This is a genomic window from Rhodopila sp. (genome assembly GCF_035548095.1).
Lineage (GTDB): Bacteria > Pseudomonadota > Alphaproteobacteria > Acetobacterales > Acetobacteraceae > Rhodopila.
Genome location: NZ_DASZUV010000028.1, coordinates 57672 through 173014 on the forward strand (window position 1 = coordinate 57672; position 115343 = coordinate 173014).

Sequence of the window (115343 nt, forward strand, 5' to 3'; positions counted from 1 at the left end):
GCGGCCAGCAGGCAATCGAAGCCGGCGCCACTGCCCAGATCGACGACGACCTCGCCCGGCTTCATATCGGCGATCGCCTGTGGATTCCCGCAACCCAGGCCGAGGTTTGCGCCGTCGGGCACGGCCGCCAGCTCCTCGGCGGAGTAGCCCATGACGCGCGCCTTGCCATCGACCTCGGCGCCGACCGGCGTGCCGCGGCAGCCCGGCGCCGCGGGCGCACAGCAATCAGAGAGAGTGCCCGCGGCGATGCCGCCATAACGGGTACGCACCATTTCCTTGATCTCCGCACTATCCACGGCTCATGCACTCCTTTTCTTCGCCGGTGCGGTTTTGCAGCCGCCCTGGGACAAGCCGGCCGGCAGGCCGCAGGCAGCAGGATTGCCTTGGCAACAATTCTCGGTCAGGAAGCCGAGCAGCGCACGCATGGTTGGATATTCGGCCACGTAGATCAGCGACCGGCCGTTACGTGTGCAACTGGCAAGTCCTGCGTGCTTCAGTTCCTTGAGATGGAACGCGAGCGTGGCGGACGGCAGGCCGAGCTGTTCGCCGATCTGACCGGCCGGGAGGCCATCCGTACCGGCCTCGACCAGCAGGCGGTAGATATCGAGGCGGGTTTCTTGGGCGAGCGCGGCGAGCGCGGCCAGGGCGGCTGTCTTTTCCATATCTCCATATATATCGAGATTTGGCCCGCCAGCAAGGGTGTCAACGGACCGGCATCGCCGCCATGTGGCCGGACCGCCCACGGCAGACGGGTCGGAGCGCGGCGATCCGCTGCACGACAAGCAAGACGGGGTTGCCTGTATCTCGGGGCCGGACAGTGTGAGAATGGTCGGAGCGGCGGGATTCGAACCCACGACCCCCAGTCCCCCAGACTGATGCGCTACCAGACTGCGCTACGCTCCGACCGGTGGGGAGCGTCCCTGTAGCAGCCCACGGCCCGCATCGCAATGCGGACGTGCCACCCGTTGGCGTTTCACCCCGGTTTGCCCACATTCCTCCGCATGATCGCTTTCGCCGACCTGCTGGAACGGCTGGTCTTCACACCATCCCGCAATGCCAAGATCGCCCTGCTGCGGCGCTATTTCGCCGCTCAGCCGGATCCGGACCGCGGCTTCGGCCTGGCCGCGATCACCGGCGAGTTGCGCTTCACCGCCGCCAAGCCCAGCCTGATCCGGGACCTGGCCGCCAGCCGCGTCGATCCCGTGCTGTTCGACTGGTCCTATGACTATGTCGGCGACCTGGCGGAGACCGTGGCGCTGATCTGGCCCGCCGCGGCGCGGCATGCGGACCCGCCCGGCCTGGCCGAGGTGGTGGAAGTACTGGAGACCGCCGCCAGGGCGGACCTGCCGCGTATCGTCGCGGGATGGCTGGACAGCATCGACGCATCATCGCGGCTCGCCCTGCTGAAGTTGATCACCGGCGGCCTTCGCGTGGGGGTCTCGGCGCGGCTGGCCAAGATCGCGCTGGCGGAACTGGGGGATGTCCCGCCCGACGAGGTGGAAGAAGTATGGCACGGCCTCTCACCGCCCTATCGTCCGTTGTTTGAATGGCTGGAAGGGCGCGCCCCGAAACCCGATCCGCGCGACCAGCCCGTGTTCCGGCCGCCGATGCTGGCCCATCCGCTGGAAGCCGCCGACCTGGCGGCGCTGCGGCCCGAGGATTGGCGGGCGGAATGGAAATGGGACGGCATCCGTGTGCAGCTCGTCGCGACGGCTGGCGGCCGGCGCCTGTTCTCCCGCGGCGCCGACGACATTTCGATGGGCTTCCCCGAGGTGGTGGAGGCGATGGACTTCCATGCCGTGCTGGATGGCGAATTGCTGGTGCTGCGGGACGGCGTGGTCGCGCCGTTCGCCGACCTGCAGCAACGTCTGAACCGCAAGAGCGTCACCGGAAAGCTGATGCAGCACTATCCAGTCGGCGTGCGGCTGTACGACCTGTTGTTCGAAGGCACCGAGGACCTGCGTCATCTTCCCTTCGACACCCGGCGGCAGCGCCTGGAGGCATGGCTGGCGCGGCAGCGGCCCGCCCGCATGGACCTGTCGCCGCTGATCCGCTTCGGGTCCCTGGCCGAGCTGGCGGTGCTGCGCGACGGCGCGCGGGCCGCGTCGATCGAGGGCCTGATGCTGAAACGCGGCGACAGCCCCTACATGGCCGGGCGGGTCAAGGGCCAGTGGTGGAAGTGGAAGCGCGACCCGCTGACCGTTGACGCTGTGCTGATGTATGCCCAGCGCGGCCACGGCAAGCGCAGCAGCTTCTATTCGGACTACACGTTCGGGGTCTGGCGTGACGATGAGCTGGTGCCGGTCGGCAAGGCTTATTTCGGCTTCACCGACCAGGAGCTCGTCTTCCTCGACAAATGGATCCGCGACCACACCACCGCTCGGTTCGGACCGGTGCGGGAAGTGGAGAAGGCCCTGGTCCTGGAAGTGGCCTTCGATGCCGTGCAGCGCTCGACGCGGCACAAATCCGGCGTGGCGATGCGGTTCCCGCGCATTGCCCGCATCCGCACCGACAAGCCGGCCGCCGAGGCCGACCGGCTGGAAACGCTGATGGCGCTGGTGGAGGACAAGGTGGCGGCGGACGGGATGCCGGCGGACGGGATGCCGGCGGACGGAACGACGGTGCCGGCCTGATTGACCGGACACCACGGGCATGCTCGCCTCCCGGACCAGACCGAGGGGAGAACGCCATGCCACTGACCGTCAGCACCACCCGTCAGCGCCTGCAGGCCGGCAAGACCGCCCTGGGCTTCGGTGTCCATCACCTGCGCACCGTCGCCGCGCCAGTGCTGGCGCGCGCCACCGGCCATGACTGGATGTTCATCGACGGTGAGCATGGGGCGTTCACCATCCAGGAAATGACCCAGCTTTGCATCGCCGCATTGCCCACCGGCGTGACGCCGATCGTCCGCGTCTGCGCCAACGCGATCGACGAGGCGACGCGGGCGCTGGACAACGGCGCCATGGGCATCGTCATGCCGCATGTCGATACGGCGGCGCAGGCCAGGCGCATCGCCGACGCGCTGCATTACCCGCCGATGGGCCACCGCTCCTGGGGCGGGCCGCCCGCCGTCTACGGCTACCAGGCACCCGCGACCGCCGAGGCGCAGGCGGCGATCAACGCCGAGATTCTGACCATCGTCATGCTGGAGAGCCCGGAAGCCGTCGCCAACGCCGATGCCATCGCCGCCGTGCCGGGGGTGGACGTGCTGTTCATCGGCACCTCCGACCTGACGGCGGAACTGGGCATTTCCGGCCAGATGGGCCACCCGAGGGTGATCGAGGCATACCAGGCCGTCGGCGACGCCTGCCGCAAGCATGGCAAGGTGCTGGGCATGGGCGGCGTCTATGACGAGGAGAACGCCGCCCGCTACGTCAGGATGGGCGCACGCTTCCTGCTCAGCGGCTCCGACCACAGCTACATCATCAGCGGCGCCGGTCAGCGTGCCGCGTTCTTCGAGCGTCTGGCATGAGCGCCGTCCGCCGGCAGGCGCGAGCCGACCCGCCTCGATCCGTCGTGCGATACCGCACGCTTCCCTAACGTCGTGCGATACCGCACGCTTCCCTAACGTCGTGCGATGCCGCACGCTTCCCTAACAACATCCGGCCCCCTACCCTGCCACCCATCCGATATCCGGAGGAAACAAAATCATGAAAGCCGCCGTGTTTCACGCCCCGCACCAGCCGCTGACCATCGAGGACGTGGAGATCATGAAGCCGAAACGGCGGGAGGTGCTGCTGCGCACCGCCTTCGCGGGCCTGTGCCACTCCGACCTGCATTTCATGGAAGGGCTCTACCCCTATCCGGCGCCCGCGGTGCTGGGCCATGAGGGGGCGGCGGTGGTGGAAGCGGTGGGTGAGGACGTCACCTATGTGAAGCCCGGCGATCACGTCATCACCTGCCTGTCGGTCTTCTGCGGCGAGTGCGAATATTGCACCACCGGCCATACCAACCTGTGCGACAATACCGAGGTGAAGCTGCTGCCGGGCGCCGCCCGCCGCATGACCTGGAAAGGCCAGGTGTTGAACCAGGCCTTCAACCTGTCGGTCTTCGCCGAGCAGATGCTCGTCCATGAGCACGCCATCGTGAAGATCAACAAGGAGATTCCGCTGGATCGCGCCGCGCTGGTCGGCTGCGGCGTCATGACCGGCGTCGGCGCCGTGTTCAACGCGGCGAAGGTGGAGCCGGGCAGCACCGTCGCGGTCATCGGCTGCGGGGGCATCGGCCTGTCGGCGGTGAACGGCGCGGCGATCGCCGGGGCGGAACGGATCATCGCAATCGATACGAACTCCTCGAAGCTGGAAAAGGCGAAGGAGATGGGGGCGACCCACACCATCAACGCCTCCAACGTCGATCCCGTCGCCGCGGTGAAGGACATGACCGACGGCAAGGGGGTACCCTATTCGTTCGAGGCGATCGGCCTGAAGGTCACGGCGGAGCAGAGCTTCGCGATGCTGCGGCCGGGCGGCGTCGCCACCATCATCGGCATGATCCCGTTCGGCGAGAAGATCGAGCTGCACGGCGCCGACTTCCTGCGCGACCGCAAGATCCAGGGCACCAGCATGGGCGGCAACCGCTTCCGCGTCGACATGCCGCGCCTGCTGGAGCTGTGGCGGCAGGGGCGGCTGAAGCTGGACCACCTGATCTCGGGCAAGATCAAGCTGAATGAGATCAACGAAGGCTTCGCCAAGCTGAAATCGGGCGCACCGGTGCGCAACCTGATCGATTTCGGCGTCGCCGGCTGAGCGTGATCGCCTGAGGCCGGCGGGTCGACCGGCGGGTCGGAAGGCGTCGATTGCGCCGTTGACTCAAAAGCATATTTATATCAGCTACTTATACAAAAAATGTAGCAAAAACAGTCTGTTAATGGCAAAATAAAAAGATGGACGCCTAGCGCACATCTAGCACAAAAACGCTACCAAAGGTGCAGCCATGACAGACATGACCCCGACCGCACGCCACAAGTTTCTAGATGGCAAAGTCCAACTCTACATGCGGGCCAAGAGTCCGCATTGGCAATGCTCCTGCTCCATCGCAGGGAAGCAGATGCGAACCAGCACCAAGGAAGAGAGCCTAGCCCGCGCTAAAGACGTTGCGCGCGACTGGTATCTCGGTCTCATGGGCAAATACCGCGCCGGAGAGATCAAGGAAGGCACGCCCTTCAAGAAGGCCGCGCAGCACTTCCTTTCCGAATACACCATCATCACCGAGGGGGAGCGCAACGCCAAATACGTTGAAGGCCACGGCATCCGGCTTCGCGTCCATCTGCTGCCGTTCTTTGGCGACAAGATGGTCGAGGAAATCACCCCCGGACTTGTGCAGGAATACCGCGTCCACCGCATGACCTCGCGCAAGGACAAGGAGGGCAACCCAATGCGCCCTTCGCGGTCAACGCTTCACTCCGAAATCATCACCCTACGCCACGTCCTGAAAACCGCGCAGCGCCATAACTGGCTTCCCTACCTGCCGGACATTTCCGCGCCATATAAGGCTTCGGGCAAGATCGCGCACCGCGCTTGGTTTTCGCCGGAGGAATACAAGCAGCTTTACAAGGCGACGGGAGAGAGAGCGAAGAACCCCAAGAAAGAGCGGTGGCGGTCAGCCTGTGAGGATTTGCATGACTATGTGCTGTTCATGGTGAACAGCGGCCTGCGACCCGACGAGGCCAAGCGCATTGAGGTGCGCGACGTGGAGGTTGTCACCGAGAACAAAGAACGCATCTTGGTTATCACGGTGCGCGGCAAGCGGGGTGTCGGCTACTGCAAAACGATGCCCGGTGCCGTGCTGCCGTTCCAACGGATGCAGAAGCGCCACAAGCTAGGAGCCAAAGACCTCATTTTCCCGAAAATCCAACGTGAACTGTTCAACACGATTCTGGACGAACTAGGGATGAAACAGGACAGGGAAGGCAACCCGCGCACGGCCTACAGTCTGCGCCACACCTACATCAGCTTTCGGCTCATGGAAGGAGCCGACATTTATCAAGTAGCTAAAAACTGCCGCACCAGCGTTGAAATGATCGAGAAATTCTATGCTTCTCACATCAAAGACATGATCGACGCGGCAGCGATCAACACAAGGAAGAAACGCTAAGTAGGTTATTGACGAATATTCTATTTTTTTGTCAAATGGGGATCGCCTTCGGTTGACGCAGCGAGTCTTTCGCCGCATATGCCCGAACCCTTAGCCGGTGTGGTGAAATTGGTAGACGCGCTGGATTCAAAATCCAGTTCCGCAAGGAGTGTCGGTTCGAGTCCGACCACCGGCACCATCTTCTTTGTTCCTTGCAATAGCGCCGAACGGCGCTTGCCCTTTGGCCCAAAGCCGAAACCACGGCGACGGCCTTTGCGAAGGTTCAGACTGAACAGGTTGAACCGTTGGGCATGAGGTTCCCGAACGGGAACCGCCCATCGCACTCTTATTCCTCTGTCGACAAATCTGCGAAGCGCGACTCGGCAGGCTTGCTCGCCAGCACCGCCTCCGCGCGGTTTCATCGCCCCATAGCAATCGCTCGACCTTGCCCCGCAAGAGAGTCTTGGCGGCACGCCGTATCTGTTCGCCAGCCTTGAGCTCCTGAACCGACTTTCCGGCAGCTTCATCTTTCGTGATCGCGCAGCCCCGCACGAGCAGTTTCACCCAACCGTCCTCGCCACGTTGCAGGGCAACTTGGCGCTCGCCTATGCGGAACGCCTTGCCTTTGCGGCGGTTGTGAAAGACGCCTTCCTTCCAGCGGATAACGTCAGCCGCGATAAAGTCCTACGCCCGATTCGAGCGTCACGCCAATGCAGTCTGCCGGATTTCTACGAGCGAGAGCAGCGCGTCATAGATGCGCTGCCGGTCGATATCCAGTCCGAACCCGGCGATCACGGCGTCATCGAACGCCTGACGGTCGGCTTGTTCCAGTTCATCGGCCACATCGAGAATATCCCGTTGTAGCAAGGGCGCGAAGGCAGCCTTGATAGAATCGATTCCCGCCTTGTTGAGGCGTGCCGGATCGAGAACGTGCATGAAATCCTCAATCCGGTCCTTGTTGAGGTCCAGCGCGCCAAGACCGCGCCCAAATCCCATGCCCTCAATAATAAACATCGCAATCGTGCTGTTCAGCAGAGCATGGACAAGGTCAATATCGACCGCACCGATAGGTTCAAGTCGGACAAGCCGTTGGTCGGCAAAGGCTGGCGGATCGACGCGGCCGACAAAAAGACGGTCGCCATAGTTGATGAACATAACAAGGTCGGTGAGCGTGTCGGCCTTCATCTCATACCACATGAGGCCGCTGGTTTGTAGTTTGGCGATGGTCTCAGGCGTCTCGAAACGCCCGATCCAGTTCAAAGCTCCTGTGTGGCCAAGAGCCGTGAGTTCATCCTTTGTGCGCGAGCAGGAAAAGGCCTCTTTCGCCGCCGGACACCGAAGGCGAGTGAAATCCGTGGGGCTTTTTGCGAGCGGCTTGATGTAGTCAGGCTCAATTCCGTGTCCGGCGGCTGGATAAAACAGCTTGTTCATGCCGCGTCGCTCACCACGGCGCAATGTGAAGAGGTTCTTGAGTGGTACTAGCGGCAAGGACAGAACCCAGTCGCAATCGACAAATTGCGCATTGCCGCCAAGGCCGAGCGGCCTGAACTGGGCGAGGTCTGCCGTGCTGACCGCTCGGATGGTCATGGTGTCGTTTTGCGTCTGCCCCAATTCAATCTGCGCGGCGGCGATTTGCACCGCGTCATCCTCCGCCAGTTCTTCGAGCGGCCTTGTCAGGACGACAAACTTAATGTCGCCGCTTGGCTGGGCGGGGTCAGCCTTCTTTTCCATGATGAGAATATTCGTCACCACTTCGCTGTTTTGGAACCAGCGGCCCGCGCCGGACGTGACTACGCATTTCAGGTCGTAGTAGCGTCCTAGGAGATTGTAGAACGCATCGCCCCAATCCGTGCCCAACCACGCATTGGTGATGATGATGCCGAGACGACCGCCATCGGCAAGCAGGGGGTGAAGCGAAAATGGCAGATAGGCCGCAACATCGGCGCGCCGCGTGAAGCGCTGCCCTTCCTCCCCCATTGTCGCCACCACTCGGTCGAGGGCATTGCCATACTGCTTGCGGCCCTCTTGGGCCACGAAAGGGAGGTTGCTTGTGATCGCCTGAAACTGTCCAAGCGCCTCGGTAAAGACCGTGCCGTTGGTAGGATTACGAAAGTCAATCGCAGTGTCAGGCTCTAGTGCGAAAGCATCGCGCTGGTATATGCGCAATGGGATGTTCATCAAGCTCGGCTTTGCGAGCGCAAATGTCGCTATCTGGACGGCTTGCGGGTCTTGATCGCCTGCGAACACCGTTGCCGCCACGCGGTCTGGCGAAATATTCACAGCAAGCTTTTGTTCCATCGCTGCGCGCGCAATCGTGCCGCTACCGCAACAAGGATCGAGAACCCTGTCATCAATTGTGTTCCTAACGCACAGATTCACGAGAAGGCGCGCCAGTTCGATAGGTGTAGGATATTGTCCGCGCAACTTGCGCACGGCCACTTCCACCGTGGCTTCCAACACGTTGGAGAGTTGGCCCTGATCTACCGAACCGACTCGTAAGTCGGAAAGCAGTCTGTTGAACTGCTTGAGTTGCTCCCAAACGCTGTTGGGAATCGCCCCAAGTCCGATGCTATCCGAAAAGATCGTCCAGAAATTGCAATCTTCTGAGAGTTGCCGGAACAGGGTCAGCGCTTCGGCAGGTGTGGTTTCATCGCCGATTGTGGCGACGCGCTGAGCGCGGGTGTCCTTTTCCCGCAGGATATGGCCGAAGAGGATTTTGCCGATCCAGTTGGAGATCACGGCCTGCGCCAGAACCTGCTCCATCGTGCCGCCCGCGTATTCGGCCTGATAGCGATTCCACCACAGGGTCATTTCGGCGCGGAGCGTGCCGTTACGTTTGGACGCTTCAACGAGAGCTTCCGCGACCTGGCCCGCATTCTCCATGATGAGCGCAGTGACCCCGCCGCTGCGATAGGCATCAATGAACTGCCGCCCTTGCAGCGTTCCCCGGTCGAAAAGATCATTGAGATAGCCGAATATCGTTTCGGCCAGCGCCTCCCATCGGGTGCGGTTGCGCACCACCGCAGTCCGAGTCGTGATGTCTGCCAGATCGCCCCACGCATGGCTGCGCACAAAAGCGTCCGTGTCGGCATTGCGGACGTAGAGATGTGCGTGAGACACATTCCAAAGCAGGAAGCTGTCGAGGCCGAGCGCGCGGGCCTTCGTCTCCGCGTTCTCGCGGAACTCGGCATCGTCAATGCCCGTGTCGGGCATTTTTAATTCCCAGCCCTGCAATATCCGCGCTGTCGCCCGATCGCCGAATAGTAATACGTCAGGGAACAGGCTGCCGCCTTCGGCCTTGACGGTCTGTTCTCCGCCAGCATCCTTGATGGAGCGATTGTCCCGAGTGGCAAGATGCTTGAGATGGCCGATCAGGTCGATTGCCCATGATCGCTCATTATAAGTCGCAGCTCCACCGTTCATACGGCGTGCCTTTCACTCTCAAGAAGCACCACATCGACATCGACCATGCCACGCCTGTTTGGTTGACCCGCCCGCGCCGCCGGTTGGAGTGCCGAGAATAAGGGAGGCGGCGGCTCCTTCGCCTTCATGGCAACTTCGACTTCCGCAAGGCGCTCCTTGGCGACTTTGATGTAATCAATGCGTTTTTCCTTGAAGAGGTGGACCTCCTCGTTTTTCTCGATACCGATGAAACGACGCCCCTCCAAGGCCGCCGCCACCAGAAAGCTGCCGCTGCCAAAGGCGTTATCGAGAACAACATCGCCTTCGCCCGTGAACATCCGAATGAGATAGCGCCCCAGCGCAACGGGTTTTTGCGTGGGATGCCAGACCCGACCGCCAGCCTCGCTTTCCGCTGTCTTGCAATACAGCGTATCGGTCGGAAAACGCTCGCCGTCGCTTTTAACCTGTACTGGCCGGAAATCGCCGTAGCTTCCCGTATATTGGGCCTTGCGCGTGCCTTTATTGTAAGGCTCGCCCTTCGACATAACAGGCCGGTAGTTCGGCTGGCTCCCGTAGAAGATGCAAATATCCTCGTGCTGCCGCAGCGGCTGACGCCGTGCGTTCAGGAAGTTTGTCGGCTTACTCTTAACCCACACGAATTTGTAGCGGAACCAATCCTCATTGCTAAGAATGAGCCGAGCCGTGAAGATGCCTTGCGAGGTCAGAGCGATAACACCCTTCGGCTTGATGATACGCTGATATTGTTCCCACAACTCTTCTAGCGGGATCACACTATCCCATTTGTTTTGCGTGGTGCCGTAGGGAAGATCGCAGAGAATCATATCGACAGAAGCGTCTTTCAGCTTCTTCATGACCTCCAAACAATCACCTTTATAAATATCCCCACCCAAATATTTCATTTCGCAGACTGCCTTGCCGATGTCTCTTCAGCCATGAGTCCAGCGAGCAGGGGGGCATCGGCGCGCTCGCGCTGTTCAATGAAGTCGCAAATCGCACGACGACCGAGCCATGCCAGCGAGCGCTCTGTGCGCGTAGCTATACGTTGAAGAGCTTCATATTCGGCATCATCCAAATTGACCGTGATGCGATGCTTAGCAGCCATCACCATGGCCCCCTTTCCATTTTGCATCATTGTGCATCACTCTGAGGCGTAAGGCAATAGGAAAGAACATTGGGAGAACAAACGCTCTATTACAAGCCCGATCATCTGGCGTCCCCTCCGGTCAGGCTCTATCGCGCTCGCGCGACGGAACCGGCGAGCCGTCTCCGCCCAATGCGGGTAGCGATCCTTGACGCAGGATAGGGCGGGCTTGCTCCTTGTTAATCCGGCGCTTGCGGCAAGCGCATCACTGATATGTCTTGCCGTTCCATGCGAAGGTCTTGCTGCCGCCCTCATAGCGCAAATCGTGCATCCCGTGATGCACGGTCGGCAGCACGAAGACCTTGCCGTCGCTTTGGGCCAGAACAATCAATTGCCGGGCATAACCCGCAGGCGTGGCGAGAAGCGCCCAGGTGGCGCAGGCGCTCGTGCTGATTTGCCAGCAATAGCCCTCGCTGTAGGAGCGGAAAATGAGGTCGGGCCTATGGTCGCCGTTCAGGTCGGCGTGGCCGAGCTGAACAGGCAGGGCCTTGAGGTCGTCCTTGCCGAGCGCCAGCTTCACGGCGGCCAGTTCCGCCGGGGTCGGCTTGGCTTCTACCGTGACGGCCACCGCGCCGCCCGCCGCCATGGCGTGAGACGCCATCCCGCCCACCGCCAACGCAGCCAATGCCGCAAGGGTCGTTTTCTTCATCGTCATATATCCCCCGTCTTTGGTTGAGCGCCGTTCCTAAATCCGCGCCGTCCTTGCATCAATATTTGACGCGCGTATTGCGCCGCATCGTTATTCAGCGGCGGTTTCGGGCGCAAAAATATTGCCGCACGCCGCGCATATCCATGACTTTTCCCAGCGCTCCCGTTCAAGGTTATACTGCGGCAGCGACTTGACCTTGCGATAAAGGAGATAAGCCGCCGCGGCGAACAGTAGAAATAAGAACGCCACCCCGCCATACGCGCCGCTGTCTCCATGCCCCGCAATAAGGGCTGACAGAAAAAGGAAGCCCGTGATTGCCGTGAACGCCACCCTGACAGGCATCCCGGATTTTGGAGGCGCGGCGCGTTTGCCGAGGGCCGTCGTGGTCTGGCTGGTTGAATCGAAGCTTCCCCGGCCCGCTCCCCCGTACGTTACCGTGGTCGTGGTTCCTTGCTCGTGGGCCATCGAGCAGAGGTGGGCGTTATGGGAGTGGCATTTCGGACATTCCATCGCAGATCCTCATATCAGGTGTGCACAACACGTTCGGCGGGTGGAATCAGCCGGCGACACCCCCTTGTCCGGGGGCGCACGCCACTGAAAACCGGGTGTTGGAAACCTGAAACGAGACAGGCGCGAACGCCTTTAAGCCGGGTGGCTCTGGACATGCGCGTCCGCCACCCGGTCGCCAATCTGGCTCCGGCTCTCGTTTCAGGGGTTTCCACGCCCCACCCCCGCGTCTCCGTGAGGGCGCGGGCAGCATAAGAATTTTACCACCGCGCCGCAATAACGACGGTAGAGCTTCCGCGCCCACCGCAGGCGGGGTTTAGAACCCCGGCCCACGAGCGCCAGCGCGACCGATTTTGAAGCGGCGGGTTGCGATAGTGCGTTTGATGGTATCGAGAGATGCCAGCGCGGCAGCGCGTTCGGTGGTGCCGGGCTTGGTTGCCGCCAGTGCTTGGCTGACGCTGTAGAACTTGGAGTGCAGCGCGGCTTCTTGCAGGGTGTTCAGGTCGGCTTGGGCGATGAAGATGCTCATGGCGTGTCTCCCGATGCTTTGGAGGCCGCAACCATCACGGCCTTTCATGCCCCCGAAAAGCCATCTGGATTTGACGGGCGCACCCGCAGGGCCGGAACGCAGAGGAGGAGCCCTTCAGGGCTTGCGCCCATCAGGCAAAGACGGATGGCAGGGTGCATGATGAAAAGGACGAGATGGTAGTGGCCGTGCAGCGGGAACCAGACCCCGTTAGCCTATCGCCTGTCTGAATGAACCTTGCGGGAAAACTGTCCGTGTCACGAGGATACGGGCGTTGCCGTTGGCCTGCGTCCTACTCGCTGACGCTCACGGAACCGCGCACCGTGTTTCCGCCATCCGGTGACGACCGCGCACGCATGAATCGTGCGGCTGTGCCGCGCATTGGTGTCGGCGGCTGCGCCGCCCGTTGGTTCCGGCGGCTGTGCCGCCTGTCTGTTTGGGGGCTGCCGCCCCTTTTTGTTTCGGGGGCTGCGCCCCTTCGCCGTCAAGACCAAGCCCAAGGGGGCGGAAAACGCCCGCCGTGTAGTCGCTGCGCTCCGGCCCGCACCACCGGACGTTTTCCGGTCTGGACAGCGGAATCCCTGCTCATTGCCGCGTGGCTAGTCGGTTGCATGTGCAACCCATTAGCCAAGGAAGAAAAGGCAATGAAACAAGATGTTTATGAACGTGTAACCGCCCACATCGTGACCGCACTGGAAAACGGCGTCCGCCCGTGGTTCCAGCCGTGGAACGTGGCCCATGCTGCAGGACGCATCACCCGCCCCTTGCGGGCGAACGGCCAGCCCTATCGCGGCATCAATGTATTGATGCTGTGGGGTGCCGCCTGTGAGCGCGGTTATCACGCGCCTATCTGGATGACCTACAAACAGGCGCAGGAACTAGGGGGCCATGTCCGCAAGGGCGAGAAAGGCAACCTTGTCGTTTACGCCAATACCATCACCAAGACCGAAGCCGACGAGAACGGCGACGAGCAGGAGCGCGATATTCCCTTTATGAAGGGCTATACCGTCTTCAACGTGGAACAGGTGGAGGGCTTGCCTGCGCATTTCTACGCGCTGGCCGAGCGCCCCGCCGACACCGTGCGGCGCATCGCCCATGCGGAGGATTTCTTTGCCGCGACAGGTGCGGATATCCGCCACGGCGGGAGCCGCGCCTATTACAGCCCCGCCCATGACTTTGTGCAGATGCCGCCGTTTGAAGCCTTCCGCGAAGCGGAAGCCTATTACGCCACGCTCGCCCATGAACTGACCCATTGGACGAAAGGCGCGAAGCGCTTGGAGCGGGATTTTGGCCGCAAGCGGTGGGGTGACGAAGGTTACGCGATGGAGGAACTTGTGGCCGAGCTTGGCGCGGCCTTCCTGTGCGCCGACCTGTCCTTGTCGCCCGAACCCCGCGACGAGCACGCCGCCTATATCGGCAACTGGCTCAAGGTGCTGAACGAGGACAAGCGGGCGATATTCAGCGCCGCCGCCCATGCGCAGCGGGCCGCCGATTATCTCCATAGCTTGCAGCCGCAGCCCGCCGCCGTGAAGGAAGCCGCCTGACAGGGCAGCGCCGGAGGGGAAACCCTCCGGCAATGCGCCCGAAAGCGCAGGGTTGAGCCGCCGTCATGTTGACGGCGGCACTCCCTTATCCCGCCCGACCCGCCCCTGTGAGGGCGTCGCAGCCCCTTGGGGGCGCGACGTAAAATCATCGGAAAAGGCGGCAACGGGGGCCGCCGTCCGGCCAATGGCGGCGCTAAAGCCTACCTATTCGCCGTATTATTGTGCAGAACATAGTATCCGGCATCAGGAGGGGAGCGCGCGCCGATGGAGTCTACACCCTATGAAACGCTCATGGATGCGTTTCTGAATACCCCGGAAATGTCCGATTGGGAGGATTTTGTCGCCGCTGCGCGGCGACAGCTTGAGACGGGCGCGGACACCGTGACCGTCCCCGTCGCCTTTCTGCGCCGCGTCATCGACGACATCGCCACGTCGCCCCTCATGTTCGTCGCCGTGCGGGAGGACTGGAACCGCCATTGCGACAGCCACGGCCAGCCCGCGTTCAAGGAGCGTGGCGGTAGGGCGGAGGACGACGACGACAACGGCGACGGGCCGTTCTGATGCGGCGGGCGGTGCAAGCCTTCCTTGCCCGCCTGTTTCTTGCCGTGGCGTGCTTTGCGCCACTGTCCGCCGCCGCGCAGCAGCCGGGCAGCTACCGCGACGCGGTGCAAGCCTACCTCGCCGCCGAGCGGGATATTGCCCAAGCACAGGCCACGGCCAATGCGGGCAGGCTACGGCCATACGACTACCTCAACCAATGGGAGAGCGACCGCGCCAAGATGGCGGCGCTCAAACGGCAGTGGGGCGACCGCATCGTCGCGGACGCCGCCAAGGCCGACCCGGCCCTTGCCCCCTCGATTACGCCCGACCATCTGCATTTCCCAGCAAAATACAGCGACGCCTATCAATCGCGCCAACTCCGCATGGCGGACGTTATCGGCAAAGTCATCGCCGCCGTCATCGGCGCCGGGCTGCTATTCGGCCTCTGGAAACTTCTCCCCAAGCTTTTTCGCGACAAAGCCGAGGAACCACCCTCGGACGTGTACGGCACGGCCAGCTATGCCCCCATCCGCTATGTCATGCCGAGCGCCGCCTATCATCATCGGGGCGTGTTCTTGGGCAAATCCAGCGACCCCGACGCCGACGACGTGCCGACCGTGGAGCATCCCGGCGCACCCGTCTGCTCGCGGCCCGAACACCATGTCTTGATTGTCGCCCCGACCCGCACGGGCAAGGGCACGAGAATTTTGGTGCCGACGCTGTTGTCCTATCATGGCTCGGTCTTGGCCATCGACCCGAAGGGCGAGAACGCCGCCATCACGGCGCGCGCCCGCGCTGCGCTGCCGGGATTGCCGGACGCGGAGGTGTTTATCGTCAATCCGTGGGACGAACTGGCGGACACGTTCAACGGGCTTGGGTTTCAGCCAGCGGCCTATAACCCGCTCGACGTGATCGAGCGGGACGACCCGAACGCCGTGGCCGTCGCGCAGGCGCTCGCGGCCACGGTCTGCCCCGCCACGTCCGAGAAGGACAGGTTCTGGCAGGGCAGCGCCGCCAATATCCTTGCGGCGGTGTTCCTCTGGATTACCGACCAGCCGGGCGAGGTAAAAACCCTCGCCCGCGCCCGTGAAATCGTCAGCCTTAGCCACAAGGACTTCACCGAGCGGTTCTTGGTTCCCATGGCCGCGTCGTCCGCGTTTGGCGGAGCCATCCGCGAAATGGTCAGCCAGTACCTCGACCTGGCGCATGAGACGTATAGCGGCATCATGTCCAATCTGACGGAGGCCACCAAATTTATCTCCGACCCGCAGTTGAAGGCCGCCACGTCGGAAAGCAGCTTCGACATGCGGCAGTTGGCGGCCTACCCGACGACGGTTTATCTCATCATTCCACCGGACAGGATGGACACGCAGCGGACATGGCTGCGGCTCATGGTGACGGCGGCAACGCACACCTTCAAACGCGCCAAGGCTGAACACAGGGGTGTTCACCGCACCCTGTTCCTCATTGACGAGTTCCCCGCCTTGGGCCGCATGCCGGACATGCCCCGCGACATTGCGACCATGGCCGGATACGGGGTGGACTATGCGCTGGCCGTGCAGGGCATCGACCAGCTCAAGGACGTGTACAAGGATGCGGCGGGGGCCATCCTCGGGAACTGCGCCTACAAATGGTATTGCAACGTCTCGGACTTGGAGAGCGCCAAGTACCTCTCCGACACGCTGGGCCAGAAGACCGTGAAGACCAAGAGCACCAGTATGGGGACGGACGGGAAGGAGTCCGAGAGCGTCGGCGAGACGGGCCGACCGCTTCTCATGCCCGATGAAATCATGACCCTTGGCCGTGACGTGGCCCTTGTGACCAATCCCGAGGGGCGACCCTTTTACCTTCGCCCCGTCGATTACTGGCAGCTTCATGACGCTTTCAAATGGACGCGCAAGCACCGCCCGAAGGAGTTGGGCGAGGTGTTTTTGCACCTCACGTATGACCCCAACCCGTACCGCCGCGCATAGACACCCGCAGCCGAGCGGCACGGTCATATCCCCGTAGGCAACGACGTAACGGGCGGAAAGGGCAGGATATTCACACCCCACTTTTTATGGTAAAGTGGAGCTTGGAGGGGTGTGCAAGCCATGGACGGACTGACCGTCCGTCCCCGCGCCCCGAAGGGGACGCTGGCTTGGCAAGGGGTTATTCTACCCCGTTGCATCCCCACGACCAAGGCGGGCCTTCGTGCCCCCCTGTGGAACCACCAGACCAAAGGAGCCTTCGCGCTCCCTTGGAACCCATGACCAGAGCTTTCGCGCTCTGGACGACGAGCAGGCGGCGTTCCTGCCCCTGCACCCTGACGAGGGGGTGCGCCCCCCTACGACCCCGCCGGGTAGGCCCGGCAGAGAGGAGGTGCGCCGCTTGACCGATGCCAAGCCCCCACCCGGACGGCGCAAGTCCGAAAAGCGCCAGCGTACCGCGCAGCTATTCGTCCGCCTCACGCCCGAGGAAAAGGCCGCTTTCCTCGACCGTGCCGACAAGGCGGGCATGGCGTCCGCCGCCTTCGCCCGCGCCGCCCTTGCGGGCGACGCAGGCCCACGCGCCCAGCGCCGCGCGCCGGTCAATGCGCAGATGCTGCGTCAGGTTCTCGGGCACCTTGGCCGAGTCGGCAACAACCTCAACCAGATTGCCCGCCACCTGAACCGGGGCCGACCGGACGACATGGACGAGGCCCTGCTAGCCGCCTTGGCTGACTACGCCCATATGCGCGACATGCTCTATGACGCGCTCGGCAAAGACCCCGACCGCGCCCCGCCCGCCGTCATATCCCCATCGTCGGTGCCGCCCGTATCGGCGGCGTTCAATGATTCTGCCGCGCCGCCCGCCAGCAGCGCGTCAGACCCGCCCGCCGCTCCGGCTCCGCACGCATCGCCCGCCCCGGCAGAGGCCCCCGCAACCCCACGGAAAGCCGCCAAGCCCGGCTCCCGCTTCACCCAGCGGCCACGCCCATGATTATCAAGGGCGGCTCACGGGGAGGCCCCGGCCAGCTTGCCGCCCATTTGCAGCGCACCGACACGAACGAGCGCATCCGCGTCCTCGACCTGCACTCCGGCCTTGGCGATCTCGCCGCGACGTTCCGCGACTGGCAGACCCTTTCCGAAGGGACGCGCGGCACCAAGGGCCTGTACCACGTCAATATCGACCCCGATGCCCGCTATGACATGACCGAGGCCCAATGGGCGCGGTGCGTGGACGTGCTGGAAAAGGAATTGGGCTTGGAGGGCCAGCCCCGCGCCGTCGTCATGCACGAGAAGAAGGGCCGCCAGCATATCCATGTCGTGTGGTGCCGCACCGACCTCGACACCATGACGCTGCGCGATGACGGGTTCAACTATCTGGCCCACGAACGCGCCAGCTTGAAGCTGGAACGTGAGTTCGGCCATGAACAGGTGCCGGGCAAGCACGCCAAACGCGACCGCGTGAAACAGCCGGAGTTCCCCCGTTCCGACATCAACCATGCCGAATGGCAGCAGGCCGAGCGCAGCAAGGTTTCCATCGAACAGCGCCGCGCCCAAAACCGCGTCCTGAAAGCAGCCAGCGACAACGGCTCATCCTTCAAAGCCGCCATCGAGGAAGCGGGCTATGTGCTGGCGCAGGGCGATGGTAGGGATTTTGTGCTGGTGACGGCGCAAGGTTCCGTATTGAGCCTTGGCCGCGAACTCAAAATGAAGGCCGACGACCTGCGTGCCTTCATGGCCGACGTTGACCATGCCGCGCTGCCGACCGCCGCCGAGGCGAAGGCCATGCAGCGGGCGCGGCGGGAAACGGTAACACCTGAACCCGCGCAGCAGCCCGCGCCAGATTCCCCGCCGCCGCCCGTGGCGGAAAACCCCGAATCGCCCGCAACGGCAGAAGCGGAAGCGCCCGAGCCACCCGCCAAGGAAACCTACGAAGACAGGCTGCGCAAGGCCGTGGCGCGGCGGCAGGAGGACGAGCTTTGGAAGTGGCGCAAGCGTTGGGGTGCGGAAACCAAACGCACCGACCGCATCCTTGAGGGCGAGCTACGGGAGAAGATGGAGCATTTCGACGCGATGCAGACGGCGGCCAGCGAGATGCAGAAGCGCGACCACCAACAGCAGCGCGACGACATTTGGGAGCGCATCCAGCGCGTCATCAATCCCGCCGCCGTCGCGGAGAAGAACCAGCAGCGCCAGCAGGAGCGCGAAGCCCTGTTCCGCAGGCAGGCGCAGGAGCGCCGGGATTATTTTGCGCTTCAGCTACAGACCAAGCAGATGGAAATGGACGCGCTGCGCGAACGGCAGGCGCAGCAGTTGGAGGAATTGCAGCGGAAGTTCGAGTCCGAGCTTGAGCGGTATTTGCGCGACCGGGAAGCGGCGAAACAGCTTTGGCAGGAATTGCGGGAGAAACGCGCCGAACGGCAGGAGGAACGCGAGCGCGGCCCGTGGCCTGACCTTCCGCCGCCACGACGAGGAAAGTAAGCGGCTCGCGCTTCCTGCAACCGGAACCGGGCCGCACAGAGGAACAGGTTGCGGAGACTGACGCGGACGCAGCGGGCGAACACGACGGGGGCGACGCGTCGCGGTTCTTCGCTCCGGCGTGGCGCTTGCCCGTTCTCATATCGCGGTGGGTCGGGGGCGCGCTCTCGCGCTTTGCGCGGAGGAAGCGCCGACGACGACATGAGAAGCGCTCGAAATTCGTAACGCCGCCCGTGGACGTGCCGAAGCCGCCACCGCCAGCGGAGCCGCCGCGCCTGAAACCGACCTTCAACGCGCCGAAGGGGCCGAGAATGTAGGCGTAGCCAGTCAAAGAGAGGGGCCGTCAGCGGAAGCGCTGACGGCCCGTTTTGTTGTTAGAAACCGGGAGGTTTCAGGGCCAGTTTCTTGATACGGCGGTCGGCAAGTTCCTCACGCACGGCTTCGACGGAGGCCCTGACGTGATAGGCTTGCACGGCTTGCCCTTCGAGGCGGTGCAGTTCGTTGAGCAGGCAGCAAAACTTGGAACGCAGTTCGATATCGGTGTTATCGGCCAGTTCGGATTTTGTGATGAGCGTCGTCATGGGGTGTCTTCCTTCATTTGCAGGCCGCGACCATCCGCGACCTTCCATGCCGAAAGACCCGCGCAGCGCGTATCGACGGCGCGCACCCAAAGGGCCGCAACGCAGAGAAGGAGCCCGCGAGGGCTTGCGCCGCCACCAGTCGAACCGATGCAAGGATGAAGGTTGGAAAGGGCGTCATGGACGTGGACGCAGCAGGAGACGTGCCCCCGTGCGCCGTCATTCAGCTATCCGGGGCTGATTGTCTCTGTTGCCCTATCTGGCCAGACGCGTTATGGCTAGACAATGGCTTATGCGCAGGGTGGAAAGCGGTGCCCGGAAAGCTTAACTTAGCACATAAATTAGCACATAAACACAAACTAGCTTGATTTTATCATAAAAATCAGTATCTTGTCTTAGCCACTACCGGACTCAAAATGCGCCGTTGACTCAAAAAGGGCATGATGGGGTCGGCCTGGCCCCGCCATGCTCCCCGGTTTCCTTGCTCACCGGTCATCTTCCCGGCGCGCGGCGGCGTCAGTGTGGCGGCGGCGTCAGGTCGGCGTCGCCGGCGAATCCCCATTCGGCTGCTGCAAGACCTCGGCCACCTTCTGCGCGAGGTCCTCGCGCTTGAACGGCTTGCCCAGCAGCGCCACGCCATCATCCAGCCGGCCGTGATGGACGATGGAGTTCTGCGTATAGCCCGACATGAACAGGGTCCGGATCGACGGGCGCACCGCCTTGATCCGGTCCGCCAGCTCCCGTCCGCGCATCTGCCCGGGCAGCACCACATCGGTCAGCAGCAGGTCGACGGTGGAGGCGTGTTCCCCGAACACCCGCAGCGCTTCCTCGCCATCCGCCGCCTGCAGCACCTGATAGCCGAGTTCCTGCAACATCACGGTGGTGATCTCGCGCACCATCGCCTCATCCTCGACGACCAGGATGGTGGCGGTACCCTGCGGCAGGTTGACCGGGGCCTGCATCTGCGTGGCGGCCACCGCCGGCTGCCGGGCGCGCGGCAGGTACAGGCGCACCGTCGTGCCTTCGCCCGGTTCGGAATAGATGTTGATGTGACCGTCCGACTGCTTCACGAACCCGAACACCATGGCGAGGCCGAGGCCATTGCCCTTGCCGTCCGGCTTGGTGGTGAAGAATGGCTCGAACACCCGGACCAGCACATCCTGCGACATGCCGTGGCCGGTATCCGAGACCGCGAGCATCGCATAGTCGCCCGGCCGCAATTCGATGTGGCGGCTGGCATACTCCTCGTCCAGCACCTTGTTCGCCAGCTCCAGCGTCAACCGGCCGCCGTCCGGCATGGCATCGCGTGCGTTCAGCGCCAGGTTCAGCAGCGCGTTCTCCAGCTGTGTGGCATCCGCCAGGGCCGGCCACAGGCTGGCATGCTCCACCAGCCGGATCTCGATATTCTCCCCCAGGGTGCGGCGCAGCAGCGGCACGATGCCGGCGACGACGGCCGACATGTCGAAGGGTTTCGGGGCCAGCGGCTGTTTCCGGGCGAAGGCGAGCAACTGGCTGGTCAGCGTTGCCCCGCGCTGCGCCGCCCAGATGGCGCGTTCAAGCCGCGACAGATGCGGGTTGTCGGGGTCCGACCGCGTCACCACAAGCTGGAGGTTGCCAAGGATGACGGTCAGCAGATTGTTGAAGTCATGGGCGATCCCACCGGTCAACTGGCCGATCGCCTGCATCTTCTGTGCTTCCCGCAACACGTTCTCGGCCTGGGCGCGCTTGGTCATGTCGCTGATCGTCAGGACGAACCCGCCGTCCGGCATCTCCGTCCGGCGCACCTCAAGCTGACGCATGTCCCGCGTCTTCAGCTCATAGGTTACCGGTCCCCGCGTGGCAGAGCTGTGCCGGATCTGGTCTTCGGTCTCCATGCCGTCCCGGGTGGCGTCGTCGACATGCTCCGCGATCGCGGCATAAGGCGTGCCCTCTCGCAGCAGTGCCCGCGGCAGGTCGAGCAGTTCCTGGAAGCAGAAGTTCCAGTTGGTCAGGACGAAGTCGGAATCGAACACCGCCACACCCTGGCTGATGCTATCCAGCGAGACGCGCAGGCGGTGTGCCACCGCCCGGTGTTCCTGCTCCAGCCGCAGCGCGGCCGAGGAGGCCTTGCGCATGGCGTTCACCGCCCAGACCAGGGCGCCGACGGCCAGCAGCATTCCGGCCGCGAAAAGCGCCTGCACGACCAGGGCCTGGGTCTGCTGCTCATTCAGGCGGTCGTCCAGCAGGCGCTGTTCCTCGGCCGTCATCGCGGCCAGCACGGCATCGATTTCCTTGCCGAGCTGCTGCCCGACATCCGTGCCCACAAACGACGCCGCGGCGTCAAGGCCCGAATCGGTGCGGACCTGGATGGAGCGGGCCAGTTCCTCCAGCTTCTTCTGCACGACCGGTGCCAGCACCCGCAGGCGGTCCTGCTGATTCGGGTTGTCGGCGGTGAGACGCTGCAGCGCCCCTTGCAGATAGCCGATCTCGCCCAGCGAATTGTGGTATGGCGCCAGGTAGACTGGATTCATTGTCAGAAGGAAGCCGCGCTGTCCGCCTTCGGCGTCGAGGATCGCGATCCGCAGTTTCTGGATCGTTGCCATCACCTCGAACGTATGGGTGGTCCAGCGCCGAGCCCGCGCGGCACTGAAGGTCCGCTCGACGGTGACGCCGGCGACCAGCACGATCAGTGCTATTGTCGCCGAAAAGATGCGCAGCCGGGCATTCAGTCGGATATCGCTGGGCATCTTGCGAACCATGTCATGGGCGTGCAACGCCCGACACGGTGTTGCACGGTCACAAACTAGGCGGCAACGCGTCGATTGGAAATCGGCTGCCGGCCAGTTCGCTCAGGTAATCCGGTCCTTCGGCCGATTTCCACGCGTGGCGGGCATTCACAAATACGCGATGCCGGCGCCATGCCCGTCCGATGCCTCGCCGCGGCGTGGCGCGTTCCGCCTCAGCCGCGGTTGTGCTTTTTCTTCCATGCCTCGAAATCGGCCCTCGCCTGGTCGTTGACAACCGGGAACAGACCGGCGAGCGGACGGCCCCGCGCGACCTCCTCCTCGGCGAACTCGTCATACAGCGTGGTGGCGGCGCATTCGGCGGCGATCTCATCGACGATGTCAGGCGGGATGACCACCACGCCGTCGCAATCGCCGACGATGACGTCACCGGGATAGACCGCGACCCCGCCGCAGGCGATCGGCAGGTTCAGATCGATCGGGTGATGAATGATCGGGCTCGGCGGCGAGGTCGGGCGCTTGTGGTACGCGGGCAGGCCGGTGCGCAGGATTCCCTCGGAATCCCGCAGCCCGCCATCGGTGACGATGCCGGCACAGCCGCGCGCCTTCAGCCGGCCGATATACAGGTCACCGGCCGATGCGGCCCTGGCATCGCCACGCGAATCCACCACCAGCACATGGCCCGGCGGACATTCCTCCATCGCCTTCGGCTGAATGCGCGTCAGGTCCTTCACGCCGGGACCGTTCTTGTCCTCGCGGGAGGGGATGAAGCGCATGGTGAAGGCGAGGCCGACCATGCGCGGCTGGTCGACGCGCAGCGGGTTCACATCCTGCAGGAACATGTTGCGAAAGCCGCGCCGATACAGCGCGCCGGTCAGGGTGGAGGTCTGTACGGTCAGCAGCGCCTCGCGCGTTGCCGGTTTCAAGTCTGCCATCGGTCTCTCCCGTTATAGTCTGGCCTGTCAGGGTCTGCCCGCCAGGGTCTGCCCGCTATGGTCCGGCCCCCTATGGTCCGGCCGGTCAGGGTCTGGGTCTGGGTTTGGCATCGGCGGCCGGCGGCGAGACCGGCCGGCGCGCGATCATGGGCGCATCGCGGATCGGGCCGAGATCCGTCGCCGGCATCGGAATCCCCATCTGGCGCAGGACACCGCCGGCCAGCCGATCATAGTCGTCGAAGCTGCGCCGCAGCCGGTGCCGCCACATCGTGGCGCCGCCATTGGCGTGCAGTTCATAGACGGATTCACGCTGATCCAACGCGGAGCCGACATGATCCCAGGCCATGTTCAGCAGCGCCGATCGTTGCGCCGCCGTATAGCCGCCGCCACCGAACGAGGCCTCCAGCCCGGCCGCCAGCTCCGGGTCGGCGAGATCCCGCTCGGACGGCGCGTTGATCATCGAAGAGCCGGGCAAGGACCGCAGGATATCCTCCATCCGCGGCCGGCCGCGCAGCATCGCCAGGGAGCCGGCGGACAGGTGGGTGTGGTTCGGGGCGGCGATCCCGTCATCGGTGAAGCACGGGTCCCGCTCGCAGGCCGTCAGGCAGCTGCGCACGGTCTGCACGTCGGTCAGCAGGTCCATCAGGTAATCCTGCGTCACCGCGTGCTCCATCAGTCCCATGGCATGGGTGCAGGCCAGCGCCAGGCCCAGCGAGAACTCCGCCTTGGCGAGCCAGCAATAGAGCTGGTGCCAGAACAGCCAGCGGGCGATCGGTTCGGCCGAGGGTTCGGTGAGGAACACGCGGTCCCACGGCACCAGCACATCGTCCAGCCACATCTGCCCGTCCAGCTCGTCGAAACGGTTGCTGAGCGGCGCGCTGAACGGACTCGGCTCGCGGGCCACCCGCTTGCGGCAGATCACGGTGACGCCGGGCGCATTCACCGCGACGGCGAAGGTGGCGCGATGGCCCTGGTAGTCGACATTGTTGCCGGCGCCGATATAGACGTCCTCGGCGAAGGCGGGACTGGTGTGCATGCCGATCTTGCCGGTGATCACCAGGCCGGCATCGGTCTCCCGCACGATGCGCAGCGCCGACCTGTCGGCCGGATCGGGACGCATGCGATGGCCGATCGGCGCCTGCCCGGCGGCAAAGGTGATGAAGCGTCCGGTCGCCGCGATCTGCGCGCGATACGTCCCGGCATTGCGCACCTGCTCCTCGGATGCTCGCCGCAATGTCACGGCGTGCTGAATCCCCAGGGCGATCAGGTGGCCATAGGCTGGCGTGTGGGTGACATTGCCGGCACCGAGGAAGGTCGTCGCCGAGAAGAAGCGGCCCATGCGCACGAGGTCGTCGGCGGTGCGCGGCACCAGATAGGCAACCGGCGTGCCATCCGCTGTCCAGGCCGTGTCGCGCCATTCCGGGTCGGCCAGCCGGTCGTACCAGGTGACATACTCCCGCACCATCGGGCTCGTGGCCGGATGACTCGTCACGTCTTCGACACGACCTTCACCCAGCACCCAGACGCGCCGTCCGTCGCGCAGGGCATCGCGATAGGCGGCGCCCGTCCTCATGACCCGGCGGCCTTCGCTGCCTGGATCGCCTGCCAGACCCGCAACGGTGTGGCGGGCATGTCCAGCTCCTTCACGCCCAGCGGCTTCAGGGCGTTGACGATGGCGATCATCACCGCCGGAAGAGCGCCGACGCATCCGGCCTCTCCCGCCCCCTTCACCCCCAGCAGGTTGCTGGGCGTGGGGTGCGGATTGCTCTTGATCGTGACGCCGCACATCGTATCGGCGCGGGGCATGGCGTAGTCCATGAAACTGGCGGTCACCAGCTGGCCGGACTCGCGGTCGTAGACAACCTCCTCCATCAGGATCTGCCCGGCGCCCTGCGCCACGCCGCCATGGATTTGTCCCGCCAGGGTCAGCGGATTGACGATCGTTCCGACATCGTCGACCACGACATAGTTCAGCATCTGCACCGTGCCGGTTTCCGGATCGACCTCCACCTCACAGACATGCGTGCCGTTCGGATACGTGGCCTGCTCCGGCGCGTAGGTGGCGCTTTCGATCAGGCCGGGCGGCATGCCCTTGGGCAGTTTCGCCGGCTGGAAGGACGCCATCGCCACCTGCTTCAAGGTCACCGCCCGATCGGTGCCCGCCACCGAGAATGTATTGTCGGCGAAATCGATATCCGCCTCGGCCGCCTCCAGCATATGCGCGGCGAGCTGCTTGCCCTTGGCGATGATCTTATCCGCCGCCAGCACCAGCGCACTGCCGCCGACGACCATGGAGCGGGAGCCGTTGGAACCCATGCCGAAGGCGACACGATCGGTGTCGCTGTCGATGAATTGGACCTCCCTTGGATCGATGCCCAGCTTGTCGAACAGGATCTGCTTGTACGCCGTCTCATGCCCCTGGCCGTGCGACTTCGTGCCCATCAGCATCATCGCGGAGCCGCTGGGCTGGAAGCGGATTTCAGCGTAGTCCGGCACCGGCCCGGCGGCCTGCTCGATGGCATTGACGAAGCCGATGCCGCGCAGCTTGCCGCGCGATGCGGACTCGGCCTGGCGCGCGGGGAAGCCGGCGTAGTCGGACGCATCCAGCGCCAGGTCCATGTTCCTGGCAAAGTCCCCCGAATCGTACACGGGACCCAGCGGCGCCTTGTAGGGCAAGGCTTGCGGGTGGACGACGTTGCGGCGGCGCAACGCGATGGGATCGATGCCCGTCGCCTCGGCCGCGGCCTCGATGATGCGTTCGATCAGATAGATCGCCTCGGGCCGGCCGGCACCGCGATAAGGCGCGGTGGGGTTGGTGTTCGACAGCACCGCATCGATGGTCACATGCGCGGCCGGGATGTCGTAGACGCCGGTCAGGGTGATGATCTGCCCGAACGGCGTCAGCAATTGCCGGTCGGACGCGATATAGGCGCCGATGCTGGCCAGCATGTGCAGCCGCACGGCAAGGAATTTGCCGCTGGCGTCCAGCGCCAGCTCGATCTCACCGATATTGTCGCGGCCATGCTCGTCGGCCATGATCACTTCGGATCGCTCGCAGCGCCATTTCACCGGCCGGCCCAGCTTGCGCGCCGCCCACAGGGTCAGCCGATGATCGACATACTGCCAGCCCTTGGCGCCGAACCCGCCGCCGACATCGTTCACCACCACGCGCACCTTGCTTTCGGGCACGCGGAACACGTTGTTGGCCAGCATGTTGCGCACGCGGTGCGGATAGTTCACGTCCGCGTACAGCGTGTAGCGATCCTCGAAATCGTCGTAGGAACCCAGGGCGCCGCGCGGCTCCATGTACTGCGCATGGACGCGTGTCACGACGTAGCGCCGCCTCACCACATGCGCCGCCCTGGCAAAGGCCGCGTCGGTGGCCGCCTTGTCGCCGCGCTCCAGGGTATGGGAGATGTTGTCGGGGTTTTCGTCCCATACCCGCGCCGCGTCCGGCTCCGCCGCCGCCGCGACATTGGTGACCGACGGCAGCGGGTCGTAGTCGACCTCGACCAGCTCCGCCGCGTCCTTCGCCTGGGCCAGCGTCTCGGCGATCACCATCGCCACCGCATCGCCGACATACCGCACCCTGTCCCTCACCAGGGCCGGCCGCTGCGGCGCGAACATCGGCGAGCCGTCACGCTTCTTCCGCGGCATGTTGGCCTTCGGCATGCTCAGCCCGTCGGCCTCGTAATCCGCGGCGGTATAGACCGCGAGCACGCCCGGCGCCGCTTCCGCCGCTGCCGTATCGATCGACCTTATGAGGGCATGGGCGTGCGGTGAGCGCACGAACACGCACCAGCTCTGCCTCGGCAGCACCCAGTCATCCTGGTACCGGCCGCGGCCGGTCAGAAGCCGCAGGTCTTCCCAGCGGCGGACAGGCTGGCCGACGCCGAACTTGATCGGCGCGGTGACATCGTCCATCAGACTGCCTTTCGCTGGCGGCACCCGCGCCGGGCGCCGCTCGGAGACGGCGAGCGCCCGAACCGCCGTGGTGAAGCACACCCGGCGGCGGCGTCAGGGATGGGGCGGAGCGGGTGCTGGTTCATATCCTCTTGCCTCAACGCTGTCAGGCCGGACTCGGGAACCCTGGGGTCGGTAACTGGGGGTCGGCGACCCAGGGTCGGCAACTCAGGGGTACGGATTCTCGCCGGCTTCTTCACGCAAACCGGGCGGAGACCGATCCGAATGGTCCGTGATCGGTATGGAAGCTGTCGCCGGCGCGCGCGTCCACCATGCCGGTGAAGGGGCCCTCCAGGACGAACTGGCCGGGCTCCAGCGCGGTGTCGAACGGCGCCAGCTTGCTGGCCAGCCAGGCGACGCCGTTTGCCGGATGGTTCAGGACCGCCGCGGCGACCTTGATCTCCACCCAGCGGCGCTGCACCGCGCAGGCATCCTCGACCGGGAACCCCGCATGCCGCGCGCTCGGCGGCCGGACCTGGACCTTGTCCTGCTCCGCCCGGTGATAGGCGCGCGCCAGCGCGTCGATCGTTGCCGAATCCAGCACGGTCTTCGCCGTCAGGAGACGACGGCGAAGAAATCGGCCTGCACCAGCGCCTTGCTGTCCGGTGGCAGGGTCTGTGAGTGACGGGCCGGCCGCGCCTCCGCGTCCGGGAACATCTTCACCCAATGCGTGTTGATGACGGGACGGTCCTTGATCGGATCCTTCACGTAGAAGGTGATCTTCAGGATGTCCTCCACCGTGCCGCCCGCCGCTTCGATGTCGGAGCGGATATAGGCGAAGACATTCGCCAGTTGCTCATCCAGCGTCGGCGGCAGGTCCCGGGTGCCGGGATTGGCGCCGCCGATCACGCTCGACATGACGATATTGCCGATCCGGCTGGCATTCGGGATCGGATTCTCGTGCCGAGCGCGCGGCGCGTTGATGCTTTGACGTTTCGCCACCGGACTGTCCCCTTATTCGGCCGCGCGGAACACGGGGACATTCTCGTGCTCATCCTCCAGCGCTTCCTTGCCTTCGGTCGGACGCGCGGTGGCATAGTTCAGCGCCGCGTCGATGTCGCCTTCCCAGACCTCCCGCGGCAACTCATACAGCAGCTCGACGCCGTACCCGTTCGGGTCGTTGATGTACAGGCTGTGGGTCATGCCATGCTCAACCCGGCGATTGAACTTGACGCCCTTGCCCTGCAGGTATTCCAGGTGCTGCAGCCAGGCCTCCCGGTTCGGCAGGGTGATGGCGATGTGATTGACCGCCACCGGCATGCCGAACATGCCCCATTCCTTCGGCGGCGCCGGCAGCTCCCGGTTCTCGACCAGTGCGATGTCGTGATGGTTCATCTTGCCGTCGTGGTCGCAACTGTAGAACCGCATGCGCGGCGGGTTCGGCCGCTGCGGCGTCTTCTTCAGCTCGCCGACCTGCTTCAACCCGACGACATCCGTCCAGAAGGCGTGGGATTCGTCCAGGTCCCGCACATTCAGGACGATGTGGTTGACGCCCACCGGGGTCACTGGTCCAGACATTATAGCCTCCCATTGATTAACATGTGATGCAGTTTGACCGAACCGCCCCGCAAACGCAATGGGCCGCTTGCCTCGAAAGGGGCGAGCGGCCCGTCAATTGTCAAAGGAGCGGGGTGGAACCCGATCGGATCAGGTTGATCCCGTCAGGTTCCGACAATGCATTGATTCATCAGGATAGACCCGCGGCCTCGGACCGCCGGCCCAGGCAATCCTGCGCTCAGGCCGAGCGTCAGGCCGAGCGTGTGTACCGCTTCGTCAGCAGCCGCACATGATCGCGGAAATACGGCCGCAGCTTGTCGGTCCAGGGTGAGTTCGCGGCCTTCTGCCAGGCCGGCCCATTGGGGATATCGGCCGATTGCAGGTGATACAGCGCCAGATAGCGGTGCGTGCCCTTCGGATCGCGGAAGCGGCGGGCCGCCAGGACGCCGGGCACGGCGGCCAGCGCCGGGATATGTTCCTGGTCATACCACTCGTTGAACTCGGCCTCATGCTCCGGTAGGACATTCATGGCGTTGACCAGCAGGCCACCGGCGCCCCTCGGGCTGTCGGCGTTGCCGGGCAGCGTCTGTTCCCCGTCGAAGCGCAGCAGCCGGCGGCAGATCTTCGTCATCCGCTTCGACCAGACCGACAGGTTGTCGCCGGCGATCGCGCGGTAGGCCGGACTGTCCAGCACCGACAGGCTGTCCAGGTCGTAGCTGGCCACCGCCTGCTTCGGGTTCTGGGTGCTGATCCAGCGCTCGCACAGGCCGAAACCGGCGACGCGCTGGCGTTCCGGAACATGTTCAAGATCGTACCAGTCGTGGAATTCGTCCTCGTGGGCGTTGGTGAAGTCGAATGCCACCAGCAGAAGTCCCTTGGCCATCGTTCGCTCCCTACAGGCTGATCTGATCCAGTTCCTTCCCGGCATATTCCGGGGTGAACCACCATACGCCGGCCGCCATGAATGCCATCGCCACCGGGATCAGCAGGAACGCGGCGGCGAAGGATCCGGTGGATTGCTGCAGGCCGACGGCGACGAACGGCCAGAGGACGAAGCCGAACAGCCAGGCGACCGACCAGGCGAACCCGTTGCCGGCGCCACGAATCCGCGTCGGGAAGATCTCCGCCGTCAGCACCATGCTGGGTCCCCAGAAGCCCAGGAACCCGATGCTCCACAGCAGCCCGTAAACCCACAGCTCCAGGTCCGTCGTGGCGAACACCCACAGCGTGATGAACACCGCTCCCTGCGCCAGCATGACATAGAAGGCGGGGCGGCGCCCGAACCGGTCCGAGATCCAGCCGGACAGCAACAGGCCGAGGAAGCCGACCAGGCCCCAGGCGATATAGAATTTCCCGTATGTCGCGGTGGCCCAGTGGCGTTCCTGCGCCAGGTACAGCGGCATCCAGCCGCCCACCGTGCCGTAGATCGTGGTGGAGCAGCAGGCGATGAAGGTGGCGATGGCGGTCTTCCGCCGCATGTCCGGCAGGAACAGCTGCGTGAGCTGGCGGTTGCGGGTCTTCGCCACCCAGTCCCGGTCCTCGGCGGACAGCAGCTGGCCGCGCGCCTGGGCCTGGCCGATCCGGTGCTTGCGGTCCTGCAAGCGCACCCAGTACGGCGATTCCGGGCATTTCGCCCGCACATAGACACCGATCAGCGCGACCACGGCCGGGACCGCGAACGCAATCCGCCAGCCATAGGTGGCGATCACCCAGGTGGCGATCACCCCGGCCAGGGCGGCGCCGAAACACCAGGTGCCGCGATTGATGCCGATCACCCGCCCGCGCAGCCGCGCCGGCCAGGTCTCGGCGACCAGCATGGAGCCCAGCGACCACTCCCCGTTCAGCGCGAAATTGACGCCGGAGCGAAGGGCCACGAACAGCGGCCAGGAATAGGTCACCGACAGCAGCGGCATCATCAGCGAGAACATGGCGATGTTCAGCGCCAGCAGTGTGCGGCGTCCGTAGCGGTCGGCCAGCCATGGCCACACATACATGCCGGCGATGCCGATCAGCAGCGCGATCTGCAGACCGGTCCGGTATTCCGGCACGGTCAGCCCGAAATCCTTGATGATCAGCGGTGAGGCCAGGGCGAAGATCACCCCGTCCATCCCGTCGAAGCCCCAGCCCAGGCCATTGGCAACGGCGATGTGCCAGTGCGTGCGGGTGACCGTGTCCCCGTCCGCCACCGCGCGGAAGGCGGGTGAGCGGCGGTATTCCTGTTCCAGCGGGCCGATCGGACCCGGTTCGGCGACGGCATCCATCGTCTTGCGTTTCCCTCCCTCGTTGTCAGGGAGTAGGCAACGGGTTGACGTCCTCGTCCAGAGGGGTGGCACCAGAGGAGTGGCACCAGAGGAGTGGCGCCAGAGGGGTGGCGCCAAGGACCTGGCCGCGCCGCCTAGGGAGAGCAGGCGAGCGCCGTGTGCTGCCGTGGCGTGGACAAGGTCTTGGCGTCCTCGTTCACCATCATCGTCACGGTGGAGCCGCGCGGCAGCTGCAGGCCGATCCCGACATAGCCGTTCGGGAAATGGCTGATCGTCTTGCTGAACGTATGCTTCGCGTCCGCCGGCGGCGCCGGCGGAATGGCGTCGGGGGCGATGTCCCGTCCCGGGGCGCTCCAGGCGTCCCCGCTATCGTCGGCATTGACGCGGACCCAGATGAAGCCGAACTGCCTGTTATCCGCGTTCACCGACAGAACCCCGCGGCAGATGCGGCCGGCCGCCGGAGTCTGCGCCGAAGCGGCCCCGCTGCCCGTCACGGCGGCGATGGCCAAGATCGCCCAGCCCAGCATCGCCCAGCCCTGCATCGCCCAGCCCTGCATCGCCCAGCTCTGCATCGCCCAGCTCTGCATCGCCAAGTATGAACGGTCGCGCATCGTTCACGTCCCCCCAGGATCGCGGTTCGGCCTTCAAAGAGCCGTATCACTTGGCGAAGATAGTCGAATGACGTTCGCTAATTCTACTAAATGTCGCCCACGCCGTCTCCTTGAAAACCCGATCGCGAGCGTTGATATGGCCTGACGGTCCGCCGCCGCATACAGTGATCGGCATCCCATCGCGCCGGACCGAGTCGCCCGATCATGCTGCACATCATGAAACTTGCCGTCGGCGTTCGCGACATCGAGGATCTTCGCGCCTGGCAGGCCGAGCGCGCTCTGACCCATCCGCCGCTGCGCCATCGCACCCGCATGGCGCCCAGGCGGCGGGAGGAGGTGCTGGACGGCGGCTCGATCTATTGGGTGATCAACGGGTCCATGCTGGTGCGCCAGCGCATCCTGGACATCATCGAGGACACCCGCGACGACGGCACGGCGTGCGCCGCCCTGGTGCTGGATCCCGGCCTGGTGCCGCTGGAAGGCCGCCCGGTCCGGGCGTTCCAGGGATGGCGCTACCTGGATGCGGACGACGCGCCGGCGGACCAGAAGGGACCCGGCGAGGTCAGCGGCCTCGACGTCCTGCCGGCGGCGCTGCGCCGCGAGCTGCGGGCACTCTGCCTGCTCTGACAACCAACATTATCGTTAACGCGACTTTGGTTGCGCCCCGCCGGCCGGCAGGGCAGAACTCCCGACGATGAGCCATACTCATGTCATCGGGGCCGGCATGGCCGGCCTTGCGGCGGCACTGACGCTGACCGCCGCCGGACGAGCGGTGACGGTGCATGAGGCCGGCCCCGCGGCAGGAGGCCGGTGCCGCTCCTATCTCGACAAGGAGCTCGGGCTGCGGATCGACAACGGCAACCACCTGCTGTTGTCCGGCAACGACGCGGCCATGTCGTATATCCGGGAGACCGGGGCGGCGGACCGGTTCACCGTCCCGGCCCGTCCGGCCTTTCCGTTCCTGGATGTGAAGACGCGGGAAGGATGGGTGCTCCGCCCGAACCGCGGGCGAATCCCGTGGTGGGTGCTGATCCCGGGCCGGCGGGTGCCGCGGACACGACTGCTGGACTACCTGCGTCTGCGCGGCCTGGTCGGCGCGCGCGGCGACACGACCGTGGCGGACGCCATGCGGCGCGGCTGGCTGTACTGGCGGCTGGTCGAGCCCCTGGCGGTCGCTGCCTTGAACACGCGTCCGCAGATGGGCCTGGCGCGGCTGCTGGGCGCGGTCATGCGGGAGACGCTGTTGCGGGGCGGCAATGCCTGTATCCCATGGCTGCCGAAAACCGGCCTGTCCGAGGCGCTGATCGATCCCGCCGTGGCCACGCTGACCCAGCGAGGGGCCACCCTGCGCTGCAATCACCGCATCGCGGAGCTGCGGATGGAAGCGGGCCGGATCGCCGCCCTGCGCGGACCCGGCGGCCCCATCGCGCTGGCGCCGGACGACGCGGTGCTGCTGGCCGTGCCGCCCTGGGTCGCCGCCGACCTTGTGCCAGGACTGCAGACCCCCGACGCATACGAAGCGATCTTGAACATCCACTTCGCCACGGTGCCGGAACCCGACGCCCCCCTCATGGATGTCGGCTTCATCGGCTTGACCTCGGGCGTCGCGGAATGGGTGTTCGCCAAGCGCGATCACGTCTCGGTGACCATCAGCGCGGCCAACCACATGGTGGACGACGAGGCCGGCGTGATCGCCGCCGCGGTCTGGCCCAATGTCAAGCTGGCGATGGGCCAGACCCTGTCGGCCTACCATGCGGAGGACGACATGCCGCCCTGGCGCGTGGTGAAGGAAAGACGCGCCACCTTCGCGGCCACCGCCCGGCAGGACGCGCTGCGTCCCGATCCGGGGCGGGTGACCCAGGCAGCCAATCTCGCGGTGGCCGGCGACTGGACCGATACCGGGTTGCCCGCCACGATCGAGGGGGCGATAAGGTCCGGCAGGTTGGCCGCCGAGGCACTTTTGAAATCCTGAACAGACGGTGTGATGGCTTTGGATGCGATCCTCCCCGATCCGCGTGGCGGTTCGGCGGCCCCATCTGGGAAGGTCCCGCTCGGGGATACCCCGGCGGGAGATTTCCCATCGGACGGTTTTCCATCAGGCGATTTCCCGCTGGCTGACATGGCGGTGGCGGATGCGGTGGACCGGGCCGCCGCCGCGCTCATGCGCCTGCAGAAGCCGGACGGGCATTTCGTGTTCGAGCTGGAGGCCGATGCCACCATCCCGGCCGAATACGTCCTGCTGGAGCACTTCCTCGACCGCATCGACGACGATTTGGAACACAAGATCGGCGTCTACCTGCGCTCGATCCAGGGCGAGCATGGCGGTTGGCCGCTGTTCCATGCCGGCGCGTTCAACATCTCCTGCAGCGTGAAGGCCTATTTCGCGCTGAAGGCGATCGGCGACGATCCGGACGCGCCGCACATGCGCCGCGCGCGGGAGGCGATCCTGGCGGCCGGCGGAGCGGAGCGGACCAATGTCTTCACCCGCGCGCAACTGGCGCTGTTCGGCGCGGTGCCATGGCGGGCGGTGCCGGTGATGCCGTTGGAGATCATGCACCTGCCGCTGTGGTTTCCGTTCCACCTGTCGAAGGTGTCGTACTGGTCGCGGACGGTGATCGTGCCGTTGCTGGTCCTGATGGCGCTGAAGCCAAAGGCGGCCAACCCGCGCAACGTCACGATCGGCGAGTTGTTCCGCACGCCGCCGGCGCAGGTGCGCGACTATATCCGCGGTCCCTACCGCTCTGCCTGGGGCCGCTTCTTCAAGGGCGTCGATGTCGTGCTGCGCGCGGCGGAGCCGCTGTTTCCGGCACGCTTGCGGCAGCGGGCGCTCGACAAGGCCGTGGCCTTCGTGGGCGAACGGCTGAACGGGGAGGACGGGCTGGGCGCGATCTATCCGGCCATGGCCAACAGCGTGATGATGTACCACGCGCTGGGCTATCCGCCCGACCATCCGCAAGCGGCGATCGCCTGGGCCAGCGTGCGCAAGCTGCTGGTGGTGCGGCAGGATCGGGCCTACTGCCAGCCCTGCCTGTCGCCCGTCTGGGATACCGGCCTGGCCGGCCATGCGCTGATCGAGGCGGGGGTCCCCACCGACGCCGCCTGCGAGTGGCTGCTTCCGAACCAGATCAACGATGTGGTGGGCGACTGGGCGGTGCGCCGGCCCGGTCTGGCGCCCGGCGGCTGGGCGTTTCAGTATGCCAACCCGCATTATCCCGATGTCGACGACACCGCCGTGGTGGGAATGCTGCTGCACCGGAACGGCGACCCGAAATACACCAATGCGATCCAGCGCGCGCGGGACTGGATCATCGGCATGCAGTCCTCGGACGGCGGCTGGGGCGCGTTCGAGCCCGAGAACACCCACCACTATCTGAACCACATCCCCTTCGCCGACCATGGTGCCCTGCTGGATCCGCCGACGGCGGATGTCAGCGCCCGCTGCGTGTCGTTCCTGGCGCAGATCGGCATGACGCCGGACGATCCGGTGATGGCGAAGGCCCTGGCCTATCTGCGGCGGGAGCAGGAAGCCGATGGGAGCTGGTTCGGCCGCTGGGGCACCAACTACATCTATGGCACCTGGTCGGTGCTGTGCGCCCTGAACGCGGCCGGCGTGCCCGGCGACGATCCGGCGGTGACCAAGGCGGTGGACTGGCTGGCCTCGGTCCAGCGCGCGGATGGCGGGTGGGGAGAGGACGAGGAAAGCTACGGCGACGCTCCGCATGGCCGCTACACGGAAAGCACGCCGAGCCAGACCGCCTGGGCGGTGCTGGGGCTGATGGCGGCGGGGGCGGTGACGCACCCGGCCGTCGCACGCGGGATCGCCTATCTGGCGCGGACCCAGCGATCGGACGGCGAGTGGACGGAGCTGCCGTACACCGCGGTCGGGTTCCCGCGCGTGTTCTATCTGCGCTACCACGGCTATCGGCTGTATTTTCCGCTGCTGGCGCTGGCGCGGTACCGCAACCTGTCGCGAGGGAATACGCGCCGCGTTTCGGTCGGGTTCTGATCCGACGCATGGGGGGCGTCATCGCGGGCAGGCCACGACGATGAGCCGGCGATGATCATCGGTTTCGTCACCGGATTGGCCGCGGAGGCCCGCATTGCCCGGCGGCTGGCCGGGCCGGCATCGGCAGGCATTGCCGATCGAGGGCGGCCGTCGCCCACGCTCATCGCCGATGGCGAGCCGGATGCAAAGCCGGCTCCTGCGTGGCGGGACGGCGCACTGACCGCCCCGGTGCGCGCGGGCGGTGGCACGCCGGCGGGAGCCGAGGCGGCGGCGCGGGCGCTGGTGGCGGATGGCGTTCAGGCTCTGGTGAGTTTCGGCCTGGCCGGCGGGCTGGACCCGGCGCTGCGGCCCGGCGCATTGGTCGTGCCGACGGACGTGATCGAAGGCGGCGCGGTATTCGCGACCGATCCGGCCTTGTCCGCCCGCTTCGGCGGGCCGACACCGCACCGCCTCCTGGTGGCCGGCAGCGTGCTGGCCTCCGCATCCGCCAAGCGCGACGCCGCCAGGAGCAATGCCGCACAGGCCGTGGACCTGGAAAGCGGCGCGGTAGCGCGCGTGGCGCGGCAACATGGCCTGCCGTTTGCCGTCGTACGCGCAATCTGCGACCCGGTGGAGCGCGACCTGCCGCCGGCGGCGCTTGCCGCGCTCGATCCGAAGGGCGCGATCGGTGCGGCGCGGGTGCTCGGATCTTTGCTGCGGCGGCCGGGCCAGATACCGGCGCTGCTCGGCCTCGCAGGCGATGCGTCCCGCGCGCGGCGGGCATTGATGGCGGTATCGTTACGTCCGATCATACCGTCATGATCCGGAGAGTCTGGGGTTTTGACCGGCCTCCGGATGTCATCGCCCGCGGGCAATGCCGGCGGAGCGGATGGCCTCCGGCCAGGGTCGCTCCAGCAGGTCCAGCCGGTACTCCGGCCGCCGCTCCCGCCGCCGCGGGCACAGGTCATCCGACACAGCCCGCATGAAGCGCTCCGCCGCGGCATCGCCCGACAGCGGATCGCCACCGTCACCCAGCCAGTTCACCAGCAGAACGAGGCCGCCGGCCACGATGCCGTGCCGGACATGCCGGGCAAGCCGGTCGATATCCTCGGCGCACAGGAAGTACAGCACCTCCGACAGCACAATCAGGTCGTACTCCCCGGCCGGCCACGCGATCGGCACCTGCATCCTGGCGAAGCGGACATGCGGACGGCCGGCGCAGCGCGCGGCGGCTTCCGCCAGCGCGGCGTCGACCACGTCGATCCCCAGCAGTGACTCGCACCAATCCGCCAGCAGCCGTGTCAATTCCCCGATCGAGCAGCCGACTTCCAGGCCATGGACAAATCGCCTGCCGCCCAGGGCGTCGATCGTATGCCGATACTTGCGCCGCTCATAGGCGCTGGAGCGATAGGCCCAAGGGTCGGGGTCCGCCCGGTACAGGTGCTCGAAATGCTCCGGCTGGCGAGAGCCGCTCATGGGGTCAGGAACGTTTCGAAGCAGCTATCGAACACCGACAGCAGATCTGCCGGCAGCCGGAAGCCGGTGGGGTCATCCGTGATCAGGTCTCCATACTGGGACACGTGGGCGCGGATGGCCTGCCGTTTCCGGCTGCGGAATGGCGTAATGTCCAGCCGCCAGCCCGAAGGTGCGCCGCCCGGAAGGACCGTATCGGCGGGCAGCGTCCATCCCCACACCGGATAGGCCAGATGGCGAAGGCCGGCGCGCGCCGCCACCGCGTCGGCGATCGTCGCCGCGGCCGCATGATCGCAGTGCGGATCGTGCCGCCAGGTCGACAGGATCGTGGAAATGGACCGATCGGCCGCGGCCAGGTGGCTCAGCCTCGTCACGACGTCGTCGAACGCGGCCCCCGCCGCCGGCGCCCTGGAATCCGGGCAGCCGCAGAAGAACAGCCTTGCAGGCGGCAGGCCAAGCCGTCCGGTGGCACACCGAACCTCTGCCGCCCTCACGCGCGCCAGGCGCTCCGGCGGGAACTGGCGGGAACCGGGATGCGATGCCGCGCCATCCGTGAGGATGGCGACCAGTGGTGGCCGCAAGGCGGCGCAGCACGCCGCGATCAGGCCGCCACAGCCCAGGCTTTCGTCATCGGGATGCGGCGCCAGGATGAGGCAGGTTCCGGGCCCGGTGACCTGATCCAGCGACGCCAGCGGCAGGCCGCGCCACGTGGTCTGGCAGGCCCCGGCGCGGATGGTCATTGGCGGAATGGTCATTGGCGGAATGGTCATCCCGGGGATGGTCGTCGCTGGCATGGTCATCATGCGGATGGTCATCGCGCGAACCATGCGGCGGCATCGGCCAGCACGGCGTCGCGGGCGGGTTGCCGCAGATAGGTTTGCAGGTCGCGGCCGATCCGCTCGATCGGATCACCCTGCCGGAACGCCGCCAGGCCGATGGATTGCTGGATCAATGTCATGGCCTCCAGGCAGGCGGCCTCCACCGCCAGCCGGCCAAGGCCAACGGTGGCAACCCGGTCCTGGCAAGCCCGCGTGGGATCCTCCGCCGCCTCGCCCGCGCGCCGGACCCACAGGGCGGCGGTGTCCCGCGCGATGAAGATGTGGCCGAAGCGGGCGAGCATCTGCGGGTGATCCAGGCGGGTCCCACCGCGCAGATGCGCCACGGCCAGTTCGACCAGTGCCGTCAGCCCACCCAGCGCGACGGCCGATCCCCGCCACGCGCCGGCGGAAAAATCCGGTTCCCGCAGATAGTCGCCGGGACCGCCCAGCACCGCGTCCTCGGCCACGCGGCAACCGGAGAAGTCGACGGCACCCGTCACCGATGCCCGCATCCCGGCCAATGGCGCCGGCAGGGGCGTCACGCGCTCCCCGCACCGCAATGGCACCAGCAGCATGCGCGCGCGGCCGCCTTCGTCCTCGGCGGTCACCAGTGCGTGGCTGGCATGACCGGCGGCGGAACAGAATTGCTTGCCGCCCGACAGGACGATCGCGGCGCCGTCGCGGCGCATGCGCAGGCCACCGGAGGGCGGGTCCGTCACCCAAAGGGCGAGCAGCGGCGCCTCATCGCCCAGGCGACGTTGCGGTGCCGTGCCATAGCGCCCGATCAGGTGCCGGGCATTGAGATGCGCTTCCAGGATGCGGCCGGTGGCCAGGTTGCCGCTGCCGGTCAGGGTCAGCACGGCTTCCAGCTCACGGACATGCAATGCGCGGACAGACGGCGGGTCGGCGTTGGTCACCGGCAGGGCCAGCGTCAGCGCCCCGATGCGACGCAGATCGGCCATGTCCTCGGCCGGAAAATCGGCAACCCGATCCAGGCCGGCGGCGCGGTCCCGCATCAGCGGAACCAGGGCGGCGACGCGTTCAGAGACCGGCATGACTAGTCCGCCGCCAGGCTGTCCGGCGGCGCCAGGCGCGCCAGAATCCGTTCCGCATCCGCAATCTCGCGCGACAGCTCGGCGAAGCGGACCCGCCGCCGTACAGCCAGCGGACCCATCCGGCTGGCCTGCTGCCACACCGCCCCGAAGAAACGTTGCCCCAGCAGGCGCCGCAGCCGCGCGACGGGCAGGCCGAGGTCCTGCGCCAGGTCGGCGTCGCCTCGCCCGGCATCGACGCCCCCAATATCGCCGCCCCCACTGGCCCAGGCGGCGCGCAGCCGGGCCCGCAGCCGCAGCCGCCGGAACGCGTCCTCGGCCGGCTCGACCGCGTCATCGCTGAACTCGTCCTGGGCGACCATGCGGCGCCGGATCGTTTCGGCCATGCCGCCCGCCGCCCGCCCGATGGTCCGGCCCGATACCAGGACCTCGATGGTCGGGTCGTGGCGAATCCGGGCGTCGATCCGGTGCAGGGCGGCGATGAAACCACGATCCTCCCCGATCGGAATCGGGGGGATGCCGCCGGCCTGGCGCCACGACGCGGTGCGGACGGCGATGCTGGCGCCGGAGGCCTCGGTGTGGCGCGGCGGCAGATCGGCCGGGTCGGGGTCGATCAGCCATGCCATCATGTCCAGCAGCGCAATGAGCTGGCGCTCGCGCGCGTCGTCGGCGTGCAGATGGCACGGGATTCGGGCGGCGTCCTCCGCGCTCAGCACCGCGCGGCCGCAGACGGCATCGGCGCCGGCCGCCAGCGCGGCCAGGTTCCGTTCCACCCAGGTCGATGGCACCATCGCATCGGCGTCCGTCGTCATCAGGACGCCGCCAGCCCCGATCCGCCGCGCCGCATGATCCAACGCCAGCCGCCGCGCCGGGCCGGCGCCCGCCCGGCGTGGCGGCAGGTGGGCAACCACCACGTGACAGTCGTAGCGGAGATCCAGGCCGCGGATCAGCCGCTCGCTGCTGTCGGTGCAGTTGTTCAACAGCACGACCACGGTGTCCGGCGGCACGGTCTGGCGGTCCAGCGCGTTCAGGCAGGCGGCGATCCGCTCCTCCTCGTCACGGGCGGGGATCGCGACCGCGACCTTCGTGCGGAACGGCGGAACGGGACACGGATGACGCACGGCTGAACCCCGCTGGAGACAAGCCGTGCATCTGGCGACGGTGGAATTCGGATGAAATGCGGCTCACCCAGGTGTTAACGGCCGGAACGGTTACGGGTGCGTGACCTGCGTCTCGCGCCCCCGCCGCGCCCATATCCGCTTGCTCGCGACGAAATCCGGGCTATACGCGCCGCATGCCCCAGCACCTTGAAACCGATGTGGCCATCGTCGGCGCCGGTCCCACCGGCCTGTTCGCCGTGTTCGAGCTTGGGATGCTGAAACTGTCCAGCGTGCTGATCGATGCGCTGGCCGAGGTTGGCGGCCAGTGCACCGCGCTGTATCCGGAAAAGCCGATCTACGACATTCCGGCGCACCCGGCGATCGAGGCCGGCGCGCTGATCACGAGGCTGGAGGAGCAGATCGCTCCCTTCGCCACACCGCGTCTGCTCGGGCGGCAGGTGAACGGCCTGTCCGGCCAGGCGGGGGATTTCATGCTGACCACGGACCAGGACGACACGATCAAGGCGAAGGCCGTGGTGGTGGCCGCCGGCGCCGGGGCATTCGGGCCGAACCGGCCGCCCCTGGATGACCTGCCGGCGTACGAGGCCACGGGTGCGGTGCAATACTATGTCCGCCGGCGTGAGGATTTTCGCAACAAGCGCGTGGTGATCGCCGGCGGCGGCGATTCCGCGGTGGACTGGGCGCTGGCCCTGAAGGACATCGCCCGCGTATCCGTGGTGCACCGGCGGCCCAAATTCCGCGCGGCACCCGAAAGCGCGGCGCAGCTGGACGAAGCCGCTCGGCGCGGCGAGATCGAGATGGTGATCCCTTATCAGCTTCACGCCCTGCAGGGCTCGGACGGTGTCCTGTCCGCCGTGGTGGTGGCGACCTTGGACGGCGAAACAAGGGCGCTGCCCGCCGATTCTCTGCTGCCGTTCTTCGGTCTGTCGATGGACCTGGGACCGATCGCGGCCTGGGGGATGCAGCAGGCGATGCACCACGTGACCATCGACCCGGCGACCTGCCAGACCAGCATTCCAGGCATCTTCGCGATCGGCGACGTGGCGGCCTATCCCGGCAAGCTGAAACTGATCCTGCAGGGGTTCAGCGAAGCCGCCGTGGCCGCGCATGCGATCTTCCCGATCGTGCATCCCGGTGAGGCGCTGCACTTCGAATATTCCACCAGCAAGGGCGTGCCCGGCTGAGCCGGTTCTGCCCGGCTTTGACGCGGACCAGCCCGCCGTTTCGTTCCCGTCGCGCCGAAGAGGCTCGCGATGCGGCAGACGCCGCGCCGGCCGGCATGCGGCCGTCTTCCCTCATCCAAGGGCGCGATCGCGGCTTCCGGTTTTCAGCCTCCGGCAATCGCGCCCAGGGGTGATGGAGCCCAGGGGTGATGGAGCCCAGGGGAAATCCGAGCCCAGGGGAAATCCGAGCCCAGGGGAAATCCGAGCCCAGGGGAAATCCGAGCCCAGGGGAAATCGAGCCCAAGGGAAATCGAGCCCAAGGGAAATCGAGCCCAGGGGAAATCGAGCCCAGGGGAAATCGAACCCAGGGGAAATCGAGCCAAAGTCGTTGCGTTGCGACCAGGGTCATTACGCCCGCGTGCTCACATCCATGCCACCGTGTGGCGGTACAGATGCCAGGTTGCATGACCGAGCACCGGCATGACGACGATCAGCCCCAGCAGCAGCGGGATGGAACCGATCACCAGTCCCGCGGCCACGATCAGGCCCCAGGCCGCGATCGTCACCGGATTATAGATGGCGACGCGGACCGAGGTGCGGACGGCGACCTCGATCCCCGCATTGCGGTCCAGCAGCAGCGGGAATGACACGCAGCCGATCGCCAGGGCCACCACGGCAAACAGCAGCCCGACGCCGACACCGGCCACGATCAGCACATAGCCTGGCCCGGTGAGGAAAACGTCATGGACGAAGGCGGCGGCCGACTGGGGCGGCCGGGGACCCAGCGTCGCGTCATAGAAGCCTTGCGAGATCACCAGCCAGAACAGGAACATCGTCAGGAACACGGCACCCAGCAGCAGGATGCTGCCGATGGCCGGAGAGCGAAACACCGCGAAGGCGGTACCCAGGGTCACCGGCTCCCCCATCTCCCGCCGCCGGCTCATTTCGTTCAAGCCGACGGCGGCCAGCGGCCCGATCAGGGCGAAGCCGGATGCCAGCGGGAAGATCAGCGGCAGCATGCCATAGCCTGATGCGGCGCGGCCCAGCAACAGCCCGACCAGCGGGTAGATCAGGCACAGCAGCAGAATATCCGTGCGGGATGCGGCAAAATCCTCGAACCCGCGGCGCAGGGCGTCTTGCAGGTCCTTCAGGCCGATGCGCCGCACGACGGGGATGCCGGCTGGCGCCGCGCCCCGCCGCGCATCTGTCCTGGTCATGGAATGGTAGGCTTGGGCGAGCATCTCCGCCCCCCAGCCAGGTGGGGTTCTGATCATCCTGGGCCTCTCCCGTACTCGATCATGTTTGTCCGAGCATTATATCGGCGAGGGCCGGCCGCGAGGCCGTGGCCCGCGCCTGGGAGAGATTGGCGTTCAAGAGGCTGGCGGGAAGACCGGGACGGCGGGAAAAATCGGCCGCCGCCGCTTTTACGGGTTCGCGGCCTGGTCAAAGGCGGAGGGCCGGCGCAGCCGCGACCAGCCCGGCGGGTTGGCCCAGCAGATCTGGACCATGGACCTATCCGGGGGGGACCCGCCGGGCGGATCGGAGACAACCGTCTATGCCGCGGCGATGCGCAAGCGGTCGCCGGCTCGGGCACGGCCGATCAGCGGCAGCAGGGCGCCGAGGTCGGGCCCGGTTTCTTCACCGGTCAGGGCCAGGCGAAGCGGCAAGGCCACCCCCGCCTCGGCGCGGCCGGCGGCCTCACCCACATTGGCGACCCAGCGGGGCCAGATGGTGTCGTCCCAGGGTTCGGGCGGCAGCAGCGCCGCCGCGGCGGTCAGCAGCGCGTGCTCCCCCTCGATGACCGGCGGGACGATGGTGCCGGCGACCACGTCCCACCAGCCGCGCGCCTCCTTCAGCAGGTCCAGGCTGCCCCGCACGGCCAGCCAGAAGCGCTCCGTCGCCCCGGACGGCAGCCGGTCGGCGACCGCGGCGAAGTCCAAGCCACCCAGTGCGCGGCGGTTGGCGGCCAGCAGCCGGGCGGCATCGAACGGAGAGGCGGCGATGCGGGCCGGGTCCACCGATCGCGCCAGCATATCCAGTACGTGGGCGGTGTCCCGTGCGCCGGCATCCGGCGCGACACTGTCCCGTGCGACACTATCCGGCGCCGGCGCGACCTCGGTGCCGGTGATGCAGGCGAGCAGGGCGCAGGGTTCCACCCCATCGGCACGTAGCGCCCGCAGGGGCTGGATGCCGACGCGGTGACCGGGCCGCGTTCCCGCCGTTTCCGGCAGGGCCGGAATATGCGCGAAGCGCACGCCCGGCGGCCGCCCGGTCAGGATTTCGAACAACTCGATCTGGATCGCCGTGCTGGCGGCGTTGTCCTCACTGCGGATGATGTGGGTGATGCCGGTGTCGATATCGTCCACCACGCTGGCCAGCGCGGCGACCGGCATGCCGTCGGCGCGCACCAGCACCGGATCGGAGATCGCCGGCAGCTTCGCCTGGCGGTCGCCCAGGATCATGTCGCGCCAGCTCAGCACCCGGGACGACAGGCGCAACCGCCAGTACGGGCGCTTGCCGCCAGCCTCGGCGGCGGCCCGCTGGGCCGGCGTCAAAGACAGCATGGCGCGGTCATAGAGCGGCGGCTGCCCGCGCTTGCGGCGCTGCTCCTGCTTGGCCCGCAGCTCCTCATCGGATTCGAAGCAGGGATACAGCCTGCCCTGCTCTTTCAGCAGAGCGATCGCAGCCTCATACAACGGGGCGCGCTCCGACTGGCGGATGCAGCGGTCCCAGCCGATGCCCAGCCATTGCAGGTCCTGGATGATCTGTTCCGCCGCGGCCGGGGGACAGCGCGCCGGATTCAGGTCGTCGAGCCGCAGCAGCATTTCTCCGCCGTGGCGGCGGGCGAACAAGGCATTGGCCACGGCGATCCGGGCGGCGCCGACGAACAGGGGGCCGCCGGGTGTCGGCGCGAACCGGACGCGGATCAATCCGGATCCCCGTCCGACAGGTCCTCGCCTGACAGGTCGTCCAGCGGGCTGCCATCGCCGGGCATGTCATCGTCCAGGCGCGGATCCAGGGCCCGCCAATCGCGGTCCTCCGGCCCGGCCGGCCGATCCACGAAATCGCCCAGTTCCGTCGCGCTTTTCCAGCCTTCCTCGCCGGCATCGACGACCAGGGCGTCCTCGCCATAGGCGAACCAGGTTTCCAGCACATCCTTGGTCGACATGCCGGGCATCCGGCAATGCTCGATGGAGTCGCGGACATAGCGGCGGGCGAATTCGTTCGCCTGCATCAGCGTGGGAAAGCCGCCGACCTCCTCGGTGATGTTGTCCTGTGCGCCGCCGGACAGGTCCAGGATGCGGACGCGCCAGCCGCCTCGCGGGGCGAACAGGTCGCTCATACGCGGCGGCCCGGCAGGGGAAGGCGATGACGGCGGCTGGTGGAATGGAAAGCCATGGGGCCGAAGGTATGATCGCCGGGGCGCGAGTCAACCGCCCGGCAACCGGGACGCCGCGCCGTGGCGATCACGACGGGCAGCCACGACGGGCAGTCACGACGGGCCGGCCGCAACAGGCGGCGATATCAAGGGCCCGGTGACGGAACCACCAATGCGTCGTGGACTGGCCTGTGGTGCAGACCCAGCGCCTGGGCGACGGCGAGGCAGGTCACCTCGCCGTCCCGCACGTTGAGACCGGCCGCCAGATGCGGATCGTCCAGCATCGCCTGCCGCCAGCCCTTGTCGGCCAGCGCCAGGATGAAGGGAAGCGTCGCATTGGTCAGCGCCAGGGTGGAGGTGCGGGGGACCGCGCCCGGCATGTTGGTGACGCAGTAATGCACCACGCCATCCTCCACGAAGGTCGGCGCCGAGTGGGTTGTCGGCCGGCTGGTCTCGAAGCAGCCGCCCTGGTCGATGGCAATGTCCACCAACACGGAGCCGGGCCGCATCCGTCGCACCATCTCTCGCGTCACCAGTTTCGGCGCCGCCGCGCCGGGCACCAGCACGGCGCCGATCACCAGGTCGGCGGCCAGGACGGCGTGCTCGATGGCCTCGGTGGTGGCGAACAGCGTGGTCGCGCGCGGGCCGAATTGCAGGTCCAGCTCCTTCAGGCGGGGCAACGACCGGTCGATGATCGTCACGCTCGCCTCCAGCCCCACGGCCATGCGGGCGGCGTTGGTGCCGGCCACGCCGCCGCCCAGCACGACCACCTTCGCCGGCGGCACGCCAGGAACGCCGCCCAGCAGGATGCCACCGCCGCCCTGCTCGCGCTCCAGGCAGTGCGCGCCCACCTGCACCGCCATGCGGCCGGCCACCTCGCTCATCGGCGCCAGCAGCGGCAGTGCGCCGGCGCGGTCCGTCACCGTCTCATAGGCGATGCAGGTGGCGCCGCCGCGCATCAGGCCCTCGGTCTGGTGCCGGTCGGCGGCCAGGTGCAGATAGGTGAACAACACCTGCCCCGGCCGCAGCCGCGCGATCTCGGCCGGCTGCGGTTCCTTCACCTTCACGATCATGTCGGCCTCGGCGAATACCTCGCCGGCACCCGCCGCGATGCCGGCGCCGGCCGCGCGATAGGCATCGTCAGCCCAGCCGCTGCCGGTCCCGGCGCCGGTCTCCACCAGCACCTGGTGCCCGTGCCGCGCCAGTTCGCGCGCGCCGGCCGGTGTCAGCCCGACCCGGTATTCGTGCGTCTTGATCTCCTTCGGCACACCAACCCGCATCGGTTCCTCCTGATCCCGCCGGTAGGGCAGATCGTCATCGCGTCGCTCCGCCGCAAGATCGATGGCCTTCCCGGTGGCGGGATCAGGGAGGACGGAGGGGTGTTCGACAAGGCGGCCGATCGCGGCCAGCATGGATGCGCGGAGGACCCTGGAAATGACCGACATCGCCACCCTGAAAGCCGAGATCACGCTGTGCATGTTCGACCAGTACGGCACGGTGGTGGACATGCAGGGCGGGTTGCGCGCGGTGGCGGCGCCGTTCCTGAAGGCGAAGGGTTCCACCATCGATCCGAACGCGTTCGTCACCTGGTGGCGGCGCACGCATTTCGAGAACTCGATGATCGACGCGCTGCTGGATCATCCGCACACGCCGTACCGGGAGATCGGGCACCTGTCGGTCCGACAGGTGATGGACCGGGCGGGCATACGCCACACCGAGGATGAGGTGCGTGCCCTGGTGGCGGCGATCGAGCGCCTGACCTGCTTCCCCGAGGTGCCGGCCGCCCTGGCCCGGCTGCACACGCGCTACAAGCTGGCGGTGCTGTCCAACGGCGACCCCGACATGCTGGAGGCGGCGAAGAAATACCATGGCATTCCGTTCGATGCGGTGATCTCGGTCGACGAGGCGAACGCGTTCAAGCCGCACCGTGCCACCTATCTGATGGCGGCCCGCAGGATGGATACCCCGCCGCACCGGATTCTGTTCGTCGCCAACCATGAGTTCGACTGTGTCGGCGCCAAGGCGGCCGGACTGCGCACCGCTTTCGTCGACCGCCGCCGCCGGCCCTTCGCGCGGTGGCCGCACCAGCCCGATCTGATCGTGAAGGATATGACAGAACTCGCCGAACTGATGGCGTAACGGCGTCGCACGGGTTATGTCGACCGCACCGACAGATAAGGACCGATCCAGCATGACGAAGACCACGCGCCGCACCGCCACCCGTCTCGCCCTGGCCGCTCCGGCATTGCTGGCTCTGCCGCGTGGGCTGCGCGCGGCCGACGCGGCGGTGAAGATCGGTGCCCCGTATCCGCTGACCGGCGTCGCCGCCTCGGCCGGCATGGCTGTCAAGGCCGCGCTGGAAACCGCCGAGGACATCATCAACAACGCCCACCCGGATCTGCCGCACCTGCCGCTGGGGCCGACCGCCGGCCTGCCGGGCCTGGGCGGCCGCAAGGTGCAGGTGATCTTCGCCGACCACCAGGGCAATCCGGCGATCGCGCAGAGCGAGGCGCTGCGCCTGATCACGCAGGAAAAGGTCGCGGCCCTGGTCGGCTGCTACCAGTCGAGCTGCACGCTGACCGCCAGCGCGATCGCCGAGCGGTATGGCATTCCGTTCATGGCGAGCGAATCATCCGCCCCCAGCCTGACGGAGCGCGGCTTCAAATGGTTCTTCCGTCCCACCCCGATCGGCACCGATTTCGGCGCCGCCTATGCGCAGTTCCTGGCGGATACCAAGGCGGGCGGGCGCAAGGTCGCCAAGATCGCCATGGTGAATGAGAACACCGAGTACGGCACCTCCACCGGTGACGCCATCATCAAGGCGCTGAAGGACAAGGGGCTGAACATCGACGCGCGGATCGCCTACAACGCCAATTCCAGCGACGTCAGCGCGCAGGTGCTGCAGCTCAAGAGCCTCGATCCGGATGCCGTGATCTTCGTCAGTTACACATCCGACTCGATCCTGTTTGCCAAGACGATGCGCACATTGAACTGGAAGCCGCCGATCCTGATCGGTGACGACAGCGGCTTTTCCGATACCGCCTTCATCAGGACGGTCGGCGACGCGATGCAGGGGGTGATCAACCGTAGCTCCTACGACATCGGAAAGCCCGGTTCATCCTCCTATGTCGTCAATGAGCTGTACCAGAAGCATGCCGGCCACGTGCTGGACGACACCTCGGCGCGCGCCATGCAGGGCTTCCTGGCGCTGATGGACGCGATCGACCGCGCGGGCTCGACCGAGCCGGCGAGGATTCAGGAAGCGCTGCGGACGCAGGATCTGAAGCCGGAGCAGCTGATGATCGGCTATAACGGCATCAAGTACAACGCGCAGGGACAGAATATCCTGGCGGCGACGTTGCTGGTGCAGCTGGACGGGGCGAACTACGTCGCCGTCTGGCCCGAGAAGGCGGCGATGCACCCGCCGGCGCTGCCGTTCAAGGGCTGGAGCTGATGGACACCGACCTGTTCGAGATCGTCCGTACCACGCGATCGATGCGCCGGCTGAAGCCGGACGCGGTGCCGGCCGGCCTGATCCGGCGCATCCTGGAAGCCGGGACCTGCGCCCCCAGCGGCGGCAACATGCAGTCCTGGCGCTTCATGGTGATCACCGATCCGACGGTGAAGGCGCGGGTGGCGGAATGGTACCGCAAGGGCTGGCATGAGATCGTCGGCCCCCGCTATCGCGCCGGCGCGCCGCCCGCCGGCTCCTCACGGGACCGCTTCGACCGCATGCTGGCCGCCGCGGAGCATCTGGCCGATCACCTGCACGAGGCGCCGGTCTGGATCGTCCCCTGCCTGGTCGGCGGTACCCACACGCGCAGCTCGGGGGCGTCGATCTATCCGGCGGTGCAGAACATGCTGCTGGCAGCGCGTGCCCTGGGATTGGGTGCGACGCTCACAACTCTTTACCTTTTGTTTGAAAAGGACGCCGAAGCGGCTCTTGGCTTGCCGCCCGACGTCCACAGCTATGCGATCATTCCGATCGGCTACCCGCTCGGCAAGTTCGGCCCTGTCGCCCGCGTTCCCCTGGATGACGTCGTCTATGGCAATGTGTGGGGTGAGCGGTGGGCGCAGACCTGACACCGATCCGCCGGGCGTTCAGGGCGGCCGTGGCTTAGGACCTGGCCCGCGCCAGGGTCTGGCCCGTGCCGGTTTTCCGGCATCCTCGGCGGTCCGCGGCGCGGGTGCGCAAGGCCGGAGGATTCGCCGGTGGCGCGCGGATGATCGCCGGGCATCGGAGGAGGGAACCAATGGCTGTCACGATCCGGGTCAACGGGGTTGCACACAGCGTCGATGTCGCGCCGGAAATGCCGCTGCTCTGGGTGCTGCGCGATGAGCTCGACCTGACCGGGAGCAAGTACGGGTGCGGCGCGGCGCTATGCGGGGCCTGCACGGTGCATCTGGACGGCGCGCCGGTGCGGGCCTGCGTCACGCCGGTCTCGGCGGTCGGCGATGCCGCGGTCACCACGATCGAGGGCATGGCGGACCAGGCGGTCGGCCGCCGGCTGCAGGCGGCGTGGCAGGCGCTGGATGTTCCCCAATGCGGCTACTGTCAGGCCGGGCAGATCATGTCGGCGGCGGCCCTGCTGGCGCGAACGCCGCATCCCACGGATGCCGAGATCGATGAGGCGATGTCGGGCAATATCTGTCGCTGCGCGACCTATCTGCGCATCCGCCAGGTGATCCGACACGTGGCGGAGGCATAGTCATGGCGGCACTCCGGTCTTCCCGGCGGTTCTTCCTGCAGGCGGCCATGGCCGCGGGAGGCGGCCTGCTGCTGCGCGCCAGCCTGCCGGGCGGCGCCGCGGCGGCTGTTGCCAATGGCAATCGCAATGGCAGCGGCGGTGACGGCGTGCTGAACGCCTATATCCGCATCGCGCCCGACAATACCATTACGATCCAATCAAAGAACCCCGAGATCGGCCAGGGCATCAAGACGGCGCTGCCGATGCTGATCGCCGAGGAACTGGACGCGGACTGGTCGCAGGTACGGATCGAGCAGGCGCCGCTGGATGAGGCGGTGTTCGGCCGCCAGTTCGCCGGCGGCAGCATGGCGACGCCGCTGAACTATGAGATGCTGCGGCGGGTCGGCGCGGCCGGCCGCCATATGTTGCTGGCAGCGGCCTCCGCCGCCTGGAACGTGCCGGTGACGGAATGCGGCACCGATCGCGGCGTCGTGCGCCACGCCGGCAGCGGCCGTTCTATGACCTATGGCGCGCTGGCCGACCGGGCCGCATCCGTCGCGGTGCCGGATCTTCATGCCTTGCCGCTGAAGGATCCGAAGACGTTCCGGATCATCGGCCAGCCGATCCCGGGCGTCGACAACGCCAGGATCGTGACCGGGCAAAAATTATTCGGCATCGATACGAAATTGCCCGGCATGCTGTGCGCGGTGTTCGAGAAGTGTCCGGTCTTCGGCGGCAGGCTGGTCAGCGCCAATATCGAGGAGGTCAAGGCTCTGCCGGGGGTCCACGATGCCTTCATCGTGCGCGGCAAGCCGACCGGCGATTTTCAGCGCTTGCAGGACGGTGTCGCCATCCTGGCGAGGAACTGGTGGACCGCCAACGACGCGCGGCGGACCTTGCGGATCGTCTGGGATGAAGGACCGGTCGCGGCACAGGGCTCCGACGGGTTCGCCAGCCGGGCCCGGCAACTCGCCGAAAGCGAACCTGTGCACACGGTGCGCAAGGATGGCGACGTCACCGCCGCGCTGGCCAAGGCCGAGACGCGCGTCGAGGCCGCGTACAGCTACCCGTTCCTGTCGCATATCCCGCTGGAACCGCAGAACTGCACCGCGCATGTCCAGGACGGCAAGGTCGTGCTGTGGGCGCCGACGCAGAATCCCGGGCCCGGGCGGCGGCTGGTGGCAGCGACGCTGGGCGTGCCGGAACGCGACGTGATCGTCCACATGACCCGCATCGGCGGCGGATTCGGCCGACGGCTGCGCAACGACTTCATGCCGGAAGCGGCATGGATCGCCCGCCAGGCCGGCGTGCCGGTGAAGCTGCTATGGACCCGGCAGGACGACATGCGGCACGACTTCTACCGCCCGGCCGGATTTCATTTCTTCAAGGCCGGCCTGGATGGCCAGGGACGGTTGGTCGCGTTCAGCGACCATTTCGTCACCTTTGGCCAGGACGGCCAGGTGGCCGATTCCGCAAACCTGGAAGCCAGCGAGTTTCCGGCCCAGCTGGTGCCGAACCTCGAATACGGCCTGTCGCTGATGGAGCTCGGCGTCCCGACCGGCCCGTTGCGGGCACCGCGGTCGAACGGACTTGGCTTCGTGTTCCAGTCCTTCATCGATGAGCTGGCAGTCGCCGCGAAGCAGGACCCGCTGGCCTTCCGCCTGGCGCTGCTGGGGGAGCGCCGTGTCCTGGGCAACAGCCCCGACCCGATGCGCAATGTCGACACCGGCCGCATGCGGGATGTGCTGCTGAAAGTGGCGGAGCTCTCCGGCTGGTCGGACCGGCACGCGCTGCCGAAACGGACCGGCAAGGGGATCGCCTTCTATTTCAGCCACATGGGCTATTTCGCCGAGGTCGTTCAGGCCAGCGTCACGGCGACGGGGGAGATCAGGGCGGATCATGTCTGGGTCGTCGGCGATGTCGGCCGCCAGATCATCAACCCCAGCGGCGCCGTCAGCCAGGTGCAAGGCGCGGTGCTCGACGGGATCGGCGCGGCGCTCGGCCAGGCGATCACCCTGGAGCGCGGCCGCGTCGTCCAGGCGAATTTCGACACCGTGCGGCCGTTGCGGATGCACCAGGCGCCACCGGTGGAGGTGCATTTCCTGACCACCGATCACCCGCCGACCGGCCTGGGCGAGCCGGCCCTGCCACCGGTCATTCCGGCGCTGTGCAACGCGCTGTACGCGGCGACCGGCAAGCGTGTCCGATCGCTGCCGATCGACACCGGTCAGCTGCGCGCCTAGTCTGGCGCATCGCTGAAGCGCGATCCACGGCTACAGGCTGTGGGGCTCCAGGCTGGCGGTTTTCCGGGTCATGCGGCGGGCGGCGCCCGTTGCGCCTCCCGCTTGTCCCCGCTTCGGCAGGTGCCGTGACCGGTCGCGACACCCCACTCTACGGGAGGAGGCATCGTCCATGCCCAGCAACGCCTTGCGCGACATCTTGCCGCATGCCGGCCTGCCCGCCGACCGCGCGGCCGGCGTCGCCTTCACCGGCGGCACCGATCCCATCCTGCCCACGCCGTTCCGCATCGGTGCGGCCGGCGCGGCAACCCTGGCCGCCACCGGCCTGGCGGCCGCCGATCTGTGGGAGACGCGCACCGGCCGGCGCCAGGACGTCGCGGTGGACGTGCGCCAGGCCACCGCCTCACTGCGCAGCGGCCAGTACATGCGGCTGGGCGATGGCCAGGTCTCGCACGCCCGCAACGCCATCATGGGTGTCTATCCCGCCAAGGGCGGCCGGTGGAGCTACATCCACGCCAATTTCCCCAACCACCGCGCCGCCGCGCTGAAGGTGCTGGGCGTGCCGGAGGACCGGACCGAGGTCGCCCGCGCCGTCGCGACCTGGGATGCGCGCGACCTGGAGGAAGCGATCATCGCCGCCAACGGAGCCGGCGGCATGGTGCGCTCGATGGCGGAATGGCGTGATCACCCGCAGGCCGCCGCGATCGCCGATCTGCCGCTGATGGAGATCATCCGTATCGGCGACAGCCCGGCCGAGCCGCTGCCGGAGGGGGATCGGCCGCTGTCCGGCATCCGGGTGCTGGACCTGACCCGCGTGCTGGCAGGGCCGACCGGCGCCCGCACCCTGGCGGAGCACGGCGCCGAGGTGATGAAGATCACCGCCGCACATCTGCCGAACCTGGGCTATCAGGAATGGGACACCGGCCACGGCAAGCTGTCGGCTCGGCTGGATCTGCGTGAGCCCGCGCAGCTGGAGACGCTGAAGGGCCTGGTCCGCCAGTCCGACGTGTTCTCTCAAGGCTATCGCCCCGGCACGCTGGACGATCGCGGCCTGTCCCCCGAGGCTCTGGCGGCATTGCGTCCCGGCCTGGTGTACGTATCGCTGTGCGCCTTTGGGCACACCGGTCCCTGGGCGTCGCGCCGCGGCTTCGACACCGTGGTGCAGACCGTCAGCGGCATAACCTTGCGGCAGGCCGAGCTGGTACCCGGCCCGACGCCGGGACCGCAGTTCTACCCGGTCTCCGCCATCGACTATTGCACCGGCTACCTGATGGCATTCGGCGCCATAGTCGCGCTGAACCGCCGCGCGCGGGAGGGTGGAAGCTGGCTGGTCCGCATCTCCCTGGCGCAGGTCGGCAAGTGGATCGTCGATCTGGGCGAGGTACCGGCAGCCGCGCTGAAGGATGTGCCGGCGGAATTCATGCCGGAGGAGCTGGCCCGCTGGTCGATGGTCAGCGAAACGCCATCCGGCCCGCTGCGCCATCTCGCGCCGGTCGTGAAGCTCTCGGAAACCCCACCCTTCTGGGCGCGGCCCTCCGTGCCGCTGGGCTATCACCAGCCGGTCTGGCCGGGGTGATAGCGGGCAGCGTCGCGTCGCTTCCGACCGGTCCGCCACTCTCTCCGGTCGTGCCGGGCGCCTGGCCCGCGATCGCGATGAGAGGTGGGGCGAAACAGGGGCAGGCAGTGAACGCCAACCCGGCGGCCCCGACAGGCGGCGACCCGGCGGCCCGGACGCTACCCGGCTTTCGCTTTCTCCGGCAGGTCCATCCAGTCGGGAATCCGCGGTGTCAGCCGCGCGCCGCCGCACTCCAGCGGCCCGTCCAGGCTGTCCAGCCGCAGCACCGCGAGGCCCTGCCGGTCCTGGCCGGAACGCATTGTTCCCACCTCGGTCCCGTTGCGCAGCACGGGCGTGCCCGGGTCTGGCAGCACGCCGTCCACCGATACGGGCACCAGCCGGCGCTTCAGCAGGCCGCGATAGCGGGTGCGCGCGGTCAGTTCCTGGCCCATGTAGCAGCCCTTGGTCCAGGAAATCCCGTTCAGCTCATCGAACCCGGCCTCCAGCAGCACCGTCTTGTCGCTTTCCAGGTCACGTGAGCCGTCCGGTACGCCCCGTGTCAGCCGGTAGCGATGCCAGTCCGTTTCGGTGGCGGTGGCCGGCAGCACGGCGGTCGCCAGCACCCGCCAGGCGAACCCGGCAAGGCGCGGATCCGGCACGACGATGCCGGCGTCGGCATGCGGCGTGCCATCCCAGGCGACATGGACCCGCATCGCGTCCTCGGCGCCCAGCACCACCTTCATCCGCAGGCGATAGCGCGACAGGCGCGGCAGCAGCATCGGAACCTGCGCACGCTCGCAATCCAGCAGCAGCGTATCGCCGTCGGCGACCACGAAAAAATCCGCCAGCCACTTGCCCTGTGGTGTCAGGAAGGCCGCCCAGACCGCATGGCCGGGGGCGACGGCGGTGACATCGTTGGACACCAGGCCCTGCAGGAATGCCACGCGGTCTTCGCCGGTGACGCGGATCACGCCCCTGTCGGGCAAATAAGCAAGCTTCGTCATGCAGCACAGGTAGCGACGACACCGCCGGCCGCAAGCCGGTCAGGCGACGCTGCGGGCCGGTTCGCGCGTGAGCAGGGCATCCAGGACACGCCGCCGCTCCCCGGCCCGGGCGCGCAGGCTGGCGCCGGCCAGAAAGCCGGGGCGCGCGGCGGCCGCATGGGCGCGCCACTGGTCGGGATCGCGCAGCAGCCAGGACAGCGCGTCCAGCCACGCGACGGGATCATTCGGAACCAGCCGGCCCGCCACGCCGTCCGCCAGCGACCCGCGATAGGCCGGCACGTCGGACGCCAGCACCGCCAGGCCGAGCGCGGCATAATCCATCGCCTTGATCGGCGATTTGCAGCGGTTGAAACGGGTGTCCGCCAGCGGCGCCAGCCCGACATGCCAGGCCGGCGAGACCGCATGGAGCCAGTGCACGAAGGCCGGATAGGACTGGGTGGCGTGGAACGGCGGCACGGCCCGCCGCAGGCCGCCCGACAAGTGCCATTCCGGGGTCATGCCCAGCACGTCGATCGTCACCTGGTCCGGATACTCCGCCAGCAGCCGTTCCAGTGCCGGCCGGATCACCGCCAGGTCCTCGGCATGCGTCATGCTGCCCATGCACAGGATGCGCAGCGGGTGCGGCTGGAAGCGCGTCGGGATCGGGTCATAGGCCCACAGGCGCTCATCCAACGCATTGGCGAGGACCGCCGCGTCCGGCCGGAGCTCGGCGACGCGCTCGCGAAGCCCGTCGCAGGAGACCCACACTGTGTCGGCCGCCGTCAGCAGATGCCGCACCAGGCGCGCCTTGGGACGCAGCTCCGCCGCGTCGGGGTGGGAGGGCGGGATGTTCAGCAGGTCATCATCCAGGTCGTAGACGAGCGGGGCCCGGTTCGCGCGCACCGTGCGGATCAGGGCATCGGCGGCGGCACGGTCCGGCAGGGCGTGGCGCTGGGTGATGAACAGGTCGGCACGCCGGGTCAGCACGCTTTCGGCATCGTCCACCACCAGGCTGACACCGCCGGCGATGTCGGGATGGGTCAGCGGCTGCAACAGGCGGATGAAGGCGCAGGGCGACAAATGGCCCGAGGCGAAGCGTTCCGGCACGACGGACACCACCGGGCGGCTGCCCCGCTTGATCGCCGGCGCCGCCAGATAGGCCTGTCCGTAGAAATCCGCGACCGGCTGGCGCGGCACCCGCGGCAGCCGCGCCGGCGGTGCCTTCAGCGTGTCGCGAATGGTGCGGAACGTGTCGAGCCACGTCTCGACCTGGCTGGTGGGATCGACCAGCCAGGTCAGCGGCCGGCCGCGCAGCCGTTCCGGGAACGCGCCGATCCGGGTGGCGAGGATCGGCAGTTCGGCCTCGATCGCGGCGGACAGCGTGAAGCTGTAGCTCTCCGGCGCGGTGGAGGGCAGCCAGATCACATGCGGTTTCACCCGGCGGATCAATGCCTGCAGCTCGCTGTCCCGATAGGCTCCGGTGGTGGTGATCAACGCCGCGGCTTCGCGCGGGACCGCATCCTCCACGGCGCCGATGCAATGCACGTCCAGCAGGCCGCGCGGCGCGGCCTCGATCACCGAGGCGACGATGCGGGCGCCCTTGTGGTTGGCCAGCGTCCCCAGCAGCACGACCCGCAGCGGGCCGCGGCCGTGTTTCGGCGCCGTCACGGACCAGGCGGAGCGCGGCACCGGCTCATGCGGCACGACGATCGCCCGATCGCCGATCCCGTATCGGTCCAGCCTGTCCTTCATGTCCTGGCTGGGGCAGATCACGCGCTCCGCCTCGGCGAACTGCCAGGCATAGCGCAGCCGCCACGACAGGATGTCGCGTGCCAGGTCGGCCGAGGGGCTGGCGGCGATGCAGGCATTGCAGGCCGCGAGGCCGGGTTCGCCGCAATGGAAGCTGGTGGCCTGGGGCAGCATGTTGAGCTGTGCGCAGACCACGTAGGTGTCATGGATGGTGGCGTCGAACGGCACGCCCAGCCGGCGGATCATCGTCCTGGTGTCGAAATCGAACCATAGCAGGTGGTGGACATGCACCCGGCTGACCGATGCGGCGCGCAGCATCGCCACGGCCTCGTCGACCTGATCCGGGGCGAAGGACAGGACATGGCCGCCGGCACCATCGGGCAGCGCGATCCGCATGTCGGTCACCGCTCGGCGCCCGATCTCGGTTACCCAGCCTTCCAGCAGCAGGACATGCGCCTTGTCGCGGATCCTCTCGGCGATCATGTCGATCTGGCGCCGCACGCCGCCGCCCATGAAATGCGTGACCATGGCGATGACCGGCTTGCCGCTTTGTGCCAGCAGCGACGCGATCACCGCGAAGCGCGCCGGCCCGGCACGGTCCCACCGCCGGTGGCTGGCCAACCGGGCCGCGCTGTCCGGGTACAGCATCTGCAGCTGATCCAGGCCTCGCGGTTCCTGCCGGCCCTGGCCCGGTTCCCCGCACGCGACGAACATGTCGCAGGCGAGCCGGTTCTGCCAGCCATCCCGTGCCGCGCGCAGACAGAATTCGCTGTCCCAGTCGTCGGGATCGATGCCGGACTGCCCAAGCGGGCCGAGCGCGCGCAGGGCATCGTGGCGGATGTAGACACACATGCGGTTGGTGATCGGCACGATGGCGGATCGTCCGCGGTTCAGCGTGGCGCACAGCGTATCGATCTCCCCGGCGGAACGTCCCAGGGGCAGCGGGCCGCCGGCGCGCGTGGGAAAACCGGTCCAGGTCGCGGTGTCGGAAAACGGGGAGACGGTGGCGATCTGGCGGTCGGCATGGGCCTGCGCGGCCAGGCGGCGCAGCCAGCCCGGGGGCGGCCGCATGCGGGGGTCCAGCAGCACGATGTCACGGCTCCCCGCGAGCTCGATGGCGCGGTTGATCAGCGGCGAGGCACCATTGCCGCGCGGCGTCCGCAGCAGCACCAGGTCGCGGCGCCCTTGCTCTGTCTGCAACCAGCGCAGCGTGTCCGGCGGCAGCGGACGGTCGGAGGCGACGATGATGCGCCCGCGCAGGGGCGGGTCCTCGGCGCGGGCGGCGGCGATGCACCGGCGCAACGCCGGCAGGTCGGTTCCGACCGGGATGATGATGTCGACCACCGGCCGCGCCGGCACCGGCAGCGCCGCCTGGGTGGATGGCCGCCAGTCCGCTTCGGCCAGCCGCCATTCGGTGGCGTGGCCGCGCGCCAGGCCGGTGCGGATATGGAACAGAAGCGGATTCGCCACCGCCTGCGGATGGGTTTCAACATAGAACGCGGCATCGAAACGCGGATGCGGGCTGCGCAGCTCGGCGGCCCCGAAATCGGCGTAGTGGGCCAGCGGCACCGCGCCGCTATCCGCCACGTCGGGATGGCAGTCGTTATACCAGGCGCTGTCGAACCAGGGGTTGGGGTCGCGGCGGGCGTCCAGGCCGACCCGCAGGAAATGGGCGCGCGCCGCCGCACGGGATGCCGGCACGTCCGGATAGGTCTCGGCATACCAGGCGGCGTCGATCAGGTCTCGGATCATCGGCAGTGGATCGTCGGCCATGTCAGGCGGCGCTTTCCGTCCGCTGCGGCCCGCGGATGGCGCGCAGCAGCGCCGCCCGGCGCGGGCCGGCCTGCCCGCCCAGGGTGCCGGCCGCCAGGAAGGCGGGCCGCGCCGCCCGGACCAGATGCCGGCGCTCTGTTTGATCGCGCATCAGGCGATCGAGCACGGCATACCAGGCGGCGGGATCATTCGCGACCAGGCGCCCCGCGGGCCCATCGGCCAGCGATCCTTGGTAGACCGGGACGGCCGAGGCCAGCACCGCGACGCCCAGCGCCGTGTAGTCCAGTGCCTTCAGCGCGGATTTGCAGCGGTTGAACGGCGTATCCAGGAGCGGCGCCAGGCCGATCTGCCAGCCTGGCTGCCTGCCGCACAGCCAATCGACGAAAGCGGGATAGGAGCGGTGGCCGAACGCGGACGGGCTGACGCGCGTGATGCCCTCGGGCAAGGCATGGCCGGTCATGCCCAGCACATCGATCCGCACCATCGCGCCATATTCCCGCTTCAGGCGGGTCAGGGCCGGTGCGACCAGGTCGAAATCGTCCTTGTGGCTGGCGGTGCCCATCACCAGGATTCCGACCGGTTCGTCATGCCGGGGCACGTCCGGGATCGTCGGGCGCCAGAGACGCTCGTCCAGCGCGTTGCCGATCACCGTCACCTCCCGCCGCCGCCGGCCGATGGCTTCCGCGAGCGCCGGGGTGGATACCCAAATGATATCGGCCGCGTCCAGCGACGCCTTCACCACGGCGGCGCGCGGCCGCAACGCCTCGGCGTCCGGGTGCGACGCGGGCACGTTCAACAGGTCATCGTCCAGATCGACCACCAGCGAGGCGCCGATCCGCCTGGCGTGGGCGGCCAGCGCCTTGACCGTCCGCAGATCCGCCAGGGCGGATCGTTGCGTGATGATCACGTCGGCCTCCTGGTTCAGCACGCTGTCGGCAGTGGTGACACGGACCTGTGCGTCACCGGCGATAGCCGGGTGATGCAGCGGTTGCAGCAGGCGGATATAGGCGCACGGCGTCGGATGGCCGCGCTCATACAGCTCCGGAATGACCATGATGCGCGGACGGCCCGGCCCGGATGCCGGCGGTCGCCGCCGAGCGGGGGACGGATCGAGGTAGTCGGTCGCGTAGAAGTCGGCGACCGGGGCGCGGCGGGGCGCGGCGGGGCGTGTTCCCGCCGCGCGCAGGGCTGTCCTGATCTCCTCGAACAGGGCGAGCCAGTCGGCGGTGCGGGCCGGCACATCCCGCAGCCAGGTGAAGGGGCGGTTCTCCAGCCTTTCGGGAAACGCGCCGAGGCGTGGCGCCACGATGGCGCAGCCCTGCGCGATGGCCGCGCTCAAGGTGAAGCTGTAGGTCTCGGGCCAGGTCATCGGGAACCAGATGATATGCGGATCGGCGGCGCGGAGCAGGTCCGGCAGGTCGGCTTCCTTATAGGCGCCGGTGACGGTCATCCGCTCCAGCGCCGGGGCGGGGAACGGGCCGTCGATGTGGCCGATCAGATGCAGCGCGATCGCCGACGGATCGGCGGCTTCCGCCAGCGAGGCTACGACGCGCGCGCCCTTGTGGTCCACCAGCGTGCCGATGACGGCGACGCGCAGCGTGCGCGCCGGCCTGGGCAGGCGGATCGGCCAGGGGCCGGCCGGGACCGCCTCGTGCGGTGCCAGGACGGTGCGATCGCCCAGGCCATGACGCCGCAGACGGTCCATCACGTCGCGGCTGGGACACAGCACGCGGTCGGCCTCCAGGAACTGCCAGGCACGGTCCGCCCGCCAGGACACGATGTCGCGCGCGCCCGACGTGTCGCGATGGGCGATGCAGCGGTTGCAGTCGCCGATATCGGGTTCGCCGCAATAATGGCTGTACCGGAACGGCAGGAAATTGATCTGCGGGCAGATCGCATAATAGTCGTGAACGGTGACGTCGAACGTCACGTCCAGCTGCCGGATCAGGCGGGCCACATCCATGTCCACGCCCAGCAGGTGGTGGATATGCACGCGGGAGACAGCGAAGGTCCGCAGCAGGGCCAGCAGGTCGTCCATCCGGTCATCGGGCAGCGACACGGTGGGATGGCCCTCCAGCGCCGGCACCGACAGGGTGGCGCCACGCTGCGTCCCGGCCAGCAGCAGGAACTGCGCCCTCCCGGCCAGCCGCGCGACGATCTCCTTCAGGTGCTTCTGGATGCCGCCGCCCAGATCGTGTGACACCAGCAGGATCACCGGCAGGCCGGCGGTGCGGAACAGCGCCGCCGTCAGGGCGAAACGATAGGGTCCGATCGCGTCGCGATAGATATGACTGGCGACGTCCTTCGCATAGTGGGGGTAGCGCGTGGTCAGGACCTTCATGGCCCGGTCCGACAGCTTCGTGGCCCGGTCCGAGAAGCTGACGGATCCCGCGTGATACACGAACGTGTCGCAGGCGATCCGGTGCGTCCAGCCCTGGGCCCGGGCCCGCAGGCAGAAATCGTTCTCCTCCCCATAGCCCAGCGCGAAGGCGTCGGCGTCGAACTCACCCAGCGCGCGCAACGCCGCGCGTGGAATGTACATGCAGAAGCCGACGGTAGTCGGTGCCGGCACGGAACGGCCGGCATTCACCTGCCGGCAGAACGCATCCATCTCGGCGAGCGAGCGGCCTGGCGGCAGCGGACTGCCCGTGTCGTTCGGCCAGCCGCAGATCGTTGCGTTGTTCGACATGGGGGAGACGCTGGCGATCCCCGGCGCGGCATGGGCGTGTGCCATCAGGCGCCGCAGCCAGCCCGCCGGTACTTCCGTGTCGCTGTTCAGCAGCACCACGTCGTGATCGCCGGCTTCCTGCATGCCCCGGTTGACCGACACCACGAAGCCGCGGTTCCGCGTGTGGCGCACAAGGTGGATACGGCCGTCATCCGCCAGATGCCGCAGCCAGTCCGACAACGCCGGCTCCGGCGAGCAGTCGTCGACGACGATGATGCGTCCCATCGGCCGGTCGGGGTCCGCCAGGACGGTCGCCAGGCAACGCCTGGTCTCCTCCAGCCCGCGATAGGCCGGAATGATCACGTCGACGAAGACGCGCGCCGGCGCGGTGGGCGGCGCGGCCTGCGACGGCAGATAGTCCGCGATGTCGATCGGCTTCTCGGTCAGGTAGCCGCGCTTCCGTCCAATGGTCAGGTGGAACACCAGCGGGTTGTCACGCGCCTCGGGGTGCTGATCGACATACCAGGTCGCATCGAACCGCGGATGCGGGTTGCGCATTTCCCGCATGCCGGCGGCCAGATAGTGCAGCAGGGGGTGGATGCCGGAAGCGGCCACGTCCGGGTAATGGTCCAGGTACCAGGCGCTGTCGAAGAAAGCGTTCGGGTCACGCCTTTCCTCCAGCCCGTGGCGGACGAAGTGCAGAACGGGCGGAATGCCGACATCCACGATGTCCGGATAGCGCTGCTGGTACCAGGGGGAATCGACCAGCGCGTGCATCAGGTTGGCAATGGCGGCTTCCGACAGCTGTCCGGGCCGGCTGCTGGCGCCGATCATCGTTCAGCCGGCATCATCTGTCGAACCGAGGGGACTGGCACGCATGCTCCGCCGAGAGGAATAGAGGCCGTGGATGGATGGAAGACGATGCGGGACCATCGTCTGCACGCACTGTGCCCGGACGGCGATGTCATTTCAACCTCCGATCGTAGTGGGCGCGCTGGAATCGCGTGATACAACCGATGCTTCCCAGGCGAGGACTCCCGGGACCGGGATGTCCGGGCGTCGCGCAGGCCGATCAGCCGATCAGCAGCATGATGCTCCCCCCGGCGATCAGAAGCACGACCGGATTGATCTCGGTGAAGCTGAACAGCAGCGTGCTGACGCCGGTGACGGTCCAGGCGGTCCATTCATGCTCCGTGCCGCGCATCAGCGCCAGACCGCTGGCGAAGGTCAGGCCGACGGCCACCGGGCCCAGCGCGCGTTCCAGCACCGGCCGCCAGCGCGACCGCGCGGCGTTGTGCCAGGTGCGGGCGATGGCATGAACGGCCAGGCAGGACGGCGCGAACATCGCCAGGAAGGACACCGCCGCCCCCAGCAGGCCGGCGACCTTCAGCCCGATCAGCACGACGATCAACGAGCCGGGGCCGGGCGCGGCGCGGGAGATGGCGAACATGTCCAGGAACTGGGTGGCCGACATCCACTGGTATCTGTCCACGACCGCACGCTGCATGTCTGGAATGATACCGGCGCCGCCGCCGACGGCGAGCATGGACAGAAAGCCGAACAATGCGGCCAGGCGAAGCAGCGTGGCGATCATCGCCGGGGCAGCGCCCAGGCCGCGAACAGGCTGACCGGCAGCATCACCAGCAGGACCTGGATCAGGGGCAGGCCCAGAATGCCGATGGCGGTCGTCACCACGGCGGTGATGGCGAACGGTACCACGCCGCGCAGATTACGCCGCGCCAGGCGCACGCCGGTGCCGAGGCTGAGGCCGATCGCCACCGCGCCCATGCCGCCGAGGATGCCGCTCAGCCAGGCCATCGCGCTGTTCGACTGCGCATGCAGGTACAGCGCGCCCGCCGCCAGGATGATGGCCACCGGCAACGCCGTCAGCCCGGCGAAGGCGGCGACCGCGCCGGAAGCGCCGCGCATCAGCGTGCCGATGAACACCGCCAGGTTCACGTTGGTCGCGCCGGGAATGAGTTGCGACAGCGCGTAGCCGGACAGGAATTGCGGGTCATCCAGCCAGCCGCGCCGCTGGACCACCTCGCGCCGCGTCCAGGCGGCGAGGCCGCCGCCGAAACTCATCATCCCGATGCTCATGAAGCTCACGAACAAGGCGCCGAGGCTTGGTCGGTCTGGAGGGCTGGGCTGCATCGGGACATTCAAGCCCGTCCCGCGTAGACTGGACAGGGCAGCCGCATCAGGAGACGTCGGGATGCAATATCGATCCTTGGGGACCAGCGGGTTGAAGGTCTCGCCGCTGTGTCTTGGCACGATGATGTTTGGCGGCCCGACCGATGCGGCGACGGCGACCCGCATCGTCGACCGCGCCCGCGAGCAGGGGGTGAACTTCATCGACACCGCCGACGGCTACACGGGCGGACGGTCCGAGGAGATGGTCGGGCGGACGATCGCCGAGCACCGGTCCTGGTGGGTATTGGCGACGAAGATCGCCAATCCGACCGGGACGGGACCGAATGCCAGGGGCCTGTCGCGGCGCCACGTGCAGCACGCCGTGGAGGCCAGCCTGCGGCGGCTGAACGTGGCCGAGATCGACATCCTGTACCTGCACAAGGAGGATCACGCGACCCCGCTGGCGGAGACCGTGCACGCCCTGGCCGACCTGATCAGGGCGGGAAGGATCCGGTATTTCGGAGTGTCGAATTATCGGAGCTGGCGGGTCGCGGAGATCTGCCGGCTGTGCGATCAGGCCGGGATCGACCGGCCGGTGGCCAGCCAGCCACTCTACAACATGCTGAACCGGGAGGTGGAGACGGAGCATCTGCCCGCCTGTGGCTATTTCGGGCTGGGCGTGGTGCCATACAGCCCGCTGGCGCGCGGGGTGCTGACCGGCAAATACCAGCCGGACGTGCCGCCGCCCGCGGAGACCCGTGCCGGGCGGCAGGACCGGCGGATGCTGGAGTCGGAGTGGCGGCCCGAGAGCCTGCGGATCGCCCGTGAGATCGCGGCGCACGCCGAGGCCAGAGGGCTGACGCCGGGCCGGTTCGCCTTTGCGTGGGTGCTGCACAACCGGTTCGTGACGGCGGCGATCGGCGGCCCGCGGACCGAGGCGCAGTGGGAAGACTATGTCGGCGCCCTGTCCGTCCGGCTGGACGCGGCGGATGAAGCGCTGGTCGATCGTCTGGTCTCGCCCGGACACCCATCGACGCCGGGGTACAACGATCCGGCGTATCCGATCGAGGGGCGTGTGGCACGGTAGCCGCCACGCGGGTCGGCGGCGCGGATGGGGCTTCGTTTTCCTGGCCGGACTGGCTATGATGGGGACGTGTCTCCGTAGCTCAGCAGGATAGAGCACAGGATTCCTAATCCTGGGGCCGTGGGTTCGAATCCCGCCGGGGACGCCACTTTTCCGGGGGTTCCGTTTTCCGGAACCCGCTTTTCGTTGTCCAATTCGCTGCCCGAGTCCCGTGCTCGGACGAACGCGGGAATCAACGAGCGGGCCTGTCGCCGAAAGCGTTTTGGCCGGACGGACACGCCGTCTTCTTCCTCAGGGTCGGGCACCTGCGCTCATGGCAGCCGTTCTGCCGCGGATGGCCCGGCCTTGATGCGCTCGATGGTGATGCCCAGACCGCAGCCGCCAGACCGACGCGCCTATCCCAGCGCCAGCACGGCAAAGCTCGCCAGCCAGTGCTCCCCCATGTAGTCGCCGCCCAGATGCGGCAGGCTGGCATCGATGTGCGCCCACGCCGTGCGGTCGATTGCCGCCGGATCGGGGCAGAACGGCGCCAGGATGCGCCAGCACCATGCCCGGCTCAGGTTCAGCCCGTCCAGATGCGCGATCTTCCCGTCAGTCCGGTCGCTGACCCGGGCCGGCGCGAACAGCGTCCCCGGCTGGCACACATCCAGCCGCGGCAGAAAGCGCGCGAACCAGGTCCGGAAATCCGCGTCCGGCAGCACCTTCCGCATGCACACGGCCTCCATCAGGGCCGGCGAGAGGAAAGCGTCGCCCTCGGGTTCCCAGGCCTGGCAGTCCGCGTCGCCCGCATACCAGCGCACCGCCGTCGCCCGCAGCAGCGCCTGTAGCGCCGGATCGGGGAAGTCCAGCGCCAGCGTCGCCGCGAAGGCGGTGTTCGCGTGGGAGCCGCCGCGCACCGGATAGGTGGCCAGCGGCAGGAAGGCGCGATAGCGATCGGCGAACATCACGGCCAGGGGCCACAGCGCCGCGGTCCACATCCGCCCTTCCGGCGAGCCATGCCGGACCAGCTCGGCCGCCAGGTGCAGCAGCCAGGCCCACCCGTACGGACGTTCGAAGCCTCGGGCACCCGGGTGCGCCAGGAAGGCGCATTCGCCGGCCACCCGCTCCGGCGTCAAATGCGCGTCCAGCACCGCCCGGATCGCAGCAGCCCGCGGCATGGCCGGAAACCGCCGGTACAGATGCGCCAGCATCCAGTAGCCATGCACGCAGGAGTGCCAGTCGAAGCTGCCGTAGAACACCGGATGCAGGGCCCGTGGCGCGCGCAGATCGTCCGGTCCCGTCAGCACCTGGTCCAGCTTGTTCGGATATTCCCGCGTGACATGCCCCAAGGCGAGGCCCGCGAACCGATCGGCGAGCACCTCGGTCAGCACGCTCGTCACCCGGCTACAGCCTGTCGCCGGCGCGGCGGAACGCTTCGGCGGTCGCCAGATAGTCCTCCAGACCGCGATCCTCCGGCGCGGCCATGACGTGCTGCACGCCGGCATCGCGGTAGGCCGCCAGCGTGTCGCGCATGCCGCCGACATTGGCCGCGTTGCAGCTCACGCGCAGGGAGATCGTGAAGCCAGGCTCCGGCCGCTCCGCCCGCAGCCGCCGTACCAGGGCGGCCGCCTTGTCCGGCGGCACCCGCGATCCGTGCCATCCGTCCTGCCGCAGGGCTCGGCGCAAGGCGGCGTCGGAGCCGCCGCCGATCCAGATCGGGATCGGCACGACCGGAAGCGGCTGGCTGCGCATCGTGTCGATCCTGGCCGGTATCCATCTGGCCTCGAAGGTGACCGGGTCATCCGACCACACCGCGCGCATCATCGCGATGCCCTCATCCATGCGCCGGCCGCGCTGCTGGAACGGCACGCCCAGAGCGTCGAACTCCGCCTCCAGCCAGCCGACGCCGGCACCCAGGATCAGGCGGCCCTGGGACAGATTCTGCAGCGTCGCCAGCTCCTTCGCCAGCGGCAGCGGGTGGCGCAGCGGCAGGACCAGGACCGACGTGCCCAGCCGCACCCGGCTTGTCACCGCCGCCGCCCAGGTGAGCGTCACCACCGGGTCCCAGAAATTCGGTGACGGCGGATAGGGACTGCTCTGCGGCACGATGATGTGCTCGCTGACCCAGACATCGTCGAAGCCCAGCTGCTCGGCCTGGATCGCGGCACGCCGGATCGACTCCGGCCCCGCCTTGCGGCCGATATGCGGCAGGTGAATGCCCAGTTGCATGTGCGGCGTCCTCCCAACGGACGGTGGCGACGATGGCGCCGCGAACCGCGGAATCGGTCCCGGCGCATCCCCCGCAGCCTGACGCGCCGGTGCCACGCCGTCCAGCCAAAGCGGCATCCGAGCCGGTCGGGCCTTGCACGCCTCGCCATCTGTGCGTCACCTTCCGCCCCCCGCCACCAGACAGAGTCGCCCCGATTCCCACCTCAGAGCACGCGAGACCCAAGCGGAAGCCGGCCCGCCCGCCGGCTCGGCCCGGCGCCACCCCGCGCCGCGATGCCCCTTTGCCCGAGGCCCCGCTGCTGGACGTTCCCCAGCCGAAGGCTCCCCAGGTGGAGGCTCCCCAGGTGGAGGCTCCCCAGGCGGAGGCTACCCTGGCGGAGGCTCCCCAGGCGGACGCCCCGCAAATGGCCGCTTCGCTGGCGGACTCTTCGCTGGCGGATTTGCGCCTGGCTGATACCCCGGCGCCCGCCTTTGCCCCGCTGAAGACGGAACGGCTGACGCTGCGCCCCTTGCTGGCATCCGACGCCGCCGCCATGCACAGGCTTGTCAATGACTGGGAAGTGACGCGCACCCTGGCGGAGCTCCCCTACCCCTATCCCCGCGAACTCGCCGATGACTGGATCGGCGTGACACGCAAGCAGATCGATGACGGCCATGCCTACCACCTGGCGATCACCGGCCACGAAGGGGAAAAGGAGACGCTGGTGGGCGTCGTCGGCCTGACACTGGACCGGGCGGCGCGCACCGGGCGCCTGGGCTACTGGGTCGGCAAGGCGTTCTGGGGGCATGGCGTCGCCACCGAGGCTGCCGGACGATTGACCCGCTGGGGTTTTGCCAACCTGACGCTGGATCGGATCAGGGCCGAGGTGACGCCGGCCAACCTCGCGTCATGCGCCGTGCTGCGGCGCATCGGCTTCCGCCAGACCGGCACCGCCGTGCGGCATTTCACCACCTCGGGTTCCGATCACGAGGTGCTGGTGTTCGAGGCGACGCGCGACGATGTGTTCGGCCGCCCCACTGCGCCGCCAGCCGTGGACGGGCAGAAACCGCTGGTGCTGGTGGTGGCCTGCGCGCTGGTCGATACCGATGGTCGGGTGCTGCTGGCGCGCCGCCCCGAGGGCAAGACGATGGCGGGACTGTGGGAATTCCCCGGCGGCAAGGTCAATGCCGGCGAGACGCCCGAAGCCGCGCTGATCCGCGAGTTGAAGGAGGAAATCGGCATCGACGTCGCGGCCGCCTGCCTTGCCCCGTTCGCGTTTGCCTCGCACGCCTACGAGGGGTTTCATCTGCTGATGCCGCTGTTCATCTGCCGCCGCTGGAAGGGTGTCCCGAGGCCGCGCGAAAACCAGACCCTGGCCTGGGTGCGCGCGACGAAGCTGACGGAGTACGAGATGCCGCCCGCGGACAAGCCGCTGATCCCGCTGCTGCGCGATTTCCTGTAGGGGAGCTGAGACATCCATGGCCGCGAAGAATCCGACCGCTTGCCTGCTGGTGATCGGCAATGAGGTCCTGTCGGGCCGCACCCGTGACGCCAATATCCAGTTCCTGGCCACCGGCCTGGGCAATCTGGGCATCCCGCTGCGGGAAGTCCGCGTCATCCCCGACGTAGCCGAAACGATCATCAGCACGGTGAACGAGGTCAGGCCGAAATTCGACTATGTCTTCACCACCGGCGGCATCGGGCCGACGCATGACGACATCACCAGCGAATGCGTCGCCGCCGCGTTCGGCGTGGCGTGGGAGCCACATCCGATCGCCTGGCCGCGCATGGAGGCGGCGTTCAAGCCCGGTGACTTCAATGCGGCTCGGCAACGAATGGCGACGATGCCGCGCGGCGCCACGCTGATCGAGAACAGCATGAGCGTGGCGCCCGGCTTCCAGATCGGCAACGTCTACGTCATGGCCGGGGTGCCGAAGATCATGCAGTCGATGTTCGAATGGCTCGCCCCGCGCCTGGAAGGCGGCCAGAAGATCGAGATGCGGTCGGTGCATGCGCTGGGCCTGCCCGAGGGCGTCATCGCGGAAGGCCTGGGTGAAGTGCAGAAGCGCTTCCCCGATCTGGATATCGGCAGCTACCCGTTCTATCGCGCCAGCGGCAACGGCGTGGCACTGGTGGCGAAAGGCCCCGACGCCAAGGCGGCCGAGGCGGCGATCGCCGAGATCACCCGGCTGATCGAAAGTTTCGGCAGGCAACCGATCCCGGGGGAACCACCGGATCTGTGAAAGCGGACCGGTGCCATTCCGCCGCCTGCCGGAAGGCGCCGGCGGCTGGCACCGGCGCCTTCCGCATGAGCGCCGTCATGCCTCCGGCGTCACCCCCAGGATGCGGGAGAAACGGTCGCGATAGACCGGCCAGACCTCGGGGTTGAGCAGCCGGGGCGGCTTCCTGCCATCCAGGATGTCCAGCATCTGCTCCGCCGCGATCCTGGCGATGTTGTGGCGCGACTGGCGGGTGATGCCGGCATTGTGCGGGCTGGCGACCACGTTATCGAACCGCAGCAACGGATGATCGGACGGTGGCGGCTCGTCCTCCCACACATCCAGTCCGGCGCCGGCGAGTTGCTTCGCCGTCAGCGCCTGCGCCAGCGCCGCCTCGTCATGGATGCCGCCGCGCGCGGTGTTGATGAAATAGGCGTGGCTCCGCATCGCCGCGAACTGCGGCGCGCCGATCATGCCGCGCGTCTCGGCGGTATGCGGACAGTTGATGGAGACGTAGTCGGCCTGACGCAACAGGTCATCCAGCGTCGCGACCTTCTCGGCCCCCTTGGCGGCGATCTGTTCCGCTGTCAGATAGGGATCGAAGGCCAGCACGCGCATGCCGAACAGGCCGCAGCACAGCTCCGCGACCCGGCCGCCGACATGGCCGATGCCGACGATGCCGATGGTACGTCCCTGTACATCGTCGCCCATGAAGTCCGGACGCTTGTAGTCCGAGCTGCGACGCATCGCCTTGTCGGCCATGGGGATGCGCTTCGACAGCGTCAGCATCAGCGCCATCACGTGCTCGGCGACGCCTTCCTTGTTGCCGCCGGCCTGGTTCACCACCGCGACACCCGCCGCGGTCGCGTCGGCCAGGCTGACCGTGTCGAACCCCGCCCCGTTCGTCGACAGCACCAGCAGGTTCGGGCAACGTGCCAGCAGTGGCGCATAGCCTTGGAATGGCATCGCCAGCTCCTGTCGGCTGCTGCCGATCTGATAGGCGTGCGCCTGCGCCAGGACCGGTTCCACCGCGGCTTCGGGGCTGTCATTCTCCAGCCTGTCCACCTGGATGTCCGGACGCTTCGCCAGGATCTCCAGATAGACGGGAGCCGAGACATTGTTCACGTAGAATACGCGCTTGGTATTCGGCGCCATTGGCGGGCTTTCCTCCGAGGATTAGGGTTGGCTCCTTAACCCGCGCACCACCGCGGGGCAAATCCACCAAGGGGAAGCCGTCATGAGCCTGTCCGGTAAAGTCGTTTTGGTCACCGGCGCCGCCCGCGGCCTGGGATTGGAGTATGCGCGCGGCCTGGGGGCCGCGGGGGCACATGTGATCGCCGGCGACCTGGCGGATTGTTCGGCCGCCGCCGCCGCGGCTGGCAACGGCGCCACCGGCGTGAGGCTGGATGTCACCGACATGGCGTCCTGCCAGGCGATGGCGGCACTGGCGCTGGACCGTTTCGGCCGCATCGACGGGCTGATCAACAATGCCGCGCTGTATGGCTCGCTGCGTGGCGGACGCTTCAACCAGATCGCCGAGGCGGACTGGGACGCGACCATGGCGGTGAACGTCAAGGGCATCTGGAACTGTTGCAAGGCGGTGGTGGAGGGGATGCGCCAGGGCGGTGCGGGCTCGATCGTCAATATCGCCTCGCTGGCGGCGACCTACGGCATGCCGTTCGCGCTGCATTACACGACGTCGAAGGCCGCGGTGATCGGCCTGACCCGCGGCCTCGCGCGGGAGCTGGGCCGCGACAACATCCGCGTCAATGCCGTCGCCCCCAGCGCCGTCACCACCGAGGGCACGGCGGAGTTCTTCGGCGACAAGCTGGATCGCGGCCTGGAGGTGATCCGCACCGGTCAGTCGATCCAGCGCACGCTGGAGCCGGCGGATCTGGTGGGCACCATTCTATGGCTGATCGGCGATGGCAGCCGCTTCGTGACCGGCCAGACCATCGCCGTCGATGGCGGGACGGTTCTGCTGTAGCCGCGGCGGCGTCAGCCGGCGAAGCCCTGCATCGCCAGCCCCACCCAGCGCCGACCGGGCGCCGCCAATGCGCCATCCGGCATGCGCAGGTCGGACCCGCCGCGGCCGGAGAACAATGTGCCGCCGCGCGTCAGGTACGCCCACACCGCCGGCTGCTCGTTTGCCGCGCCGGCCAGCATCGTATCCAGGTGCGCCAGCACCGGCTGCCGTTTTCCGTGATACTCGACCAGCGGACCCAGCGGCCGGAACCGCAGCCCGTCGCCGCGCAGCAGGCGCAGCAGGGTCGGCTGCATGATCGCCAGCCAGTGGGTATGGCCGGCCTCGGCGCTCATCCACAGCGCTCCCTGCAACAAGGCAAGACGCAGCAGGCCGGCCATGTCGGGATCGGTCTCCCGGATCGCCGCCACATGCTGCTTGGACAGGGCGAAGCGCGATACCTCGCCGGTACGGACCCGCGGAAATCCGTCCAGGATCAAGTCGGAACAGGCCTGCTCGATCGGAAAATCGTCCTCACCCTCATCGGTCTGTGGCAGCACCAGGCGGATGGTGCCGATCGCCTGGCCAGTGGGGCGCCAGCGGATCAGGGCATGCCGCGCATGGGAGTCGAATTCATCCGTCTCCAGGCCGCCGACACCTTGCAGGAACGCGTGATCCTGACAGTAGACCTGGTGGCGGAGCCGATATGCCTCTTGCAGCGCCGCGGCCGTGTCCGCCAATTCGACTGAAATATCCTGCGTCAACCGATCGATGGCGTCCCGCAGTGCCGTCTTGTCCATAATGCACCTGTCAAATGTCCGGGCGTCGCCGGGTATGGCGGCGGATGAAACGAGACCCGCGGAACGGGCAGTGAAGATCAAACGGCGTTGACGACCCGGGAAACCTGGGACACCGCGTGGATGGCGGGAAACCGTGATCCCGCGGCGACAGATAATTATCCTATCTCATGCCATAACGCAACATGAAAAGGAATTTTTACTGATCCTGGCGTGGCTGATGCCCATCCCAGGGGGCCATCGCAGCCGCGACGGCGGGTGCCGCCTGCGGTGCCGGTCCCCAGAGTGCAGCGGCTCCAGAGTGCGGCGGCTCCAGAGTGCGGCCGCAGAGTGGAGCGGCCACAGAGAGTGGAGCGGCCGCCGCGACCGCCCTGGAACCGGCTTGTGCAGCCGATGCAGGGCGGCCTGGCTGGTGGGGATGCGAGCGCGCGATCGCCTGAAGCCGGCGGTGAGAAAACGTGAATCACGCTTCTGAATCAAAGAGCATGGCAGGGTCAACCCGACCCTGCCATGCTTCTTAGGGCAGTTCGCCGCCGCCCTGGTATCGCCGCCAGGCGCTCATCTGCAGGGCCGAGGTCAGGCAGTGCACCACCACGGGCTTCGTCTTCACCGCGAAGGCTTTCGCAATGCCGCCGGCAATCTCCGATTCCTCGCGGATCGTAATCCCTTCCGCCCCGAAGGACCGGCCCCAGGCGGCGAAGTCCGGGTTGGTCAGCCGGGTGGCGTCCATGAATTTCCGTTCCGGATAGCGCACATAGCTGTGCATGCCGATCGTGCCGTACATGGAATTGTCCGAGATGATGACGATCGGATTGCCGCCATACTGGCAGGCGGTCGCGATCTCGTTGCCCATCATCAGCGCGCCACCGTCGCCCATGAAGGCGACCACTTGCCGGCCCGGCCGGCGCAGGCAGCCGGCAACGGCCATCGGCATGCCGGACCCCATGGCGCCGACCACCGATGATAGAAATTCCTGGCCCGGACGGAAATTGATGTAGCGGTGCAGGTAGGACCCGAAATTGCCGGCATCCGAGGTGATCACCGCGTCGTCGGCCAGGTGCTTGTCGATCTCACAGACGATGGCGGCGAAGTTGATGCCGTCGGTGGTCGGCTCCCAGGTCTTCTCCAGCAGCGACAGATGGATTTTGTGCAGCCCGTCCACCCAGCCCCGGCGCTTCGCGGCATCGGCCGGCGCCGGCAGCGCCAACAACCCCTTCAGGACCTCATGCGGGTCGCACGGCATGCCCAGGTCGACGCGCCATACCCGCCCGACCTCATTCGGGTCGGGCCATACATGCACCAGCGGCAATTGCGGCTGCGGCGCGGCGGGGAAGCTGTAGGACTGGCTGACCGTATCGGTCAGCCGTTCCCCCAGCGCGACGATCAAGTCTGCCTTCCTCATTTCGGAAATCAGCGCCGGCGGCACGCGGATGCCCATGTAGCCGCCATAGTTCGGATGCCGCGTGTCGAACAGCTGCGGCCGGCGATGCGTGGGGTTGATCGGCACCACCCAGGTCTCCGAGAACCGGCGCAGGTCCTCATACACAGCCTTGTCGTGCAGGCTGTCGGCCAGCAGCGCGCCACCGCACAGGATCAACGGCCGCTCCGCCTTCGCCAGCATCGCCGCAAGCTGCTGCAGGTCCTGCGGCCGGGGGCCCGCCACCACGCGCGGCCGCGGCTGGTTCAGTTCCGCGTCGGTGGCCTCGTCGAAGATATCCTCGGGCAGCACCACCGCCACCGGGCCGGGCGTGCCGCTCTCGGCGACATGGAAGGCGCGCGCGATCGCCTCGGAGGCCATTTCCGGCTCATTCACCTCGATCACGCTCTTGGTGATGTCGGACAGCAGCTTGGAATAATTCTGCTCCTGCAACGCCAGCCGGCCGAAATCCTTGCGCTCCACCTGGCCGATCATCATCACCATCGGGGTGGCATCGTGGTAGGCCGAGTGCAGCGACACCATCGCGTTTGCCAGCCCTGGCCCGCGCGAGACGATGCAGACCCCCGCCCGGTTGCGCAGACGTCCGTCCGCCGCGGCCATGAACCCGGCGCCGCCTTCATGCCGGCAGACGATCATGCGGATGGAATTCCGCTCCGTCAGCACGCTGGTCAGGCCGACATAGCTCTCACCCGGCACGCAGAAGATCTGGTCGACGTCATGTGCTTCCAGGCTGTCCGCCAGCAGGCGGGCGACGGTGGTCGTCATCTTGGCTCGTTCTCCCGATTTTTCGCGTGGCGCAAACCTTAGGCGCGGCAAGATTGCGTGACCAGAGGCGGGCGGCGGTGCTAGACGCCCCGGCATGCTCAGACGCCTCTACGACCGGCTGCTCAGGCTGGCCGCTTCCCCGGCCGCACCGTGGTGGCTCGCCCTGGTCTCCTTTGCCGAGGCCAGCTTCTTTCCGATACCGCCGGACGTGATGCTGATCCCGATGGCATTGGCGAGGCCGCGCGCCGCATGGGTATTCGCGGCCATATGCACCGCCGCCAGCGTGGCTGGCGGCGCATGCGGGTATCTGATCGGTGACGCCGTCTTCGAGCAGATCGCCCGGCCGATCCTGGCGCTGTACGGCTACGGACCGGCCTATGCGGCGTTCGCCGCGAAGTTCCAGGAATACGGTGTCTGGATCGTGTTGATCAAAGGCCTGACGCCGATCCCATACAAGATCGTGACGATCGCCGCCGGTGCCGCGCAGATGGCCTTCTGGCCTTTCATGCTGGCCAGCCTGATCACCCGCGGGACCCGGTTCTTCCTGGTCGCGGCATTGCTGCATTACCTCGGCGATCCGGTGCGGGATTTCATCGAACGGCGGCTGACATTGGTGACCAGCGCCGTCGCGGCCGGCGTGGTCGGCGGGTTCCTGGTCCTGAAGGTGTTCTGACCGCCGGGTGTTCAGACCGGTGTTCAGACCGGTGTTCAGACCGGCAGTCCGGACGCGGGTGTCCCGGGGGTGGGTGTCCCGGGTGTCCCGGGGTGGGTGTCCCGGGGTGGGTGTTCGAGCCGAGCGCTCAGGTCGGCATGATTTGCCGGGTTGTTTGTGCCTCTCGGCAGAACGTGCCGGGTGACGGGCAGGAAATGCCAGGCCGCCGGAGCCATCGGCAAGGAATGCCCAGTCGCCGCCAGCACCGCCCGGCCGATGCGGCGCTAGACGGACATTCGTACTCAGATCATTCTTTATCAATCCATTGCATCCGGACCGCGCGGGGATGGTTGCCGATGTCGCACAACGCGATGCCGGCGACGGCCGAGCTCCGGCAACGTACTGGCACATCGCTTGCGATCTGCCCGGCGGTATCGCCCGACGGTATCACCTGACGGTATCACCTTGGCCCTCAGCGAGACGTGCCATGTCCACCACGATCGGAGCCATCGCCTCAGCCCTCCCCGCCACGCCGGTGACCATCGGCGCCACCGCGACAACGCCCGGCAACGCCGCTCGTGAGCGAGGTCATCTGGACGACAGCGGCGGTCCGGCGGGCGGCGACAACGATCCTGGCGCCGACGGCGTCGGCATCGTCCCGGCGCCGATCCAGCCACTGTCCAACCGCATGCTGGCCGTGTTCATGCAGCAGGATATCGAACTGCACGGCTCGATGGTCGGCTGAGCGCGGCCCATCGGCGGCACGACAGGCGGCGCTCACGGGCACCGTCACGGGCGCCCTCACGGCGGCCAGCAGGATCGTTGCGCCAGGCAGGCGATGAAATCTCCCAGCTTGACGGTCAGATATGTGTGCCACGCATCGCTGAGGCCTCGCCGCAGCCAAAAATATTCTATTTAATCGGCCCATCATCGAAAGGAACGTCTCTTGATCGGGCCCCGCCTGGCGAAAGCCTGCTCCCACCGGTTCCATTATGCCTGGATCACCCTGGTCGTGGTCTTCTGCGCCATGCTCGCCGGCGTCGGTGTGCGCGCCGCGCCGGGGGTGATGATCACGCCGCTGGAAAAGGCGTTCGGCTGGGACGTGTCCACGATTTCCGCCGCCATCTCCATCAACATCATCCTGCTGGGGGCCACCGGGCCGTTCCTGACCGGCCTGATGCAGGTGATCGGCCTGAAGCGCACCATGCTGGGCTGTTTCGTGATTCTGATGACCGGTACCGGCCTGTCCTATTTCATGCACGCGCCGTGGCAGCTGTTCCTGACCTGGGGTTTCATGGTCGGCATCGGCAGCGGCGCCGGCGCGGTCGGCTTCGCCGGCGCCGTCGCCAACCGCTGGTTCGCCCAGCGGGCCGGCCTGGCCATGGGATTGCTGACATCGGCCAACGCGGCCGGCCAGCTCATTTTCCTGCCGATCCTGGCGCTGCTGGTGGACCGTTATGGCTGGCAGGGCGTCTCCCTCGGCCTGACGGTCACCATCGCGGCCGTCATCCCGATGGTCATGGTCCTGCTGCCGGAATCGCCGGCTGCGATCGGCATTCCGGCCTACGGCGCCACCACCGTCGCGGCGCCGCAGATGTCGTCCGGCAGCAACCCTTTCTCGGTGGCGTTCACCTGCCTGGCCAGGGCGTCGCGGTCGATGGATTTCTGGCTGCTGTGCCTGACCTTCGGCATCTGCGGCCTGTCCACCAACGGGCTGATCAACACACACCTGATCCCCTATTGCAGCGACATGGGAATCCCGCAGCTCCAGGGCGCGTCCATCCTGGCGGTGATCGGCATGTTCAGCCTGATCGGCTCCACCGCGTCGGGCTGGCTGTGCGACCGCTACAGCCCGCGCATCCTGCTGTTCTGGTACTACAGCCTGCGCGGCCTGTCGCTGGTGCTGATACCGTTCAGCAATTTCGACGCCGTGTCATTGTCGGTGTTTTCGGTCTTCTACGGCCTGGACTGGGTCGCCACCGGGCCGGCCACCTTCGCCCTGACCAATGAGGTGTTCGGCCGCCGCGACGCACCGGTCATCGTGTCGTGGATCTTCGCCGCGCACCAGATCGGCGGGGCGATCGCGGCGTTTGGCGGCGGCGCGATCCGCAGCCTGTCCGGCAGCTACATGATGGCGTTCGTCGCCAGCGGCGCCGCCTGTCTGATGGCGTCGCTGCTGGTCATGCGCATCACGCCACGCGGCAAGCTGGTGACGGCCATCGCCGAATAGGCCTATGACGCGCAGCCGACATCACAGGACGCCGTCATGAACCAGGAAACCACGTCGGGGGAGGCCACGCCGGCCACACCCCGCCCCGCCGCCACGATCCTTCTGCTGCGCGACGGGCCCGGCGGGCTGGAGGTCTTCATGGTGGTGCGCCACCACGCGATCGATTTCGCGTCCGGCGCGCTGGTGTTCCCCGGCGGGCGCGTGGACGACGCCGATCACGATTTCGCGTCCCGCCTGGGCACGCATGCGCGGACCGGCCACGCCGACGCCTTCCGCGTCGCCGCGATCCGGGAGACGTTCGAGGAATGCGGCGTCCTGCTCGCCCGCCCGGCCGGCGCATTGTCCCTCGTCGGCGCCGACACGCTGCGCAATGTCTCCGCCCGGCATCGCTCGGCGCTGAATGCCGGCACGACCGGCTTCGAGGCGATCCTGCGGCAGGAGAAGCTGGAGCCTGCGACGGACACGCTGGTGCATTTCGCCCATTGGATCACCCCGGCAAACCAGCCCAAGCGCTATGACACGCAGTTCTTCCTGGCCGCGGCCCCGCCTGAGCACCTGGCGGTGCATGACGGGTCGGAAGCCGTGGACTCGGTCTGGATCAACCCCGCCAGGGCCCTCGCCGACACGTTGGCCGGCCGCTTCAAGCTGGTCTTCGCGACCGCCAAGAACCTGGAGAAGCTGTCACGCTGGAATTCGGTCGCCGACGCGCTGGCCGCCGCCCGCGCCACGGCCGTCGTCACGGTGCAGCCCCACCCGACGAAGCTGGAGGATGGCCGGCGCCTGTTGCGCATCCCGGCCGAGGCGGATTACGGCGGCACCGAGTTCATCGTCGACCTGCCGCCGGCGTCATAGCGCATGATGGGATGGAAGAGGGGCAAAGCCGGGGCTTGGGATGCGAGCCGCCGCCCCGGCGATCGCAACACCGCGCGCGCCGACTGGCGAGGAAGGCGCCCGCCTTGCGAAGTCCCCCCGCCTCGCGAAGTCTCCTGCCTAGCGAAGTCTCCGGGCGCCGTGCCGCTATCGGTTACCAATCGGAACTTTCGCGTCGCAGCATCAGCGTAATGTCAATGCATCCGTGGGCGTCGTTACGATTCAGCGTAAACTTGAATTCAGGCGACCATGCGGATCGGCGCGCGAGCTTCGAACGCCTCGGCGAAACGGGTGCACAACTCCGCGGCATCCTGTTCGTCGGGCTCATCGACACGCAGATACAGTTGGTCGGTCAGACGTTCATACAGCCCCTCACCATTGCGCGTGAAAAAACGCGTACCCGGTACCGGGGTCCAGACGTTCTTCATGGTCATCCCTCCTGAACTGGCATGCCGCCTCTTTTTTCGGGTCGAGAGGCCAACCGAGGCGTTAAACGTCCGCGCCAGCACTTCCGCCAAATTCACGCGGTTGTCAATACTCCTTCGGCGAAAGGAAATCAGGCCTGGCATGCTTGAGCCCCGGCAGTAATGCCGGACTGTAGACATGGCTGTTTTGTGTGCGCCGCAGCATAACGGGACCGTGACACAAGCGTTGCAGCTTGGCCGGCCGCCGCGTCCGATTGTTACAGGATCAGGGGCAGGCCGATGATCCGCCCCGGCATCCCGTCGGGGCCGGTGGCGGGACATTGTGCGAAGTCCGCCATTTTCGTTACTTGATCCGTATGAGCAAGCCATGACGGCGGCTCCGCGGCCACCTGGTCCTGCCCGTGCTGTCCACCATCGCGTGCTGTCCACCGTCGCGTGCTGTCCACCATCCTGCGAGAAGCCGCGCGCCGCGCCGCGATCCCCCCGCCGCATGGTGCCGGCGGCGGGGTGAAGGGCCTGCGCCTAATCCTCGGCGACGATCGGATTGCGCAGCACGCCGATGCCGGAAATCTCCACCTCGATCGTGTCACCCGGCCGCATCCACAAAGGCGGGTTCTGGTAGGCGCCGACGCCGCCCGTCGTGCCGGTGGCGATCACGTCCCCAGGCTCCAGCTGCGTGAAGGTCGAGCAGTATTCGATCAGGGTCGGAATATCGAAGCACAGATCGTCGATCGTCGCATGCTGCTGTTCGACGCCGTTCAGCCGGCTCATGAGATGCGCCTTGGTGATGTCGCCCACTTCCTCGGGCGTCACGATCCATGGCCCGAAGGCACCCGACCTGAAGAAGTTCTTGCCGGGGATGAACTGGGTGGAGTGCCGCTGCCACTCACGGATCGAACCGTCATTGTAGCACGCATAGCCGGCGACCACGCCCTGCCAGTCCGCCGCCTTCACATGCCGGCAGCGGCGGCCGATCACCACCGCCAGCTCGCCTTCATAATCGAAAGTCTCCGACGCCTTCGGCCGCACCATCGCCTGGCCATGGCCGACCTGCGCGTTCGGATAGCGGGTGAAGATGATCGGCTTCGGCGGCGGCTCCCGCCCGCCCTCCTTGATGTGCGACAGGTAGTTCAGCCCGACGCACAGGATCTTCTCCGGGTCCGGGATCGGCGGCAGGAAGCTGATGTCGGACAGCTTGAAATCGGCGTGCCGCGTCGCCTCCTCGGCCAGCGAGGTGGTCGCCCACAGCGCGTGCTTCAGGCCCGGCGCCTTGTCGCCCATGTCGATCACGCCCTCGTCCTTGGCGATCCCCCAGCTCGCGGTGCCGTCCGGACGGCGGAAGCTTAATAGTTTCACGGCGACGCTCCTGTTTATTGGTCCGGCTACCGATACGACCGCGGTCAGCGGGCGGCAAGCGGGGTTGTGGAGCCCGGACCGATCCGGCATGTTGCACCGCGCAAAAGAAGCGGGGAGACAGGTGGGGTGATTCTGTTGCAGGTGGTGGTCAGCGGCCTGCTGATGGGATCCGTCTACGCCCTGTTCTCCTCCGGCCTCACGCTGATCTGGGGCATGATGAACGTCGTGAATTTCGCCCATGGCGACTTCGTCATGCTGGCGATGTACGCATCCTTCCTCGCCTTCACCCTGCTGAAACTCGGCCCCGCCATCTTCGTCCCCGGCGCCGCCGCGCTGCTGTTCATCCTTGGGGTCGTCGTCTACCTGGGTCTCGTGCGCCACGTCGCCAGGGGACCGATGCTGGCGCAGATCCTGGGCACGTTCGGCCTGGCGCTGGTGCTGCGCTATGCCGCATTCTGGGCCTTCACCGCCAATTTCGTGTCGCTGCCGGATACCTTGGTCGGCGGCACCTTCGACATCGGCGGGCTGCGCATCGAGGCGTCGCGGCTGCTGGCCGGCGTATTGGCACTGATCATCACGATCGGCATGCATCTCGTGCTGACACGCACCACGCTGGGCTCCCGCCTGCTGGCGGTGGCCGAGGACCGCAGTGCCGCCATGCTGATGGGCATTCGCCCGGACCGGATGCAGGCGCTGGCCTGGGGAGTCGGCGCCGCCTCCACCGGCGTCGCCGGCGCGCTGATCGCGCTGTTCTTCTACATCTCCCCCACCGTGGGTGAATCGCTGGCGCTGATCGCCTTCGTCGTGGTCTGCCTGGGTGGTTTCGGCAGCGTGCCGGGCGCCTTGATCGCCGGCCTGGGGATCGGGGTGATCCAGGCGCTGTCGGCCTATCTGATCGGCGCGGTGTATCAGGACGTGGTGGTCTATGCCCTGTTCCTGCTGGTGCTGTGGGTGCGGCCGCAGGGCCTGATGGGAACCAACTGACCGATGCGCCGCGCCGCTCTCCCCGCCTGGCCGCTGGTGATCGCCGCCTTCATCGTCATCGCGGCATGGCCGCTCGTCATGCAGGACGTATTCTGGCAACGCATCGGCGCGCTGGTATTGCTGGCGGCGATCTCGGCCAGCGCCTGGAACCTGCTGGGCGGCTATGCCGGTCAGGTCTCGATCGGGCACGCGGTATATTTCGGCGCCGGTGCGTACTCCTCCCTGGTGGTGTTCAACCGATGGGGCTGGCCGCCGATCGCGGGGGCACCGATCGGCGTGGTGATCTCCATGGCACTGGGAGCGGTCGTCGGCACACCCACGTTCCGCCTGCGCGGCCACTACTTCTCCATGGCGACGATCGCGGCGGCCGAGCTGGTGCGCATCCTGGCGGCAAACTGGCCGCTGGTCGGCGCGGCGGTCGGGCTGATGGGTCCGCCGGTACCGCGCGGCGCGTGGGATCTCTCGTTCATCAGCCCGCTGCCGTATCATTACATCTTCCTGGCGGTGCTGATCGTGCTGCTGAGCCTGACCTGGTGGATGACGCGCAGCCGCATGGGCTATTACCTGGCGGCGATCCGCGGCGGCGACCGGGCGGCCCGCAGCCTGGGTGTGCCGGTGCTGCGCTACAAACTATATGCGCTGCTGCTGTCGGCCGCCTTCACCTCGCTGGCTGGCTCGCTGTACGCCGTCATGGTCGGCTTTGCCGACCCGGACAGCGCGCTCGGCATCCTGATCTCGGTCAAGATGGTGATCGTCGCGGCCCTGGGCGGGGCCGGCACCCTGTTCGGCCCGCTGGCCGGCGCGGTCGTCCTGATCCCGCTGGAGGAAACCACCAACGCGGCGTTCGGCGGCGGCGGCACCGGCATCACCTTCATCGTCTACGGCGCCATCATCCTGCTGGTCGCGCGTTTCCAGCCCGGCGGCATGGCCGCGCTGTGGCAGACGCTGATCACCCGCAAGGCCACCGGGAGTGAGTCGCGTGCTTCTTGAGGCGCGCGGCATCGTCAAGGCGTTCGGCGCCTTCCGAGCGGTGGATGGCGCCGAGCTGGAGGTGGCGGAGGGTGAGATCATCGGCCTGATCGGACCGAACGGCGCCGGCAAGAGCACGTTCTTCAACTGCCTGGCCGGCGATGCCCAGCCCACCGCCGGAACCATCCGGTTCCTGGATCGCGAGGTCACCAGGGCCACCCCCGAGGAGCACGCCCGGCTGGGGCTGGCCCGCACCTTCCAGGTGCCGGTGACGTTCGAGGACATGACGGTGGTCGACAACGTCATGGTGGGCGCCTTTCTGCGCCACGGCCACCGCACCGCCGCCCGGCGCGTCGCCGAAGAGGTGCTGGCGTTCACCGGTCTCGATGCGCTCGCCGACGCGCCGGCCCGTTCCCTGGGCACGCCCGGCCGCAAGCGGCTGGAGATCGCCAGGGCCCTGGCGACGGAGCCGAGGCTGCTGCTGCTGGATGAGGCATTGGCCGGGCTGACGCCGGCCGAGGTGCGGCTGGCGATCGAGCTGGTGCGCCGCATCCAGGCGCGCGGCGTCACCATCGTCATCGTCGAGCACATCATGGAGGTCATCCTTTCGCTGACTGGACGGGCGATCGTGTTCCACCAGGGCAAGGTCATCGCCGCCGGCGCACCGCGGGCGGTGGTGGACGATCCGGCCGTGGTCGCCGCCTATCTCGGCCATCACATGAAGCGGGTGCGGCTGTGACCGACGCGTTGCTGGAGGTCCGCAACCTGGCGGTGCGCTACGGCGACCTGATCGGCATCGCCGATGTGTCGCTGACCGTGCCCGCCGGCAAGGTCGTCGCGCTGCTGGGTTCCAACGGCGCCGGCAAGACCACGACGCTGAATGCGATCGCCGGGCTGGTGCCGCCGGCCGGTGGATCGGTCACCTGGATGGGCCAGGCGATCGGCGGCAAGCCCGCCTATGCCATCGTCGGCGGCGGCCTGGCGCTGGCACCCGAAGGCTGGCGCCTGTTCGTCCAACAGACAGTGGAGCAGAACCTGCGCCTGGGCGCCACGGTGCTGGCCGACAAGAAGCGCGTGCCGGCGCTGCTGGAACGCGTCTTCTCCTTGTTCCCGCGCCTGGCGGAGCGGCGGCGGCAGCGCGCCGGCACGCTGTCGGGCGGGGAACGGCAGATGCTGGCCACCGGCCGGGCGCTGATGAGCGATCCGAAGCTGCTGATGCTGGATGAGCCCAGCCTGGGGCTGGCGCCGGCGGTCGTCGAGTCCCTGTACGAAACGTTGGGCCAGCTGCGCCGCGACGGGCTGACCCTTCTGCTGGCGGAACAGGCTGTCGAGCTGGCGCTGGAAGTCGCCGATCATGCCTATGTGCTGCAAACCGGCCGCACGGTGCTGGAAGGCCCCGCCGCACAACTCGCCGATGATAGGGACGTGCAACGAATCTACCTGGGGCTGGAAACCACCGCCTCGTAGCCGTCTGGACGCGGCCGTACCGGCATCCTTTCACGGGATACCAGTACGCCGGAGACCTCAGCACGCAAATAATGTCCGCCTGTCCGCGCCATCCCGGCTCATTGCCGGCCGGCGCGGTCTTGCCACCCATTCGTGGTTGCGCAAACCTCGCTGATGCAACGGCCTCCGGCGGCCGAGGATAACAACGACAGGGGGACGCGACGGTGGAGGAGCTTGAAGGCAGGACCATGCGCAAGGTGATGAATCGGCTGATTCCGATCGCCATCGCCTGCTATTTCGTCAACTACCTGGACCGGGTGAACCTGTCCTTCGCCGCGCTGGAGATGAACAAGGATCTGGGTTTTTCCGCCACCGCCTATGGATTCGGCGCCGGCGTGTTCTTCGTTGCCTATTTCCTGCTGGAAACGCCGTCCAACCTGATCCTGGTAAAAGTCGGCGCGCGCAAATGGATCGCCCGCATCATGTTCACCTGGGGCCTGCTGTCGGGCGCCATGGCCTTCGTGCAGAGCGAAACCACCTTCTACCTCGTCCGGTTCCTGCTGGGTGCCGCCGAGGCCGGCTTCTTCCCCGGCATGCTGTTCTATCTGTCACTCTATTTCCCCGCCGCCTATCGCGGCCGCATGGTCAGCACGTTCATGGCCGCAAGCGCGTTCTCGGCGGTGTTCGGCGCGCCGGTCTCCAGCATCATCCTGACCTCGATGGATGGATGGCTGGGTTTCCGCGGCTGGCAATGGGTGTTCATTGTGGAAGCCATTCCCGCCCTGATCCTGTCCGTGATCGTTCTGATCGTGCTGAAGGACACACCATCCCAGGCAACCTGGCTGGCGCAGGATGAACGGGACTGGCTGGTGGCGCGTCAGGACGCGGAGCGCCGGGCGCGGGAGGCGGTGCATGACCTGTCCGTGCTGCAGGTTCTGACCAACCCGCGGGTTCTGCTGCTGGGTGTCGGCGGCTTCGGTATCGCCTATTCGATCTACGGCATCGTCTACTTCCTGCCGCAAATCGTGAAACAGTTCGGCCTGACCACGATGCAGACTGGGTTCGTCAGCGCCATTCCGTTCCTGGTCGCGGCCTTCGGGATGATCTGGTACGGCAAGCGCTCCGATCGACTGCTGGAGCGGCGCAGCCATTGCGCCATCGCCTTCATGCTGTGCGCGATCGGCCTGGTCGCGACCGCCCTGCTGCCCTCGCCGGTGCTGCGCCTCATTGCCCTGTGCGTGGCGGCCTTCGGCGCCTGGGCAACATTGCCGGTGTTCTGGGCCATGCCAACCGCGTTCCTGTCGGGCGCCGCGGCGGCGGCCGGCGTTGCCTATATCAACTCCATCGCCAACATCGCCGGCTTCGTGGGACCGTTCGTCATGGGCTGGATCAAGGACGCAACGGGCAGCTTCGATGGCGGCCTGCTGGTGATCGGCTCCGTCGCCATCGTGTCGGCGATCGCCATCCTGTGCACGGATCACGACCGCGCATTGGAGGAGACGCCGGAAAGTCTCGCGCTACGCGCGCGCCACGTCGTGATCGACGGCGACTGAGCCGTCGCCCGTCGCCCCGTCGCCCCGTCGCCCCGTCGCCCCGTCGCAAGCTCCCGAACCTTGCCGTGTCGCCGGCCTGCAAGGTCCTCAAATCGTCTTGCCGATGCCAGTCATTCATACGACGATGACTGACAACGAAGAAGCATAACGAAGGACGATAACAGGGAGGACATCCATGACGCATACGCTGCGCCGCCGGCACGTGCTCGCCGGCGGCCTTGCCGCATTGACGGCTCCATCCATCGCTCGGGGTCAGACGAAACCGGTTCGTATCGGCGTGCTGACCGACATGACAGGCGCCTATGCGGCGAACACCGGCCGGGGATCCATCACCGGAGCCCAGATGGCGATCGAGGATTTCATGCGGCAGCACCCACAGCTCAAGGTCGAGCTGGTGAGCGCGGACCTGCAGTTGAAGCCGGACGTCGCCGTGCAGATCGCGGCCACGTGGTATGACTCCGAAGGCGTCGACCTGATCACCGATGTGCCGCTGTCCTCGGCCGCCTTCGCCATCGGCGACATGGCCAAGGCAAAGGACAAGGCGGCGATCTTCACCGGCGGCGCCTCGGCGGCCATCACCGGGGAGCATTGCGGGCCGAACCACCTGCACTGGGTCTACGATACCTGGTCCATGCCGCACGGCGTGGTGGATGCCACGGTGAAAGAAGGGGGCGGCACCTGGTTCTTCATCACCGCCGACTATGCCTTCGGCCATGCGCTGGAAAAGGACGCCACCGGCTTCGTGGAAGGCGCCGGCGGGCGGGTGCTGGGCCACGCCCGGGCACCCTTCCCCGGTACCACCGATTTCTCGTCCTATCTGGTGCAGGCGAAGGCGAGCGGGGCCAAGGTCATCGGCTTCGCCAATGGCGGCGACGACACCGTGAACTGCATCAAGCAGTCGGCGGAGTTCGGCATCCAGAAAGGCGGCCAGAAGATCGCCGGCCTGCTGTTCCTGATCCATGACGTGCACGGCGTCGGCCTGAATGCCGCCCAGGGCGTGCTGCTGACGGAACCGTTCTACTGGAACATGAATGACGGCACCCGCGACTTCGGCCGCCGTTTCGCCAAGCGCATGGGCGGGAGCATGCCCGGATCAGTCCATGCCGGCCAGTATTCGGCGGTGACCCACTATCTGAAAGCGGTGCTCAAGATGGGTCCGCAGCACGCACAGGCCAGCGGACGCGCGGCGATCGACCAGATGAAGGCGCTGCCGACCCAGGATCCGCTGTTCGGGCACGGCTCGATCAGGCCGGACGGCCGCGTGATCCACGACATGTATTTGTTCGAGGTGAAGTCGCCCGCGGAATCGCGGGAAGCCTGGGACTACTACCGGCTGAAACGCACCGTGCCGGCCAGCCAGGCGTTCCGGCCGATGGACCAGGGTGGCTGCAGGATGGTGATGGAAAAGACCTGACGGCCGGCGGCGCCGGGCGCCCGCGAGGGAGCCGGCGGCCAGGAACCGCGGCGCTGAAGCGCTCAAGGATGGTCGGTTCCGCCACCCGGCTGGTCGCGGTCATCATCCGGCCGCGGCGGCGCCTCGGCACCGTATGCGCGCAAAAATACCCGGACGCCGCGCCGCGCCCGCCGCTCGATATCCTCCAGCGTGCCGCCTTCCGCCAGCCCGAACAGCAGCCGTACCGGCAGGCTTCCTTGCCACAGGCTGATCAGCTCCTCGGCCGCCTGGTTCGGGTCATCCACCACCAGTTCACCGCGCCCCGCGGCGGCGGCGATCTCCTCGGCGAGCGCTTCGCGCACCCGGCCCGGTCCGGCGGCGTAGAACCGTTCCGCCAGCGGCCGATCCGACCAGACGATGGCCGGCATCATGTGTTCCGTGGTACAGACCTCGCGCAGCATCACCGTCAACAGGCCGCGGCCGAACGCTTCCAGGCGCGCCCGCAGATCGCCGGGGGCCGAAGCCGCGAATAGGGCCAGCACCTCGGAAGAGACCGCCAGCACCACCCGTTCGAACAGCGTCTCCTTGTCGCCGAAATGGCTGTAGACCGTCATCTTGGATACGCCGGCTTCGGCAGCGACGGCTTCCATTGTCACGGCTTCATACGCCCGCATGGCGAACAGACGCCGAGCGGCATCGATGATGGCGGCTCGTTTGGCGAGGTCCTTGGGCCGGCCTGGACGGAGGGCGGGCGGGGAGAGCGAGGATGGCAGGAAGCGGGTCCCTCGAGCTGGATCGCGAAGAAATTAACTGGACTGATCGGTCCAGTATAAAGATACTGGACTCACACGCTTAGGAATTACAAGGTTCGCATGCTGGTTGTCACCTGTCGCCCGGCCTTGCCGCGCCGGCGCCTGCTTGCCTCCACCGCGGCCGGCCTGCTTCTCGGCGGCTGCGCGGTGGGACCGGACTACCAGGCCCCGGCGGCGCCAGGCAGCCAGCGCTTTACCGAACAGCAACTGCCGACCCAGACCGTTTCGACGGGCGGGGCGGGTGGCGCGGCACAACGTTTCGACCAGGGGCGCGACATTCCGGCCGACTGGTGGGCCTTGTTCCATTCGCAACAGATCACCGACCTGGTAACGCTGGCCCTGAAATCGAATCCCGATCTGGCCGCTGCGCAAGCCACCCTGCGGCAGGCGCAGGAGAATGTGCGTGCCGCCCAGGGAAGCTTGTTCCCGCAGGTCGGGTTCGACGCGCAATGGCAGCGGCAGGCCGCCCCGACCGCACAATACGGCGTGGCCGGCGGGCGCACGCTGACCTATACGTACGACAGCTACAACGTGAACGTATCCTATACGCTGGACCTGTTCGGCGGCGTGCGCCGGCAGATCGAGCAGTTGGACGCCAAGGCCGAATATCAGCACTGGGAGCTGGTCGGCGCCGACCTCACGCTGGCCGCGAACGTGGTGAACGCGGCGCTGACCGAGGCATCGTTGCGGGCCCAGATCGCCACGACTGAGGATATCATCCGGATCGCCAAGGAAGCGCTGTCGCTGACGCAGCAGCGCTTTGCGCTCGGCGCGGTCAGCCAGGCCGACGTGCTGCAGCAGCAGGCCCTGGTGGACCAGCAGGTCGCCACCCTGCCCGCCCTGCAGAAGCAGTTGCAGCAGCAACGGAACCAGATCGCGGTCTATCTGGGTGGCCGGCCGGACGGATATTCCATGGCGACACTGGACCTGAACGCGCTGACGCTGCCGGAGGACCTGCCCGTCTCATTGCCATCGAAACTGGTGGAGCAGCGGCCGGACATCCGGGCCTATGCCGCACTGCTGCACGCCGCCAGCGCCGGCGTCGGCGTGGCCATCGCGAACATGCTGCCGCAGGTGACGCTCAGCGGCGCGTACGGCCGCGGGGCGGACAATTTCTCCAACCTGTTCACGCCGGAGGGGATCGCGTGGAGCATCGCCTCCGCCATAACCCAGCCGATCTTCAAGGGTGGCACGCTGAATGCCCAGCGGCGGGCGGCCCTGGATGCGCTGGACGTGGCCGCCGCCCAGTACAGCAGCACGGTCAACGTCGCGTTCCAGAACGTAGCGGATGCCCTGGTGGCGATCGAGCGCGACGCCGAGGCACTGCAAGCCGCCGTCGCCGCCCAGAAGACCGCCGATGCCAGCCTGTCCGTCGCCCAGACGCAGTACCGTGCCGGCGGCGGCACCTATCTGAACGTGCTGACCGCGCAGCAGAGCGCGTTCAGCGCCAGGCTGTCCGTCACCAAGGCGAGAGCCACCCGCTTCAGTGATACGGTCGCGCTGTTCCAGGCATTGGGCGGCGGCTGGTGGAACCTTCCCGACACCGACACACAACTCGCCGATGCCAGCGGAGCGCAGCGATGAACGACATGACCACCCTGCCCCGCACGCAAGCCGGTCAGCGGGTGCGCAAGCCACGGCTATGGCTGCGCTACCTGGTCATGCTGGTGCTGATCGGCCTGCTCGGCGCCGGGCTGGTGTTCTTTCACCAGTTCAAATCCGGGATTCTGAACCAGATCACCGAGCAGATCCGCAACAGCGTGCCGGTGGTCGCCACCGGCAAGGCAACGCTGGCGGACTGGCAGCCGCGCCAGATCGCGTCCGGTTCGGTCCGGGCGGTGAAGGGGGCCGACATGTCGGCCGAAATCGGCGGGATCGTCGACGAGATCGACTTCGAGTCCGGCCAGGTCGTGCAGGCGGGCGCGGTGCTGCTGCGGCTGCGGCCCAACGACGATGAGGCCAAGCTGCAGCAATTGCAGGCCAACGCCGATCTGGCCGCCATCACCCTGGCGCGCGATCAGCGGCAGCTGGCCGCCAAGGCGATCGCCCAGGCAACCGTCGATACCGACATCGCCAACCTGAAGGTGGCGCGCGCCCAGGTCGCCGCGCAGCAGGCGCTGATCGCCGAGAAGACCGTCAAGGCCCCGTTCACCGGCCGGCTGGGCCTGCGGCAGGTGGATGTCGGACAATACCTGTCGCCAGGCACCGCGATCGTGACCTTGCAGCAGATCGATCCGATGTTCGTCGACTTCTATCTGCCGCAGCAGGCGCTCAGCACGTTGAAGACCGGCGAGCCGGTCGAGGTCACCTCCGATGCGTGGCCGGGCCGGACCTTCAACGGCACGCTGACCTCGTTGAACGCGCGCATCGACCCGGACAACAGGATGATCCAGGTGCGGGCAACGGTCCCGAACCCGGACGGCACGCTGGTGCCTGGCATGTACGTCACCGCCTCGGTGGCATCAGGCGCGGCGCGCAAGCTGGTCACGGTGCCCAACATGGCGGTGGCCTATAACCCGTATGGCACCCTGGTCTATGTCGTGCGGCCGGAAAAGGACAAGCAGGGCAAGGAGGTTCTGGTCGCGCACCAGCAATTCGTCACCACCGGTGATGCGCGCGGTGATCGGGTCAGCATCCTGAAGGGGCTGAAGGACGGCGATGTGATCGTGACGGCCGGCCAGCTCAAGCTCCACAACGGCTCCGTCATCGAGGTGAACAACGCCGTCGAGCCACCCGGCCCGGACGCACCCGTTCCGCAGGATCAGTAGGGATCGGCTGATGAAATTCACCGATATCTTCATCCGCCGGCCGGTCCTGGCCTGCGTCGTCAGCCTGATGCTGCTGGTGCTGGGCGTCCGGTCGTTCTATGCGCTGTCGATCCTGGAATATCCGAAGACCGAGAACGCGGTCATCACCATCCAGACGATCTATTACGGTGCCGATCCTGAAACCGTGGCCGGCTTCGTCACCACGCCGCTGGAGAACGCGATCGCCCAGGCCAACGGGATCGATACGCTGACCTCGGTCAGCAGCCCGGCGGTCAGCACGATCACCGCGAACCTGATCCTGAATTACGATCCGAACAAGGCGATCACCGAGATCACGGCCAAGATCAATTCGGTGATGAACCAGCTGCCGACGGGGGTGCAACAGCCGACGCTGTCGGTGGCGATCGGGCAATCGCTGGACGCGCTGATCATCGGCTTTTCCAGTGACATCCTGGCCCCCAATCAGATCACCGACTACCTGATCCGCAACGTGCAGCCGCGGCTGCAGTCGATTCCCGGCGTGCAGACGGCGGAGCTGCTGGGCGGGCAGAATTTCGCCATGCGGGCCTGGCTGGACCCCGAGAAGCTGGCCGCCTACGGCCTGACCGCCGCCGATGTCACCACGGCGCTGGCGGCGAACAACGTCATCGCCGGTATCGGCACCACCAAGGGTCTGATGGTGCAGTACAACCTGACCGCCTCCACCACGCTGCATTCCGCCGAGGAATTCCGCAATCTAGTGGTGAAGCAGACCAATGGCGGCATCATCCGCCTGCGCGATGTCGCTCACGTGACGCTGGGTGCGGACGACTATGACTCCGCCGTATCCTACAATGGGCAGAAGGGCGTCTATATCGGCATCAAGATCGTGCCGTCGGCCAGCCTGCTGGATGTGATCGGGCGGGTGAAGCAGGTCCTGCCATCGATCCAGGAACAGTTGCCCAGCGGCATGCGCGGCAACGTCATCTATGATTCGACGGTCTTCGTGCATAGCGCGATCTGGGAAGTCGCCCGCTCGCTGCTGGAAACCGTGGTGATCGTCACACTGGTGGTATTCGCCTTCCTGGGCTCGCCACGCTCCGTGCTGATCCCCGTGATCACCATCCCGCTGTCGCTGATCGGCACGCTGACCTTCATGCTGGTCTTCGGTTTTTCCATCAACCTGCTGTCGCTGCTGGCGCTCGTATTGTCGATCGGGCTGGTGGTCGATGACGCGATCATCGTGGTGGAAAGCGTCAACCGCCACCTGGAGGAGGGAATGAGTCCCAAGGACGCCGCGATCAAGGCGGCGCGGGACCTCGCCAACCCGATCATCGCCATGACCGTGGTGCTGATCGCGGTGTACGTGCCGATCGGCTTCCAGGGCGGCCTGACCGGCGCGCTGTTCACCGAGTTCGCGTTCACCGTCGTCGGCGCCGTGACCATGTCGGCGATCATCGCATTGACCCTGTCGCCGATGATGTGCAGCCGCCTGCTGAAGCCGCGCGACACCGGCAAGCTGGGCTGGGGAGACCGGCTGACCCTGCGCATCGAGCGCGGCTTCGGCGTGATCGAGCGTGGCTACGAGCGGACGCTTCGTGGCAGCCTGCGTACCCGTTCCGTCATGCTGGCCTTCGGCCTCATCGTCATCGGCAGCATCTATTTCCTGTACACCACCTCCGATGCCGAACTGGCACCGCAGGAGGATCAGGGCGTCGTCATCCTGATGCCGACCTCGGCCCCCGATGCGACGCTGCAGCAGAAGATGCTGTTCGGCGACCAGGTGCAGTCGATCCTGTCACAGGTTCCGGAACGCGATCAGAGCTTCCAGGTGGAAAGCCCGAGCCTGTCGATCGCGGGTGTCACGCTGAAGCCGTGGGATGAGCGCACGCGCACGGCGGGCGAGATCCAGCAGCAGTTGCAGGGTGAGCTGAACAAGGTGACGGGCCAGAGGATCGCGGCCTTTGAGCCGCCGGCCCTGCCGGGGGCCCAGGGCTTCCCGATCCAGTTCGTGCTGAAGTCGACCATGCCGCTGTCGCAACTTTATCCGATCGCGCAGAAATTCCTGGCCGACGCGCAGGCAAGCGGGTTGTTTCTGTTCATCGACAGCGACCTGAAGATCGACGCACCGCAGCAGGTCATCGAAATCGATCGCGACAAGGCCGCGCAGCTTGGCCTGTCGATGTCGCAGGTTGGACAGGCATTGGGGGCGCTGCTGGGCGGCGCCTATACCAACTACTTCAGCCTGGACTCGCGCTCCTACAAGGTGATCTCCCAGGTGCAGCAGCGGCATCGGCTCACCGTCGACCAGGTGATGCGGTACCCGATCGCCACGGTGAATGGCGCACCGGTCCCGGTCTCCGCCATCGCGCGTGTGCGGGCCGAGACGGTGCCGCAGACCATTCCGCATTTCCAACAGCTGAACGCGGCCACGATCTCCGGCGTGATGTCGCTGGGCGTGCCGCAGGCCACGGCGTTCGAGGCACTGCAGGATCTCGCCAGGCGCACGCTGCCGCCGGACGTGCTGATCGACTATGCCGGCCCGCTGCGGCAATACGTGCAGGAGAGCAGCAATTTCGCCGCGACCTTCGGCCTGGCGCTGATCATCATCTTCCTGGCGCTGGCGGCACTGTTCGAGAGCTTCCGCGACCCGCTGGTGATCCTGGTGTCGATCCCGATGTCGGTGGCCGGCGCGTTGCTGTTCATCAACCTCGGACTCGGCCGCGCCTCTCTGAACATCTATACGGATGTCGGTCTTGTGACCCTGATGGGGCTGATCAGCAAGCACGGCATCCTGATCGTGGAGGTGGCGAACGAGGCGCAGATCGCCGGCATGTCGAAGCTGGATGCGATCATCCATGCCGCGCATCTGCGACTGCGGCCGATCCTGATGACGACGGCGGCGATGGTGCTGGGCGTGGTGCCGCTGATCCTGGCCACCGGCGCCGGCGCGGCGTCCCGCTTCAATATGGGCCTGGTGATCGGCGGCGGCTTATCGATCGGCACGCTGTTCACCCTGTTCGTGCTGCCGTCGGTCTACATGCTGATTGCCGCAAACCATCACAAGGAACCGGTGGAGCACGCCGAGGGCGCGGTCAGCCGGATATAGACCATCCGCAAAAACGCGCGGAGGCATTGCGTGCGATACGATGCCATTTTCGCCCCGACGGGATGACACCCTTCAGACCGGCGTGTCCCGGCACCCCGTGACCGAGCGGCCCAACCCGCCGAGGCCGCGTGCGCCGATCGGCTGTGGGTTGCCCTTTCACCCCACCAGAGGCGGCCGCTTCGACCGGTGGTCTGTTGCCTTCTCGAACGCGTCGGCGACCTGAAACACCGTCGCCTCCTGGAACGGCTTGCCGACGATCTGCATCGACACCGGCAAGCCGGCCGGCCCGAAGCCGGAGCAGACCGCAATCGCCGGGTAGCCGGCCACATTGAACGGGATGGTGAAATTCGGGGCGGCGAACACGTCCCAGCGGGGCACACCGTCCAACTTCGGTGCCTCATTCGGCGCGCCGGCGGTGATCACCACGTCCAGTTCGGCCATTGCCGCGCGCAGTTCCGTCCGCAGCTCACGCCGACGCCGCACCGCCTGCACGTAGTCGACGCCCGACACCAACGCGCCCAGCATCAGCCGGCGCTGCACACGCTCCGAGAAATCGTTCAGCCGGGTGCGCGCCCACTCCTCATACGCGGCGGCGCGCTCGGTGATCGAAATCAGCGATCCGCAGGCGTGCCAATCCTGCAGCGGCGACAGGGTGACATCGCTGATCGCGGCGCCCTGGTCGCGGAACAGCGCGACCGCGTCGTCGATGCCTTTTTGCACCGACGGCGCGACCTTCAGGTCCTGCTCATGGAAATGGCGGATGACGCCGATGCGCACGCCTTTCAGGCTGTTGCCGATCAGCGCCGTATAATCCGGCACCGGTTGCGTTGCGCTGGCCGGATCGGCGGCATCGGGGCCGGCCAGGACTTGCAGCATCATCGCGCAGTCCTCGGCGGTCCAGGCCATCGGACCGATATGGTCCAGGCTGAACGCCGCCGGCGCCACGCCGGCGCGCGATACCACGCCGTAGGTCGGCTTGATGCCGGCGATGCCGCACAGCGCGGCGGGGCCACGGATCGAGCCGCCGGTATCCGTGCCGATGCCGCATAGAATCATCCCGCTGGCAACCGCCGCGGCGGTGCCGCTGGAGGACCCGGCGGTGAAGTGCGCCGGGTTCCAGGGGTTGGCCGCCGGCGGCTTCGGCAGATCGAAGGACGGGCCGCCATCCGCGAATTCATGCGTCGTCAGCTTGCCCATCAGCACCGTTCCCGCCGCCGCCAGCCTGGCGGCGCAGGTGGCGTCCTTCTGCGGGATGTTGTCCTGCAAAATCTTCGACTGGCACGTGGTGGGGATGCCGGCCGTATCGACGATATCCTTCAATCCCATCGGTATGCCGTGCAACGGGCTGATCGGGCCATCGCGCATGATCGCCGCCTCCGCCGTCCTGGCATCGGCCAGCGCCCGTTCCTCGGTCACCACCACGAAAGCGTGCAGCGTATCGTCATGTGCCTCGATGCGTGTCAGGCACTCGGTCGTCAGCTCGACCGGCGAGAGCTTCCTGCCGGCGATCAGCCGAGCGGCTTCGGCGAGGGTGGGAATGGTCATCCCAGATCCTCCTCGTTGAAACCGAACGTGTGAGCCGGTTCGGCCATATGGCCGCGCTTTTGCCGCACCCGCGCCTTCATCGCCGCCAGCGAGTCATGGATGCCGACCAGATCGGCCTTCTCGGCATCCGTCAAATCGAGCCCGGCCGCTGCCAGCAAATAGGCAAGCGCGGGGTCGGTCAGCGTCGGTGGCATGCGTCAATCCCCCAATGGCTGTCGGATTTTAATGCGGTGCAACAAGCATGATCCCGAACAGTCCCCGAAGCAACCACAAGCCGCAACAACAAGGCACGGCCATCAGGCGCGGCCATCGGAACGACCGTCAGACAGCAGCCGTCAGGCGGCGGCCGCCGGCGACTGAAGCCGGCTACGGATTGGTGTCCAGCCAGCCGATCGACCGGACGAAATCGTCTTCATCACGCTGGCCGGGCTGGTGCGGCGGTGAGACGGCCTGGTTGTTGACCAGCACCACATCCGGCGATCGTTGGTAATCCGGATGCGGCGCCGTATCCGTCAGCGGATCGGGCGCGGCGGTATCGAAATCCGGTGCCGTTACGATATCGATCAGCACCGCCACGGCCGCGTCACGCGGATGGCCCTGGGCCACGATGTCCCGCACCAGGGCGTTGATGCGCGGGCGAAGGAAGTCGTGGATCGGCGTGTTGCTGGCCATGGCGCTGTCTCCTGCTTCTTCTCTGAAGATAGCCATGCATTGCAGCCATTCAAAGGGATGCGGTTTGCCGGAGGACGCCGTGCCACGCCACGGCGCGCTCCAGCACACCCGGATGCAACGCCGCGTCGCGCCGCGCGTTTCCGTCCAGAACGACAAGGAGCGATAATGCCGACCCCGATCCCACCAGTGACCCCCGAACCCGATCCCGGCCCTGACCAGGCGCCAGGCACGCCGCCGGAAAACCCGACACCGGGTCCTGACATGCCGCCCGAGGTACCCATTCCGCCGCCCGGCATCGAAGCGCCACCGAACTCGCCGCCCCGGCCGATCGTGGCGTGAGGAATCCGGACGCCTGGACGCCCGCCCTCGCGGTACCTGGCCGGGTTGCGTTCCCGCAGCCGCAGGCGAAGGCGCCACGCAAGGATCGATGAAACCAGGCTGGGAAACCAGGCTGGGAAGAAAACCAGGCTGGGAAAACCAGGCTGGCCCGCTGTCCACCGCCGCGCTAAAAGCGTGGCGGATCGGTTCCGCTGATCGCGTACGCCAAGAAAAACGAATCTCGACGGGGAGACGACCATGCCAGCCCGCACCGGCGCCCAGTTCCTGGCCGGCCTTCGCGATCGCCGCGCCCTGTGGCTTGGTGACCAGCGGGTCACCGATCCGCTGGACCACCCGGCGCTACGCGGCGCGGCCCTGGCGATCGCCAAAACGTTTGACCTGCACTACACCTGTCCGGACGACTGCCTGACGCCGGACCCCGAAACCGGGGAGCCGATCGCCGTCAGCCACATCATCCCGCGCGGCAAGGCCGACCTGAAGCAACGGCATCGTGGCTTGCGCCGCGTCGCCGCGTTCTCCGTCGGGCTGATGGGCCGCACACCGGACTACATGAACGTCACCTATGCGGGCTTCGCCGGCCGTTCCGACGAATGGGGCGCCAACGGAAACGAGGAAGGCGCCGCCAACCTGGTCGCGTTTCAGAAGGCGCTGCGACGGCAGGATCTCAGCCTCACACATACGCTGATCCACGCGACGGTGGACAAGTCGAAGGGCCACGTTCCCGTCGGATTCGACGACACCCAGTTGCACAAGGTCGAGGACACCGAGCACGGCATCCTGGTCCGCGGCGCGCGGGTGCTGGCAACCCTGGCGCCGTTCGCGGACGAGCTGGCGGTATATCCCAGCCAGCCGATGCCGGATGCCAGCGGGCGCCACGCCTTGTCGTTCTGCGTCCGCATGGATACGCCGGGCCTGAAATTCCTGTGCCGCGACAGTTTCTCCGCGCCGGATAACCGGTTCGACCACCCGATGTCCGGCCGCTTCGACGAACAGGACGCTTTCGTCATATTCGACAATGTGGAGGTGCCGCGGAACCGCGTGTTCATCGACGGCAACCTGCCCGTCTACAACTCGGTGATGTCGTCGAGCTGGCGCGGCAACGCCATGCACCAGACGATGATCAGGGCGTGGACGAAGCTGGAGTTCGCCTGGGGCCTGGCGACCCGCATGGCCGATGCGATCGGCGCGAACGATCCTGCTACGCAACAGATGCTGGGCGAGATCTGGAGCTATGCGGAACTCTGCAAGGCCGCTGTGCATTCCGGGGAGGAAGGCGCCTACGAATACGGCAACGGCGCCTGGTTCCTGGATCACAAGCCGCTGGATGCGCTGCGCGCCGTGCTGCCCTACTGGTTCCCGCGGGTGAATGAGATCATCCGGCTGATCGGTTCCCATAACGTGCTGTGCACGCCGACGGCGGCGCAGTTCGCAGACCCGGTGCTGCGGCCGCTGATCGACAAATATCTGCGCGGCGCCGGGGACACCACCGCCGAAACGCGCGCCAGGCTGTTCCGCCTGGCCTGGGATTTCGCCGCCAGCGCGCTGGGCAGCCGGAATGAGCAATATGAGCGGTTCTATCTGACCTCGGGCGCGCGCAACCGCATGGCCGTGCAGATGCGCGCACAGCGGGACGAAGCCTATCGCCTGGTTGACCGCTTCCTGACCGAGGACGTCTGATCCATGGGCGTTTGATTCATGAGAGTTTGATCCGGGTCGTCCGATCGGTGGGCGTCCGCCGGGACCGCCCGCGCCGCCTCTGCCGGTTCGGACCATGGCGACCAGGGGTCGGCCGCCGTGCATCCGAAGCCCGCCGCCATGCGTTCCCAGGTCTGGAGATGTGATCCATGGCCCTCTCGCAGTCCTCGCTGCCGGCCCGTGCCGCGCGGGACGTGGCGATCGTGTTGATCGTCATGGCCGTGCTGCTGTTCGGTTCGGCGGGCACGCTGGCATGGTGGCCGGCCTGGCTGTTCCTGGCGGTCTACCTGGCCTGGACCGCCCTGACGTCGCGGTGGCTGTTCCGCCACGATCGCGCGCTGTTTGAACGGCGGATGCGCGGCGGTCCGCTGCGTGAGCCTGATCCCCGGCAGAAGATCATCATGACCCTGGCCTCGATCGGTTTCGGAGCGCTGCTGGTGCTTCCGGGCCTGGACCGTCGCTTCCTATGGTCGCATGCTTCAGCCTGGCTGCCGATCGCCGGCAATCTGCTGCTGTCGGCGGGCTGGATCGGCATCCTGCTGGTGTTTCGGGAGAATTCCTTCGGCGCCGCGACCGTCGAGGTGATGCCCGGTCAGACGGTCATTTCCTCCGGCCCCTACGCGGTTGTGCGCCATCCGATGTACGCCGTCGCGCTGCTGATGCTGGCCGGCATCCCGTTGGCGCTGGGATCCTGGCGTGGCCTGGCGGCGTTCCTGCTGATCATCCCCGCCCTGATCTGGCGCTTGCTGGAGGAGGAGCGGCTGCTGACGCGGGATCTGCCGGGCTATCCGGATTACACGCGCAAGGTCCGGTATCGGCTGGTCCCGGGAGTCTGGTAGACTCGCGATCCCGGGGAACGAGCCTGGGAAGGACCGGTCATCCGTTGGTGGACCGGCTGGTGATCACCTGGCCGTATGTCCGCATGGGACGATCGTCCGGCGCCGCGCGTGACGGGTTCAACAGGTAGGGCCGCAGATGGTGGGTCCGGTGACAATAGGTCCCCAGGAAGACGGCGTTCATGACGCGATGAAAGATGCCGTCCTTCAGGTCCAGGATCATGAATCCGCCCGCCGGATCGGGGCGATGGGTCATGTAGTTGACATGCGCGAACAGCATCAGCTCGGCGATGTATAGCGGCACGAACAAATAGGCGAACAGCATCGGCCGCAACAGAACCAGCAGCAGCAGCACCCGCATCAGAAACGCCAGGGGGATCAGGGTGCGGGTGATCCGGCTCAACCAGGGATAACGCCCGTCCCGGCCTGCCCAGAGATCAGCGTACAGGCGGTTCATGCAGGCCACCAATGTCGGGACCATGCCGTTGAGATAGGCGGGGAAGGACAGGTGGCCCGGTGGATGCGGATCGCGCAGCGGGTCGTCCGGGTACCGGTGGTGCGCGAGGTGCGGGATCAGGAACGTTGCATAGCCGGTCAGCAGCAGCACGCCGCAGACCTCACCGACGATCCGGTTGACCCAGCGCGGACGGAAGGCCTGGTGCGACGCGGTGTGGATCGCCACCGCGGCGTAGCAGCCCAGGAACAGGCCGGACACTGCCAGCGGCGGCAGCAGCAACCGGTTCGCCGGCGTGTCCAAACCGAAACAGACGGCGGAGAAGCCCAGTGCCGCCACGGCTTGCAGGTAGAAATTCGGCAGCACCAGCAGGGCGGCGGCGGCAAACCATCCCCAATGGATGGCAGCGACGCCCGGGATCGTCGCATGGAAGCGGATGATCAGCGCGCACAGGACGATGCTGCCGACGGAATAGCGGATCAGGAAGAAGGGGTCCGCTCGATACCTGTTCCACATGGGTCTGCCCCGCTGGTCCCTGTGGCCGAACGTGACACCGATTGGTTGAGAAATGATTACCCGAACAGACGATCATAGGATCATCGGATCATGCGGATCGGAAACGGCCCCGGAACGGCCTTGGCTGACCATCCGCCGCTCCTTCCGCTCCGACACACCCGTCCGCGTGAGGCGAACGGACCCGTCCGCGTGGCGGGCGCTTCCGCCGCTGTATCGCTCCGACTATATCGTCGATACATGAACCTCTCCCTGTCGCCCGAGGAATGGACGGCCGTCCGCCTCACCTTGGAGGTCGCGGCCAGAGCGGTCGGCTTCGGCCTGCCGCTTGCCGTCCTGACTGCCTGGGTCCTGACCCGGACGCGCTTTCCCGGACGCCCGGTCCTGAACGCGCTGGTGCATCTTCCGCTGGTCCTGCCGCCGGTCGTCACCGGCTGGCTGCTGCTGGTGCTGTTTGGCGTGCGTGGCCCACTCGGCGCCCTGCTGCAGCATTGGTTCGGCATCCGTCTGGTCTTCACCACCGCCGGCGCCGCCCTGGCCTGCGCGGTGATGACGTTTCCCATCATGGTCCGCTCCATCCGCCTGTCGCTCGAAGCAGTCGATCCGCGCCTGGAACAGGCGGCCCGCACGCTTGGCGCCGGGCGGCTGGACCGGCTGTTCAGCGTGACGCTGCCGCTGGCTTCGCCCGGCATCCTGGTCGGCGCCATCGTCGCCTATGCCACCTGCCTGGGCGAGTTCGGCGCCGTCATCACCTTTGCCGCCAATATTCCCGGCGAGACGCAGACCCTGCCGCTGGCGATCTACGCCGCCCTGCAGGTGCCGGGCGGCGAGGACAAGGCGGCGCAGCTGTCGTTGGTCTCGCTGTGCCTCGCCCTGGTCGGGCTGCTGCTGTCGGAATGGTTCGGCAAGCGCCTCAACCGGATGCTGGGCCGATGACGCTGGCCATCGCGCTGCGCCACCAGTTCCCGACGACGGCGGTGGACATGGCGTTCGAGGTGCCCTCGCCCGGCGTCACCGTGCTGTTCGGCCCGTCCGGATCCGGCAAGTCCACCGTGATCAACGCCGCCGCCGGCCTGTTGCGGCCCGACCGGTGCCGGATCGCGGTCGACGACCAGGTGTTGGCGGACACCGATGCCGGCATCTGGCTGCCGCCCGAAAAGCGGCATGTCGGGCTGGTATTCCAGGACTCCCGCCTGTTCCCGCACATGTCGGTGGAAACCAACCTGCGCTTCGGCTTGCGCCGCAGCGGCGGCGGACCGATCCCGTTCGACAGCGTGATCGACCTGCTGGGGATCGGCGCCCTGCTGCGCCGCCGCCCGCATACCCTGTCGGGGGGTGAACGCCAGCGCGTGGCAATCGGCAGAGCCCTGCTGGCACAGCCGCGCCTGCTGCTGATGGATGAGCCGCTGGCCAGCCTGGATGCGGCGAGGAAGGCGGAGATCATGCCGTTCCTGACGCGGCTGAAGACATCGCTGAAGCTGCCAATCCTGTATGTCACGCATTCGCTGGAAGAGGTGGCACATCTGGCGGATTCCCTGGTGCTGATCGAGGCGGGACGGGTCGCCGCCCATGGCCCGGCACCGAACGTCGCGGCCCGCGCCGACCTGCTGCTGGGCCAGCGCGACGATGCCGGCGGGATCGTGCCGTGCACCGTGGAATCCCATGACTCGCAGCGCCTGCTGACCTCGCTGCACGGCGGCGGGACCAGTTTCCTGGTTCCCTTGATGGATGCCCCCCTCGGCGCCCCCTGCCGCATCCGGATTCCGGCGCGGGAGGTCATCCTGGCCTCGCTGCCGCCGCAGGGCATCAGCCTGCACAACATCATCACCTGCCGCGTCCGCCAGACGGCGCCGGACCCGGCGGGTCAGACCGCGATGGTGGAACTGGCGCTGCCGGACGGCGCCCTGCTGTCCCGCGTGACGGCTGACGCGGTCGGCCGCCTTGCCCTGCGGCCCGGCACGCCCGTGCTGGCGCTGATCAAGTCGACATCGATCGAAATCCTGCGGGAGTGACGGATGTGCGGGAGTGACGGATGGCGGCCGTCAGGCCGTCGCCCGCAACGCGTTCCACTGCCAGGTGGTCGCCGTCACCCGCGCCGCGGTCAACGCCGAGGTCATCCTGCGACAGGCTTCCGGCGCACCCGCCCTGACGCACGCGCTTGATCAAATCACCAAACCGACGCAGTAATGATCCATCAATACTCGGGATAGTTCTCTGAATACACTGTTATATACTTCTATCATATGACGCCCGCTCAAACATCGAGAAATATTATCTTGCCACCCGCCCCGGGTCGTGCGACGACGCCGCATCGATGGACGTGGTGATTGCCGCGACACCGGCCCGCCAGGGCTTCGCGCGGATACGGGTCCGTGCCGGGACCGGTCGCGCGCGTCATGATTGCCGGAGATGCCTTCCCAAGCACGGTCGTGCTCCCGCGGAGGGCATGAGCCGGCCTGGAACGGAAAGGGGATCATCCCATGGCTGATACCACGGCGGAGTTCGAAGCGTTGCTCATGCAGCGCTCGCTGTCCGATCCGCAGCTTCTCGCGGCGGCCGAGACAGCGTCCGACTTCCGCATCCTCCCGGATGCAACGGTGCTCAAGATCGGCGGGCAGAGCGTGATCGACCGCGGCCGCGCCGCCGTCTATCCGCTGGTCGACGAAATCGTCGCCGCCCGCGCGCAGCACAAGATGCTGATCGGCACCGGCGCCGGCACCCGTGCGCGGCACCTGTACTCGATCGCCGCCCGCCTCAACCTGCCGGCCGGCGTGCTGTCCCAGTTGGGCGCGTCGGTCGCCAACCAGAACGCCGTCATGCTGGGTACATTGCTGGCGAAGCACGGCATTTCAGCGGTCGACGGCGCCGGCCTGTCCGCCGTGCCGCTCTATCTGGAGGAAGTGAATGCGGTCGTGTTCAGCGGCATGCCACCCTACGGGCTGTGGATGCGCCCGGCGGCCGAGGGCGTCATTCCGCCCTACCGCACCGATGCCGGCTGCTTCCTGGTGGCCGAACAGTTCGGCTGCAAGGCGATGATCTTCGTCAAGGACGAAGCCGGGCTGTATACCGACAACCCGAAGGCATCGAAGAATGCCGTCCTGATTCCCCGGATCACCGTCGATGAGATGAAGGCGAAGGGCCTGCACGACTCGGTCCTGGAGTTCCCGATGCTCGACCTGCTGCGGTCCGCCCGCCATGTGCGGGAGGTGCAGGTCATCAACGGCCTCGTCCCCGGCAACCTGACACGCGCGCTGAACGGCGAGCATGTCGGCACCATCATCACCGCGCGATAAGGGTGACCGCGATGTCCGGAACCACCAACACGATCAAGCACCTCGGGTCCCCCCTCGCGCGCCAGACGCTGCTGGACAAGACGCTCACGCGCCCGGTCGCCGGTCACCGGCCGATCCGCATCCTGCCCTGGCTGCAGGTCGTGAAGATCGGCGGACGGTCCATCATGGATCGCGGGCCGGAGGCGATTCTGCCGGTCGTGGCCGAACTGCGGAAACTGTTGCCGGAACACCGGCTGCTGATCCTGACCGGCGCCGGCATCCGCGCTCGGCATGTGTACAGCGTCGGCCTCGATCTGGGCCTGCCGTCCGGATCGCTCGCCCCGCTGGCCGCCAGCGAGGCCGGCCAGAACGGCCACATCCTGGCAGCGCTGCTCGCATCCGAAGGGGTGTCGTATGTCGAGCATCCGACGATCGCCAACCAGCTTGCGATCCATCTCACCGCGGCCCGGGCGGTGGTGGGAAGCGCCTTCCCGCCGTATCACCACCATGAGTTCCCGGACTCCCGCATTCCGATGCACAGGGCGGACACGGGCGCATTCCTGCTGGCCGACGCGCTGGGCGCGGCAGGGCTGACGATCGTGGAAGACGTGGACGGCATCTACACCACCGACCCGAACGGCCCCGATTGCGCGCTGGCGCGGCTGCTGCCGGAGATCAACGCGGCGGACCTGGCCAAGCTGCCGGGTACGCTGCCAGTCGATCGGGTCCTGCCGGAGGTCATGGCCAATGCCCGCCATATCCGGCGCGTGCAGATCGTGAATGGCCTGATGCCGGAGCGCATCACCGCCGCGCTGCGGGGTGAGCATGTCGGGACGATCATCCACACAAACGCAACCAGCTCGGCCTGACGGCCGCGGGCGACGGGACCGCCGCCGGCGGGAACCGGAACGTCTCGACGCAGTTCACCCGGGCGCGCAGGCCCTGATCGCCGCTTCGAAGCGATCCTTCGCGCCGGGCCCGCGGGCGAACGGCGACAGGATCGGCACGTCCATGCCGGAATGGCGGTAGGCTTCCACCCTGGCGCGGCATTCGGCCGCCGTGCCGGCGATGCTGGTGGCCTCGATCATCGCATCGCTGACGGCTCGTTCCGCCGCCGCGCGGTCGCCGCGCCGCCATGCCTCGGCCACCGCAGCCGCCTCGGCCGGAAATCCGTGTTCCGCCATCATCCGGTTATAGCGCGGGAAGAACCCGGCATAGAACGCGATCCCCGGCCGCACCGCGTCGATCGCCGCCTGGTGCGTATCGGCGACCGAGGTCGGCAGCAACGACGTGATCTCGATTACGGCAGGATCGCGCCCGGCCGCGCGTGCCGCCGCGTCGAGCCTCGCCCGCACCGATGCCGCGGTTCGCAGGGTGCTGCGCGTCAGGATGATGCCGTCCGCCAGCTCGCCGCACAGGGCGATCCCCTTTTCGAACACCGCCGACAGGTAGAGCGGGATGTCCCGGTATCGCGGCGCATACCAGAGGTCGAAATTCTCGATATGGATCGCGGCGCCATCGATGGCGGCGCTGCCGTCGCGCAACAGCGCGCGGACGAATGTCACCGTCTCCCGCGTCCGGGTCAGCGGTTTGGTGTATTCCACACCATGCTCCGGACCGACCTGGGCCTTGTGGCTGGACCCCAGGCCCAGGATGAAGCGGCCCTTCGACAGGTCGGCCACCGACGATGCGGCCATGGCGATGGTCGGTGCGCTGCGTACGAACACGCTGCTGATGCTGGTGCCGAGCCTGATCCGGCTGGTCCGCATGGCGCAGGCGGCCAGGATGGCGAACTGGTCGCCGCCATGCCCTTCGGCCACCCAGGCGGACTCATAGCCCAGGCTTTCCGCCAGGACGACCAGATCGACGATCTCGGCCGGGTTGGGGCCGCCGGAAATGGCGATGCCCAATCTGCTCATGCCAGTCTGCTCATGCCAGTCTGCTCATGCGATTCTGCTCATGCGATTCTGCTCATGCCAGTCTGCCCATGCGGCCGACCCTATCGGCGCAACCGGCCGTACAGCAAGAAGGCCGGGACATTGCCCGGCCTTCACGCATTCCGTCTGGCGAAATAAGGCGATCAGCCGCCGCCGCCGGCCATCCAGTTGTACTGGTTCGCGCTCTGCGGGGGTGGGTTGCGCCAGGAGGCGGCATTCGCCACGCCAATACCCAGGGTCACGGCAGCCAGGGCAGCCAAAACAAAAGTCTTCATCAGGTCCTCCAATACATGTCAGCACCGCCAGGCGGCGTTGACGGCCGGGAGATGAACCTTTTGCGGCGCGGGGATAATGCCCCGCGCGGACAGAAGATTTATGCGCGAAATCAGCAATGCGCCGGGTGCAACCGTCGCTTCCTTGCCATCGCATCCTGCATCACAATGCGAGTCTGGCTTCGCCGCGAATCCACGGGAACCGCCCATGACCCATATTCCGAACTCCATCCAGGCACGCGACATCGCCAGCCTGGTGCATCCGCAGACCAACCTGGCGTTGCATCGCGACATCGGGCCGGTGGTCATGGAGCGCGGCGAGGGTATCGCCGTCTATGACGACGCCGGCAACCGCTTCATCGATGCCGCCGCCGGGCTGTGGTGCGCCTCCCTGGGCTATGCCAGCGAGCGGCTGGCCAAGGTGGCGTATGAGCAGATGCGGCGCATGGGCTACTATCACCTGTACCGCCACAACACGCATCGGAACGGCGTCGAACTCGCGGAACGCCTGCTGAAGATCGCACCGGTTCCGATGAGCAAGGTGCTGTTCCAGTGCTCCGGTTCCGAGGCCAACGACACCGCGATCAAGCTGGTCTGGTACTACCACGCGGCAATCGGCAAACCACAGAAGCGCAAGATCATCGGCCGCAAAATGGGCTACCATGGTAGCACATCGGCCTCGATCAGCGCGTCCGGGAAGCCGGACATGCACGCCGATTTCGGCTTGCCCTTTCCCGAGTTCCGGCACACCGAATTCCCGCACTGGTACCGCAACCGCCAGCCGGGGGAGACCGAGGAACAGTTTGCCACGCGCATGGCCGATGCCCTGGAGGCGCTGATCCTGGCCGAGGGCCCGGACAGCTGCGCCGCCTTCATCGCCGAACCGGTGATGGGTGCCGGTGGCGGGATCGTGCCGCCCCGCACCTATTGGGAGAAGATGCAGGCGGTCATCCGCAAATACGACATGCTGTTCATCGCCGATGAGGTGATTTGCGGCTTCGGCCGCACCGGCGCGATGTGGGGCTGCGAGACCTTCGGGTTGAAGCCGGACATGATCTCCTGTGCCAAGGCCCTGTCAGCCGGGATGCAGCCGATCTCGGCGCTGATGGTGAATGACCGCGTATATCAGGCGATGCTGGACGAAAGCCGGAAGCTGGGCAATTTCGCCCATGGCTTCACCTATGCCGGACACCCGGTGACCACGGCGGTCGCATTGGAAACGCTGAACATCTACGAGGACATGGACATGCTGGGCCATGTCCGCCGCGTCGGCCCCTCTCTGCAGGCGGCGATCGGTGCCCTTGGCGCACATCCGCTGGTCGGCGATGTGCGCGGCGTCGGCATGCTGGCGGCGCTGGAGATGGTCAGCGACAAGACAACCGGCGCCGCTTTCGACCCGGCCCTGAAAATCGGCGCGCGGGTGGAGCAGGCGGCGCGCAGGCACGGCCTGATCGCCAGGTTCATCGGCGACCGGATCGCCTTCTCACCCCCGCTTATCGTCACCGAGGCCGATATCGACGATATCGCCGCGCGCACGAAACTGGCGCTGGACGAGGTATGGTCGGAGATCGGCAAGCCCGGCTGACCGGCCGGAGCGACCGGAGCGACCGGAGCGACCGGAGCGACCGGGACGGATCGCATGAACCGATCGCACGCTGGCAACCACACGCAGCTTCAGGTTGCCGCGCCTCCTTGCGGTTGAGACAAATTTTGGAACTGGTCCGCAATTCCGTGATAGGCCTGCCAGGTCGCCGCGATGACGATCTGGGGGAGGCTTCATGCATCTGATCCTGACGGCAGGCCTGGCCGGATTGGCCGTGCTCGCCGGCCTCTTCGTGGTCGCGTCGTTCCTGCTGCGAATCCGGCTACAGCGCCACGCAAGCGTCATCGCGGATGCCGAGCAGTTGAAACCCGTCGATCTGACGAGCGTGGTCAACGCGCACGTGTCGCCGGAGCAGCGGACCAACATCCCCGAACAGGAACTGTCACTGGCGAAGGCCGCGGTGGGACGGAAGCTGCGGGACAACTCGCGGACCTTGATCCTCGCCTGCTCCGCGCTGGTTGTCCTGGTCGGTGCCAATGCCATCTGGCGCATCGTCAATGCGCCGAAGCGGCCGCCCAGCTTCCGCGAGAGCGCCACCGGCGTCATTATTCCGCCGGTCGACGCGCTGCAGGCCATCACCGGGACCTGGGGATGGAAATACAACTCGCTGTTGTCCTGCAAGACCAATCCGCACACGATTACCCTGTCGGATGACAAGCGGCATCTGACGATCCGGTTCAAGCAGCCGCTGACCATCGGGTCGACCGGGGAGACGGTCGAAAGGTACGACTACACCGTCGTCAGCGCGGCACCGAACGAACTGGTGCTGGACCTGCAGGACGGCGGCAGCCGCAAAGACGAGATGGGGCGTCCGCTGCGCTGGGTGGTCCATTTCGAGGACAAGGATACCTACTACCTGAAGCGGAGCGATCTTTCGACGCAGGATACCGGCCTCATCGGCCGCTGTCCGTCACTGTAGCGGCTTCGTTACCACCGCTGTCGGCGAACATCCGCGCGGCCTCCCTTTGACAGACCCGCTGGAGCGGACCCGCTGGAGCAGATCCATCGGGGCAGACCGCTGGCGGTCACCGGCGGCTCGGCGGCACCACGTTCAAAGGGTCATTCCCGGTGGTCCGGACGGTCTATGGTCCCTTGCGCCGCCTGGCCATGCCGCGTCCCCGGCCACCGCCGCGCCGCTTGTCCAGGTCGTAGCCCCCGCCGCCCGGCCCCAGCGGTTCCGGCGTGCGGCCACGGACGGGACGCATCGCCGCGCTGGGCATCGGCGGCGGCGGCAAGCCGAGATCCAGCGCTTCCAGCCGCTTGATCTCGTCGCGGAACCGAGCGGCCTGCTCGAATTCCAGGTTGGAGGCGGCGTTGCGCATCTGCTTCTCCAACGCCGCGATGGCCGATTTCAGATCCTTACCGACGAATTCGGTCGTGGACGTGTCCTTTACCGGCGCAACGGTCACATAATCCTGTTCGTAGACGCTCTCCAGCACCTTGCCGATCTGCTTGCGGATCGAGGTCGGGGTAATCCCGTGCGCTTCGTTCCAGGCCCGCTGCTTGTTGCGCCGCCGCTCGGTTTCCTCGATTGCAACCCGCAACGACCGGGTCATCGTGTCGGCATACAGGATGACCCGTCCGTCCACGTTGCGCGCCGCTCGTCCGATCGTCTGGATCAACGAGGTCTGCGAGCGCAGGAAGCCTTCCTTGTCGGCGTCCAGGATCGCCACCAGCTCGCACTCGGGGATATCGAGCCCCTCGCGCAGCAGGTTGATGCCGACCAGCACGTCGAACACGCCCAGCCGCAGGTCGCGGATGATCTCGATGCGTTCCAGCGTGTCGATATCGGAATGGAGATAGCGGACCTTGATGCTGTGTTCCAGCATGTATTCGGTCAGCTCCTCGGCCATACGCTTGGTCAGCGTGGTAACCAGCACCCGTCCGCCGCGCGCCGCGACCGTCTTGCATTCGGCCAGCAGGTCGTCGACCTGGAATTCCACCGGCCGCACCTCGGTCACCGGGTCGATCAGGCCGGTGGGACGAATCACCTGCTCGACGAAGACGCCGGCGGTGCGCTCCATCTCCCACGGGCCGGGCGTGGCGGACACGAACAGGGATTGCGGGCGAAACCGGTCCCATTCCTCGAATTTCAGCGGCCGGTTATCGATGCAGGACGGCAGGCGGAAGCCGAATTCCGACAGCACGGATTTGCGGTTGAAGTCGCCACGATACATGCCGCCGATCTGCGGCACGGTCACATGGCTCTCATCGACGATCAGCAGCGCGTTCTCCGGCAGGTATTCGAACAGCGTGGGCGGCGGCTCCCCGGGGTTGCGGCCCGAGAGATAGCGCGAATAGTTCTCGATCCCCTTGCAGGAGCCGGTCGTCTCCATCATTTCGATGTCGAACGTGGTGCGCTGCTCCAGCCGTTGCGCCTCCAGCAGCTTGCCTTCCGCGTTCAGCTCCGCCAGCCGTTCCTTCAACTCGACCTTGATGTCGCGGACCGCCTGGGTCAGCGTCGGCCGCGGCGTGACATAGTGGCTGTTGGCGTAGACGGTGACTTCCTTCAGCTCGGCGGTCTTCTCCCCGGTCAGCGGGTCGAACTCGTGCACCGCCTCGATCTCATCGCCGAACAGGGTGACGCGCCATGCCCGGTCCTCGTAATGGCTCGGGAAGATGTCCACCGTTTCGCCGCGCAGGCGGAACGTGCCGCGCTGGAACGCGGTGTCGTTACGACGGTATTGCAGGTCCACCAGCGCCTTCGCCAGCACGTCGCGATCCACATGCCCGCCGACCTCCAGCTTCGCCACCATCTTGGCGTAGGTCTCCACCGACCCGATGCCGTAGATGCAGGACACCGAGGCGACCACGACGACGTCATTACGGTTCAGCAGCGACTGCGTCGCGGCATGGCGCATCCGGTCGATCTGTTCATTGATCTGGGCGTCCTTCTCGATATACGTGTCGGTGCGCGGAACATAGGCCTCCGGCTGGTAGTAATCGTAGTAGCTGACGAAATACTCCACCGCGTTGTCGGGGAAGAAATCCTTCATCTCCCCATACAACTGGGCGGCCAGCGTCTTGTTCGGCGCCAGGATCAGCGTGGGCTTCTGCACCGCCTCGATCACCTTCGCCATGGTGAATGTCTTGCCCGATCCGGTGACACCCAGCAGCACCTGGTCACGCTCCCCGTCCCGCACCCCGCGCGCCAGCTCGGCGATCGCGGTCGGCTGATCGCCGTTCGGCTCATACGGAGAGACCGCCGTCAGCCGCCTCGTCATCGGCCGAGCAGGCTGCTTCTGCGGCATGAACAGGGCGGGAGGCGGCCGCAACAGGGTCTGGGACATCAGCACACTCCTTGGAGAACAAAACATGGAGTGCCCGCCGTCCCGCGTCGAGAGGCGTATCGCCGCGGCCGCGCGAAACCGGCCGCCGTCAACCTTTCGGCAAGAAAATTCCGCCAGCCTGCAACCATGTGTTGCATCGGACTGGAGCTCCCTCTACACAGCGGGATCGGAACGGATTTTGACCCCGCACCAGCGGCAAAGGGAAACGGGTCTGCCTCCGGTCCGCGGCGCGCCGCCCAGGCCGCGCGGCCGCCTTCCCCTGCCAGCGGTGCCCATCTTGTCGAAACCGACGACCGGATCCGTTCTGTTCTGGTTGGACGTGGCCTTGCTGGCCGCGGCGTGGCCGCCTGTCGCGTGGCTGACATTGCACCCGCTAGGGGCGCCGACGGCCGCCGTGATCGGCACCGTATATGCCGCGTTCAACCTGTTGCTGCTGTTCGCGATGGGCCTGTACCGCCGCCAGGCCATCGTCGAGGCGCGGCGATCCGTGGCGCGGGTGCCGCTGGTGGTGGGAATGGGCGCCGCCTCATCGGCCGTGACGGTTGCCCTGCTGGCGCAGGCGGTGGAGCAACCGGTGCTCAGCCGCGCCGACCATGTGATGGCCTTCGCCGTCGCCAGCGTCACCTTCACCTTCTGCGCCTTCCTCGCGCGCGTGATCATGCGGCAGCTGCTGCGCTCCCACGTGCTGCGCCGGCGGCTGCTGATCGTCGGCGCCGGCCAGCGCGCCTGGGACCTGCTGCTGATGCTGGGCCGCGAGGGCAGCAGCCTGCATGACGACGTCACGCTGCTGCATCACCCCTCGCTCGGTCCGATCGATGACCGGCTGGTCACGGAACGGCCGACCGCGCTGCACCGGCTGGAACACTTCGAGGTCGCCGACCTCGCCCAGGCGACGAATGCCGACCTGATCATCGTCGCGCCGGACGAGCGGCGCGGCATGGATCTGGAGAAACTGCTGGCCTGCAAGAAGGCCGGCTATCCGGTGCTGCAATACCTGAGCTTCATAGAGCAGGAAATCCGCCGCATCGACCTGAAACGCATGGAGCTGGGCTGGCTGGTGTTCAGCGAGGGCTTCACCTTCAGCCTGATCGACCGCTTCCTGAAGCGGGTCTTCGACCTGGCGGTCAGCTCGGTCGTGTTGCTGCTGACGGCGCCGCTGCTGCTGGCCGCCATCGTCGCCATCCGGCTGGAAGGGCCGGGCGGGATTTTCTATCAGCAGGAACGCGTGACCAAGGATGGCCGGATCTTCCGCATCCTGAAGCTGCGGACGATGCGTCCGGATGCCGAGACGTCCGGCGCGGTCTGGGCGATGAAGAAGGACAGCCGCGTTACCCGGGCGGGCGGCTTCCTGCGGCGCACCCGGATCGACGAGCTGCCGCAACTGATCAACATCCTACGCGGCGACATGTCCTTCGTCGGCCCGCGCCCCGAACGTCCGATGTTCGTCGCCGAGCTGGCGGACAAGATCCCTTTGTACACCGAGCGCCATATGGTGAAGGCCGGCCTGACCGGCTGGGCGCAGATCAACTATCCCTATGGCGCCTCGATCGACGATGCGCGGTCGAAGCTGAGCTACGACCTGTATTACGTGAAGAACTTCTCGATCGCGTTCGACTTCATCATTCTGATGCAGACCTTGCGCGAAGTTTTGTGGCCGAGCGGCGCGCGGTAGCATCGGCCGCTCGGCCCACGGGGCGCGAAGTTTTGTGGCCGAGCGGGACGCGGTAGCATCGGCCGCTCGGCCACGGTGGGACGACATTCCCCGCTCTCAGGCGGCCTTGCGCCGGAACGCATCCAGGCTGCCGGCATGGATCAGCTCGCTGGGCAGTTGATGCCCGACGATCTCCTCGGCCAGGCGTCCGACCTCGATCAGCTTGTCCAGATCGACGCCGGTCTGAATGCCCATCTCCTCGCACAGCAGCACCAGTTCCTCGGTGCAGATATTGCCGGCCGCCTTGGGCTGACCGGCGAAGGGGCAGCCGCCCAGGCCGCCGACGGTCGAATCATAGCGGGTCACACCCAGCTTCAGGCCGGCATGCGCGTTGGCAACGGCCATGCCGCGCGTGTCGTGCAGATGCAGCGACAGCTTCATGTCCGGCCAATGATTGCGCACCGCGCCGATCACCCGCTCGATTCTGGCGGGCGTCGCCCAGCCCATGGTATCGGCGAGAGAGAACAGCTCGATTTTCGCACCGGTCTCCGCGGCGATCGCCAATCCGTCCTTGAGCGTGCCGATCACCTGGGCCGGCGTGATGTCGCCCTGGTAGTTGCAGCCGAACGCCGCCATCACGCCGATCCGCGTTACCGGCACGCCCTTGGACGCCTGCAGCAGCGCGTGCTTCCTCATCGCCTCCAGGTTTTCGGCGTGGGAGCGATGCAGGTTTTTTTGCGTAAACCCCTCGGACGCGGTCAGCGAGATCGCGCCGTTGATGGTCAGCTTGTCCTTGAACGCCAGCGCCCGCTCCAACCCGTTGCCGTTGAAGAACAATGGCGTGTACTCGATGCCCGGCCTCGCCGTGAAACCGGCAACCACGGCCTCGGCATCCGCCCAGCCGGGCACCAGGCGGGTGTTGACGAAGGAGCAGACCTGGATGTGCTTCAGCCCGGTCTCCGACAGCGCGTCGATCAGCTTGATCTTGTCGGCGGTCGCAATCGGCCCAGGCTCGATCTGGAACCCCTCGCGCGGGCCTTCCTCATGGATTTCGACGTGGCGCGGCAGATCGCTCATAGGGTGTTTCCTCCATCCAAATGGATCGGTGCCGCGAAGCCTAATACGGGAGCGTGACCGCCGATAGGGTCTCGCCGGCGACGATCCGGCCCTGGCCCATCGGGGGTCCGCGGTCCCGGTCCGCCGCCGGCGTCAGGCGCCGCTCAGCGCATAGGTCGCCGTCGCCTGTGCCACCAGCCGGCCGGCTGTTTCCTCCGAGATGCGGATATCCGTGGTATACAGCCGCCGCCCCGCCCGCAGCGGCGTGGCCATCGCCAGCAGCGGCAGTGCCAGCGCCGGGCGCAGGAAATTGATGGTCAGATCGACGGTCACCGCGTGCTCATCCCGCCGATCCGCCAGGATCAACGCGTACGCGGCGACATCGACCAGGGCGAACTGCACAGGGCCGGCGATGCTGCCGCCGGGCCGGGTGACGTGGTTGCCTTCACGCAGGCGCACCGCGCTGCGCTCGGGGACGGCCTCGACCACATCGATGTTGAACAGCGGCACCAGCGGCAGGCCCTGCTCGATATGGGCTCTGATACGGTCCAGGGTCCAGGCCGTGGCGTCGTTCGTCGTGGTGCCGTTCGTCGTGGTGCCGTTCGTCGTCGTGTCGTTCAAAGCAACGGTCCCGCGCTGTCGAGGTGCGGCACGTTACGGGACCGGCGGCGCCCCCGGCAACGGCCTCACCGCCCGGCTGCCGCCCGGCCGGCTGGCGCGCCAGCGGTATCGGCGTAGGATGAGCCGCCGAGGGGAACCGCCCCCCAACGAGCCGTCCCGGAAGGAAACGCCATGAAGATCAGCAGCTACGAAGCCACCATCCTGCGCATTCCCGAAGACGATCCGCTGGCCAACATGCCCGAGGACCCGAACCGCAAGCGGCCCATCGTCACCCTGCGGCTGCGCACCGATAACGGGATCGAGGGTATCGGCGTCACCTTCTACGGTGGCGCGATGACCGGCGCGCTGCACAAGGCGGTGGAAGAGCTGGCGGCGCTGACGATAGGCGAGGACCCGCTGCGGATCGCCCATATCATCAGCAGGATTCACGCCGGCACCGGGGATTCGTGCGGCCCGGCCGGTCTGTTTACGCTGGCGCTGTCGGCGATCGACGTGGCGCTGTGGGACATCAAGGGCAAGGCGCTGGACCAGCCATTGTGGAAGCTGCTCGGCGGCCACCGCGATCGGGTGCCAACCTATGCCTCCGGCTCCCTGCGCCGCGGCCTGACCGACGACCAGGCGCAGCGGGCAGCACAGATCCTGGTGCAGAAGGGTTTCCGGGAGATGAAGACCCAGATGGCCCTGCCCGGCACCCCGACGATCGCCGATGAGGTCCGCCGCGTCCGCGTGGTGCGGGAGGCGATCGGGCCGGACATCAAGCTGATGTGCGACATCAATCAGCGCTGGCGGCCGGAACAGGCGATCGATATCGGCCATCGGGTCGAGGATGTCGGCCTGTTCTGGCTGGAGGATGTCACCCGAGCCGATGATTTCCAGGGTCTCGCCCGCGTCACCGCCGCGCTGAAGACGCCGGTCGCCGGCGGGGAATATGTCTACGGCATCGAGCCGTTCCGGCAGATGATCCAGATGCACTCGGTGGACATTCCGATGATCGATATCTGCCGCGCCGGCGGCGTGACGCCATGGATGAAAATCGCCGGCATGGCCGAGGCGTTCAACCTGCCGGTGGTCAGCCACGTGATGCCGGAGATCCTGGTGCATCTGATCGCCGCCTGCCCGAACGGGCTGACGGTGGAGTACATGCCCTGGATGCTGTGCCTGTACGAGGAAACCCCGGCAGTGGAGAACGGCATGATGATCCTGCCGAACAAGCCCGGCCTGGGGCTGGCCTTCAACGAGAAGGCGGTTGCCTCGTTCAAGGCCTGACGGTTCGGGAGCGGGCCGCCGGCGGGACGTCCCCCCGCCCGGCGGCCCGGGTGGCCGCCAAGGCCGTGCATGACGTCGGCCTGCAGGAACCGGCCCTCAATCGGCGCGGTGCAGCGCGCCGCCGGGGTGCTGCTGATGGAATTGGGTCCGGAACGGATCTGCGACGCTGTCGGAATGGAATGGTCTCGGATCATGCCGACGGCACCGGCATCAGCATCGCGTCGGTGGCCGGCCGATGCGTCCTGGCCCGGCGCCGCTCTTTCCAATTCCAGCACCGCGCCTACACTGGCCCGACAGACACGGGAGGGGGCCATGGACCTGACATTGTCGGAGCCTTACCGGGAACTTCAGGCGGAGATCAGGGCATTCATCCGGGAGTGGGGCCATCTGTCACCGAAAGTCGGCGGCGGGCGAAAGCGGCCGGACCGGAAGACACTGGACTGGCAGAAGCGCCTGGTCGAGCACGGCTATGCCGGCCGCACGATTCCGAAGGAGTACGGCGGCTTCGGCGCGAAGCCCGACGTGATGGCGGCGGCGGTGATCGCGCAGGAGTTCGCCGCCGCCAATGTCTATGCCGGGCTGACCAACCAGGGCATCTCCATGCTGGTGCCGACGCTGTTGGAAGTCGGCACGGAGGCACAAAAGCGTGCCTATATCGAGCGCACCATTCGCGGCGACCTGATCTGGTGCCAGGGCTATTCCGAACCCGGCAACGGCAGCGACCTGGCAAACGCACAGACCAGGGCGGAACTGCGCGACGGCCATTGGGTCGTGAACGGACAGAAGATCTGGACCAGCTCGGCTCATTACGCTGACATGATGTTCTTGCTGTGCCGGACGGAACCCGATGCAAAGAAGCATGACGGGCTGTCCTATCTGCTGCTGTCGATGGATTCGCCGGGGCTGGAGCGCCGGCCGCTGAAAACGATGACCGGGCGCAGCGAATTCAACGAAGTGTTCTTCACCGACGTGAAGGTTCCCGCGGACCAGATCGTGCTGGGCCGCGGCAAGGGTTGGCACGTCGCCAACGTCACGCTGAAGCACGAACGCCTGATGATCGGCGATGCCGGCAAGATGTCGGCGCGGCTGGAACAGCTGATCACCTTGCTGCAGACGACGGAGATCGACGGCGTGAAGTTGATCGCCATGCCGGAATTCCGCGACCGTCTGCTGCGCCTGCAAGGCGAGGTGATGGCGTGGAAGGCCCATAACCTGCGTCTGCTGACCGAGGCCTCGCAGGACATCGATTCCGGCATCAAGCGCATGATCGTGAAATATGGCGGCACCATGCTGGGTTTCCGCCTGTCCTCGCTGGCTGTCGATGCGCTGGGCGCGGCCGGCCTTCCCTTCGCGGATCTGGCCGAGGAGGCGGAAGCGGACGACGCCACCACCTGGAACATCGACTACATGTATGATGTCGGCCTGATGATCGGTGGCGGGTCGAACAACATCCAGAAGAACATCATCGGCGAGCGCGGGCTGGACCTGCCGCGCGAACCCAAGGTGCAGAACGCCGCGGTGATCGGGGGGCGCTGACAATGGATTTCGGCCTCAGCCTGGAACAACGCCAGTTCGATGATTCGCTGCGCGCCTTCCTGACGGACCATCTGCCGATGGACCGGCTGCGGATGCTGGCGGCGTCTGGCACCGGTTTCGATGAGTCCTTATGGCGCGGGGCGGCGGAACTGGGCCTGCAAAGCCTGCCGATTCCGGAACGGTTCGGCGGCGCCGGCCTGGGCATCCTGGATGCCGCGATCGCGGCCGAGGCACTGGGCCATGCCGCGGCACCGCTGCCCTTCCTGGGCAGCGTGGTGATGGCGAGCCAGGCCTTCCTGCATAGCGCATCTCCCGCGCAGCAGGATGAATATCTGCCGCTGATCGCCGGGGGCGAGGCGCGGTTTGCCGTCGCCCTGCCCGGTTTCGCCGGGCAGACCGGCGACAACTCGGTCCGGCTGGATAACGGACGCCTGTCGGGCAGCATCACGGCCGTCGCAGATGCCGCCGCCGCCACGCACCTGCTGGTCTACCTGCCGGATGGCCATGCCGCATTGACCGCCGTGGACGCACCCGGCGTTTCGGTGACGACGAGCCTGGCGCTGGACCGCACGCGCGCGATCAGCGACGTCCGGTTCGACGCCGTCATCATTGAACGGCTGGATGCCGCCAACGCACCCATGGCAGCCGCCCGGCGCGTGCTGGACGCCGGCCGCGTGATCCTGGCCGCCGACACCGTGGGCGCGGCGCAGCACATGCTGGATGCGGCTGTCGCCTATGCGAAGGAGCGTGTGCAGTTCGGCCGCGTCATCGGCAGTTTCCAGGGCGTGAAATACATGCTGGTGGATTGCGTCACCATGCTGGAGCCCTGCCGCGGGATGGTCTGGTACGCCGCCTATGCGCAGGACTCGCTGCCGGACGAGGCGCGCCTGACCGCCTGCCACGTCAAGGCCCATGTCAGCGACGTCGCCCGCGATGTCGCGCGCATCACCACCGAGGCCCATGGCGGGATGGGATTCACCGACCTGCTGGGGCTGCATCACTGGTTCAAGCGCATCGCCTTCAACCGCCAGATCCTGGGCGGCCCCGAACGCTGTCGCGAGGAAGCGGCGGAGCTGCAAGGCTGGACGATAAACCCATAACGAAACGACGGAGGAAACGGGCATGTCTATCCTGGTCATCGGCGGCACCGGCTTCATCGGGTTGCGCGTCATCCGCCTGCTGGCGGAGCGCGGCGAGGAGATCGTCTGCATGGATATCAATCCCGCCGCGGCGCGGTTCGACGACCTGGGCAAGCAGGTCCGGGTGATCCGCGGGGACGTGACGCAGTTCGACGATGTGGCGGCGGTCACCACCGAAACGAAACCGTCACGCGTGCTGAATCTGTCATACCACCTGGGCGACCACCCGCCGCATGTCGCCACCAAGCTGAACATCATCGGCATGGACAACTGCTTCGAGGCCGCACGCCTGTGCGGGGTCAACCGGGTGGTCTATGCCAGTTCGCTCGCGGTCAGCGGGCAGCAGAAGCATTTCGGGGACCGCCCGGTGACCGAGGAGGACTACCAGTACGGCGATTACCAGTACGCGCAGCACAAGCGGTTCAACGAGTTCCAGGCGGCGGACTACAAC

Annotated in this window: 101 protein-coding genes and 3 tRNA genes (2 of these 104 cut by a window edge); 54 read left to right on the forward strand and 50 right to left on the reverse strand. The window is 67.0% G+C overall.

Annotated elements, in window-relative coordinates:
* The 3 genes from VHC04_RS19565 to VHC04_RS19575 all read right to left on the reverse strand — a co-directional run.
* Positions 1–296: the start of an arsenite methyltransferase gene (locus tag VHC04_RS19565; RefSeq protein ID WP_325684415.1), read on the reverse strand. It extends 544 nt beyond the left edge of the window; the window shows 296 of its 840 coding nt (coding positions 1–296); it begins with the start codon at positions 294–296; the stop codon falls past the left edge of the window.
* Positions 297–299: 3 nt separating this feature from the next.
* Complete coding sequence (locus tag VHC04_RS19570; protein WP_325684416.1) at positions 300–662, reverse strand: ArsR/SmtB family transcription factor; 363 nt, start codon at positions 660–662, stop codon at positions 300–302.
* 164 nt (positions 663–826) lie between these two features.
* Positions 827–903, reverse strand: a tRNA-Pro gene (locus VHC04_RS19575).
* A 98-nt stretch (positions 904–1001) separates the two neighbouring features.
* On the opposite strand from VHC04_RS19575, the gene VHC04_RS19580 reads away from it, so the two are divergent.
* The 5 genes from VHC04_RS19580 to VHC04_RS19600 all read left to right on the forward strand — a co-directional run bounded on the left by VHC04_RS19580 (position 1002) and on the right by VHC04_RS19600 (position 6271).
* Positions 1002–2633 (forward strand): cisplatin damage response ATP-dependent DNA ligase, encoded by a 1632-nt coding sequence (locus tag VHC04_RS19580; protein ID WP_325684417.1) that lies wholly within the window; start codon positions 1002–1004, stop codon positions 2631–2633.
* 56 nt (positions 2634–2689) lie between these two features.
* Positions 2690–3472 (forward strand): HpcH/HpaI aldolase family protein, encoded by a 783-nt coding sequence (locus VHC04_RS19585; RefSeq protein WP_325684418.1) that lies wholly within the window; start codon positions 2690–2692, stop codon positions 3470–3472.
* Between the two features lie 178 nt (positions 3473–3650).
* Complete coding sequence (locus VHC04_RS19590; protein ID WP_325684419.1) at positions 3651–4745, forward strand: Zn-dependent alcohol dehydrogenase; 1095 nt, start codon at positions 3651–3653, stop codon at positions 4743–4745.
* Positions 4746–4932: 187 nt separating this feature from the next.
* On the forward strand, positions 4933–6093 hold the full coding sequence (locus VHC04_RS19595) for a tyrosine-type recombinase/integrase (protein WP_325684420.1): 1161 nt from the start codon (positions 4933–4935) through the stop codon (positions 6091–6093).
* Positions 6094–6186: 93 nt separating this feature from the next.
* Positions 6187–6271, forward strand: a tRNA-Leu gene (locus VHC04_RS19600).
* Positions 6272–6774: 503 nt separating this feature from the next.
* On the opposite strand, the gene VHC04_RS19605 is transcribed toward VHC04_RS19600, so the two are convergent.
* The 6 genes from VHC04_RS19605 to VHC04_RS19630 form a co-directional block, all read right to left on the reverse strand.
* Positions 6775–9495: an N-6 DNA methylase gene (locus VHC04_RS19605; RefSeq protein ID WP_325684421.1), complete on the reverse strand. Its 2721-nt coding sequence runs from the start codon at positions 9493–9495 to the stop codon at positions 6775–6777.
* Complete coding sequence (locus VHC04_RS19610) at positions 9492–10394, reverse strand: DNA-methyltransferase (RefSeq protein WP_325684422.1); 903 nt, start codon at positions 10392–10394, stop codon at positions 9492–9494. Before VHC04_RS19610 ends, VHC04_RS19605 begins: the two co-directional genes overlap by 4 nt.
* Complete coding sequence (locus VHC04_RS19615) at positions 10391–10603, reverse strand: CopG family ribbon-helix-helix protein (protein WP_325684423.1); 213 nt, start codon at positions 10601–10603, stop codon at positions 10391–10393. Before VHC04_RS19615 ends, VHC04_RS19610 begins: the two co-directional genes overlap by 4 nt.
* A gap of 238 nt (positions 10604–10841) precedes the next feature.
* Positions 10842–11285 carry a hypothetical protein gene (locus VHC04_RS19620; protein ID WP_325684424.1) on the reverse strand — a complete coding sequence of 148 codons (444 nt, stop codon included), beginning with the start codon at positions 11283–11285 and terminating at the stop codon, positions 10842–10844.
* A gap of 90 nt (positions 11286–11375) precedes the next feature.
* Positions 11376–11795 carry a hypothetical protein gene (locus VHC04_RS19625; RefSeq protein ID WP_325684425.1) on the reverse strand — a complete coding sequence of 140 codons (420 nt, stop codon included), beginning with the start codon at positions 11793–11795 and terminating at the stop codon, positions 11376–11378.
* Positions 11796–12108: 313 nt separating this feature from the next.
* Positions 12109–12321 (reverse strand): hypothetical protein, encoded by a 213-nt coding sequence (locus VHC04_RS19630; RefSeq protein ID WP_325684426.1) that lies wholly within the window; start codon positions 12319–12321, stop codon positions 12109–12111.
* A 641-nt stretch (positions 12322–12962) separates the two neighbouring features.
* Here VHC04_RS19630 and VHC04_RS19635 point away from each other — a divergent pair.
* From VHC04_RS19635 to VHC04_RS19655, 5 genes are all read left to right on the forward strand, one after another.
* Complete coding sequence (locus VHC04_RS19635; RefSeq protein ID WP_325684427.1) at positions 12963–13862, forward strand: ArdC family protein; 900 nt, start codon at positions 12963–12965, stop codon at positions 13860–13862.
* A 291-nt stretch (positions 13863–14153) separates the two neighbouring features.
* Positions 14154–14423 (forward strand): hypothetical protein, encoded by a 270-nt coding sequence (locus tag VHC04_RS19640; RefSeq protein WP_325684428.1) that lies wholly within the window; start codon positions 14154–14156, stop codon positions 14421–14423.
* Positions 14424–14434: 11 nt separating this feature from the next.
* On the forward strand, positions 14435–16375 hold the full coding sequence (locus VHC04_RS19645) for a type IV secretory system conjugative DNA transfer family protein (protein WP_325684429.1): 1941 nt from the start codon (positions 14435–14437) through the stop codon (positions 16373–16375).
* Between the two features lie 397 nt (positions 16376–16772).
* Positions 16773–17363 carry a MobC family plasmid mobilization relaxosome protein gene (locus VHC04_RS19650; protein WP_325684430.1) on the forward strand — a complete coding sequence of 197 codons (591 nt, stop codon included), beginning with the start codon at positions 16773–16775 and terminating at the stop codon, positions 17361–17363.
* Positions 17360–18850: a relaxase/mobilization nuclease domain-containing protein gene (locus VHC04_RS19655; RefSeq protein WP_325684431.1), complete on the forward strand. Its 1491-nt coding sequence runs from the start codon at positions 17360–17362 to the stop codon at positions 18848–18850. The genes VHC04_RS19650 and VHC04_RS19655 overlap by 4 nt, the downstream gene beginning before the upstream one ends.
* Before the next feature lie 371 nt (positions 18851–19221).
* Here VHC04_RS19655 and VHC04_RS19660 read toward each other — a convergent pair whose 3' ends face one another.
* The 11 genes from VHC04_RS19660 to VHC04_RS19710 all read right to left on the reverse strand — a co-directional run bounded on the left by VHC04_RS19660 (position 19222) and on the right by VHC04_RS19710 (position 31415).
* A complete protein-coding gene (locus VHC04_RS19660) occupies positions 19222–19428 on the reverse strand; it encodes a hypothetical protein (protein ID WP_325684432.1) in 207 nt (68 codons plus the stop codon).
* 530 nt (positions 19429–19958) lie between these two features.
* Positions 19959–22151: a CHASE3 domain-containing protein gene (locus tag VHC04_RS19665; RefSeq protein ID WP_325684433.1), complete on the reverse strand. Its 2193-nt coding sequence runs from the start codon at positions 22149–22151 to the stop codon at positions 19959–19961.
* A gap of 212 nt (positions 22152–22363) precedes the next feature.
* Positions 22364–23083: a ribonuclease activity regulator RraA gene (locus VHC04_RS19670; RefSeq protein WP_325684434.1), complete on the reverse strand. Its 720-nt coding sequence runs from the start codon at positions 23081–23083 to the stop codon at positions 22364–22366.
* An 85-nt stretch (positions 23084–23168) separates the two neighbouring features.
* Positions 23169–24656, reverse strand: coding sequence for a 4-hydroxyphenylacetate 3-hydroxylase N-terminal domain-containing protein (locus VHC04_RS19675; protein WP_325684435.1), 1488 nt, complete (start codon positions 24654–24656; stop codon positions 23169–23171).
* A complete protein-coding gene (locus VHC04_RS19680) occupies positions 24653–27007 on the reverse strand; it encodes a xanthine dehydrogenase family protein molybdopterin-binding subunit (protein ID WP_325684436.1) in 2355 nt (784 codons plus the stop codon). Before VHC04_RS19680 ends, VHC04_RS19675 begins: the two co-directional genes overlap by 4 nt.
* A 235-nt stretch (positions 27008–27242) precedes the next feature.
* Positions 27243–27590: a hypothetical protein gene (locus VHC04_RS19685; protein ID WP_325684437.1), complete on the reverse strand. Its 348-nt coding sequence runs from the start codon at positions 27588–27590 to the stop codon at positions 27243–27245.
* Positions 27591–27601: 11 nt separating this feature from the next.
* A complete protein-coding gene (locus VHC04_RS19690; RefSeq protein ID WP_325684438.1) occupies positions 27602–27988 on the reverse strand; it encodes a RidA family protein in 387 nt (128 codons plus the stop codon).
* Positions 27989–28000: 12 nt separating this feature from the next.
* Entirely contained in the window at positions 28001–28564 is a 564-nt protein-coding gene (locus tag VHC04_RS19695; RefSeq protein ID WP_325684439.1) for a VOC family protein, read from the reverse strand.
* A 229-nt stretch (positions 28565–28793) separates the two neighbouring features.
* Positions 28794–29426: a hypothetical protein gene (locus VHC04_RS19700; protein ID WP_325684440.1), complete on the reverse strand. Its 633-nt coding sequence runs from the start codon at positions 29424–29426 to the stop codon at positions 28794–28796.
* Between the two features lie 10 nt (positions 29427–29436).
* A complete protein-coding gene (locus VHC04_RS19705) occupies positions 29437–30804 on the reverse strand; it encodes an MFS transporter (protein ID WP_325684441.1) in 1368 nt (455 codons plus the stop codon).
* A gap of 134 nt (positions 30805–30938) precedes the next feature.
* Positions 30939–31415: a hypothetical protein gene (locus tag VHC04_RS19710; RefSeq protein ID WP_325684442.1), complete on the reverse strand. Its 477-nt coding sequence runs from the start codon at positions 31413–31415 to the stop codon at positions 30939–30941.
* Between the two features lie 216 nt (positions 31416–31631).
* Here VHC04_RS19710 and VHC04_RS19715 point away from each other — a divergent pair, with 216 nt between their 5' ends.
* The 4 genes from VHC04_RS19715 to VHC04_RS19730 all read left to right on the forward strand — a co-directional run bounded on the left by VHC04_RS19715 (position 31632) and on the right by VHC04_RS19730 (position 36222).
* Entirely contained in the window at positions 31632–32042 is a 411-nt protein-coding gene (locus VHC04_RS19715) for a DUF1489 family protein (RefSeq protein ID WP_408903838.1), read from the forward strand.
* A gap of 67 nt (positions 32043–32109) precedes the next feature.
* On the forward strand, positions 32110–33387 hold the full coding sequence (gene hpnE / locus VHC04_RS19720) for a hydroxysqualene dehydroxylase HpnE (RefSeq protein WP_325684444.1): 1278 nt from the start codon (positions 32110–32112) through the stop codon (positions 33385–33387).
* Between the two features lie 147 nt (positions 33388–33534).
* Positions 33535–35421 carry a squalene--hopene cyclase gene (gene shc, locus VHC04_RS19725; protein ID WP_325684445.1) on the forward strand — a complete coding sequence of 629 codons (1887 nt, stop codon included), beginning with the start codon at positions 33535–33537 and terminating at the stop codon, positions 35419–35421.
* A gap of 51 nt (positions 35422–35472) precedes the next feature.
* Positions 35473–36222 (forward strand): hypothetical protein, encoded by a 750-nt coding sequence (locus tag VHC04_RS19730; protein WP_325684446.1) that lies wholly within the window; start codon positions 35473–35475, stop codon positions 36220–36222.
* A 36-nt stretch (positions 36223–36258) separates the two neighbouring features.
* On the opposite strand, the gene VHC04_RS19735 is transcribed toward VHC04_RS19730, so the two are convergent.
* The 4 genes from VHC04_RS19735 to VHC04_RS19750 are packed head-to-tail and all read right to left on the reverse strand — an operon-like array spanning position 36259 to position 39864.
* A complete protein-coding gene (locus tag VHC04_RS19735) occupies positions 36259–36876 on the reverse strand; it encodes an SAM-dependent methyltransferase (protein ID WP_325684447.1) in 618 nt (205 codons plus the stop codon).
* Positions 36873–37667 carry a PIG-L deacetylase family protein gene (locus tag VHC04_RS19740; protein WP_408903839.1) on the reverse strand — a complete coding sequence of 265 codons (795 nt, stop codon included), beginning with the start codon at positions 37665–37667 and terminating at the stop codon, positions 36873–36875. The genes VHC04_RS19735 and VHC04_RS19740 overlap by 4 nt, the downstream gene beginning before the upstream one ends.
* 17 nt (positions 37668–37684) lie before the next feature.
* Complete coding sequence (locus tag VHC04_RS19745; protein WP_325684448.1) at positions 37685–38746, reverse strand: acyl-CoA dehydrogenase; 1062 nt, start codon at positions 38744–38746, stop codon at positions 37685–37687.
* A gap of 2 nt (positions 38747–38748) precedes the next feature.
* Positions 38749–39864, reverse strand: a complete 1116-nt coding sequence (locus VHC04_RS19750) for a glycosyltransferase (protein ID WP_325684449.1) — start codon at positions 39862–39864, stop codon at positions 38749–38751.
* Positions 39865–40037: 173 nt separating this feature from the next.
* Here VHC04_RS19750 and VHC04_RS19755 point away from each other — a divergent pair, with 173 nt between their 5' ends.
* A complete protein-coding gene (locus VHC04_RS19755; RefSeq protein WP_325684450.1) occupies positions 40038–41048 on the forward strand; it encodes an NAD(P)/FAD-dependent oxidoreductase in 1011 nt (336 codons plus the stop codon).
* Positions 41049–41449: 401 nt separating this feature from the next.
* On the opposite strand, the gene VHC04_RS19760 is transcribed toward VHC04_RS19755, so the two are convergent.
* The 4 genes from VHC04_RS19760 to ald all read right to left on the reverse strand — a co-directional run bounded on the left by VHC04_RS19760 (position 41450) and on the right by ald (position 45686).
* Positions 41450–42301, reverse strand: a complete 852-nt coding sequence (locus tag VHC04_RS19760; RefSeq protein ID WP_325684451.1) for a DUF2189 domain-containing protein — start codon at positions 42299–42301, stop codon at positions 41450–41452.
* A gap of 279 nt (positions 42302–42580) precedes the next feature.
* Positions 42581–43954: a glutamate--tRNA ligase gene (locus VHC04_RS19765; protein ID WP_325684624.1), complete on the reverse strand. Its 1374-nt coding sequence runs from the start codon at positions 43952–43954 to the stop codon at positions 42581–42583.
* Positions 43954–44370 carry a hypothetical protein gene (locus tag VHC04_RS19770; protein ID WP_325684452.1) on the reverse strand — a complete coding sequence of 139 codons (417 nt, stop codon included), beginning with the start codon at positions 44368–44370 and terminating at the stop codon, positions 43954–43956. The genes VHC04_RS19765 and VHC04_RS19770 overlap by 1 nt, the downstream gene beginning before the upstream one ends.
* A 182-nt stretch (positions 44371–44552) precedes the next feature.
* A complete protein-coding gene (ald, locus tag VHC04_RS19775) occupies positions 44553–45686 on the reverse strand; it encodes an alanine dehydrogenase (RefSeq protein ID WP_325684625.1) in 1134 nt (377 codons plus the stop codon).
* Positions 45687–45840: 154 nt separating this feature from the next.
* Between ald and VHC04_RS19780 the strand changes: the two genes are divergently transcribed.
* The 6 genes from VHC04_RS19780 to VHC04_RS19805 all read left to right on the forward strand — a co-directional run bounded on the left by VHC04_RS19780 (position 45841) and on the right by VHC04_RS19805 (position 52910).
* Positions 45841–46545: a haloacid dehalogenase type II gene (locus VHC04_RS19780; RefSeq protein ID WP_325684453.1), complete on the forward strand. Its 705-nt coding sequence runs from the start codon at positions 45841–45843 to the stop codon at positions 46543–46545.
* A 52-nt stretch (positions 46546–46597) separates the two neighbouring features.
* Positions 46598–47860 (forward strand): ABC transporter substrate-binding protein, encoded by a 1263-nt coding sequence (locus tag VHC04_RS19785; protein WP_325684454.1) that lies wholly within the window; start codon positions 46598–46600, stop codon positions 47858–47860.
* Positions 47860–48489 carry a nitroreductase family protein gene (locus VHC04_RS19790; protein WP_325684455.1) on the forward strand — a complete coding sequence of 210 codons (630 nt, stop codon included), beginning with the start codon at positions 47860–47862 and terminating at the stop codon, positions 48487–48489. Before VHC04_RS19785 ends, VHC04_RS19790 begins: the two co-directional genes overlap by 1 nt.
* A 170-nt stretch (positions 48490–48659) precedes the next feature.
* Positions 48660–49115: a (2Fe-2S)-binding protein gene (locus tag VHC04_RS19795; protein WP_325684456.1), complete on the forward strand. Its 456-nt coding sequence runs from the start codon at positions 48660–48662 to the stop codon at positions 49113–49115.
* A gap of 2 nt (positions 49116–49117) precedes the next feature.
* A complete protein-coding gene (locus VHC04_RS19800; protein ID WP_325684457.1) occupies positions 49118–51337 on the forward strand; it encodes a xanthine dehydrogenase family protein molybdopterin-binding subunit in 2220 nt (739 codons plus the stop codon).
* Between the two features lie 169 nt (positions 51338–51506).
* Positions 51507–52910 (forward strand): CoA transferase, encoded by a 1404-nt coding sequence (locus tag VHC04_RS19805; RefSeq protein ID WP_325684458.1) that lies wholly within the window; start codon positions 51507–51509, stop codon positions 52908–52910.
* Positions 52911–53068: 158 nt separating this feature from the next.
* Here VHC04_RS19805 and VHC04_RS19810 read toward each other — a convergent pair whose 3' ends face one another.
* From VHC04_RS19810 to VHC04_RS19830, 5 genes are all read right to left on the reverse strand, one after another.
* Positions 53069–53893, reverse strand: a complete 825-nt coding sequence (locus VHC04_RS19810) for a YgfZ/GcvT domain-containing protein (RefSeq protein WP_325684459.1) — start codon at positions 53891–53893, stop codon at positions 53069–53071.
* 39 nt (positions 53894–53932) lie between these two features.
* Entirely contained in the window at positions 53933–57394 is a 3462-nt protein-coding gene (locus VHC04_RS19815; protein WP_325684460.1) for a glycosyltransferase, read from the reverse strand.
* A 1-nt stretch (position 57395) separates the two neighbouring features.
* Positions 57396–60896, reverse strand: coding sequence for a glycosyltransferase (locus VHC04_RS19820; RefSeq protein WP_325684461.1), 3501 nt, complete (start codon positions 60894–60896; stop codon positions 57396–57398).
* A gap of 238 nt (positions 60897–61134) precedes the next feature.
* Positions 61135–61656: a chromate transporter gene (locus VHC04_RS19825; RefSeq protein WP_325684462.1), complete on the reverse strand. Its 522-nt coding sequence runs from the start codon at positions 61654–61656 to the stop codon at positions 61135–61137.
* Positions 61653–62381 carry a chromate transporter gene (locus VHC04_RS19830; RefSeq protein WP_325684463.1) on the reverse strand — a complete coding sequence of 243 codons (729 nt, stop codon included), beginning with the start codon at positions 62379–62381 and terminating at the stop codon, positions 61653–61655. Before VHC04_RS19830 ends, VHC04_RS19825 begins: the two co-directional genes overlap by 4 nt.
* Between VHC04_RS19830 and VHC04_RS19835 the strand changes: the two genes are divergently transcribed.
* Together VHC04_RS19835 and VHC04_RS19840 are read left to right on the forward strand one after the other, a co-directional pair.
* Entirely contained in the window at positions 62278–63282 is a 1005-nt protein-coding gene (locus tag VHC04_RS19835) for an aldo/keto reductase (RefSeq protein ID WP_325684464.1), read from the forward strand. The two genes, VHC04_RS19830 and VHC04_RS19835, sit on opposite strands and share 104 nt — an antisense overlap.
* A 68-nt stretch (positions 63283–63350) precedes the next feature.
* Positions 63351–63427 (forward strand) — tRNA-Arg (locus tag VHC04_RS19840).
* A gap of 247 nt (positions 63428–63674) precedes the next feature.
* Here the strand turns inward: VHC04_RS19840 and VHC04_RS19845 are convergent.
* Complete coding sequence (locus VHC04_RS19845; protein WP_325684465.1) at positions 63675–64658, reverse strand: DUF2891 domain-containing protein; 984 nt, start codon at positions 64656–64658, stop codon at positions 63675–63677.
* A 4-nt stretch (positions 64659–64662) separates the two neighbouring features.
* Entirely contained in the window at positions 64663–65487 is an 825-nt protein-coding gene (locus tag VHC04_RS19850; protein ID WP_325684466.1) for a TIGR03619 family F420-dependent LLM class oxidoreductase, read from the reverse strand.
* Positions 65488–65768: 281 nt separating this feature from the next.
* On the opposite strand from VHC04_RS19850, the gene VHC04_RS19855 reads away from it, so the two are divergent.
* Both VHC04_RS19855 and VHC04_RS19860 read left to right on the forward strand, forming a co-directional pair.
* The gene (locus VHC04_RS19855) at positions 65769–66929 is read left to right on the forward strand and encodes a bifunctional GNAT family N-acetyltransferase/(deoxy)nucleoside triphosphate pyrophosphohydrolase (RefSeq protein WP_325684467.1); all 1161 of its coding nucleotides are present in this window, start codon (positions 65769–65771) and stop codon (positions 66927–66929) included.
* Between the two features lie 16 nt (positions 66930–66945).
* Positions 66946–67710, forward strand: a complete 765-nt coding sequence (locus VHC04_RS19860) for a competence/damage-inducible protein A (protein ID WP_325684468.1) — start codon at positions 66946–66948, stop codon at positions 67708–67710.
* Between the two features lie 75 nt (positions 67711–67785).
* Here the strand turns inward: VHC04_RS19860 and VHC04_RS19865 are convergent, their stop codons facing one another.
* A complete protein-coding gene (locus VHC04_RS19865) occupies positions 67786–68841 on the reverse strand; it encodes a hydroxyacid dehydrogenase (protein ID WP_325684469.1) in 1056 nt (351 codons plus the stop codon).
* Between the two features lie 82 nt (positions 68842–68923).
* Here VHC04_RS19865 and VHC04_RS19870 point away from each other — a divergent pair, with 82 nt between their 5' ends.
* Positions 68924–69673 carry an SDR family NAD(P)-dependent oxidoreductase gene (locus VHC04_RS19870; protein WP_325684470.1) on the forward strand — a complete coding sequence of 250 codons (750 nt, stop codon included), beginning with the start codon at positions 68924–68926 and terminating at the stop codon, positions 69671–69673.
* An 11-nt stretch (positions 69674–69684) separates the two neighbouring features.
* On the opposite strand, the gene VHC04_RS19875 is transcribed toward VHC04_RS19870, so the two are convergent.
* The gene (locus VHC04_RS19875; RefSeq protein ID WP_325684471.1) at positions 69685–70449 is read right to left on the reverse strand and encodes a PEP-CTERM/exosortase system-associated acyltransferase; all 765 of its coding nucleotides are present in this window, start codon (positions 70447–70449) and stop codon (positions 69685–69687) included.
* Positions 70450–70963: 514 nt separating this feature from the next.
* Entirely contained in the window at positions 70964–72649 is a 1686-nt protein-coding gene (locus VHC04_RS19880) for a thiamine pyrophosphate-dependent enzyme (RefSeq protein ID WP_325684472.1), read from the reverse strand.
* 94 nt (positions 72650–72743) lie between these two features.
* On the opposite strand from VHC04_RS19880, the gene VHC04_RS19885 reads away from it, so the two are divergent.
* The 4 genes from VHC04_RS19885 to VHC04_RS19900 all read left to right on the forward strand — a co-directional run bounded on the left by VHC04_RS19885 (position 72744) and on the right by VHC04_RS19900 (position 76383).
* Entirely contained in the window at positions 72744–73322 is a 579-nt protein-coding gene (locus VHC04_RS19885; protein ID WP_325684473.1) for a YqaA family protein, read from the forward strand.
* Between the two features lie 466 nt (positions 73323–73788).
* Entirely contained in the window at positions 73789–74046 is a 258-nt protein-coding gene (locus tag VHC04_RS19890; RefSeq protein ID WP_325684474.1) for a hypothetical protein, read from the forward strand.
* Positions 74047–74247: 201 nt separating this feature from the next.
* Positions 74248–75531, forward strand: coding sequence for an MFS transporter (locus tag VHC04_RS19895; protein ID WP_325684475.1), 1284 nt, complete (start codon positions 74248–74250; stop codon positions 75529–75531).
* Between the two features lie 36 nt (positions 75532–75567).
* Complete coding sequence (locus VHC04_RS19900) at positions 75568–76383, forward strand: NUDIX hydrolase (RefSeq protein WP_325684476.1); 816 nt, start codon at positions 75568–75570, stop codon at positions 76381–76383.
* Between the two features lie 257 nt (positions 76384–76640).
* Here the strand turns inward: VHC04_RS19900 and VHC04_RS19905 are convergent, their stop codons facing one another.
* Together VHC04_RS19905 and VHC04_RS19910 are read right to left on the reverse strand one after the other, a co-directional pair.
* Positions 76641–76829, reverse strand: a complete 189-nt coding sequence (locus tag VHC04_RS19905; RefSeq protein ID WP_325684477.1) for a hypothetical protein — start codon at positions 76827–76829, stop codon at positions 76641–76643.
* A 519-nt stretch (positions 76830–77348) separates the two neighbouring features.
* Positions 77349–78182 (reverse strand): fumarylacetoacetate hydrolase family protein, encoded by an 834-nt coding sequence (locus tag VHC04_RS19910; RefSeq protein ID WP_325684478.1) that lies wholly within the window; start codon positions 78180–78182, stop codon positions 77349–77351.
* A 126-nt stretch (positions 78183–78308) separates the two neighbouring features.
* Here VHC04_RS19910 and VHC04_RS19915 point away from each other — a divergent pair, with 126 nt between their 5' ends.
* The 6 genes from VHC04_RS19915 (at position 78309) to VHC04_RS19940 (ending at position 84548) form a co-directional block, all read left to right on the forward strand.
* Complete coding sequence (locus tag VHC04_RS19915; protein ID WP_325684479.1) at positions 78309–79166, forward strand: branched-chain amino acid ABC transporter permease; 858 nt, start codon at positions 78309–78311, stop codon at positions 79164–79166.
* Positions 79167–79169: 3 nt separating this feature from the next.
* The gene (locus VHC04_RS19920) at positions 79170–80156 is read left to right on the forward strand and encodes a branched-chain amino acid ABC transporter permease (protein ID WP_325684480.1); all 987 of its coding nucleotides are present in this window, start codon (positions 79170–79172) and stop codon (positions 80154–80156) included.
* Positions 80146–80874 carry an ABC transporter ATP-binding protein gene (locus tag VHC04_RS19925; protein WP_325684481.1) on the forward strand — a complete coding sequence of 243 codons (729 nt, stop codon included), beginning with the start codon at positions 80146–80148 and terminating at the stop codon, positions 80872–80874. Before VHC04_RS19920 ends, VHC04_RS19925 begins: the two co-directional genes overlap by 11 nt.
* Complete coding sequence (locus VHC04_RS19930) at positions 80871–81602, forward strand: ABC transporter ATP-binding protein (RefSeq protein ID WP_325684482.1); 732 nt, start codon at positions 80871–80873, stop codon at positions 81600–81602. The genes VHC04_RS19925 and VHC04_RS19930 overlap by 4 nt, the downstream gene beginning before the upstream one ends.
* A gap of 227 nt (positions 81603–81829) precedes the next feature.
* A complete protein-coding gene (locus VHC04_RS19935) occupies positions 81830–83134 on the forward strand; it encodes an MFS transporter (RefSeq protein WP_325684483.1) in 1305 nt (434 codons plus the stop codon).
* A 175-nt stretch (positions 83135–83309) separates the two neighbouring features.
* Complete coding sequence (locus tag VHC04_RS19940; RefSeq protein WP_325684484.1) at positions 83310–84548, forward strand: ABC transporter substrate-binding protein; 1239 nt, start codon at positions 83310–83312, stop codon at positions 84546–84548.
* Positions 84549–84610: 62 nt separating this feature from the next.
* Here VHC04_RS19940 and VHC04_RS19945 read toward each other — a convergent pair whose 3' ends face one another.
* Positions 84611–85300 carry a TetR/AcrR family transcriptional regulator gene (locus VHC04_RS19945; RefSeq protein ID WP_325684626.1) on the reverse strand — a complete coding sequence of 230 codons (690 nt, stop codon included), beginning with the start codon at positions 85298–85300 and terminating at the stop codon, positions 84611–84613.
* Between the two features lie 99 nt (positions 85301–85399).
* Between VHC04_RS19945 and VHC04_RS19950 the strand changes: the two genes are divergently transcribed.
* Genes VHC04_RS19950 through VHC04_RS19960 form a run of 3 tightly spaced genes read left to right on the forward strand, consistent with a single transcriptional unit; the run spans position 85400 to position 91195 of the window.
* Entirely contained in the window at positions 85400–86923 is a 1524-nt protein-coding gene (locus VHC04_RS19950) for an efflux transporter outer membrane subunit (RefSeq protein ID WP_325684485.1), read from the forward strand.
* Positions 86920–88107 (forward strand): efflux RND transporter periplasmic adaptor subunit, encoded by a 1188-nt coding sequence (locus VHC04_RS19955; RefSeq protein WP_325684486.1) that lies wholly within the window; start codon positions 86920–86922, stop codon positions 88105–88107. The genes VHC04_RS19950 and VHC04_RS19955 overlap by 4 nt, the downstream gene beginning before the upstream one ends.
* 10 nt (positions 88108–88117) lie before the next feature.
* Positions 88118–91195, forward strand: a complete 3078-nt coding sequence (locus VHC04_RS19960) for an efflux RND transporter permease subunit (RefSeq protein WP_325684487.1) — start codon at positions 88118–88120, stop codon at positions 91193–91195.
* A 156-nt stretch (positions 91196–91351) separates the two neighbouring features.
* Here VHC04_RS19960 and VHC04_RS19965 read toward each other — a convergent pair whose 3' ends face one another.
* The 3 genes from VHC04_RS19965 to VHC04_RS19975 all read right to left on the reverse strand — a co-directional run bounded on the left by VHC04_RS19965 (position 91352) and on the right by VHC04_RS19975 (position 93412).
* Complete coding sequence (locus tag VHC04_RS19965; protein ID WP_325684488.1) at positions 91352–92740, reverse strand: amidase; 1389 nt, start codon at positions 92738–92740, stop codon at positions 91352–91354.
* Positions 92737–92934: a hypothetical protein gene (locus VHC04_RS19970; RefSeq protein WP_325684489.1), complete on the reverse strand. Its 198-nt coding sequence runs from the start codon at positions 92932–92934 to the stop codon at positions 92737–92739. Before VHC04_RS19970 ends, VHC04_RS19965 begins: the two co-directional genes overlap by 4 nt.
* Positions 92935–93106: 172 nt before the next feature.
* Entirely contained in the window at positions 93107–93412 is a 306-nt protein-coding gene (locus tag VHC04_RS19975) for a hypothetical protein (RefSeq protein ID WP_325684490.1), read from the reverse strand.
* A 165-nt stretch (positions 93413–93577) separates the two neighbouring features.
* On the opposite strand from VHC04_RS19975, the gene VHC04_RS19980 reads away from it, so the two are divergent.
* The 3 genes from VHC04_RS19980 to VHC04_RS19990 all read left to right on the forward strand — a co-directional run bounded on the left by VHC04_RS19980 (position 93578) and on the right by VHC04_RS19990 (position 96285).
* Positions 93578–93751, forward strand: coding sequence for a hypothetical protein (locus VHC04_RS19980; protein WP_325684491.1), 174 nt, complete (start codon positions 93578–93580; stop codon positions 93749–93751).
* A gap of 237 nt (positions 93752–93988) precedes the next feature.
* Positions 93989–95428 carry a 4-hydroxyphenylacetate 3-hydroxylase family protein gene (locus tag VHC04_RS19985; protein ID WP_325684492.1) on the forward strand — a complete coding sequence of 480 codons (1440 nt, stop codon included), beginning with the start codon at positions 93989–93991 and terminating at the stop codon, positions 95426–95428.
* 167 nt (positions 95429–95595) lie between these two features.
* Positions 95596–96285: a methyltransferase family protein gene (locus VHC04_RS19990; protein ID WP_325684493.1), complete on the forward strand. Its 690-nt coding sequence runs from the start codon at positions 95596–95598 to the stop codon at positions 96283–96285.
* A 37-nt stretch (positions 96286–96322) separates the two neighbouring features.
* Here VHC04_RS19990 and VHC04_RS19995 read toward each other — a convergent pair whose 3' ends face one another.
* Positions 96323–97252, reverse strand: a complete 930-nt coding sequence (locus VHC04_RS19995; RefSeq protein ID WP_325684494.1) for a fatty acid desaturase — start codon at positions 97250–97252, stop codon at positions 96323–96325.
* Between the two features lie 237 nt (positions 97253–97489).
* Between VHC04_RS19995 and modB the strand changes: the two genes are divergently transcribed.
* From modB to VHC04_RS20020, 5 genes are all read left to right on the forward strand, one after another.
* Complete coding sequence (gene modB, locus VHC04_RS20000) at positions 97490–98185, forward strand: molybdate ABC transporter permease subunit (RefSeq protein ID WP_325684495.1); 696 nt, start codon at positions 97490–97492, stop codon at positions 98183–98185.
* Complete coding sequence (modC, locus tag VHC04_RS20005) at positions 98182–99261, forward strand: molybdenum ABC transporter ATP-binding protein (RefSeq protein WP_325684496.1); 1080 nt, start codon at positions 98182–98184, stop codon at positions 99259–99261. The genes modB and modC overlap by 4 nt, the downstream gene beginning before the upstream one ends.
* A gap of 13 nt (positions 99262–99274) precedes the next feature.
* A complete protein-coding gene (locus VHC04_RS20010) occupies positions 99275–99436 on the forward strand; it encodes a hypothetical protein (RefSeq protein ID WP_325684497.1) in 162 nt (53 codons plus the stop codon).
* A 293-nt stretch (positions 99437–99729) separates the two neighbouring features.
* Positions 99730–100542 carry a uridine kinase gene (locus tag VHC04_RS20015; protein ID WP_325684498.1) on the forward strand — a complete coding sequence of 271 codons (813 nt, stop codon included), beginning with the start codon at positions 99730–99732 and terminating at the stop codon, positions 100540–100542.
* A gap of 11 nt (positions 100543–100553) precedes the next feature.
* Positions 100554–101390, forward strand: a complete 837-nt coding sequence (locus VHC04_RS20020; RefSeq protein ID WP_325684499.1) for a molybdenum storage protein subunit alpha — start codon at positions 100554–100556, stop codon at positions 101388–101390.
* Between the two features lie 54 nt (positions 101391–101444).
* On the opposite strand, the gene VHC04_RS20025 is transcribed toward VHC04_RS20020, so the two are convergent.
* Both VHC04_RS20025 and VHC04_RS20030 read right to left on the reverse strand, forming a co-directional pair.
* On the reverse strand, positions 101445–102440 hold the full coding sequence (locus VHC04_RS20025) for an LLM class flavin-dependent oxidoreductase (protein WP_325684500.1): 996 nt from the start codon (positions 102438–102440) through the stop codon (positions 101445–101447).
* A 161-nt stretch (positions 102441–102601) separates the two neighbouring features.
* The gene (locus VHC04_RS20030) at positions 102602–102733 is read right to left on the reverse strand and encodes a hypothetical protein (RefSeq protein ID WP_325684501.1); all 132 of its coding nucleotides are present in this window, start codon (positions 102731–102733) and stop codon (positions 102602–102604) included.
* A gap of 205 nt (positions 102734–102938) precedes the next feature.
* Between VHC04_RS20030 and VHC04_RS20035 the strand changes: the two genes are divergently transcribed.
* The gene (locus VHC04_RS20035) at positions 102939–104315 is read left to right on the forward strand and encodes an aminotransferase (RefSeq protein WP_325684502.1); all 1377 of its coding nucleotides are present in this window, start codon (positions 102939–102941) and stop codon (positions 104313–104315) included.
* A gap of 193 nt (positions 104316–104508) precedes the next feature.
* The gene (locus VHC04_RS20040; protein ID WP_325684503.1) at positions 104509–105252 is read left to right on the forward strand and encodes a hypothetical protein; all 744 of its coding nucleotides are present in this window, start codon (positions 104509–104511) and stop codon (positions 105250–105252) included.
* A 163-nt stretch (positions 105253–105415) separates the two neighbouring features.
* Here the strand turns inward: VHC04_RS20040 and uvrB are convergent, their stop codons facing one another.
* Positions 105416–107623: an excinuclease ABC subunit UvrB gene (uvrB, locus tag VHC04_RS20045; RefSeq protein WP_325684504.1), complete on the reverse strand. Its 2208-nt coding sequence runs from the start codon at positions 107621–107623 to the stop codon at positions 105416–105418.
* A 277-nt stretch (positions 107624–107900) separates the two neighbouring features.
* On the opposite strand from uvrB, the gene VHC04_RS20050 reads away from it, so the two are divergent.
* Positions 107901–109295: a TIGR03013 family XrtA/PEP-CTERM system glycosyltransferase gene (locus VHC04_RS20050; RefSeq protein ID WP_325684505.1), complete on the forward strand. Its 1395-nt coding sequence runs from the start codon at positions 107901–107903 to the stop codon at positions 109293–109295.
* 96 nt (positions 109296–109391) lie between these two features.
* On the opposite strand, the gene VHC04_RS20055 is transcribed toward VHC04_RS20050, so the two are convergent.
* Both VHC04_RS20055 and VHC04_RS20060 read right to left on the reverse strand, forming a co-directional pair.
* Entirely contained in the window at positions 109392–110351 is a 960-nt protein-coding gene (locus VHC04_RS20055) for a hydroxymethylglutaryl-CoA lyase (RefSeq protein WP_325684506.1), read from the reverse strand.
* Positions 110352–110483: 132 nt separating this feature from the next.
* Positions 110484–110951: a PaaI family thioesterase gene (locus VHC04_RS20060; RefSeq protein ID WP_325684507.1), complete on the reverse strand. Its 468-nt coding sequence runs from the start codon at positions 110949–110951 to the stop codon at positions 110484–110486.
* Positions 110952–111122: 171 nt separating this feature from the next.
* Between VHC04_RS20060 and VHC04_RS20065 the strand changes: the two genes are divergently transcribed.
* The 4 genes from VHC04_RS20065 to VHC04_RS20080 form a co-directional block, all read left to right on the forward strand.
* Positions 111123–112217: a mandelate racemase/muconate lactonizing enzyme family protein gene (locus VHC04_RS20065; RefSeq protein WP_325684508.1), complete on the forward strand. Its 1095-nt coding sequence runs from the start codon at positions 111123–111125 to the stop codon at positions 112215–112217.
* Between the two features lie 312 nt (positions 112218–112529).
* Positions 112530–113753, forward strand: coding sequence for an acyl-CoA dehydrogenase family protein (locus tag VHC04_RS20070; protein ID WP_325684509.1), 1224 nt, complete (start codon positions 112530–112532; stop codon positions 113751–113753).
* A gap of 2 nt (positions 113754–113755) precedes the next feature.
* Positions 113756–114853: an acyl-CoA dehydrogenase family protein gene (locus VHC04_RS20075; protein ID WP_325684510.1), complete on the forward strand. Its 1098-nt coding sequence runs from the start codon at positions 113756–113758 to the stop codon at positions 114851–114853.
* Positions 114854–114875: 22 nt separating this feature from the next.
* Positions 114876–115343: the 5' end (the start) of an NAD-dependent epimerase/dehydratase family protein gene (locus VHC04_RS20080; RefSeq protein WP_325684511.1), read on the forward strand. 468 nt of this gene lie beyond the right edge of the window; the window shows 468 of its 936 coding nt (coding positions 1–468); its start codon is at positions 114876–114878; its stop codon lies off the right edge, out of view.

Excerpts from the sequence above, each read along its gene's own strand:
- VHC04_RS20075 (WP_325684510.1), top strand. The coding sequence starts at position 113,756 with ATGGATTTCGGCCTCAGCCTGGAACAACGCCAGTTCGATGATTCGCTG.
- VHC04_RS19715 (WP_408903838.1), top strand. The coding sequence starts at position 31,632 with ATGAAACTTGCCGTCGGCGTTCGCGACATCGAGGATCTTCGCGCCTGG.
- VHC04_RS19785 (WP_325684454.1), top strand. The coding sequence starts at position 46,598 with ATGACGAAGACCACGCGCCGCACCGCCACCCGTCTCGCCCTGGCCGCT.
- VHC04_RS19625 (WP_325684425.1), bottom strand. The coding sequence starts at position 11,795 with ATGGAATGTCCGAAATGCCACTCCCATAACGCCCACCTCTGCTCGATG.
- VHC04_RS19655 (WP_325684431.1), top strand. The coding sequence starts at position 17,360 with ATGATTATCAAGGGCGGCTCACGGGGAGGCCCCGGCCAGCTTGCCGCC.
- VHC04_RS20035 (WP_325684502.1), top strand. The coding sequence starts at position 102,939 with ATGACCCATATTCCGAACTCCATCCAGGCACGCGACATCGCCAGCCTG.
- VHC04_RS20055 (WP_325684506.1), bottom strand. The coding sequence starts at position 110,351 with ATGAGCGATCTGCCGCGCCACGTCGAAATCCATGAGGAAGGCCCGCGC.
- VHC04_RS19995 (WP_325684494.1), bottom strand. The coding sequence starts at position 97,252 with ATGTGGAACAGGTATCGAGCGGACCCCTTCTTCCTGATCCGCTATTCC.
- VHC04_RS19850 (WP_325684466.1), bottom strand. The coding sequence starts at position 65,487 with ATGCAACTGGGCATTCACCTGCCGCATATCGGCCGCAAGGCGGGGCCG.
- VHC04_RS19985 (WP_325684492.1), top strand. The coding sequence starts at position 93,989 with ATGCCAGCCCGCACCGGCGCCCAGTTCCTGGCCGGCCTTCGCGATCGC.
- VHC04_RS20065 (WP_325684508.1), top strand. The coding sequence starts at position 111,123 with ATGAAGATCAGCAGCTACGAAGCCACCATCCTGCGCATTCCCGAAGAC.
- VHC04_RS19695 (WP_325684439.1), bottom strand. The coding sequence starts at position 28,564 with ATGTCTGGACCAGTGACCCCGGTGGGCGTCAACCACATCGTCCTGAAT.
- VHC04_RS19955 (WP_325684486.1), top strand. The coding sequence starts at position 86,920 with ATGAACGACATGACCACCCTGCCCCGCACGCAAGCCGGTCAGCGGGTG.
- VHC04_RS20025 (WP_325684500.1), bottom strand. The coding sequence starts at position 102,440 with ATGAGCAGATTGGGCATCGCCATTTCCGGCGGCCCCAACCCGGCCGAG.
- VHC04_RS19735 (WP_325684447.1), bottom strand. The coding sequence starts at position 36,876 with ATGAGCGGCTCTCGCCAGCCGGAGCATTTCGAGCACCTGTACCGGGCG.
- VHC04_RS19630 (WP_325684426.1), bottom strand. The coding sequence starts at position 12,321 with ATGAGCATCTTCATCGCCCAAGCCGACCTGAACACCCTGCAAGAAGCC.
- VHC04_RS19940 (WP_325684484.1), top strand. The coding sequence starts at position 83,310 with ATGACGCATACGCTGCGCCGCCGGCACGTGCTCGCCGGCGGCCTTGCC.
- VHC04_RS19825 (WP_325684462.1), bottom strand. The coding sequence starts at position 61,656 with ATGATCGCCACGCTGCTTCGCCTGGCCGCATTGTTCGGCTTTCTGTCC.
- uvrB (WP_325684504.1), bottom strand. The coding sequence starts at position 107,623 with ATGTCCCAGACCCTGTTGCGGCCGCCTCCCGCCCTGTTCATGCCGCAG.
- VHC04_RS19790 (WP_325684455.1), top strand. The coding sequence starts at position 47,860 with ATGGACACCGACCTGTTCGAGATCGTCCGTACCACGCGATCGATGCGC.
- VHC04_RS19890 (WP_325684474.1), top strand. The coding sequence starts at position 73,789 with ATGTCCACCACGATCGGAGCCATCGCCTCAGCCCTCCCCGCCACGCCG.
- VHC04_RS19905 (WP_325684477.1), bottom strand. The coding sequence starts at position 76,829 with ATGAAGAACGTCTGGACCCCGGTACCGGGTACGCGTTTTTTCACGCGC.
- VHC04_RS19755 (WP_325684450.1), top strand. The coding sequence starts at position 40,038 with ATGCCCCAGCACCTTGAAACCGATGTGGCCATCGTCGGCGCCGGTCCC.
- VHC04_RS19670 (WP_325684434.1), bottom strand. The coding sequence starts at position 23,083 with ATGGCAGACTTGAAACCGGCAACGCGCGAGGCGCTGCTGACCGTACAG.
- VHC04_RS19610 (WP_325684422.1), bottom strand. The coding sequence starts at position 10,394 with ATGAAATATTTGGGTGGGGATATTTATAAAGGTGATTGTTTGGAGGTC.
- VHC04_RS19810 (WP_325684459.1), bottom strand. The coding sequence starts at position 53,893 with ATGACGAAGCTTGCTTATTTGCCCGACAGGGGCGTGATCCGCGTCACC.
- VHC04_RS19740 (WP_408903839.1), bottom strand. The coding sequence starts at position 37,667 with ATGCCAGCGACGACCATCCCCGGGATGACCATTCCGCCAATGACCATT.
- shc (WP_325684445.1), top strand. The coding sequence starts at position 33,535 with ATGGCGGTGGCGGATGCGGTGGACCGGGCCGCCGCCGCGCTCATGCGC.
- VHC04_RS19580 (WP_325684417.1), top strand. The coding sequence starts at position 1,002 with ATGATCGCTTTCGCCGACCTGCTGGAACGGCTGGTCTTCACACCATCC.
- VHC04_RS19780 (WP_325684453.1), top strand. The coding sequence starts at position 45,841 with ATGACCGACATCGCCACCCTGAAAGCCGAGATCACGCTGTGCATGTTC.
- VHC04_RS19570 (WP_325684416.1), bottom strand. The coding sequence starts at position 662 with ATGGAAAAGACAGCCGCCCTGGCCGCGCTCGCCGCGCTCGCCCAAGAA.
- VHC04_RS19590 (WP_325684419.1), top strand. The coding sequence starts at position 3,651 with ATGAAAGCCGCCGTGTTTCACGCCCCGCACCAGCCGCTGACCATCGAG.
- modB (WP_325684495.1), top strand. The coding sequence starts at position 97,490 with ATGAACCTCTCCCTGTCGCCCGAGGAATGGACGGCCGTCCGCCTCACC.
- VHC04_RS19970 (WP_325684489.1), bottom strand. The coding sequence starts at position 92,934 with ATGCCACCGACGCTGACCGACCCCGCGCTTGCCTATTTGCTGGCAGCG.
- VHC04_RS19975 (WP_325684490.1), bottom strand. The coding sequence starts at position 93,412 with ATGGCCAGCAACACGCCGATCCACGACTTCCTTCGCCCGCGCATCAAC.
- VHC04_RS19805 (WP_325684458.1), top strand. The coding sequence starts at position 51,507 with ATGCCCAGCAACGCCTTGCGCGACATCTTGCCGCATGCCGGCCTGCCC.
- VHC04_RS19640 (WP_325684428.1), top strand. The coding sequence starts at position 14,154 with ATGGATGCGTTTCTGAATACCCCGGAAATGTCCGATTGGGAGGATTTT.
- VHC04_RS19990 (WP_325684493.1), top strand. The coding sequence starts at position 95,596 with ATGGCCCTCTCGCAGTCCTCGCTGCCGGCCCGTGCCGCGCGGGACGTG.
- VHC04_RS19900 (WP_325684476.1), top strand. The coding sequence starts at position 75,568 with ATGAACCAGGAAACCACGTCGGGGGAGGCCACGCCGGCCACACCCCGC.
- VHC04_RS19800 (WP_325684457.1), top strand. The coding sequence starts at position 49,118 with ATGGCGGCACTCCGGTCTTCCCGGCGGTTCTTCCTGCAGGCGGCCATG.
- VHC04_RS19700 (WP_325684440.1), bottom strand. The coding sequence starts at position 29,426 with ATGGCCAAGGGACTTCTGCTGGTGGCATTCGACTTCACCAACGCCCAC.
- VHC04_RS20030 (WP_325684501.1), bottom strand. The coding sequence starts at position 102,733 with ATGAAGACTTTTGTTTTGGCTGCCCTGGCTGCCGTGACCCTGGGTATT.
- VHC04_RS19875 (WP_325684471.1), bottom strand. The coding sequence starts at position 70,449 with ATGGACAAGACGGCACTGCGGGACGCCATCGATCGGTTGACGCAGGAT.
- VHC04_RS19665 (WP_325684433.1), bottom strand. The coding sequence starts at position 22,151 with ATGCCCAGCGATATCCGACTGAATGCCCGGCTGCGCATCTTTTCGGCG.
- VHC04_RS19605 (WP_325684421.1), bottom strand. The coding sequence starts at position 9,495 with ATGAACGGTGGAGCTGCGACTTATAATGAGCGATCATGGGCAATCGAC.
- VHC04_RS19885 (WP_325684473.1), top strand. The coding sequence starts at position 72,744 with ATGCTCAGACGCCTCTACGACCGGCTGCTCAGGCTGGCCGCTTCCCCG.
- VHC04_RS20040 (WP_325684503.1), top strand. The coding sequence starts at position 104,509 with ATGCATCTGATCCTGACGGCAGGCCTGGCCGGATTGGCCGTGCTCGCC.
- VHC04_RS19635 (WP_325684427.1), top strand. The coding sequence starts at position 12,963 with ATGAAACAAGATGTTTATGAACGTGTAACCGCCCACATCGTGACCGCA.
- VHC04_RS19770 (WP_325684452.1), bottom strand. The coding sequence starts at position 44,370 with ATGAGCGACCTGTTCGCCCCGCGAGGCGGCTGGCGCGTCCGCATCCTG.
- modC (WP_325684496.1), top strand. The coding sequence starts at position 98,182 with ATGACGCTGGCCATCGCGCTGCGCCACCAGTTCCCGACGACGGCGGTG.
- VHC04_RS19710 (WP_325684442.1), bottom strand. The coding sequence starts at position 31,415 with ATGCGCGACCGTTCATACTTGGCGATGCAGAGCTGGGCGATGCAGAGC.
- VHC04_RS19950 (WP_325684485.1), top strand. The coding sequence starts at position 85,400 with ATGCTGGTTGTCACCTGTCGCCCGGCCTTGCCGCGCCGGCGCCTGCTT.
- VHC04_RS19960 (WP_325684487.1), top strand. The coding sequence starts at position 88,118 with ATGAAATTCACCGATATCTTCATCCGCCGGCCGGTCCTGGCCTGCGTC.
- VHC04_RS20020 (WP_325684499.1), top strand. The coding sequence starts at position 100,554 with ATGTCCGGAACCACCAACACGATCAAGCACCTCGGGTCCCCCCTCGCG.
- VHC04_RS19835 (WP_325684464.1), top strand. The coding sequence starts at position 62,278 with ATGCAATATCGATCCTTGGGGACCAGCGGGTTGAAGGTCTCGCCGCTG.
- VHC04_RS19660 (WP_325684432.1), bottom strand. The coding sequence starts at position 19,428 with ATGACGACGCTCATCACAAAATCCGAACTGGCCGATAACACCGATATC.
- VHC04_RS19920 (WP_325684480.1), top strand. The coding sequence starts at position 79,170 with ATGCGCCGCGCCGCTCTCCCCGCCTGGCCGCTGGTGATCGCCGCCTTC.
- VHC04_RS19965 (WP_325684488.1), bottom strand. The coding sequence starts at position 92,740 with ATGACCATTCCCACCCTCGCCGAAGCCGCTCGGCTGATCGCCGGCAGG.
- VHC04_RS19870 (WP_325684470.1), top strand. The coding sequence starts at position 68,924 with ATGAGCCTGTCCGGTAAAGTCGTTTTGGTCACCGGCGCCGCCCGCGGC.
- VHC04_RS20015 (WP_325684498.1), top strand. The coding sequence starts at position 99,730 with ATGGCTGATACCACGGCGGAGTTCGAAGCGTTGCTCATGCAGCGCTCG.
- VHC04_RS19680 (WP_325684436.1), bottom strand. The coding sequence starts at position 27,007 with ATGGACGATGTCACCGCGCCGATCAAGTTCGGCGTCGGCCAGCCTGTC.
- VHC04_RS19675 (WP_325684435.1), bottom strand. The coding sequence starts at position 24,656 with ATGAGGACGGGCGCCGCCTATCGCGATGCCCTGCGCGACGGACGGCGC.
- VHC04_RS19620 (WP_325684424.1), bottom strand. The coding sequence starts at position 11,285 with ATGAAGAAAACGACCCTTGCGGCATTGGCTGCGTTGGCGGTGGGCGGG.
- VHC04_RS19730 (WP_325684446.1), top strand. The coding sequence starts at position 35,473 with ATGATCATCGGTTTCGTCACCGGATTGGCCGCGGAGGCCCGCATTGCC.
- hpnE (WP_325684444.1), top strand. The coding sequence starts at position 32,110 with ATGAGCCATACTCATGTCATCGGGGCCGGCATGGCCGGCCTTGCGGCG.
- VHC04_RS19880 (WP_325684472.1), bottom strand. The coding sequence starts at position 72,649 with ATGACGACCACCGTCGCCCGCCTGCTGGCGGACAGCCTGGAAGCACAT.
- VHC04_RS19815 (WP_325684460.1), bottom strand. The coding sequence starts at position 57,394 with ATGGCCGACGATCCACTGCCGATGATCCGAGACCTGATCGACGCCGCC.
- VHC04_RS19935 (WP_325684483.1), top strand. The coding sequence starts at position 81,830 with ATGCGCAAGGTGATGAATCGGCTGATTCCGATCGCCATCGCCTGCTAT.
- VHC04_RS19860 (WP_325684468.1), top strand. The coding sequence starts at position 66,946 with ATGGCCGCGAAGAATCCGACCGCTTGCCTGCTGGTGATCGGCAATGAG.
- VHC04_RS19615 (WP_325684423.1), bottom strand. The coding sequence starts at position 10,603 with ATGGTGATGGCTGCTAAGCATCGCATCACGGTCAATTTGGATGATGCC.
- VHC04_RS19830 (WP_325684463.1), bottom strand. The coding sequence starts at position 62,381 with ATGCGGGTCGCCGTCGCCGCATCGGTCGGGCCGCCAAACATCATCGTG.
- VHC04_RS19745 (WP_325684448.1), bottom strand. The coding sequence starts at position 38,746 with ATGCCGGTCTCTGAACGCGTCGCCGCCCTGGTTCCGCTGATGCGGGAC.
- VHC04_RS19595 (WP_325684420.1), top strand. The coding sequence starts at position 4,933 with ATGACAGACATGACCCCGACCGCACGCCACAAGTTTCTAGATGGCAAA.
- VHC04_RS20070 (WP_325684509.1), top strand. The coding sequence starts at position 112,530 with ATGGACCTGACATTGTCGGAGCCTTACCGGGAACTTCAGGCGGAGATC.
- VHC04_RS19760 (WP_325684451.1), bottom strand. The coding sequence starts at position 42,301 with ATGATCAGAACCCCACCTGGCTGGGGGGCGGAGATGCTCGCCCAAGCC.
- VHC04_RS19795 (WP_325684456.1), top strand. The coding sequence starts at position 48,660 with ATGGCTGTCACGATCCGGGTCAACGGGGTTGCACACAGCGTCGATGTC.
- ald (WP_325684625.1), bottom strand. The coding sequence starts at position 45,686 with ATGCGGGTTGGTGTGCCGAAGGAGATCAAGACGCACGAATACCGGGTC.
- VHC04_RS19820 (WP_325684461.1), bottom strand. The coding sequence starts at position 60,896 with ATGATCGGCGCCAGCAGCCGGCCCGGACAGCTGTCGGAAGCCGCCATT.
- VHC04_RS19865 (WP_325684469.1), bottom strand. The coding sequence starts at position 68,841 with ATGGCGCCGAATACCAAGCGCGTATTCTACGTGAACAATGTCTCGGCT.
- VHC04_RS19585 (WP_325684418.1), top strand. The coding sequence starts at position 2,690 with ATGCCACTGACCGTCAGCACCACCCGTCAGCGCCTGCAGGCCGGCAAG.
- VHC04_RS19705 (WP_325684441.1), bottom strand. The coding sequence starts at position 30,804 with ATGGATGCCGTCGCCGAACCGGGTCCGATCGGCCCGCTGGAACAGGAA.
- VHC04_RS19980 (WP_325684491.1), top strand. The coding sequence starts at position 93,578 with ATGCCGACCCCGATCCCACCAGTGACCCCCGAACCCGATCCCGGCCCT.